Source organism: Priestia sp. FW507-14D1A, from assembly GCF_058781295.1.
In genome coordinates this window covers 1,367,135-1,482,477 of the sequence record NZ_JBYSWQ010000001.1, presented here as the reverse complement: position 1 = coordinate 1,482,477, position 115,343 = coordinate 1,367,135, and the positions used below count along the sequence as shown (strand labels likewise).

At 38.5% G+C, this 115,343-nt stretch carries 111 protein-coding genes, 1 tRNA gene, 1 riboswitch and 5 other annotated features (1 of these 118 cut by a window edge); of the genes, 97 read left to right on the top strand and 15 right to left on the bottom strand.

Annotated elements, in window-relative coordinates:
- The first annotated feature begins 261 nt into the window (after nt 1-261).
- Nucleotides 262-1,977, top strand: coding sequence for an acetate--CoA ligase (gene acsA, locus AC3WJG_RS08080; protein WP_102813603.1), 1,716 nt, complete (start codon nt 262-264; stop codon nt 1,975-1,977).
- A 139-nt stretch (nt 1,978-2,116) separates the two neighbouring features.
- Nucleotides 2,117-2,327, top strand: a binding site (T-box leader).
- A 75-nt stretch (nt 2,328-2,402) separates the two neighbouring features.
- Nucleotides 2,403-3,662 (top strand): tyrosine--tRNA ligase, encoded by a 1,260-nt coding sequence (gene tyrS, locus AC3WJG_RS08075; RefSeq protein ID WP_028410504.1) that lies wholly within the window; start codon nt 2,403-2,405, stop codon nt 3,660-3,662.
- Nucleotides 3,663-3,736: 74 nt separating this feature from the next.
- Here the strand turns inward: tyrS and rpsD are convergent, their stop codons facing one another.
- Complete coding sequence (gene rpsD / locus AC3WJG_RS08070) at nt 3,737-4,339, bottom strand: 30S ribosomal protein S4 (RefSeq protein ID WP_013059485.1); 603 nt, start codon at nt 4,337-4,339, stop codon at nt 3,737-3,739.
- 416 nt (nt 4,340-4,755) lie between these two features.
- Complete coding sequence (locus AC3WJG_RS08065) at nt 4,756-5,235, bottom strand: GAF domain-containing protein (protein ID WP_028410505.1); 480 nt, start codon at nt 5,233-5,235, stop codon at nt 4,756-4,758.
- A gap of 217 nt (nt 5,236-5,452) precedes the next feature.
- Here AC3WJG_RS08065 and refZ point away from each other — a divergent pair, with 217 nt between their 5' ends.
- Nucleotides 5,453-6,100: a forespore capture DNA-binding protein RefZ gene (gene refZ, locus AC3WJG_RS08060; protein ID WP_013059482.1), complete on the top strand. Its 648-nt coding sequence runs from the start codon at nt 5,453-5,455 to the stop codon at nt 6,098-6,100.
- Here the strand turns inward: refZ and hisJ are convergent.
- Nucleotides 6,092-6,886, bottom strand: a complete 795-nt coding sequence (gene hisJ, locus AC3WJG_RS08055) for a histidinol-phosphatase HisJ (protein WP_028410507.1) — start codon at nt 6,884-6,886, stop codon at nt 6,092-6,094. The genes refZ and hisJ overlap by 9 nt on opposite strands.
- Before the next feature lie 213 nt (nt 6,887-7,099).
- On the opposite strand from hisJ, the gene ezrA reads away from it, so the two are divergent.
- The 5 genes from ezrA to AC3WJG_RS08030 all read left to right on the top strand — a co-directional run bounded on the left by ezrA (nt 7,100) and on the right by AC3WJG_RS08030 (nt 13,416).
- Nucleotides 7,100-8,791, top strand: coding sequence for a septation ring formation regulator EzrA (gene ezrA / locus AC3WJG_RS08050; RefSeq protein ID WP_013059480.1), 1,692 nt, complete (start codon nt 7,100-7,102; stop codon nt 8,789-8,791).
- 271 nt (nt 8,792-9,062) lie between these two features.
- Nucleotides 9,063-10,205 carry a cysteine desulfurase family protein gene (locus tag AC3WJG_RS08045; protein WP_028410509.1) on the top strand — a complete coding sequence of 381 codons (1,143 nt, stop codon included), beginning with the start codon at nt 9,063-9,065 and terminating at the stop codon, nt 10,203-10,205.
- 6 nt (nt 10,206-10,211) lie between these two features.
- Nucleotides 10,212-11,423, top strand: coding sequence for a tRNA uracil 4-sulfurtransferase ThiI (thiI, locus tag AC3WJG_RS08040; RefSeq protein ID WP_014458016.1), 1,212 nt, complete (start codon nt 10,212-10,214; stop codon nt 11,421-11,423).
- Between the two features lie 88 nt (nt 11,424-11,511).
- Nucleotides 11,512-11,700, top strand: a complete 189-nt coding sequence (locus AC3WJG_RS08035) for an alpha/beta-type small acid-soluble spore protein (RefSeq protein WP_013059477.1) — start codon at nt 11,512-11,514, stop codon at nt 11,698-11,700.
- A gap of 123 nt (nt 11,701-11,823) precedes the next feature.
- Entirely contained in the window at nt 11,824-13,416 is a 1,593-nt protein-coding gene (locus AC3WJG_RS08030) for an amidohydrolase (RefSeq protein WP_217598436.1), read from the top strand.
- A gap of 23 nt (nt 13,417-13,439) precedes the next feature.
- Here AC3WJG_RS08030 and AC3WJG_RS08025 read toward each other — a convergent pair whose 3' ends face one another.
- Nucleotides 13,440-14,240, bottom strand: a complete 801-nt coding sequence (locus tag AC3WJG_RS08025; protein ID WP_337133902.1) for an NAD kinase — start codon at nt 14,238-14,240, stop codon at nt 13,440-13,442.
- A 149-nt stretch (nt 14,241-14,389) separates the two neighbouring features.
- On the opposite strand from AC3WJG_RS08025, the gene sppA reads away from it, so the two are divergent.
- From sppA to AC3WJG_RS07985, 8 genes are all read left to right on the top strand, one after another.
- Nucleotides 14,390-15,400, top strand: coding sequence for a signal peptide peptidase SppA (sppA, locus tag AC3WJG_RS08020; RefSeq protein WP_013059474.1), 1,011 nt, complete (start codon nt 14,390-14,392; stop codon nt 15,398-15,400).
- Nucleotides 15,401-15,410: 10 nt separating this feature from the next.
- Nucleotides 15,411-15,914, top strand: a complete 504-nt coding sequence (locus tag AC3WJG_RS08015; protein WP_013059473.1) for an RDD family protein — start codon at nt 15,411-15,413, stop codon at nt 15,912-15,914.
- 236 nt (nt 15,915-16,150) lie between these two features.
- Complete coding sequence (locus AC3WJG_RS08010; protein ID WP_013059472.1) at nt 16,151-16,849, top strand: DUF2953 domain-containing protein; 699 nt, start codon at nt 16,151-16,153, stop codon at nt 16,847-16,849.
- Nucleotides 16,850-16,862: 13 nt separating this feature from the next.
- Entirely contained in the window at nt 16,863-17,330 is a 468-nt protein-coding gene (ytfJ, locus tag AC3WJG_RS08005) for a GerW family sporulation protein (protein ID WP_028410512.1), read from the top strand.
- A gap of 177 nt (nt 17,331-17,507) precedes the next feature.
- The gene (gene tpx / locus AC3WJG_RS08000; RefSeq protein ID WP_013059470.1) at nt 17,508-18,002 is read left to right on the top strand and encodes a thiol peroxidase; all 495 of its coding nucleotides are present in this window, start codon (nt 17,508-17,510) and stop codon (nt 18,000-18,002) included.
- Between the two features lie 147 nt (nt 18,003-18,149).
- On the top strand, nt 18,150-19,142 hold the full coding sequence (locus AC3WJG_RS07995; protein WP_060745484.1) for a class I SAM-dependent methyltransferase: 993 nt from the start codon (nt 18,150-18,152) through the stop codon (nt 19,140-19,142).
- A gap of 196 nt (nt 19,143-19,338) precedes the next feature.
- Entirely contained in the window at nt 19,339-20,529 is a 1,191-nt protein-coding gene (locus tag AC3WJG_RS07990) for an acetate kinase (protein WP_013059468.1), read from the top strand.
- 228 nt (nt 20,530-20,757) lie between these two features.
- Nucleotides 20,758-21,603, top strand: a complete 846-nt coding sequence (locus AC3WJG_RS07985) for an EcsC family protein (RefSeq protein ID WP_240717346.1) — start codon at nt 20,758-20,760, stop codon at nt 21,601-21,603.
- A 26-nt stretch (nt 21,604-21,629) separates the two neighbouring features.
- On the opposite strand, the gene AC3WJG_RS07980 is transcribed toward AC3WJG_RS07985, so the two are convergent.
- A complete protein-coding gene (locus AC3WJG_RS07980) occupies nt 21,630-21,944 on the bottom strand; it encodes a hypothetical protein (RefSeq protein WP_337133903.1) in 315 nt (104 codons plus the stop codon).
- 314 nt (nt 21,945-22,258) lie between these two features.
- Between AC3WJG_RS07980 and AC3WJG_RS07975 the strand changes: the two genes are divergently transcribed.
- From AC3WJG_RS07975 to AC3WJG_RS07945, 7 genes are all read left to right on the top strand, one after another.
- Entirely contained in the window at nt 22,259-23,467 is a 1,209-nt protein-coding gene (locus AC3WJG_RS07975; protein WP_013059465.1) for an argininosuccinate synthase, read from the top strand.
- Nucleotides 23,464-24,852, top strand: coding sequence for an argininosuccinate lyase (gene argH / locus AC3WJG_RS07970; RefSeq protein WP_013059464.1), 1,389 nt, complete (start codon nt 23,464-23,466; stop codon nt 24,850-24,852). Before AC3WJG_RS07975 ends, argH begins: the two co-directional genes overlap by 4 nt.
- Before the next feature lie 164 nt (nt 24,853-25,016).
- Nucleotides 25,017-25,184 carry a hypothetical protein gene (locus tag AC3WJG_RS07965; RefSeq protein WP_013059463.1) on the top strand — a complete coding sequence of 56 codons (168 nt, stop codon included), beginning with the start codon at nt 25,017-25,019 and terminating at the stop codon, nt 25,182-25,184.
- A 150-nt stretch (nt 25,185-25,334) separates the two neighbouring features.
- Nucleotides 25,335-26,456 carry an alanine dehydrogenase gene (gene ald / locus AC3WJG_RS07960; RefSeq protein WP_013059462.1) on the top strand — a complete coding sequence of 374 codons (1,122 nt, stop codon included), beginning with the start codon at nt 25,335-25,337 and terminating at the stop codon, nt 26,454-26,456.
- Between the two features lie 113 nt (nt 26,457-26,569).
- Nucleotides 26,570-27,247 carry a metal-dependent hydrolase gene (locus tag AC3WJG_RS07955; protein WP_028410515.1) on the top strand — a complete coding sequence of 226 codons (678 nt, stop codon included), beginning with the start codon at nt 26,570-26,572 and terminating at the stop codon, nt 27,245-27,247.
- 346 nt (nt 27,248-27,593) lie between these two features.
- Nucleotides 27,594-27,830, top strand: coding sequence for a hypothetical protein (locus tag AC3WJG_RS07950; RefSeq protein WP_050688614.1), 237 nt, complete (start codon nt 27,594-27,596; stop codon nt 27,828-27,830).
- A gap of 81 nt (nt 27,831-27,911) precedes the next feature.
- Entirely contained in the window at nt 27,912-29,228 is a 1,317-nt protein-coding gene (locus AC3WJG_RS07945; protein WP_013059459.1) for a CBS domain-containing protein, read from the top strand.
- 26 nt (nt 29,229-29,254) lie between these two features.
- On the opposite strand, the gene AC3WJG_RS07940 is transcribed toward AC3WJG_RS07945, so the two are convergent.
- Entirely contained in the window at nt 29,255-29,551 is a 297-nt protein-coding gene (locus AC3WJG_RS07940) for a YtpI family protein (RefSeq protein ID WP_060745481.1), read from the bottom strand.
- Nucleotides 29,552-29,802: 251 nt separating this feature from the next.
- Here AC3WJG_RS07940 and AC3WJG_RS07935 point away from each other — a divergent pair, with 251 nt between their 5' ends.
- Nucleotides 29,803-30,741: a DHH family phosphoesterase gene (locus AC3WJG_RS07935; RefSeq protein WP_028410518.1), complete on the top strand. Its 939-nt coding sequence runs from the start codon at nt 29,803-29,805 to the stop codon at nt 30,739-30,741.
- A 38-nt stretch (nt 30,742-30,779) separates the two neighbouring features.
- On the opposite strand, the gene ytrI is transcribed toward AC3WJG_RS07935, so the two are convergent.
- Entirely contained in the window at nt 30,780-31,298 is a 519-nt protein-coding gene (ytrI, locus tag AC3WJG_RS07930) for a sporulation membrane protein YtrI (protein ID WP_028410519.1), read from the bottom strand.
- The gene (gene ytrH / locus AC3WJG_RS07925) at nt 31,295-31,630 is read right to left on the bottom strand and encodes a sporulation membrane protein YtrH (RefSeq protein ID WP_013059455.1); all 336 of its coding nucleotides are present in this window, start codon (nt 31,628-31,630) and stop codon (nt 31,295-31,297) included. Before ytrH ends, ytrI begins: the two co-directional genes overlap by 4 nt.
- A gap of 141 nt (nt 31,631-31,771) precedes the next feature.
- Between ytrH and dnaE the strand changes: the two genes are divergently transcribed.
- From dnaE to AC3WJG_RS07890, 7 genes are all read left to right on the top strand, one after another.
- Complete coding sequence (gene dnaE / locus AC3WJG_RS07920; protein ID WP_336091281.1) at nt 31,772-35,122, top strand: DNA polymerase III subunit alpha; 3,351 nt, start codon at nt 31,772-31,774, stop codon at nt 35,120-35,122.
- Nucleotides 35,123-35,322: 200 nt separating this feature from the next.
- Nucleotides 35,323-36,552: an NADP-dependent malic enzyme gene (gene ystJ, locus AC3WJG_RS07915; protein ID WP_013059453.1), complete on the top strand. Its 1,230-nt coding sequence runs from the start codon at nt 35,323-35,325 to the stop codon at nt 36,550-36,552.
- 79 nt (nt 36,553-36,631) lie between these two features.
- A complete protein-coding gene (locus AC3WJG_RS07910) occupies nt 36,632-37,234 on the top strand; it encodes a FadR/GntR family transcriptional regulator (RefSeq protein WP_016765715.1) in 603 nt (200 codons plus the stop codon).
- Between the two features lie 227 nt (nt 37,235-37,461).
- Nucleotides 37,462-38,343 carry an acetyl-CoA carboxylase, carboxyltransferase subunit beta gene (gene accD / locus AC3WJG_RS07905; protein WP_013059451.1) on the top strand — a complete coding sequence of 294 codons (882 nt, stop codon included), beginning with the start codon at nt 37,462-37,464 and terminating at the stop codon, nt 38,341-38,343.
- Nucleotides 38,337-39,314 carry an acetyl-CoA carboxylase carboxyl transferase subunit alpha gene (accA, locus tag AC3WJG_RS07900; RefSeq protein ID WP_013059450.1) on the top strand — a complete coding sequence of 326 codons (978 nt, stop codon included), beginning with the start codon at nt 38,337-38,339 and terminating at the stop codon, nt 39,312-39,314. Before accD ends, accA begins: the two co-directional genes overlap by 7 nt.
- Nucleotides 39,315-39,793: 479 nt before the next feature.
- Entirely contained in the window at nt 39,794-41,554 is a 1,761-nt protein-coding gene (gene pyk / locus AC3WJG_RS07895; protein WP_028410522.1) for a pyruvate kinase, read from the top strand.
- 79 nt (nt 41,555-41,633) lie between these two features.
- Nucleotides 41,634-42,026 carry an FxsA family protein gene (locus AC3WJG_RS07890; RefSeq protein WP_025750656.1) on the top strand — a complete coding sequence of 131 codons (393 nt, stop codon included), beginning with the start codon at nt 41,634-41,636 and terminating at the stop codon, nt 42,024-42,026.
- A gap of 39 nt (nt 42,027-42,065) precedes the next feature.
- On the opposite strand, the gene ytvI is transcribed toward AC3WJG_RS07890, so the two are convergent.
- Nucleotides 42,066-43,175 (bottom strand): sporulation integral membrane protein YtvI, encoded by a 1,110-nt coding sequence (gene ytvI, locus AC3WJG_RS07885; protein ID WP_060745479.1) that lies wholly within the window; start codon nt 43,173-43,175, stop codon nt 42,066-42,068.
- 113 nt (nt 43,176-43,288) lie between these two features.
- Between ytvI and AC3WJG_RS07880 the strand changes: the two genes are divergently transcribed.
- From AC3WJG_RS07880 to AC3WJG_RS07770, 23 genes are all read left to right on the top strand, one after another.
- A complete protein-coding gene (locus tag AC3WJG_RS07880) occupies nt 43,289-43,750 on the top strand; it encodes a DUF441 domain-containing protein (RefSeq protein WP_013059446.1) in 462 nt (153 codons plus the stop codon).
- A 360-nt stretch (nt 43,751-44,110) separates the two neighbouring features.
- Nucleotides 44,111-45,229 (top strand): citrate synthase, encoded by a 1,119-nt coding sequence (gene citZ / locus AC3WJG_RS07875; protein WP_016765709.1) that lies wholly within the window; start codon nt 44,111-44,113, stop codon nt 45,227-45,229.
- Between the two features lie 75 nt (nt 45,230-45,304).
- The gene (gene icd / locus AC3WJG_RS07870) at nt 45,305-46,597 is read left to right on the top strand and encodes an NADP-dependent isocitrate dehydrogenase (RefSeq protein WP_255255780.1); all 1,293 of its coding nucleotides are present in this window, start codon (nt 45,305-45,307) and stop codon (nt 46,595-46,597) included.
- 28 nt (nt 46,598-46,625) lie between these two features.
- Nucleotides 46,626-47,564 carry a malate dehydrogenase gene (gene mdh, locus AC3WJG_RS07865; RefSeq protein WP_013085194.1) on the top strand — a complete coding sequence of 313 codons (939 nt, stop codon included), beginning with the start codon at nt 46,626-46,628 and terminating at the stop codon, nt 47,562-47,564.
- A 133-nt stretch (nt 47,565-47,697) separates the two neighbouring features.
- Nucleotides 47,698-48,174: a MaoC family dehydratase gene (locus tag AC3WJG_RS07860; protein ID WP_028410524.1), complete on the top strand. Its 477-nt coding sequence runs from the start codon at nt 47,698-47,700 to the stop codon at nt 48,172-48,174.
- A gap of 178 nt (nt 48,175-48,352) precedes the next feature.
- On the top strand, nt 48,353-49,069 hold the full coding sequence (locus AC3WJG_RS07855; protein ID WP_013085192.1) for a response regulator transcription factor: 717 nt from the start codon (nt 48,353-48,355) through the stop codon (nt 49,067-49,069).
- Nucleotides 49,062-50,834, top strand: a complete 1,773-nt coding sequence (gene pnpS / locus AC3WJG_RS07850) for a two-component system histidine kinase PnpS (RefSeq protein WP_098249335.1) — start codon at nt 49,062-49,064, stop codon at nt 50,832-50,834. The genes AC3WJG_RS07855 and pnpS overlap by 8 nt, the downstream gene beginning before the upstream one ends.
- 328 nt (nt 50,835-51,162) lie before the next feature.
- Nucleotides 51,163-53,790, top strand: coding sequence for a DNA polymerase I (gene polA / locus AC3WJG_RS07845; protein ID WP_028410525.1), 2,628 nt, complete (start codon nt 51,163-51,165; stop codon nt 53,788-53,790).
- A 21-nt stretch (nt 53,791-53,811) separates the two neighbouring features.
- A complete protein-coding gene (gene mutM, locus AC3WJG_RS07840) occupies nt 53,812-54,645 on the top strand; it encodes a DNA-formamidopyrimidine glycosylase (RefSeq protein ID WP_336091709.1) in 834 nt (277 codons plus the stop codon).
- Between the two features lie 60 nt (nt 54,646-54,705).
- Nucleotides 54,706-55,335, top strand: coding sequence for a sporulation membrane protein YtaF (gene ytaF / locus AC3WJG_RS07835; protein WP_028410526.1), 630 nt, complete (start codon nt 54,706-54,708; stop codon nt 55,333-55,335).
- Between the two features lie 23 nt (nt 55,336-55,358).
- Nucleotides 55,359-55,955 (top strand): dephospho-CoA kinase, encoded by a 597-nt coding sequence (gene coaE / locus AC3WJG_RS07830; RefSeq protein ID WP_016765703.1) that lies wholly within the window; start codon nt 55,359-55,361, stop codon nt 55,953-55,955.
- A gap of 217 nt (nt 55,956-56,172) precedes the next feature.
- A complete protein-coding gene (locus tag AC3WJG_RS07825; RefSeq protein ID WP_013059435.1) occupies nt 56,173-57,204 on the top strand; it encodes a glyceraldehyde-3-phosphate dehydrogenase in 1,032 nt (343 codons plus the stop codon).
- Between the two features lie 422 nt (nt 57,205-57,626).
- A complete protein-coding gene (gene speD, locus AC3WJG_RS07820; RefSeq protein ID WP_013059434.1) occupies nt 57,627-58,007 on the top strand; it encodes an adenosylmethionine decarboxylase in 381 nt (126 codons plus the stop codon).
- Between the two features lie 93 nt (nt 58,008-58,100).
- Complete coding sequence (locus tag AC3WJG_RS07815; protein ID WP_013085185.1) at nt 58,101-58,487, top strand: hypothetical protein; 387 nt, start codon at nt 58,101-58,103, stop codon at nt 58,485-58,487.
- A 243-nt stretch (nt 58,488-58,730) separates the two neighbouring features.
- On the top strand, nt 58,731-59,192 hold the full coding sequence (gene nrdR, locus AC3WJG_RS07810; RefSeq protein WP_013059432.1) for a transcriptional regulator NrdR: 462 nt from the start codon (nt 58,731-58,733) through the stop codon (nt 59,190-59,192).
- Between the two features lie 72 nt (nt 59,193-59,264).
- Nucleotides 59,265-60,692 carry a replication initiation and membrane attachment family protein gene (locus tag AC3WJG_RS07805; RefSeq protein WP_028410528.1) on the top strand — a complete coding sequence of 476 codons (1,428 nt, stop codon included), beginning with the start codon at nt 59,265-59,267 and terminating at the stop codon, nt 60,690-60,692.
- Between the two features lie 32 nt (nt 60,693-60,724).
- On the top strand, nt 60,725-61,657 hold the full coding sequence (dnaI, locus tag AC3WJG_RS07800; RefSeq protein WP_016765700.1) for a primosomal protein DnaI: 933 nt from the start codon (nt 60,725-60,727) through the stop codon (nt 61,655-61,657).
- Nucleotides 61,658-61,753: 96 nt separating this feature from the next.
- On the top strand, nt 61,754-62,614 hold the full coding sequence (ytxC, locus tag AC3WJG_RS07795) for a sporulation protein YtxC (protein WP_060745474.1): 861 nt from the start codon (nt 61,754-61,756) through the stop codon (nt 62,612-62,614).
- Nucleotides 62,615-62,674: 60 nt separating this feature from the next.
- Nucleotides 62,675-62,923, top strand: a binding site (T-box leader).
- A 44-nt stretch (nt 62,924-62,967) separates the two neighbouring features.
- The gene (thrS, locus tag AC3WJG_RS07790; RefSeq protein WP_260505429.1) at nt 62,968-64,926 is read left to right on the top strand and encodes a threonine--tRNA ligase; all 1,959 of its coding nucleotides are present in this window, start codon (nt 62,968-62,970) and stop codon (nt 64,924-64,926) included.
- Nucleotides 64,927-65,097: 171 nt separating this feature from the next.
- Nucleotides 65,098-65,220: a sequence feature (ribosomal protein L20 leader region), on the top strand.
- 69 nt (nt 65,221-65,289) lie between these two features.
- Nucleotides 65,290-65,793 carry a translation initiation factor IF-3 gene (infC, locus tag AC3WJG_RS07785; RefSeq protein ID WP_013059427.1) on the top strand — a complete coding sequence of 168 codons (504 nt, stop codon included), beginning with the start codon at nt 65,290-65,292 and terminating at the stop codon, nt 65,791-65,793.
- 21 nt (nt 65,794-65,814) lie between these two features.
- Nucleotides 65,815-66,015 carry a 50S ribosomal protein L35 gene (gene rpmI, locus AC3WJG_RS07780; RefSeq protein ID WP_013059426.1) on the top strand — a complete coding sequence of 67 codons (201 nt, stop codon included), beginning with the start codon at nt 65,815-65,817 and terminating at the stop codon, nt 66,013-66,015.
- Nucleotides 66,016-66,054: 39 nt separating this feature from the next.
- The gene (gene rplT / locus AC3WJG_RS07775) at nt 66,055-66,414 is read left to right on the top strand and encodes a 50S ribosomal protein L20 (RefSeq protein ID WP_013059425.1); all 360 of its coding nucleotides are present in this window, start codon (nt 66,055-66,057) and stop codon (nt 66,412-66,414) included.
- A 60-nt stretch (nt 66,415-66,474) separates the two neighbouring features.
- Nucleotides 66,475-66,735 carry a DUF1294 domain-containing protein gene (locus tag AC3WJG_RS07770; RefSeq protein ID WP_102813837.1) on the top strand — a complete coding sequence of 87 codons (261 nt, stop codon included), beginning with the start codon at nt 66,475-66,477 and terminating at the stop codon, nt 66,733-66,735.
- Nucleotides 66,736-66,753: 18 nt separating this feature from the next.
- Here the strand turns inward: AC3WJG_RS07770 and AC3WJG_RS07765 are convergent, their stop codons facing one another.
- Nucleotides 66,754-67,131 (bottom strand): hypothetical protein, encoded by a 378-nt coding sequence (locus tag AC3WJG_RS07765; RefSeq protein ID WP_221840662.1) that lies wholly within the window; start codon nt 67,129-67,131, stop codon nt 66,754-66,756.
- A 132-nt stretch (nt 67,132-67,263) separates the two neighbouring features.
- On the opposite strand from AC3WJG_RS07765, the gene AC3WJG_RS07760 reads away from it, so the two are divergent.
- Nucleotides 67,264-67,752, top strand: coding sequence for a dUTP diphosphatase (locus tag AC3WJG_RS07760; protein ID WP_337133904.1), 489 nt, complete (start codon nt 67,264-67,266; stop codon nt 67,750-67,752).
- Between the two features lie 77 nt (nt 67,753-67,829).
- Nucleotides 67,830-68,915: a M42 family metallopeptidase gene (locus tag AC3WJG_RS07755; RefSeq protein WP_121946064.1), complete on the top strand. Its 1,086-nt coding sequence runs from the start codon at nt 67,830-67,832 to the stop codon at nt 68,913-68,915.
- 56 nt (nt 68,916-68,971) lie between these two features.
- Here the strand turns inward: AC3WJG_RS07755 and sspI are convergent, their stop codons facing one another.
- A complete protein-coding gene (gene sspI, locus AC3WJG_RS07750; protein WP_013059420.1) occupies nt 68,972-69,178 on the bottom strand; it encodes a small acid-soluble spore protein SspI in 207 nt (68 codons plus the stop codon).
- Between the two features lie 140 nt (nt 69,179-69,318).
- Between sspI and AC3WJG_RS07745 the strand changes: the two genes are divergently transcribed.
- From AC3WJG_RS07745 to pheT, 3 genes are all read left to right on the top strand, one after another.
- Nucleotides 69,319-70,083 (top strand): TrmH family RNA methyltransferase, encoded by a 765-nt coding sequence (locus AC3WJG_RS07745; protein ID WP_221840664.1) that lies wholly within the window; start codon nt 69,319-69,321, stop codon nt 70,081-70,083.
- Nucleotides 70,084-70,131: 48 nt separating this feature from the next.
- Nucleotides 70,132-70,367 (top strand) — a binding site (T-box leader).
- A gap of 54 nt (nt 70,368-70,421) precedes the next feature.
- A complete protein-coding gene (pheS, locus tag AC3WJG_RS07740; RefSeq protein WP_014458064.1) occupies nt 70,422-71,456 on the top strand; it encodes a phenylalanine--tRNA ligase subunit alpha in 1,035 nt (344 codons plus the stop codon).
- A 13-nt stretch (nt 71,457-71,469) separates the two neighbouring features.
- Nucleotides 71,470-73,884 (top strand): phenylalanine--tRNA ligase subunit beta, encoded by a 2,415-nt coding sequence (pheT, locus tag AC3WJG_RS07735; protein ID WP_028410534.1) that lies wholly within the window; start codon nt 71,470-71,472, stop codon nt 73,882-73,884.
- 33 nt (nt 73,885-73,917) lie between these two features.
- Here pheT and rnhC read toward each other — a convergent pair whose 3' ends face one another.
- Nucleotides 73,918-74,832, bottom strand: a complete 915-nt coding sequence (gene rnhC, locus AC3WJG_RS07730; protein ID WP_028410535.1) for a ribonuclease HIII — start codon at nt 74,830-74,832, stop codon at nt 73,918-73,920.
- A 143-nt stretch (nt 74,833-74,975) separates the two neighbouring features.
- Between rnhC and zapA the strand changes: the two genes are divergently transcribed.
- From zapA to AC3WJG_RS07705, 5 genes are all read left to right on the top strand, one after another.
- A complete protein-coding gene (gene zapA, locus AC3WJG_RS07725) occupies nt 74,976-75,236 on the top strand; it encodes a cell division protein ZapA (protein WP_013059415.1) in 261 nt (86 codons plus the stop codon).
- The gene (locus AC3WJG_RS07720) at nt 75,233-75,790 is read left to right on the top strand and encodes a CvpA family protein (RefSeq protein ID WP_014458067.1); all 558 of its coding nucleotides are present in this window, start codon (nt 75,233-75,235) and stop codon (nt 75,788-75,790) included. Before zapA ends, AC3WJG_RS07720 begins: the two co-directional genes overlap by 4 nt.
- A gap of 198 nt (nt 75,791-75,988) precedes the next feature.
- A complete protein-coding gene (gene polX / locus AC3WJG_RS07715; RefSeq protein ID WP_025750639.1) occupies nt 75,989-77,701 on the top strand; it encodes a DNA polymerase/3'-5' exonuclease PolX in 1,713 nt (570 codons plus the stop codon).
- A gap of 19 nt (nt 77,702-77,720) precedes the next feature.
- A complete protein-coding gene (locus tag AC3WJG_RS07710) occupies nt 77,721-80,084 on the top strand; it encodes an endonuclease MutS2 (RefSeq protein WP_060745468.1) in 2,364 nt (787 codons plus the stop codon).
- Between the two features lie 181 nt (nt 80,085-80,265).
- On the top strand, nt 80,266-80,673 hold the full coding sequence (locus AC3WJG_RS07705; protein WP_013059411.1) for a DUF350 domain-containing protein: 408 nt from the start codon (nt 80,266-80,268) through the stop codon (nt 80,671-80,673).
- Between the two features lie 151 nt (nt 80,674-80,824).
- Here the strand turns inward: AC3WJG_RS07705 and AC3WJG_RS07700 are convergent, their stop codons facing one another.
- Nucleotides 80,825-81,931, bottom strand: a complete 1,107-nt coding sequence (locus AC3WJG_RS07700; RefSeq protein ID WP_102813844.1) for a 5-methyltetrahydropteroyltriglutamate--homocysteine S-methyltransferase — start codon at nt 81,929-81,931, stop codon at nt 80,825-80,827.
- 218 nt (nt 81,932-82,149) lie between these two features.
- Here AC3WJG_RS07700 and AC3WJG_RS07695 point away from each other — a divergent pair, with 218 nt between their 5' ends.
- The 8 genes from AC3WJG_RS07695 (at nt 82,150) to AC3WJG_RS07660 (ending at nt 91,533) form a co-directional block, all read left to right on the top strand.
- Nucleotides 82,150-83,841: an AMP-binding protein gene (locus AC3WJG_RS07695; protein ID WP_221840666.1), complete on the top strand. Its 1,692-nt coding sequence runs from the start codon at nt 82,150-82,152 to the stop codon at nt 83,839-83,841.
- Between the two features lie 112 nt (nt 83,842-83,953).
- Entirely contained in the window at nt 83,954-84,538 is a 585-nt protein-coding gene (gene fadR, locus AC3WJG_RS07690) for a fatty acid metabolism transcriptional regulator FadR (protein ID WP_013059408.1), read from the top strand.
- 80 nt (nt 84,539-84,618) lie between these two features.
- Nucleotides 84,619-85,392 (top strand): enoyl-CoA hydratase, encoded by a 774-nt coding sequence (locus AC3WJG_RS07685; protein ID WP_013059407.1) that lies wholly within the window; start codon nt 84,619-84,621, stop codon nt 85,390-85,392.
- An 18-nt stretch (nt 85,393-85,410) separates the two neighbouring features.
- Complete coding sequence (locus tag AC3WJG_RS07680; RefSeq protein WP_098331521.1) at nt 85,411-86,184, top strand: electron transfer flavoprotein subunit beta/FixA family protein; 774 nt, start codon at nt 85,411-85,413, stop codon at nt 86,182-86,184.
- A 33-nt stretch (nt 86,185-86,217) separates the two neighbouring features.
- Nucleotides 86,218-87,198 (top strand): electron transfer flavoprotein subunit alpha/FixB family protein, encoded by a 981-nt coding sequence (locus tag AC3WJG_RS07675; RefSeq protein WP_028410542.1) that lies wholly within the window; start codon nt 86,218-86,220, stop codon nt 87,196-87,198.
- 412 nt (nt 87,199-87,610) lie between these two features.
- The gene (trxA, locus tag AC3WJG_RS07670) at nt 87,611-87,925 is read left to right on the top strand and encodes a thioredoxin (protein WP_013059404.1); all 315 of its coding nucleotides are present in this window, start codon (nt 87,611-87,613) and stop codon (nt 87,923-87,925) included.
- Between the two features lie 224 nt (nt 87,926-88,149).
- On the top strand, nt 88,150-89,916 hold the full coding sequence (gene uvrC, locus AC3WJG_RS07665) for an excinuclease ABC subunit UvrC (RefSeq protein ID WP_060745466.1): 1,767 nt from the start codon (nt 88,150-88,152) through the stop codon (nt 89,914-89,916).
- A gap of 65 nt (nt 89,917-89,981) precedes the next feature.
- Nucleotides 89,982-90,159: riboswitch (Lysine riboswitch) on the top strand.
- 141 nt (nt 90,160-90,300) lie between these two features.
- The gene (locus tag AC3WJG_RS07660) at nt 90,301-91,533 is read left to right on the top strand and encodes an aspartate kinase (RefSeq protein ID WP_028410544.1); all 1,233 of its coding nucleotides are present in this window, start codon (nt 90,301-90,303) and stop codon (nt 91,531-91,533) included.
- Between the two features lie 51 nt (nt 91,534-91,584).
- Here the strand turns inward: AC3WJG_RS07660 and AC3WJG_RS07655 are convergent, their stop codons facing one another.
- Nucleotides 91,585-92,112 carry a YslB family protein gene (locus AC3WJG_RS07655; RefSeq protein ID WP_013059401.1) on the bottom strand — a complete coding sequence of 176 codons (528 nt, stop codon included), beginning with the start codon at nt 92,110-92,112 and terminating at the stop codon, nt 91,585-91,587.
- Nucleotides 92,113-92,601: 489 nt separating this feature from the next.
- Between AC3WJG_RS07655 and AC3WJG_RS07650 the strand changes: the two genes are divergently transcribed.
- The 13 genes from AC3WJG_RS07650 to ssuD all read left to right on the top strand — a co-directional run bounded on the left by AC3WJG_RS07650 (nt 92,602) and on the right by ssuD (nt 103,670).
- A complete protein-coding gene (locus AC3WJG_RS07650; protein WP_013059400.1) occupies nt 92,602-93,210 on the top strand; it encodes a succinate dehydrogenase cytochrome b558 subunit in 609 nt (202 codons plus the stop codon).
- A 29-nt stretch (nt 93,211-93,239) separates the two neighbouring features.
- Nucleotides 93,240-95,027: a succinate dehydrogenase flavoprotein subunit gene (gene sdhA, locus AC3WJG_RS07645; protein WP_013059399.1), complete on the top strand. Its 1,788-nt coding sequence runs from the start codon at nt 93,240-93,242 to the stop codon at nt 95,025-95,027.
- Nucleotides 95,028-95,030: 3 nt separating this feature from the next.
- Nucleotides 95,031-95,804, top strand: coding sequence for a succinate dehydrogenase iron-sulfur subunit (gene sdhB / locus AC3WJG_RS07640; RefSeq protein ID WP_013059398.1), 774 nt, complete (start codon nt 95,031-95,033; stop codon nt 95,802-95,804).
- A 63-nt stretch (nt 95,805-95,867) separates the two neighbouring features.
- The gene (locus AC3WJG_RS07635) at nt 95,868-96,317 is read left to right on the top strand and encodes an acyl-CoA thioesterase (protein ID WP_098331520.1); all 450 of its coding nucleotides are present in this window, start codon (nt 95,868-95,870) and stop codon (nt 96,315-96,317) included.
- Between the two features lie 173 nt (nt 96,318-96,490).
- A complete protein-coding gene (gene gerE, locus AC3WJG_RS07630) occupies nt 96,491-96,715 on the top strand; it encodes a spore germination transcription factor GerE (RefSeq protein WP_013059396.1) in 225 nt (74 codons plus the stop codon).
- Nucleotides 96,716-96,915: 200 nt separating this feature from the next.
- Entirely contained in the window at nt 96,916-97,245 is a 330-nt protein-coding gene (locus tag AC3WJG_RS07625) for a hypothetical protein (RefSeq protein WP_230933660.1), read from the top strand.
- A 148-nt stretch (nt 97,246-97,393) separates the two neighbouring features.
- Nucleotides 97,394-97,894 (top strand): cation:proton antiporter regulatory subunit, encoded by a 501-nt coding sequence (locus tag AC3WJG_RS07620; RefSeq protein ID WP_013085158.1) that lies wholly within the window; start codon nt 97,394-97,396, stop codon nt 97,892-97,894.
- Nucleotides 97,895-99,106 carry a cation:proton antiporter gene (locus AC3WJG_RS07615; RefSeq protein ID WP_025750630.1) on the top strand — a complete coding sequence of 404 codons (1,212 nt, stop codon included), beginning with the start codon at nt 97,895-97,897 and terminating at the stop codon, nt 99,104-99,106.
- A gap of 190 nt (nt 99,107-99,296) precedes the next feature.
- Entirely contained in the window at nt 99,297-100,040 is a 744-nt protein-coding gene (locus AC3WJG_RS07610) for an ABC transporter ATP-binding protein (RefSeq protein ID WP_060745489.1), read from the top strand.
- 33 nt (nt 100,041-100,073) lie between these two features.
- Entirely contained in the window at nt 100,074-101,060 is a 987-nt protein-coding gene (locus AC3WJG_RS07605) for an aliphatic sulfonate ABC transporter substrate-binding protein (protein WP_060745465.1), read from the top strand.
- A gap of 10 nt (nt 101,061-101,070) precedes the next feature.
- Nucleotides 101,071-101,925 (top strand): ABC transporter permease, encoded by an 855-nt coding sequence (locus tag AC3WJG_RS07600; RefSeq protein WP_102813847.1) that lies wholly within the window; start codon nt 101,071-101,073, stop codon nt 101,923-101,925.
- A 69-nt stretch (nt 101,926-101,994) separates the two neighbouring features.
- A complete protein-coding gene (ssuE, locus tag AC3WJG_RS07595; RefSeq protein WP_098333395.1) occupies nt 101,995-102,549 on the top strand; it encodes an NADPH-dependent FMN reductase in 555 nt (184 codons plus the stop codon).
- Entirely contained in the window at nt 102,546-103,670 is a 1,125-nt protein-coding gene (gene ssuD, locus AC3WJG_RS07590) for an FMNH2-dependent alkanesulfonate monooxygenase (protein WP_060745463.1), read from the top strand. The genes ssuE and ssuD overlap by 4 nt, the downstream gene beginning before the upstream one ends.
- A 66-nt stretch (nt 103,671-103,736) precedes the next feature.
- Here ssuD and AC3WJG_RS07585 read toward each other — a convergent pair whose 3' ends face one another.
- The gene (locus tag AC3WJG_RS07585; protein ID WP_013059387.1) at nt 103,737-103,943 is read right to left on the bottom strand and encodes a hypothetical protein; all 207 of its coding nucleotides are present in this window, start codon (nt 103,941-103,943) and stop codon (nt 103,737-103,739) included.
- Nucleotides 103,944-104,183: 240 nt separating this feature from the next.
- On the opposite strand from AC3WJG_RS07585, the gene AC3WJG_RS07580 reads away from it, so the two are divergent.
- The 12 genes from AC3WJG_RS07580 to ilvB all read left to right on the top strand — a co-directional run.
- On the top strand, nt 104,184-106,202 hold the full coding sequence (locus AC3WJG_RS07580; RefSeq protein ID WP_102812673.1) for a penicillin-binding transpeptidase domain-containing protein: 2,019 nt from the start codon (nt 104,184-104,186) through the stop codon (nt 106,200-106,202).
- Between the two features lie 442 nt (nt 106,203-106,644).
- Nucleotides 106,645-107,277 (top strand): DUF47 domain-containing protein, encoded by a 633-nt coding sequence (locus AC3WJG_RS07575; protein ID WP_218039679.1) that lies wholly within the window; start codon nt 106,645-106,647, stop codon nt 107,275-107,277.
- A gap of 15 nt (nt 107,278-107,292) precedes the next feature.
- Nucleotides 107,293-108,291 carry an inorganic phosphate transporter gene (locus AC3WJG_RS07570; protein WP_013059384.1) on the top strand — a complete coding sequence of 333 codons (999 nt, stop codon included), beginning with the start codon at nt 107,293-107,295 and terminating at the stop codon, nt 108,289-108,291.
- Nucleotides 108,292-108,405: 114 nt separating this feature from the next.
- A complete protein-coding gene (locus AC3WJG_RS07565; RefSeq protein WP_013059383.1) occupies nt 108,406-109,020 on the top strand; it encodes a PH domain-containing protein in 615 nt (204 codons plus the stop codon).
- 211 nt (nt 109,021-109,231) lie between these two features.
- Nucleotides 109,232-109,675, top strand: a complete 444-nt coding sequence (locus tag AC3WJG_RS07560; RefSeq protein WP_013059382.1) for a MarR family winged helix-turn-helix transcriptional regulator — start codon at nt 109,232-109,234, stop codon at nt 109,673-109,675.
- 10 nt (nt 109,676-109,685) lie between these two features.
- Complete coding sequence (gene racE, locus AC3WJG_RS07555) at nt 109,686-110,480, top strand: glutamate racemase (RefSeq protein WP_025601441.1); 795 nt, start codon at nt 109,686-109,688, stop codon at nt 110,478-110,480.
- 113 nt (nt 110,481-110,593) lie between these two features.
- Nucleotides 110,594-111,679: a GerMN domain-containing protein gene (locus AC3WJG_RS07550; protein WP_025601439.1), complete on the top strand. Its 1,086-nt coding sequence runs from the start codon at nt 110,594-110,596 to the stop codon at nt 111,677-111,679.
- A gap of 134 nt (nt 111,680-111,813) precedes the next feature.
- Nucleotides 111,814-112,560, top strand: coding sequence for a ribonuclease PH (rph, locus tag AC3WJG_RS07545; RefSeq protein ID WP_013059379.1), 747 nt, complete (start codon nt 111,814-111,816; stop codon nt 112,558-112,560).
- Between the two features lie 9 nt (nt 112,561-112,569).
- The gene (locus tag AC3WJG_RS07540) at nt 112,570-113,163 is read left to right on the top strand and encodes an XTP/dITP diphosphatase (RefSeq protein ID WP_025601437.1); all 594 of its coding nucleotides are present in this window, start codon (nt 112,570-112,572) and stop codon (nt 113,161-113,163) included.
- Nucleotides 113,164-113,178: 15 nt separating this feature from the next.
- A complete protein-coding gene (locus AC3WJG_RS07535; protein ID WP_013059377.1) occupies nt 113,179-113,691 on the top strand; it encodes a metallophosphoesterase in 513 nt (170 codons plus the stop codon).
- A gap of 125 nt (nt 113,692-113,816) precedes the next feature.
- Nucleotides 113,817-113,890 (top strand) — tRNA-Arg (locus AC3WJG_RS07530).
- 325 nt (nt 113,891-114,215) lie between these two features.
- Nucleotides 114,216-114,469: a binding site (T-box leader), on the top strand.
- 68 nt (nt 114,470-114,537) lie between these two features.
- Nucleotides 114,538-115,343, top strand: partial view of an acetolactate synthase large subunit gene (ilvB, locus tag AC3WJG_RS07525; RefSeq protein ID WP_153254654.1) — the 5' end (the start) only. It continues 922 nt past the right edge of the window; only the first 806 of its 1,728 coding nucleotides appear in the window; its start codon is at nt 114,538-114,540; the stop codon falls past the right edge of the window.

Below are 115,343 nucleotides of genomic sequence, written 5' to 3'. Positions count from 1 at the left end.
CTTATCTGTATTATAATACAAAAAAAACTCTATATTAAAGCGTTTTCAAAAAATTAAATAAAAGAAAAGGAGTTTTTTAAAAAACATAGAATAGGAAATTAAAAGAGATTCTTGTTAATTCGACACTTCTATAACAAAGGTTGTCATATAACAAGGGAGACTATTATCCCAATTCCGACAAATAATTTTTATAAAATTGTGAAAAGTCTATTTTTGTTATATAATAGGTTTGTAAATTTTATACATAAGGGGGAGTTTGTGATGAAGGTGGAAGCGCTTCCTGTAATTGAAGGGGTATACAACTTACAGGACTATGATAAAACGTATCAAACCTTTGACTGGTCACAAGTGGAGAAGGAATTTTCATGGCATGAAACAGGTAAATTAAATGCAGCTTATGAAGCAATTGATAAGCACGCAAACTCTACGCGTAAAAATAAAGTTGCGCTTTACTATCGAGATGCGCAGCGCAATGAAAAATATACATTCAAAGAAATGAAAGAATGGTCAAACAAAGCCGCGAACGTGCTAAAACAAGCAGACGTAGAGAAGGGAGATCGCGTGTTTATCTTTATGCCTCGCTCTCCGGAACTTTATTTTGCATTGTTAGGCGCGGTGAAGCTTGGCGCTATTGTTGGGCCTTTATTTGAAGCGTTCATGGAAGGTGCAGTAAAAGATCGTTTGCAAGACAGTGATGCAAAAGTGTTAATTACGACGCCTGAATTGCTGAGCCGCGTTCCGGTGAAAGATTTGCCAGCTTTGAAACACATTCTCCTGGTAGGGGAAAATGTAGGAGAAGAAGGCATTCAACTAGATTTTCTGAAGCGATTAGAAGCGGCGAATAAAGAGGTGGAAATTGAGTGGGTAGATAGAACAGATGGTATGCTGCTTCATTATACATCAGGTTCAACTGGCAAACCAAAAGGGGTGCTTCACGTTCATAATGCAATGCTTCAGCATTATCAAACCGCTAAGTGGGTGCTCGACTTAAAAGATGACGATGTGTATTGGTGTACAGCAGATCCCGGTTGGGTAACGGGGACTTCCTATGGGATTTTTGGTCCTTGGCTTGCTGGAGCAACCAATGTGATTGTGGGAGGACGATTTAGTCCAGATGCATGGTATCAAGCACTTGAAGATTTTGGCGTAACGGTTTGGTACAGTGCACCTACAGCTTTTCGTATGCTAATGGGTGCTGGTGATGACTTAGTTAAACGCTATGATTTAAGTAATCTCAGACATGTATTAAGTGTGGGAGAACCGTTAAATCCTGAAGTGGTACGCTGGGGAATGAAGGTGTTCCAAAAACGTATTCATGATACGTGGTGGATGACCGAAACTGGAGGTCAGACGATTTGTAATTATCCGTCTATGAAAATTAAGCCAGGGTCTATGGGGAAACCAATTCCAGGTGTACAAGCAGCAATCGTTGACGATCAAGGACAAGAGCTTCCACCTTATCGAATGGGTAACTTAGCAATTAAAAAAGGCTGGCCATCTATGATGCATGCGATTTGGAACAACAAAGAAAAGTATGAGTCATATTTTATGCCAGGTGATTGGTACGTATCAGGTGATTCGGCGTATATGGATGAAGACGGTTATTTTTGGTTCCAAGGCCGAATCGATGATGTTATTATGACGGCAGGAGAACGCGTGGGGCCATTTGAAGTAGAAAGTAAGCTTGTTGAACACCCTGCTGTAGCAGAAGCGGGTGTTATTGGTAAGCCTGACCCTGTGCGTGGGGAAATTATTAAAGCATTTATCGCACTTAGAGATGGGTATGAATCTTCAGATGAACTGATTGAAGATATTCGTCAATTTGTGAAAAAAGGGTTAGCTGCTCATGCAGCCCCACGTGAAATCGAGTTTAAAGATAAGCTACCTAAAACACGAAGCGGTAAAATTATGCGTCGCGTTTTAAAAGCTTGGGAATTAGATTTGCCAACGGGCGATTTGTCAACGATGGAAGACTAAGGAGTAAATGTTTCAATCTTTGTAGGGAAAATAAGTGATTTCTATAAAGTTCAAACAGCCAGCTGTTTGAACTTTTTTTTGGACTTGAATTTTAAAATGAAATCATTCATAATTGTGGGGTGTAAACTTTTAAATAAAATAAACTGCAGTGATAGGAAGAAGTAATACTTGTCTCCCTGTTTAAGAGAGCTGATGGTTGCTGAAAATCAGTACATAGACAAATATGAAATACGTCCTTGAGCATCTTTTGTGAACTTACAGTAGCAAAAGACGGGTAGACCGTTACATCATTTAAGTGGGAAATAATTTATTTCCAAATAGGGTGGTACCGCGATATTTTCGTCCCTTCTTTTTTAAGAAGGGGCGTTTTTTATGTTGTTCAACAACTTGTAACGAGCAATTAGATAAAGGAGAGAATATATAACATGGATATTTTACAAGATCTTGAGTTTCGAGGGCTCATTAACCAACAAACGGATGAAAAAGGTTTAAGTGAACTTTTGAGTAAAGAGTCTGTTCGTTTGTACTGTGGATTCGATCCGACAGCCGACAGCCTTCACATCGGCCACATGCTTCCTGTTTTAATTTTACGTCGCTTTCAACAAGCTGGACATCAACCAATTGCATTAGTTGGTGGAGGTACGGGTCTTATTGGAGATCCAAGCGGTAAAAAAGCAGAGCGTACGTTAAATGAAAAAGAAACGGTTGCCATGTTTAGTGAGCGTATTAAAGGTCAGCTTTCACGCTTCTTAGATTTCGAAGAAGGTGAAAATGCAGCAGTTATTGCAAATAACTATGACTGGATTGGCTCATTAGATGTTATTACATTCCTACGAGATATCGGTAAAAACTTTGGTATTAACTATATGATGGCAAAGGATTCTGTTCAATCTCGTATCGAATCAGGCATTTCATTTACGGAATTTAGCTACATGATTTTACAGTCATACGATTTCTTGAATTTATACCAAACATATAACTGTAAGCTTCAAATTGGCGGCAGCGACCAATGGGGAAATATTACGGCTGGCTTAGAATTAATTCGTAAATCAGAAGAAGATGCAAAAGCATTTGGATTAACAGTTCCGCTTGTAACAAAAGCTGACGGAACGAAGTTCGGTAAAACAGAAGGCGGAGCAATTTGGTTAGACGCTGAAAAAACAAGTCCGTATGAATTCTACCAATTCTGGATTAATACAGATGATCGTGATGTTATAAAATATTTAAAATACTTTACATTCTTATCACACGAAGAAATTAATGAATTAGCAGCTTCTGCAAAAGAAGCTCCTGAAAAACGCGAAGCACAAAAAGCACTAGGGGCAGCGATGACTACGCTTGTACACGGTGAAGAAGCTCTTGAGCAAGCAATTCGTATTTCGCAAGCTTTATTTAGCGGAAGTATTTCAGAGTTAACAGCAGAAGAAATTAAGCAAGGATTCAAGGATGTTCCTTCTTACACGCATACAGGTGAAGATATTGGTTTAATTGATTTACTTGTAGAAAGTAAAATTTCTCCTTCTAAACGTCAAGCACGTGAAGATATTTCAAACGGTGCGATTTACTTAAATGGTGAGCGCGAGCAAGATTTACAAAAAACAGTAGGTGCAGAAGACCGTATTGAAGGTCAATTCACAGTGATTCGTCGAGGCAAGAAAAAATATACGCTTATTCAATACGCATAAAAAAAGGCCGAAAGGCCTTTTTTTATATATATAGACAGTAAAAAAGCCGCTCCATAAGGAACGGCTTTTTACTATTAACGAGAGTAGAACTCTACGATTAGTGCTTCGTTGATTTCAGCAGATAATTCAGAACGCTCTGGTAAGCGAGTGAATGTACCTTCTAATTTCTCAGCGTCTACTGTTAAGTAGTCTGGTACGAAGTTGTTAACTTCAAGCGCTTCTTTCACGATTGAAAGGTTGCGAGATTTTTCGCGAACACCGATCACTTGACCAGGTTGTACACGGTAAGATGGGATGTCAACGCGTTTACCGTCAACTAAAACGTGACCGTGGTTAACTAATTGACGAGCTTGACGACGAGTGCGTGCAAGACCCATACGGTATACTAAGTTATCAAGACGAGCTTCTAAAAGAATCATGAAGTTCTCACCGTGCTTACCAGTTAATTTACCAGCAGCAACGAATAAGTTACGGAATTGACGCTCAGTTACACCATACATGTGGCGTAATTTTTGCTTTTCTTGTAATTGTAAACCGTACTCAGAAATTTTCTTACGTTGACCTGGGCCGTGTGGACCTGGAGCGTAAGGGCGTTTTTCTAATTCTTTACCTGTACCACTTAGAGAAAGACCTAAGCGACGAGAGATTTTCCAACTTGGACCTGTATAACGAGCCATGATGACTCCTCCTTGTTTGTGTTTTTATTTTATGCAAAACAAAAACAGACACATTCTAGCGATATGCTCATTTTGTTTTCATGTACCATCGCTCTAGCAGCAGAGAGTTACACGATACACCATCTTGTTAAAAGAATTGCTACTTCTGTAAAACAATCTTTTAATGAGGAACAAAATGAAAAAACATAAAGAAGATTGTATAAGCTGCAATATTTCACACAACGAGTATTATAGGTGTTTCCTCGTATAAAGTCAAGGAAGATTGAAGATTAAAAGAATGTAAAAGAAAGGATATATTCTTTTGAAGGATGCAAGGAGAAGAAAGAACATAAGAAAACGGTGGTGATGGGCTAATCAAACGTTTGTTTAATAAGCAAAAACCGCTGATATGCAGCGGTTTTTTTGCTTATTCATATTCAAAGAAAAGAAGTGAGTTCTTTGACGAATTCTTCAAGATACTGTTGATCGATTTCATCAAAGCGTTTCTTGATTGGACTGTCAATATCAAGAACACCTAAAAGTTTACCGTCTTTTACCATTGGCACAACGATTTCAGATTGAGAAGCAGCATCACATGCAATGTGGCCAGGGAATGCATGAACATCTTCGATTCGCTCTGTTCTTTGATTTTGAGCTGCTGTACCGCATACGCCTTTTCCAAGTGGAATGCGAACACAAGCCGGCAGCCCCTGGAAAGGACCGAGTACTAACTCGTCGTCTTCCATTAAATAAAAACCTACCCAGTTTACTTCATTTAAAAATTGATTTAGTAAAGCTGAAGCATTTGCTAGATTAGCAATTGTATTGCTTTCTCCTTCTAATAAGGCGCGTAATTGCTTAATTACTAATTCATAATCCTTTTGTTTTGAGCCGCTGTAGTTTTCGACATTAAACAATGTATTCTCCTCCATTCAACATAAGATTTAATGAATTTTTATCAGGAAACGTCAGTTTTAACGCTACTTTGTCGATAAAAGATTACAGGAACTAAAAAGCCTATCACGAATTATGTAGAGAGGCTACTAAAATCCTTTTTAAATACTGTAACGATTTCTACACAATTTTGCAATCATATGTGTTTTGTAAAAATAAATCGAAATGAGGTGTAGATAGATGGCTGTACAGTCAAAAACGAAAGAGAAAATTATTGATGCGGCTGTTTCTCTTTTTAACGTAAAAGGTTTTGATGGTACGTCGGTGCGCGAGATTGCAGGGAAAGCGAAAGTGAACGTAGCGAATATTTCATATTATTTTCATAGCAAAGAAGGATTGCTTGAAAGTTTAGTGATTTCTTATTTTGAAGGTTATATTGGGGTACTGGAGCAAGCATTCCAAGAAATGAAAAAGCTGTCTTCAACAGAAAGTATGATCGTGATGATTCGAGCTATCTTACATTACCAGCACGAAAACAGGCATATTGCCCGGCTTGTATATAGAGAAATCTCTCTTGACACGATTTTAATTCGAGAAGTTATGACTACGTATTTAACTAAGGAAAAATACTACTTAAAAACAATCCTTGAAAGAGGGATGAAAGAAAAGGAGTTTCGAAAGCTGCACGTTTCCTTTACAATCATTGAGCTTAAGGGAATGCTATCTATGCCTTATCTTCATCCTCAGTACCTAAGTGAAGTTCTTCATATATTGCCCCACGAACCGTATTTTGTTCAGCAATATGCGATTGAGCTTGAGCAATGGGTGCACACAACGGTATGTTTGCCATATGAACGGACAAACAAACTGCGCGTTCAATTATCCTAAATGGAGCTCTCCATAGCCTTGGCCTAAATCCTTCGCACAGTGGGCGTCTGACCCATATACGAGAGGGATTTTTTTCTGTTGGGCTGCTTTTACGACAAAGGGAGCTGGATACGCTTCCTTGCACAAAGGCTTAAACAACCCTGCACCATTATAGTCCAAAGCCAGATCTTTCATTTTTATTTCATCGAGTATTGATAAAATAATAGGGGAAAGCGTGTCTTCATATGGAAATTGAGTTTGAAATTTATGTACGAGTGTCATATGCCCAATGCGCTTAGGCTTATAAACGCCTAAATTGGCCTGTACAGAGCGTAATACCGTGTTGTAATACTTATCATATACTTTGCTTACGCTGCCAAATTTCTGTACAATATGTGCAAATACGTCAGAGCTAAAATCTAGGCAGTCATATCCTTCTTCATGTTTTAAGAAGTGGACAGAAAGGATGCTGTCATCGAGATAAGGACCATACTCGTTTAAGAAATCTGTTGTTTCGTGTTCAAATCCTTCAATAAAATCAACTTCCAATCCGATATTAATGCGAATATCGCGCTCAAATTCTTTTTTAACTTGCTGTACGTTTTGAATGTAGCGATCAAGTTTGTCAGGATCCATTCCGCTGTCGCGATCAGGTGTCGGATCACTGAAGCTTTTTGGTAATGGAGCATGCTCTGTAAACGAAATCTCGTCAAAGTTCAGGGAAATCGCCTGTTCAACATATTGGTGCAATGAATCAGGTGAACCGTGTGGGCAAAATGGAGTATGAATATGTTTGTCAACTTTCATAAAAAATGCCTCCTTTTTTCTTCTTTTTCCATTGTAACGACACAAAGTGACTCCATGCCAATATTTTGTATAAAAAAATTTAATTTTTTGCTCAAAAGTTGGACTTTACATGGTATCATAAAAACATTGACGCAAAAAAATTTAAAGGATTAAATTCACCCTTTTTATAAATAAGAAACTTGTCATGTAGAACGCACTGTAAGGGGGCTTAGTATGGAATTCATTATAGCACTAATCATACTTATTATCGGATTAGTTGTGTACGGAATGTTTTCACGTAAAAAGATTTATCAAGAAATTGATCGCCTGGAAACGATCAAAGTCGAATTAGCAAATACGCCAGTTGCAGAGGAAATTTCAAAAGTAAAAGAATTGAACATGACAGGTCAAACTGAAGAGCTATTTGAACGTTGGCGTGAGCAGTGGGATGAAATTATATCAACTAATCTCCCGAAAATTGATAAAGAACTGTTTGAAACGGAAGAAGCAGCAGATAAATACCGATTTAAAAAAGCGAAGCAGTTGTCTATACATATTGATCAAGCCTTAGAACAAACCAAGATAGATATTGAAAACATACTTACTGAACTTCAAAATTTAATTGGTAGCGAACAAGATAATCGATATGATATTGAGGAATTAAATCAGCTTCACCGCCATGTGAAGAAAAAATTGCTCGCACATCGGTATTCCTATGGAAATGCTGAAAAAACGTTAGAATACGCAATTAATACATCTAAAGAGCAGTTTAAAAAATACGAAGAAGAGACGATTAACGGAAACTATCTTCAAGCACGTGAGATTGTTCTTCAATTAAAAACTGATTTAACAGCTATTGATTCGTATTTAGAACAAATTCCTAAAGTGTTAGTTGAGTGTCAGACCACTCTTCCTGTTCAGTTCAATGAACTGCTTGACGGGTTTCGCGAAATGAGTGAGCAGGGATATGTGTTAGATCATCTGCAAGTAGAAGAAACGGTAGAGCTTTTAAAACAAGAAACTGCTGAAATTATTGCAGATATTGAAGAATTATATGTGGAAGAAGCGATTACAAAACTAGATGATGTGAATGAACGCTTAGAGCAATTATATGACTCACTTGAGCATGAGGTTTTCTCCTATCATAAAATGAACCGTGAATCTCATACGGTATCTAACTTCCTTCGTATGCTTCAAGAACGAAACCGTGAACTTCGTGAAGAAACGCTATTTGTACAGCAAAGCTATCATTTTAAAGAGCGCGATTTAGACGTATATTATAAAATGGACCGCGAACTAAAACGATTGACTAACTTGTACTATAATATTTCGGACAAGGTGGCGGAGCACAATTTAGCCTACAGTGTGATCCAAGAAGAACTCGAAGACGTTTCCAAACAGCTTAACCAATTGAAAGAATCTCAGGAATCCTATAGCGATATGCTACAAGCTCTTCGCAAAGATGAGCTCTCAGCTAAGGACAAAATAGAAGAACTGAAATCTCAGTTGATTGAAGCACGACGCCTTATTCAAAAAAGCAACCTTCCTGGTGTTCCTGAAGAATATAAAGTGCAGCTTGAAAAAACGGTTCATATCTTAAATGAAGTAACCGCTAAGCTGAAAGAAAAACCGCTTAATATTCAAGCTGTTCAATCTTTACTTGAAGATGCTGTTGGTTTTGTTCAGGATACATTTGATGAAACAGAGGCAATGTTAGAAGAAGCGCGACTCGTTGAAAGAGTGATTCAATATGGTAACCGTTATAGAAGTACTCATCATTCGATTGCACAGTCTTTAGAAGAAGCAGAAGAAGCATTTCGTCATTACGAATACAAAGAAGCATTAAAACAGGCATCTGCAGCTATTGAGCAAGTAGATCCTGGTGCGCTGGATCGTATACAGCGTATTGTATCTTCACAGAGTTAAAAAGCTCGTGTCCAAAGGACACGAGCTTTTTTATGATGCTTTTCTTTGCATACTATCTCGTATCTCTTTCAATGCTAATGGTATAGTCTATAAATACGGCAGCAACTGTTAGGATAAGCAAGGGGAGACCTTGCTTATAAAGTGGCAAATAGCTTTGAAAAGATCGTCTATCCTTGTTATGATTACTAAGGCAAAACCTAATTTAAAAAAGTATCAAGGTATGTTATGATAATACGTTGTTCCGAAAAAATGAAGAAGGGAGCGCGCATCCTTGATTTATTTAGATAATAGCGCTACAACAAAACCCTATAATGAAGTCATACAATCTTTTACTAAAGTAGCTACAACTTATTATGGCAATCCATCCTCCCTCCATCAATTTGGCGTACAGGCGGAGAATTTGTTGAGCCGTTCGCGTGAGCAAGTAGCAGAATTGCTGCATGTAACGTCAAATGAAATTATTTTTACATCTGGAGGAACGGAAGGGAATAATTTGGCTATTAAAGGCGTAGCGATGCAATATAAAAGCCGAGGTCAGCATATCATTACGACAAATATTGAACATGATTCTGTTCATGAACCATTCAAGCAGTTAGAAGCCCTAGGATTTAACGTTACGTATGTTCCGGTAGATTCCAGTGGATTTGTATCACCTGCGGCTATTGAATCAGCTATTACGGATGAAACCATTTTAGTATCTGTTATGCATGTAAATAATGAAATTGGCACCATTCAGCCAATTGAAGAAATTGGACAGATGCTGACGAACTATTCGAAGGTGCTTTTTCATGTCGATGATGTGCAGGGGATTGGAAAAGTTCCGCTTTCTTTAGCGGATCATAAAATTGATTTATGCACATTATCAGGACACAAAATTCACGGCTTAAAAGGGACGGGAATTTTATATAAACGAAATGGAGTTCAGCTTCATCCGTTGCTTAGCGGAGGCTCTCAGGAAATGCAGCATCGATCAGGCACGGAAAATGTGCCGGGAATCGTAGCATTTGCTAAAGCACTTCGTTTAACACTTGAACATGCTGCTCAAAATCAGCAAAAAATGCGGAAAATAAAAGCAGAACTGATGGACAAACTTTCTGCTCACGAAAGAATCACGATGAATACGCCGAATGAGCATTCGGCACCTCATATTATAAATTTTACAGCACAAGGTATTAAAGGTGAGGTTTTTGTTCACGCTCTTGAAGAAAAAGGAGTGTTTGTATCCACTACATCTGCTTGCTCATCAAAGCGAAAAAAGCCAAGCAAAACGCTTTTAGCTATCGGTAAAAATTACGAAGAAGCCGATCAGTCCATTCGATTGAGCTTGTCAGGATTAAATGATTATAATGAAGTAACGCCCATTGTAAATGCTATTTTCACAGTAATTGAAGATCTAAAGAAAGTAATGAGGTAAAAGATTATGATATATAACCATATTTTAATTCGGTACGGAGAAATCTCAACCAAAGGACAAAATAGAAAAAAATTTGTTGCTCAGCTAAGAAAAAATATTGTAACGGCTCTTAGTGCATTCCAAAATATTCACGTGAAATACACAAGAGACCGCATGTATATTCACTTAAACGGTGAAAATCACGAGCCTATTATCGAACGTCTTCAGCAAATCTTTGGTATTCAAAGCTTTAGTTTAGCATTAAAAGTTGAAAATGAGCTTGAAGCGATTCAAGAAGCAGCGTTAGAAGCAATGAAAGAATTTGATATAGAAGGAAAAACATTCAAAGTATCTACTCGAAGAGCGTATAAACAATTTCCTCTTGATACAAACGAATTAAATTATGCAGTAGGAAGTCATATTCTACGAAATACAGAGCATCTACAGGTAAACGTAAAAGAACCAAGCGTAAATGTACGAGTAGAAGTGAGAAGTGAAGCAACGTATATTACATGTTTTGATTATCGCGGAGCAGGAGGTCTTCCAGTTGGTACGAGTGGAAAAGCGATGCTGATGCTTTCTGGAGGAATTGACAGCCCGGTTGCAGGATACTTAGCTATGAAGCGCGGTTTAGAAATAGAGGCGGTTCATTTTTACAGTCCGCCTTTTACAAGTGAACGTTCTAAGCAAAAAGTCATCGATTTAACGCAAAAATTAACGGCTTATCACGAAAAAGTAAAGCTTCACATTGTACCGTTTACAGCTGTACAGCAAGCGATTCAAAAGCAAATTCCAGAGAATTATACCATGACCTCTACACGTCGTATGATGCTTCGAATTACGGACCTTATTCGTGAAAAAAATGAATCATTAGCTATCGTAACTGGCGACAGCTTAGGACAAGTAGCTAGTCAAACGGTTGAGAGCATGTATGCGATTAATGAAGTGACTAATACGCCAATTTTGCGTCCGCTTGTAACAATGGACAAAACAGAGATTGTTGAAATTGCCCGCAAAATTGATACACATGAAATTTCGAATCGACCGTATGAAGACTGCTGTACAATCTTTACGCCAAGCTCACCAAAAACGAAGCCAAAGCGTGAAAAAATAAATCGATACGAACAATTTTATGATTTTGAAACATTAATTCAAGAAGCGGTAAATAATGTAGAAACGCTTGAGATGACAGCTTCTTCGGCTACAAATACCGCAGACAGCGTAGAAGATTTGTTTTAAAAGTTAAATTTCATAAAATTACCAAAAAAATAATGTATGATGCCATGTGTTTTGACACAATCTATATTCAACAAGGAGGTGAAAACACATGGCAAACACAAACAAATTAGTAGCTCCTGGTTCAGCAGCTGCTATCGACCAAATGAAATACGAAATCGCTTCTGAATTCGGTGTAAATCTTGGACCAGAAGCAACAGCTCGCGCTAACGGATCTGTTGGTGGAGAAATCACTAAACGCTTAGTTCAAATGGCTGAGCAACAACTTGGTGGTAAATAAGTCATATTAATTAAATAATGATGGCTAAAAAGAGTGGGGGAAACCTCACTCTTTTGTCTTGTTTGTTTTGTCACGTATAATAGAGACAAGATCAAGCTTTATAAAGTAAAGGAGATGTTGGCGATGGGGACTTTATTTTACGGCGGCAAAATATATACGATGCTAAAAGAGGGTGAACATGTAGAAAGCGTATATGTAGAAAAAGGATTCATTAAAGATATAGGCGCAGAAAAAGATCTAAGAATCAAATGGGGTGCTGAGATTAACAAAGAAGTACACCTCAAAGGATATCCAATGTATCCGGGCTTTGTAGATAGCCATCTTCATTTAATTGGTCACGGTGAAAAGCTACTTAGGCTTGATTTGTCTCAAGCTACTTCTAGGGAAGACGTGCTGATGCGCGTTCGACAAAAAGTAGAGAGTACACCAAAAGGAGAATGGGTAATTGGAGAAGGGTGGGATGAAAATCAGTGGGAAGATTCCTCTTTGATTCAGTATCAAGATCTTGATCAACTTTCAACTGAACATCCGATTATGTTGAAGCGAGTCTGTCGTCACGGATTAGTAGTAAACGGGACTGCTCTTAAAATAGCCGGGATTACAGCTGAAACACGTGACCCGGAAGGAGGTATTATCCAGAGGGATGAAGCAGGAAATCCTACCGGTTTTTTGGCTGATCAAGCGCAAGAATTAGTAACGGGTCATATTCCTCAAGTATCAGAAGCATACATTCGACAAGCTCTTTCAGTAGCCATTAAAGATTGTGTTCAGCACGGATTGACGGGTGGACATACGGAAGATTTAAATTATTATGGAGGCTTTTTGCGTGCATATCAAGCATTTCAAGACGTTATTCATAAAGAAAAGCAGCTGTTTCGTGCTCATTTACTTGTTCATCATGAAGCAGTAGATGATATGTATACATACCTTGAAAAAAAGAAAGACACATCTGCTTTTATTGAAATAGGGCCAATGAAAATTTTTGCTGATGGTTCTCTCGGCAGTCAATCTGCTCTTTTAAGCTTTCCATACAAAAGCGACCCATCTACAAGAGGTATAGCTATTCAATCACTAGATGAATTAAAACAGCTAGTGAGAAAAGCAAGAGAATTGGGCATGACGGTTGCAATTCATGCGATTGGTGATTTAGCGTTTCAATATGTAGTAGAAAGCATCGAACAATATCCTCCTCAAACAGGGCAAAGAGATCGTATTATTCATGCGCAAATTCTACGAAAAGATTTAGTTGAGCGTGTAAAAAAGCTCCCGGTTGTATTGGATATTCAGCCTCGGTTTTTAGCCAGTGATTTTCCATGGGTCATTGAAAAAATTGGAGAAGAGCATTTGGACTATTGCTATGCGTGGAAAACGTTATTGGACGAGGGCGTTATGTGTGCAGGCGGATCGGATGCGCCTATTGAACCTATCAATCCCATGTTAACAATTCATGCAGCAGTTTCTAGAAAAACTTCTCCAAATAGCTCGGTCGTTTACATACCGTCTGAGCGACTTACAGTATTTGAAGCTGTTCAGCTGTTTACTTTAGGAAGCGCGCAGGCCATTTATCAAGAGGACAAAAAAGGATATGTTCAAAAAGGCTATGTAGCTGATTTTACCGTATTAGAAAGAGATCTGTTTAAGATACATGTAGATGATATCCCATCGGTACAGGTGCAGATGACTGCTATTAATGGAGAAATTGTATATCAAAAATAAAAAGCGCCCTTGGGCGCTTTTTATTATAGAAATGTACGCTTAACTCGTTGCCAGAAAGAGTTATCTTTCAGTTTAACCGTTTTAATTTGACGGTCGCTTAAACGAATTTGAACTTGATCAACTTGGCGTGCATTTAATGCTTCGTTATCTATTCCAATAATTGGACTGTGGTTGTTGTCATTGGATAGCTTTAAAGTGAGCGTATGCTCAGCGCTTAGGATGAATGAAGATCCTAATGTACGATAGTTATTATTATTTAACGATGCCAATTCGCTGACTTGCATACAAGGAATTAACGGATCAACTACGGCTCCACTTACCGATTTAGTATAAGCCGTACTGCCTGTTGGTGTTGAAATAATCATCCCATCCCCACGGAATGTTTCAAAGTGATTTTCATTAATAAAAACATCTAGACTGAGTGTTTTTATCACACCTGATCGAATCGAACATTCATTTAAGCAATAAAAAGAAGTTCCTTGATCAATTTTAGTTTGTAAAACGGGAAATCGACGTACTTCTATATTTTCTGTCGTAATAGCTTCAATCATTTTATCCGTTTCATCGATATGAAAATCGCAGTAAAAACTTAGTTGATCTGAAGTTGTGACACCAGCATATAAGCAGTCATCTCGAAAGCCAGATTGACGGACAGCCTGTAAGAAAGCGCCGTCACCGCCAATACTTACAATGATGTTAGCGCTGTCGAAATGATCTACTACTTGAAAGTCATATTGTTTTGCAAGTTCAATAAGTGGACTTACAAGCGCCTTTGTTTCCTGGTTTTTTGGATGAAAGAAATAAACGTTGCGACGATTTGGCATAGATAGTTCCCCCTTGTTTGTCTGATATGTAAAATATTAGCGATAAAGTAAACTTTTTAAAAAAAGTTTGTTACAATAATTATAGCATTATTGCTTTAAGAATTAAAAGAATAATCTTTTAATTCTGACACCTAAAAAGGAGGATTTTCATGAACAAAAAAAGGTGGATTGCTCTTTTAATTGCGGCCTGCTTATTCATTTTTTCTGCGATTGTTAATATTGGTTTTTCAGTCAAAGAAGAAAAAGATGACGGTCTGGCAGGCATCTTTGGAGGAGACGACAGTGAACTATCAGAAACAGTTATCGAAAAAGGGAATGCAGCTAAGAAAATTGCAGTGCTAGAGGTCAATGGAACGATTCAAGATACAGGAAGCGGTTCCTCTCCGCTTATGTCCCAAAATGGTTATAACCATCAAGCATTTTTAAAGCAGCTAGAGGCTGCAAAAAATGATAAGGCAGTTAAAGGAGTCATTATTAAGGTGAATTCACCGGGCGGCGGCGTCGTTGAAAGTGCTGAAATACATAAAAAAATTGAAGAGCTGAAGAAAGAAACGAAAAAGCCAGTGTATATTTCAATGGGATCAATGGCTGCTTCAGGAGGCTATTACATTTCAACAGCTGCTAATAAAATCTATGCAATCCCGGATACTTTAACAGGTTCACTAGGGGTAATTATGCAAAGCGTTAACTATGGCAAGCTGGCTGATAAACTAGGAGTAGAATCTGTCGTGATTAAAAGTGGGGCTCATAAAGATATTATGTCTCCAACAAGAGAAATGACCGGAGAAGAAAAAGAAATTATGCAAACACTTGTAGACAACTCGTACGATGGTTTCGTCAATGTTATCTCTGAGGGACGTCACTTGTCTAAAGAAAAAGTGCGTTCTATCGCAGATGGACGAGTGTACGATGGACGTCAGGCTAAAGAGCTGAAGCTGGTCGATCAACTAGGGTATTTTGAAGATGCGGTAACAGGAATGGAGAAAGATTATAAGTTAAAAGGTGCACAAGTAATTCAATACAATCAAGGATTCGGACTGCCTTCTTGGCTTTCAATGAGCATGCAAAAAGTAATAGGTGGAGATGAACAAGTCACTGCAATGTTAAAAACATTTGCGCAGCCAAGCTCTCCGCGCCTGATGTATTTATATGCAGAATAGAGGTGGGAACATGGAAAATCAGTCTCATTCAACCGAATCAAACGACAATATAAAACATGAGCCAGCTGTAAGTACTCCAATAGGTAGTGAATTCCATTATGCAGGATTTTGGATGCGCTTTTGGGCATACCTTTTAGATCTAGCCGTGGTAGCTAGCTTGAACTCTCTGCTGATCAAGCCCATTTTCCATTTAGCAGGTATTTCTCGAGGAGATGGATTTTTTTCTCCCTATACGATTGTAACGGTTATTATCTTTTATGGTTATTTTGTTTTAATGACCAAGTATTTTGGCCAAACGCTTGGAAAAATGGTGTTTGGGCTTAAAGTAGTATCGCTGAAAGACTCCACTTTAACTTGGCCTGTTGTGCTGTTTCGTGAAGGAGTTGGACGTTATATTTCTAAAACGGTTTTTTTGCTTGGCTATTTATTAGTTGCGTTTTTACCTAAGAAGCAAGGAGCTCATGATTACTACGCAGATACAACTGTTATACATGAAGGTACAATCAGCAGATAATAAAAAGAGGCTGGAACAAAAGGATTTTAGACGAAGTGAATAACGAACCACTGATCAAGACTTTTGATTAGTGGTTCTTTTTTTTTGGTTATGGTAAACGCAGGTTTCATTTGTTTAGATTCTTCTAGAAGTTGATTGGATTCATTTCGTTATGTCTCAACCTCTTTTTATTGTTTTCATAAGGTTTAATATTCTGTGTTTTGGAGATAATGTGAAGCTAAGAAGGAGTGAAGGATGTGCTATGGCTTTTATGGATATTGCTAGCACTTTTAATTGTTATTGTACTTATTGTATGGACAAAAATCACGCTATTTGTAGATCTTCACCATGTCCGAGATAACGATTATTACAGAGTGAGACTCAGGGCTTGGTTTGGTCTTATTCGCTATACATATGAAATTCCGGTAGTGAAAGTGAAAAAAGATTCTCCTCGTTTGCTTGTTGAAAAGAAGAAAGGAATGGGTGATCAAGGAAAAGAAGACGAGAATTCATGGAGTGATTATTCTGTAGAAGACGGGCTAAGCATGTTAGAAAATGCGAAGCAATTCCTTGAACAGGTAGTCGGTTTTCATAAAATTTTTCGTCGTTTCTTACAGAAAGTGACGGTAAGTGATATTAGATGGCACAGCCGTTTCGGTTTAGGTGATGCTGCGTTAACAGGCGTACTTACCGGCGCTGTATGGTCTGCAAAGGGGGGCATAGTTGGTATAATCAGCCGTTATATGAAATTAAAAGATATGCCTGTCATGAGCGTTACTCCTGTATTTCAACATCTTTGGTCAGAAACGGTATTTGAGTGCATAATTTCTTTTCGAGTTGGTCAAGCTATTCTAGTAGGTTTACGGACCTTGAGATATTGGCGGCATACGTCCAAAAAGCGTCGCAAAAGATGGAAGTCGTCAAATAAGAACAAGACACACTCTGTGAAAACATAAGGAGGTTATCTTAATGGCAGAACATCCAATTAAAAGTTTAATGTCGACAGCTATGGAAAATTTAAAGGAAATGATTGATGTCAATACAATCATTGGTGATCCTGTAGAAACACCTGATGGCAGTGTTATTTTAACTGTCTCAAAAGTCGGTTTTGGTTTTGCAGCGGGCGGAAGCGAGTTTGGAGTAGAAGGACATGCACCATCTTCTCCAGGACAGCACCAGCAAGAATCAGCTCATCCGTTTGGCGGAGGTAGCGGTGGCGGTGTATCGATTACGCCAATCGCCTTTTTAATTGTGAGTGGAAGCGGAATTAAAATGCTTCATCTTAACGAAAGTACACATTTATATGAAAAGATTCTAGATACAGCACCTCAAGCGATTGAACGCGTGCAGCAAATGTTCAAGCGCAACAATCATCAGCAGGATCAGCACAATCAACAAAGTCAGCATCATGACAGTTCAAATGATTTTAACTTGTAGAAATAATATAAAGCTTTGCTTGCTTCTTTAAACGGTAAAAGAAGCAGGCGAAGTCTTTTTTTTTTGCGCTTATTTTTTAGGATACAGCTCCATGTTTTGTATGTCATTTAATTGCAATATAGAGACAGACAAGCTAATATGAACAGTGTACATACTTATTTAAAGGAGGAATTATTCGTGACTAAATTTAAAGGTAACGATGTAACATTATTAGGAAATCAAGTAAAGGTTGGAGACAAGGCGCCAAACTTTACGGTTTTAGCAAATGATTTATCAGAAGTAACGCTTGACAGCACAAAGGGTTCTGTTCGCCTAATTAGTGTAGTTCCTTCTATTGATACTGGAGTTTGTGATGCGCAAACTCGTCGCTTCAACGAAGAAGCAGCTAAATTAGATAACGTAAAAGTATTAACAGTAAGCGTAGATTTACCGTTTGCTCAAAAGCGCTGGTGTGGTGCTAATGGCATTGATAATGTTCAAACTTTATCTGACCACCGCGACTTATCATTCGGAGAGGCATATGGTGTAGCTATTCAAGAATTACGCTTATTAGCTCGTTCAATCTTTGTAGTAGACTCAAATGACAACGTAACGTATGTTGAGTACTTACCAGAAGTAACTGAGCATCCGAACTACGAAGCAGCAATCGAAGCAGCTAAAACAGCTAAGTAAGATTGTCAGTGGCGTTCGGCAGAAGGCGGAAAACAATGTTTTTCGCCTTCTTTGTGTTTTAAGAAGTTTTTATGATAAAATATGATGTTCCAAATAGGACGTTTACTCATTTATATAGATATTATTTCATTACACAGGAGGCAGAATATGAGTCAGTTAGCTAGTATGGAAAAGCTATTTGGTGTAATTGATCAAACAGCTATTATTTTAAGAAAAGAACTAAACTGCGTATATTTAGAAGCAGTAGCTGAAACGGGAGAAAATTTGTTTCAAGGAACTATTTTACAAGAAGAGCTAGATGAGGTAACTAAAAAACGTTTAAAAAAAGAATACGATTCAATCACGCTTGATCATTTTGAAAAAGAAACGATTCGAAAAGCGTATCAGCTGGCTATTTTAAAAGGCATGAAAGAAGCAGTTCAGCCTAACCATCAAATGACGCCTGATGCTGTAGGACTATTTGTCAGCTATCTAGTTGGGAAGTTCATGTCAGGAAAAGATAAATATACGCTTTTAGATCCCGCAGTAGGAGCAGGGAATTTATTAACAACCATTTTAAACACACACGCTGCGTCAATTGAACACGTATACGGTGTAGACGTGGATGATTTATTACTTCAATTAACATATGTAAATGCAAATTTACAGAAGCACGGCGTTCAATTATTCAATCAAGACAGCTTACAGCCGCTTTTTATTGATCCTGTGGATTTAGTTGTCTGTGACCTGCCGGTTGGTTATTATCCAAACGACGAAGGGGCAAAAGAGTATAAGGTAAGAGCTGAAGAAGGTCACACTTATGCTCATCACTTATTTATTGAACAAAGCTTGCGCCATGTAAAAGACGGAGGATACGTAGTGGCTCTTATTCCAAATAACTTGTTTGAATCTGAACAGTCTCATTTATTACAGCCGCTCTTAAAAGAGGAAGCAATCGTGCAAGGGATTATTCAGCTGCCGCTTTCAATGTTCAAACAAGAGCAGGCTGCTAAAAGTATTATGGTTCTTCAAAAACAGGGAGAAGGAGTAACAGCACCTGAAAACGCGCTGCTTGTGAATTTGCCGAAGTTCAGCAATCGAGAAGCAATGAGTGATATTATGGCTCAAATGGACCAATGGTTCCGAGTGAATAAAAAGTAAGTCTTTTTCGAAAATAATGAATATTTATCGGTAGCGTTTTCATGATGTATAGCTCTTGAAATCTATTGTCGTGAATGATTAAATGAATAAGGATAGAAATCGTGTCGAAATGCATAGAATATTGTAGAGATTACACTTTTATGTTCTGTTCGTTATGTTTATGATGCACGTATAATAAAGAAGGAGCTGTTTTTTTATGTCAAAAATCATGGCAATCAACGCCGGCAGTTCTTCACTTAAGTTTCAATTATTTGAAATGCCAAGTGAGACGGTATTAACAAAAGGTTTAGTAGAACGAATTGGTTTAGATAACGCTGTTTTCACGATCTCGGTAAATGGTGAAAAACAAACGGATATTACAGAAATCCCTGACCATGCTGTTGCAGTTAAAATTTTAGTTGAAAAGTTACTTTCTCAAAACATCATTCAATCATACGATGAAATCACTGGTGTAGGTCACCGTGTAGTACACGGCGGAGAGAAATTTGCTGATTCTGTTTTAATCACAGATGAAACACTAGCGGAAATTGAAGCTTTATCTGATTTAGCACCGCTTCACAACCCAGCAAACATTGTGGGAATTAAAGCGTTCCAAGATATTCTTCCAAATGTTCCAGCTGTAGCAGTCTTCGATACAGCATTCCATCAAACAATGCCAGAAAAATCATTCTTGTACAGCTTACCGTACGAGTACTATGAAAAGTATGGCGTTCGTAAATACGGTTTCCACGGCACATCTCATAAATATGTTTCTGAGCGTGCAGCTGAGCTTCTTGGCCGTCCAATCGAACAATTGCGCTTAATTTCTTGTCACTTAGGTAACGGTGCAAGTATCGCTGCAATTGAAGGCGGCAAGTCAATTGATACATCAATGGGCTTCACACCATTAGCTGGTGTAGCAATGGGAACTCGTTCAGGTAACATTGACCCTGCATTAATTCCATTTATTATGGAGAAAACAGGAAAAACTGCTGACGAAGTATTAAATGTATTAAATAAAGAAAGTGGTCTTTTAGGTGTATCTGGTATTTCTAGTGACCTACGCGATCTAATCAAAGCAAGCGCTGAAGGCAATGAACGCGCTGAAACAGCACTTGAAGTATTTGCTAGCCGTATTCATAAATATATCGGTTCTTATGCTGCTCGTATGTCTGGTGTAGATGCAATCATCTTCACAGCAGGTATTGGAGAAAACAGTGATGTTGTACGTGCTCGCGTTCTTCGCGGTTTAGAGTTCATGGGCGTTTATTGGGATCCAGCTTTAAATAGTGTACAAGGAGAAGAAGCATTTATTAGCTACCCTCATTCTCCAGTTAAAGTTATGGTTATTCCTACGGACGAAGAAGTTATGATTGCACGTGACGTTACTCGTTTAGCGAATATTTAAGTTCATAAAGTGCCTCTTCAATGCATGAATTCTTATAAATTGTCAGGCAAACTAACGAAAAGCTGATTTCCTTGTTAGGAAATCAGCTTTTTTATATAGCGTCAGTAGCTGACGGTTAAAAGAAGGTTTACAACGTATAGAAGAAAGAAATAATATAGGAAGCAAAATGTAACGGATGTATTATTTGTTATAATAAAAATAAAACTACTTATTTCTTGAAAGGGTGACATGATGATACTAACGAATCGCGAAGAACAGCTTTTAGAAGAAATCTATAAATGGGAAGAGAGCTTACAGAGTGTAGAAGCAACTGAGATGGAGTTATTATACGAAGAGTGGTTAGAAAAAGGGCTTAACTTAATTCCAACTTCTGTTCGCGAGACCTATTTACATAAAATTGATGAGGGACTCTTTCAGTTAACTGCATTAATTCAAGGTACGGAAATGCAAACTCAAGCGACGAAACGAATTATTGAAACTGCTCGTGTATTCAAAGAGGATATCACAGATCTGTCAGAAATGAATTCCCTTCAAGTAGATCAGCTTTCTTATATATGCGAACAGCAAATGGCCAAGCTTCGATTGTATGCGCTGAGTCAAGGAGCACTTTCAGGAACCGGACAATCGCTGCTGGTCGGTATTGATATACCTGCTGTTTTATGCATGAATATTCAAGCGGTGCAACAGGCAGCAATGAGCTATGGCTATCATATCCAGACTCCTTCAGAGCTGATGCTAACGCTAAAAGTTTTCCATGCAGCAACGCTACCTAGACACCTTCAGGCTGAGGGGTGGCATCAATTAAAGAGTGAGTTAAGCCAAGAATTTGACCCGTATTTTTATGAAGGTGTTGATCAAATTGTAGATAAAACGTGGCTGCAAAAAATCGTTGTGCAAATCGGGAAAACGCTAGCTATATTGGCTGCAAAAAGAAAAGTTTACAATCGTTTGCCAGTGGTGAGTATGATGGTTGGCGGAGGTATGAATTACCGAATGGCCAAGCAAGTGACAGATTATGCAAAGCGCTTTTATCAATACCGCTATTTGCTGGATAAGAAAAACGAGTCTCATTAATTTTTCATGAGACTCGTTTTTTTTGTCTATCCGTGAACATTTTTTGATATTTCCTCATTTGTTCGATACCAAATCCACAAATCATTAATAATAGAAGCAAGCTCTCCTATCTCGCTATTTAATTCACAGGAGCGGATAAAATTAGTCTCATCTTCTAACGCCGCTTGTTTTTGATTAATACTCGTTTCTAAAGATTGAATTTTGTCTGGAATCTGCCCCCGAATGGATTCCCATGTTAGGAGAATATCCTGCTGAACTTTTTCAGAATAGAATGTCCATTCTCTTTCAAGAGCAGGAATTTTTATACCGAGTCTGTTGTCATAAGTAAAAAAGTGCTCCATTTTTTCACCTCTTCCCTTCCATTTTATACAATGACAAAAGCCAGAGCTACTGTAAGTGAAAAATAAATCATTTATACTTGGTTTATGCATATAAATATACACAGTATGTAAGAAAGGAATATTCATTCGTGTTTATTTTTACAGTATTTTAAGAGATTTTACCCTGTTAAATTAAAATAAATGTGAATTTATATACTTTTTTTTGAATAACTATTGAAAATAGATTAAAAAGTTGTTAAAGTAATAGTAGATTAAATGAATAAAAATTAAAACGGTTGTATTAATATATATATAATTTGTAGGAGGAATAGATAATGAGTAATCCAAAAGTTGTTTTAGCATATTCCGGAGGTTTAGATACGTCAGTTGCAATTAAATGGTTACAGGAAAAAGGGTACGATGTGGTAGCTTGCTGTTTAGATGTAGGCGAAGGAAAAGATTTAAAATTCGTTAAAGAAAAGGCCTTAACAGTTGGAGCGGTATCATCATATGTGATTGATGCAAAAGAAGAATATGCCAATACATTTGCGTTAGCAGCACTTCAAGCACACACATTATATGAAGGAAAATATCCATTAGTATCTGCACTATCTAGACCGCTAATCGCTAAAAAGCTTGTAGAAGTAGCGGAACAAGAAAATGCAGTAGCTGTCGCACATGGATGTACGGGAAAAGGAAATGACCAAGTGCGTTTCGAAGTATCAATTAAAGCATTAAATCCACATTTAGAAGTTTTAGCTCCTGTTCGTGACTGGAAATGGTCTCGTGAAGAAGAAATCGAGTATGCAAAAGAAAAGAATATTCCAATTCCAATTAACTTAGACAGCCCATTTTCAATTGACCAAAACTTATGGGGAAGAAGTAATGAGTGTGGCGTTCTTGAAGATCCTTGGGCAGCTCCACCTGAAGAAGCATATGACCTAACGGCTTCTCTTGAAAACACTCCGGACACAGCGGATGTAGTGGAAATTGAATTCGTTGAAGGTGTTCCCGTATCATTAAACGGTCAATCTTACACGCTAGCTCAGTTAATTCTAGAATTGAACGAAATTGCAGGTAAGCACGGAGTCGGACGTATTGACCATGTAGAAAACCGTCTTGTGGGAATTAAATCACGTGAAGTATATGAGTGTCCAGCTGCTATGACATTAATTAAAGCGCACAAAGAGCTTGAAGATTTAACATTAGTGAAAGAAGTAGCGCACTTCAAACCAGTAATTGAGAAAAAATTAACAGAAGTTATCTATGAAGGTTTATGGTTCTCTCCATTAACAAATTCACTGCTTGCATTCTTAAAAGATACGCAGCAATATGTGAACGGAACAGTGAGAGTAAAACTATTTAAAGGGCATGCTATCGTAGAGGGACGTAAATCTCCTAATTCTTTATACAATGAAAAACTTGCAACATATACAAAAGAAGATGAATTTGATCACAATGCAGCAGTTGGTTTCATCTCATTATGGGGACTTCCAACACAAGTGAGCAGCATGGTAAATCAAAAGAAGGTGACAACGGTATGACCAAACTTTGGGGAGGGCGTTTTACGAAACGCCCTGAACAATGGATTGACGAGTTCGGTGCGTCGATTTCATTTGATCAGCATCTTGTAGAAGAAGATATTGAAGGCAGTTTAGCACATGTAACAATGCTTGAGAAATGCAGTATTCTTTCTGGAGATGAAGCGTCACAAATTAAAAAAGGCCTTCAAACACTGCTTGAAAAAGCTAAGAAGAAAGAATTAACATTTTCTGCTCAATATGAAGATATTCATTTGAATTTAGAAAAGTTATTAATTGATGAAATTGGTCCGGTTGGAGGAAAGCTTCATACGGGTCGAAGCCGTAATGATCAAGTTGCTACAGATATGCACTTATATTTAAAAAAGCATGTTCAGCAAATTGTAGGGCTGATTGAAAATCTAGAAGATGTACTGCTTACAAAAGCAGATCAGCATGTTGAAACCATTTTTCCAGGCTACACACATTTACAGCGCGCGCAGCCGGTTTCTTTTGCTCATCATTTAATGGCTTATGTTTCAATGTTCAAGCGCGATGCTGAACGTTATGCGGAATCACTGAAGCGTATTGATTTATCTCCTTTAGGAGCAGGAGCTTTAGCTGGTACGACATTCCCAATTGATCGTCACTATAGCGCGGAGCTTCTAGGCTTTAATGGGATTTATCAGAACAGTATGGATGCTGTGAGCGATCGTGACTTTATTTTAGAGTTTTTAAGCAACAGTTCTATTTTAATGATGCATTTATCTCGTTTTTGTGAAGAGTTAATTTTATGGTCTAGTCAAGAATTTCAATTTATTGAAATGGATGATACGTACGCAACGGGCAGCAGTATTATGCCTCAAAAGAAAAATCCTGATATGGCGGAGTTAATTCGTGGTAAAACAGGACGAGTATATGGTCATTTATTTAGCTTATTGACTGTGTTAAAAGGCACGCCTTTAACATACAACAAAGACTTGCAAGAAGATAAAGAAGGCATGTTCGATACGGTTACAACGATTGAAGGATGTTTGACCATTTTTGCTGGCATGATCGAAACAATGACAGTAAAAACAAATGTTATGGAAAAAGCTACGAAACAAGATTTTTCAAATGCAACGGAATTAGCTGACTATCTTGCTTCAAAAGGTATGCCGTTTCGTGAAGCACATGAAGTGGTTGGGAAACTGGTTCTCGTTTGTATTCAGAAAAATATCTACCTAATGGATTTGCCTCTTGAGCAATATAAGGAAGCGTCAGATTTATTCGAGGAAGACATCTATCATGTATTAAGTCCAAAAACAGCTGTTAATCGCCGCAATAGCGCGGGAGGAACAGGATTTGAACAAGTAAAAAAAGCAATTCAGCTAGCTAAAGATGAATTGCATGAAAAAACATCGATATAAAAAAGTTATCAAAACGTCCGCAGAAAAATCTGCGGGCGTTTTTTGATGTGAGATAAATGGTATAACTAGAGCATTTAAGAAGAAAATAGAAAAGATCATGTAAGGGATTATGAAGTAAAGTTCACACTCGTAAAGAAAATAAAGTGAAAAAGGAGAAGTGACATATGAAAGACAAAAAACATCCGCAGCATGTATATGAATATGATTTCGAAGGAGAAAAAGAGACATCAAGACAGCTAATGGATTCTTATTCAAGCGGCGTCATTGGCGATGCTATGGCTTCTGTAGTCGAAAATCCAGAAGCACAGAGTGATAACGAACTATATGAATAACTAGATGCATATACTGTATATAGACTAAGAAAAGCAGGATTATGCTGAGCTCTATCGAAAGGTAACGTCATAGTAAATCCGGTTTTCTAAAGGATTTGGTGTGGCGTTCTTTTTTCAGTTAATCACTGATATAAGAAAAGAGGGATAAAGGTGAAAATTGGAGTGCCGAAAGAAGTAAAAAACAATGAAAATCGCGTGGCTATTACTCCAGCTGGTGTTACAGCTTTAGTTAACGGTGGGCATGATGTATATATTGAAACACAGGCCGGAGAAGGCTCTGGATTCCATGATGAAGATTACACAAATGCAGGAGCTTCTATTGTAAATACTGCAAAAGAAGCGTGGGATGCTGAAATGGTTATGAAAGTAAAAGAACCGATTTCAGAAGAATACGGATATTTTCGTGAAGGACTTATTTTGTTTACCTATTTACATTTGGCAGCTGAAGAAGCATTAACGAAAGCATTGATTGATAAAAAGGTGGTAGGCATCGCTTATGAAACTGTACAGCTTCCAAACAAAAGCTTGCCTCTGTTAACTCCGATGAGCGAAGTTGCAGGAAGAATGTCTTCTCAGATTGGAGCTCAATTTTTGGAGAAAACCAAAGGTGGAAAAGGGATTTTATTAAGTGGAGTTCCAGGCGTGCAAAGAGGAAAAGTAACAATTATTGGAGGAGGAGTAGCAGGAACTAATGCTGCTAAAATTGCGGTCGGATTAGGGGCTGATGTTACAATAATTGATTTAAACGCTGATCGCCTTCGCCAGCTTGATGATTTATTTGGTAAAGAAGTGACGACATTAATGTCAAATCACTACAATATCGCACAATCTGTAAAAGAGTCAGATTTAGTGATAGGAGCGGTTCTCATACCGGGAGCTAAAGCGCCAAAGCTTGTCACAGAGGAAATGGTTCAAACGATGTCAAAAGGGTCCGTTGTAGTTGATATTGCTATTGATCAAGGGGGGATTTTTGAAACAACTGATCGCATTACCACTCACGATAACCCGACTTATTCGAAGCATGAGGTCTTGCATTATGCTGTTGCTAATATGCCAGGAGCTGTTCCACGCACGTCGACCTTGGCACTGACCAACGTAACGGTGCCTTATGCTCTGCAAATAGCAAGTCAGGGATATAAAAAAGCGTGCTTAAAAAACCCTTCCCTTCTTCAAGGCATCAACACCCTAAATGGGTTTGTCACTTACGCGGCTGTAGCAGATGCACACGGTCTCACTTACGCTGATGCAACAACTTTATTAGAGCAAGCATAATAAGGCATGTTTTTGCGCAGTTTGTGATATGATAGCCGCGTATTCACTTGTTTTGTAACTAAAACGGACGGGTAGAATATAGAAAAGGTTAGTGTAAAAGGAGAGAATAAATGATGCACGTTTCTTATCATGGACATTCTGTTGTTAAAATTGAAACAAAAGGAAAAACAATTTTAATTGACCCGTTTATCACTGGAAATGAATTAACAGATTTAAATGCTGAAGATGTAAAAGCAGATGTGATTTTACTGACTCATGGCCATAATGATCATGTAGGCGACACGGTGGAAATTGCTAAGCGCAGCGGTGCACTTGTTGTGGCAGTAGCAGAATTAGCTACATATCTTAGCTGGCAAGGCTTAAACGTACATCCAATGAGCATAGGCGGAGCCTATACATTTGATTTTGGCACGGTGAAATTGACCCAAGCTTTCCACGGTTCAAGTTATACAGAAAATAATGAGAAAATTATTTACACAGGAATGCCGGCTGGTTTGCTTTTAACGATTGAAGGAAAGACAATTTATCATGCTGGAGATACGGCTTTATTTTCTGATTTGAAGTTAATTGGTCGCCATGAGCCTGACGTAGCATTTCTTCCAATTGGAGATAACTTTACAATGGGACCTGAAGATGCAGCTATCGCAGCGGAATGGGTGCAGGCAAAACTTGTTGTACCAATTCACTACAATACATTTCCTGTAATCAAGCAAGATCCTCATCAATTTGTTGAGTCTTTATCTGATATTGAAGGAAAAGTATTAAAAGTTGGAGAAGGATTGGATCTTTAATCATAAATAGAGGCTGAGACAAAACGATTTCAGTTAAAGTTAAAAAAGAACGAGTAATCGATATTATCGATCACTCGTTCTTTTTTTATTGTTAAGGTGAACGTAGGTTTCATATATGTAGCGGCTTCTAGCTGTTGATTGGAGGGCAAGACGAAGACTCCCGCGGAAAGCGAAGTCTTGCACGCAAATCAATTGCGGTGTCACAAGCGGTTCAGCTCATGTCTCACATTTGTTCGTCTTTAGATTGAATCGATGCAGTTATGTCTTAACCTCTTTTTATTTGCAAAGAAACGTTCTGCTTTTTTTACTTCCCTGCATACGATAGTAATAATAAGGAGGGAGAGCTATGGAAAAAAATCGAGTTATTTTATCGCTTTTACTATGCGGAGTGATGCTTTACTATGCAATGCCGCACTTAGTGTTAACAACTTCGAGTTTGCAAGGGATTTTTAGTATAAGCTGGCTTACCTTTGCTCTTTTTGTAGCCGGAGGCAATTTGTCATCACTGCTTTATGCACCGCGCCGCAAGAAGGCAAGTATTCAAAAAAATAGTGCGAGAAAGCCTTTGCGTCAAAGAGGTTAGATTGAATCCATTTCACTTCCCCCGTATAATAAAAGAAAAGACATATGAAACGTAAAAACGTTTTAGAAGGGTGAAGTACACGTGGCGACAAAACATGAGCAAATTTTACAGTATATCGATTCGCTTCCAATTGGTGAAAAAATTTCAGTGCGCCAAATTGCCAAAGAACTGAATGTCAGTGAAGGCACGGCGTACCGAGCAATAAAAGACGCGGAAAATAAAGGATATGTTTCAACGATTGAACGAGTTGGGACCATTCGAATTGAACGAAAGAAAAAAGAAAACATTGAAAAGCTCACGTTTGCTGAAGTAGTAAACATCGTGGATGGACAAGTGCTGGGCGGACGTGAAGGCTTGCATAAAACGTTAAACAAGTTTGTTATTGGAGCGATGAAGCTTGATGCTATGATGAGATATACCGAGGCCGGAAACCTTCTTATCGTAGGGAATCGAGTAAATGCTCATGAATTAGCTCTTGAAGCAGGAGCAGCCGTGTTAATTACAGGCGGCTTTGATACGGAAGAATGGGTTAAGAAGCTTGCGGATGATCTTAAGCTTCCTATTATTTCAACGAGCTATGACACGTTTACAGTTGCAACGATGATTAACCGTGCTATTTATGATCAGCTGATAAAAAAAGAAATTGTGCTTGTAGAGGATATTTTAACACCTATCTCTGAAGCGGTTAGCTTGCAGTTAACCGATACGATTGAAAAATGGCATGAATGTAACGATAAGACTCACCACAGTCGTTTTCCTGTAGTGGATCAGCATATGAAAGTTCACGGTATGGTCACCTCAAAAGATGTTATTGGATATGACCTTTCTACTTCAATTGAAAAAGTAATGACGAAAAATCCGATGACGGTTCACGGGAAAACATCGGTCGCTTCTTCTGCGCATATGATGGTATGGGAAGGGATTGAAGTGCTGCCTGTAGTGGATGATTACCACCGACTAGAGGGCATTATCAGCCGTCAAGATGTTTTAAAGGCGCTGCAAATGATTCAGCGTCAACCGCAGGTAGGAGAAACCATTGACGACATTGTAACCAATCAATTTATGGATGTACAAGAGACAAAAGAAGCACCTGTGTATCGCTGTGAAGTAACGCCGCAAATGACGAATTATATGGGGACTATTTCATACGGAGTTTTCACTACTATTGTAACGGAAGCCGCCAATCGTGTTCTTCGCTTATATAAAAAAGGTGATTTGGTTATTGAAAACATCACCGTTTATTTTATTAAGCCAGTTCAAATTGAAAGCGTAATTGAAATTCGTCCTAAGCTATTAGAACTTGGTCGGAAGTTTGCTAAATTAGATGTAGAAGTCTACAATGCCGGGGTTGTAGTAGGGAAAGCGATGATGATGGCTCAGTTATTGGAAAGAGTATAAAAAAAGAAGCTGCTCTGCAGCTTCTTTTACATTTGATCAGCTTCTTTTATTACATAAGGCTGATAGTACTTGTAAGCTTTGATACCTGCTAATATGCTGCCTGAACCGAATAATACAAATAGTATGCCGATGATAAGCGAAAGGCTTGTTTCGTAAATAAACCATTGATTGATTCCAAAAAATAATACAAAAGAGCCAAGACAAATACTCGACTTAGCGGAAATCCATTTTCGTTCCATTGGGCGTTTCGAACGTACGTATTTTACTTTTAAATACATGTAGAAAACAAAGGACACAACGATTAAAATCATAAAAAATGGCACAGACGCCCCTCCAGTCCGGTGTATTTCTATCCGTAATGTTTCTAGATGCTAGTAATCAGTAGTGTTGAAAGTGTTTACAGTAGTATCTATTATTTTACAGGCCGATGACAGAAAATTCTACTATTGATTGATTCTTCTTTTAAAAAAGAGAAGAGATATGATTTAATAAATAATATGGATACAGCGCTGTGGAAATGTAAGTGCACGTGGTGCGTACATAAAACAAGAACAGTATTGACAGGAGAGAGAAAATGAAAGCACAAATATTAGAAGCTATTAAGCAGTTTGACACCATCATTATTCACCGGCATATTCGTCCAGATCCAGATGCATACGGATCTCAGTGCGGATTAGCGGAATTGTTAAAAACATCTTTTCCGGAGAAGAAGGTATACGTAACGGGAGAAGAAGCGGAGTCATTAAAATTTTTATACCGGATGGATGATATCGCTGATGAGACCTATGAGGGTGCGCTTGTCATTGTTTGTGATACGGCTAATGAAGCACGAGTATCAGATCAGCGCTACGTAAATGGAAAAATGGTCATTAAAATTGATCACCATCCAAACCAAACTCCTTACGGTGATTTGCTTTGGGTTGAGACGTCTGCTTCTTCAACAAGCGAAATGATTTATGAATTTTACTTAGAAGGAAAAGAAAAGGGTTTATCTCTGAATGATGAAGGAGCAAAGCTGATCTTCAGCGGTATCGTCGGAGATACGGGTCGATTTTTATTTCCAAATACAAAGCCGAAAACGTTTTGCTATGCAAGTGAATTGATTCAATATGGTTTCAATTTTAAAGATGTATATGATCAGTTATACAAAACAAAAGAAAACGTCGCTCACTTACACGGATATGTGCTGCAAAACTTTACGATGTCTCCAGCAGGAGTTGCTCATATGAAAATTCCAAATGAAATTCTTCGAAAATATGATGTGACACCAGCTGATGCTTCTCAGCTAGTCGGTTCGTTAGGGCAAATTGATGGAGTAAAAACGTGGGTGTTTTTTGTGGAGGAAGAAAATCAAATTCGTGTTCGCCTTCGTTCAAAAGAGCTTGTCATTAATACAATTGCTAGAAAATACAACGGAGGAGGCCATCCTCTTGCGTCCGGCGCTTCCATTTATTCATGGGAAGAAGTAGAGCCTTTACTACTTGATTTAGAAGAGCTCTGCAGTCAGCAGTAATCTGTAAAATAAGCCGTTGATTTTAAATCAGCGGCTTTTTATAGTACTTTTTCCATCTTTTTAATTCGAACTTCAATCGAAAGCGTTGTATAAAAATAAATTTGATGAACTTCAACTTCATAAATCGTTTTATCGAATTCGTATTTTTTATTTTCAATTGCTTTTTTTAAGATATCCCTGCTTCGATACGCACTTTCAATATCTTGGGCAATTAAGTGCTGTGCTTCTTTGTCCACACTTTTTTGAATATTGTATTCAACCACAGAGTTTACTTTATAACGATTGCCGTTTACTAATTTTACTTTCACATTCTGAATAATTAAATGCTGCTTCATTTCCTTGTTTAATGCTTTTACATCTTCTTGCCATGCGCTAATTTGCAAATTTGCTTTTTCTAGCTTATCATTAGCAATTCGAACTTCTTCTAGCTCTCTATCTCTTGAAACGCCATAAATCGTTAAAAACACACCCCAGCTAACAATTGCTCCAATGACTATACCGGCAAAAAAACGCTGCCAGTCGGAGCGCTTGAACATTCGCTCGCTGGGTACCCTCATACAAAATGCTCCTGAGTTAACCACTTGATGATAAGAGCCCCGGTCTGAGCTCCTCCCATAGCGGATAGAATTAAAAGGATTTGTTTGAATACATCTTTTGTGGCTCCTTCAAAGAGTCCTCGCTCAAAGCTGTAAAACGTATCAAATGTTCCTCCAATTGCTCCGACAATTGCCCAGATTTTCAAACTATTGCTGAGGGTATGCATGACGTATAAAGGAGATTTTCCAATTAAAAACCCCGCAAATGCTCCAATTAATGAACCGCCTAAAATAATACCTAATGAAGTGAAGTAACTCCAAATGAAAAGAGACATAAAAGGCTCTTTTGTCATGACGTGTCCTCCTTTACTAGTTTATCAATGAATCACGCTTCCTACATATATATGGACAAACGCTCAGAGTTATGTAATTTGTCTACGCCGGCAACAAAATTTATAATAAGAATAAAGAATTAAAGAAAGGTGGGAAGTCCTGTGCCTTTTGTTCACTTGCAGCTTCAAAGTTCTTATAGCTTATTAAGCAGTTCCATTCGTATTCATGAGCTTGTAGAAACAGCTAAGAAAATGAACTATGAAGCGATTGCTTTGACTGATGAAAACGTGATGTACGGAGTCATTCCTTTTTATAAAGCCTGCATGAAAGCGGGGATCAAGCCAATTATTGGGCTCACATTATCAATCCTAGAACATGAAGAAAGCGAGCGAGCGTACCCTTTAGTTTTGTTAGCGGAAAATGATAAGGGATATGAAAATCTATTAAAACTAAGCAGTTTAGTTCAAACCAAGGAAAAACACGGTGTAAATAAAAAATGGCTCCATCATTACAGCGGCGGGTTGATTGCTATTACACCCGGTGTAACTGGAGAAGTTGAAACTCTGCTAGCAGAAAACAAACTTCAAGATGCTAAGCGAGTGCTTCAATTCTTTAAAAAAGTATATTCGCAGTCTTTGTATATATCGATACAGCGCCACGGACAGGATGAAGCTTTTATAAATCAGCAGTTAACGGAACTTGCTGCTGAAGAAAATATCCCGCTTGTTGCGACGAATCAAGTGAAATATTTAAAAAAAGAAGATCGGGATGCGTATGAGTGTTTAGCAGCTATTCGAGACGGAGAGAAATTACATAGCGATGAAGAGGTAAAAAGTAAGAGCAGCGAGTACTATTTCAAATCACCTGATGAAATGGAAGATCTCTTTCATGACCAGCATTTTTTAATAGAAGAAAGTATAAAAATCGCAAGACGATGCGAGCTCGAAATTTCTCTAGGCGTAATGTCCATTCCAAAATATCCTGTTCCCCCGTCTGTTACATCATCAGCCTACTTGCGCACTCTCTGCGAAAAAGGATTGCAAGAAAGAGTTCAAGTGATCACGGAACAATATGAGGAACGCTTGGATTATGAGCTGAACATTATTGAAAATATGCGCTTTAGTGATTACTTTCTTATCGTATGGGATTTTATGAATTATGCTCATGAACACGGTATTTTAACGGGCCCAGGCCGTGGTTCAGCGGCAGGCTCACTGGTCTCATACGCCTTGCGAATTACAAATGTTGATCCAATTCAGCATCAGCTTTTATTTGAGCGCTTTTTAAACCCTGAACGTATTTCGATGCCTGATATTGATATTGATTTTCCTGATAACAAACGAGATCAAGTCATTCAGTATGTGGCTCAAAAATATGGAGCGCTGCATGTAGCTCAAATCATTACATTTGGAACATTAGCGGCTAAAGCAGCCGTACGTGATGTAGGGAGAGTGATGGGATTTGATCAAGAAGCGCTAAACAAAATGTCCAAAGCGATTCCAACTAAACCAGGTACAACGTTGAAAAGCGCTCTTCGTGATTCAAGAGTTCTTAAAGACTATTTATCTGAAAATGAAGCCAGAAAACAATGGTACAACATTGCCATGAAGATAGAAGGGCTGCCAAGGCATACTTCTACGCATGCAGCAGGCGTTGTGATTAGTGAGAAGCCGCTGACGCAATCTGTAGCTGTACAAGAAGGACATGATGATGTATATCTGACGCAATATCCAATGGAAGCTCTGCAAGACGTTGGGCTTTTGAAAATGGACTTTTTAGGTTTGCGCAACTTAACCATTTTAGATCATATTTTAAAGAAAATTGAGCGGGACATGAATCGAAAGCTGGCACTGTCTCATATACCGTTTAACGATCAAAAAACTTTTGAACTGCTGAGTAAAGGAGATACGACCGGTATTTTTCAGCTAGAGTCAGATGGAATGAGAAGAGTGCTTCAGCAATTAAAACCTACAGAGCTAGAAGATATTGTAGCAGTTAACGCGCTGTATAGACCTGGTCCGATGGAAAATATTCCAACCTATATTAAGCGCAAGCATAGAGTGGAGAAGGTAATATATGATCATCCTACGCTTAAAGGCATTTTACAATCGACGCACGGCGTTATCGTGTATCAAGAGCAAATTATGCAGATTGCTTCAAAAATGGCCGGTTTTTCTCTTGGAGAAGCAGATTTGTTGAGAAGAGCAGTTAGTAAAAAAGAACGGGCAGTGCTGGATCGTGAACGAGCTCATTTTATCCAAGGAAGCAAGAAGAAAGGATATGACCTATCCGTTGCTAATCGAGTGTATGACCTTATTGTGCGTTTTGCTGATTATGGCTTCAACCGAAGTCATGCCGTTGCTTACAGTATGGTAGCCTATCAGTTAGCTTATTTGAAAGCACATTACCCGCTGCAGTTCTTTTCAGCTTTACTAACGAGCGTTATTGGAAATGAAGGAAAAATTGCTCAATATATTAATGAACTAAAAAGAAAAAAAATACAAGTTCTCCCGCCTTCTATTAACAAGAGCATGTATTCGTTTAACGTAGAAGGTGAAAGTATAAGGTATAGCCTTGCAGCCATTAAACATATTGGTGCAGCAGCTATGCAGGAAATAACAGAAGAGCGAAAGAAAAAAAGATTTGAAGACTTATTTGATTTTTGTGCTCGTGTTTCACAAAAAGCCGTGAATAAAAAGGGGCTTGAAGCTTTGATTCTATCTGGAGGCTTTGATGAGTTCGGAGAAAATCGAGCTACTTTATTAGCAACGATTGATGTAGCGTTTGAACATGCAAGCTTGGTACTCCCAGATGATGACTTTGGATTTGGAGATGAATTTTCGTTAAAGCCTAAATATATGGAAAGAGAGGAACTGAAAATAGAAGATCGGCTTCAGTATGAAAAAGATATGCTAGGTTTTTATTTATCAAGCCACCCTGCTTCTCAGTATGAAGCCCTGAATTCCTTTTATTCTGTTGTTTCTCTTCACGATATGAAAGAATACGCTTCAGGAAAAGCGGTCTCTCTTTTAGTATTTGTGTTGGAAATTCGCGTCATTCGAACGAAAAAAGGAGAGCAAATGGCCTTTTTACGCATCACGGATGAAAGTGGAGAAGGAGAAGTTGTTGCGTTTCCCCGCGTATTTGAGCAGAATCGTCTGCTGTTTGAACAAGGGAAAGTTTTACTGATACATGGAAAGATAGATGAAAGAAATGGGCAGCAGCAAATTGTTTGTCAACGTGCTGAAGCTGCTAGTGAGGCGGTTCAAAAACTACCGTCAGAAGAATTATACTTACGTATAGAAACAAAGCAAGGTACAGAAAAGCTGCTTCATACTATTTACCAGCACTTTCAGTCTCATAGAGGGAAAATTCCTGTGAAAATTTATTATGAGGCAGAACGTCAGTTGGTCAAGCTTCCCGTTCACTATTCTATTGAACGAAGCGACGAGTTAATAAAAACTTTAAAAGCAATGCTAGGAGAGAAGCACGTTGTGTTCAAGAAGATATAGTCTTTACAGATTTCATGTGATGTTATATGGTAAAATAGTTAAAAAAGTGGTCTGACCACCGTTTTTTATGAAATATACGAATTAGATGCGTTTTTCTTGAAATGAAATGCAATTGGATTTATAACATCATATGAGTGTGGGAAAGAACATGGTTCAGGCGCAGTATTTGTTATCATTTTGTTTATTGGGAGTGAAATTCATTGTCTTTACGTGAAGAAGCATTGCATATGCACCGCATTAACAAAGGTAAACTAGAATCAAAGTCCAAAATTCCTGTTCGAAACGCAGAGGATTTAAGCCTTGCTTATTCCCCTGGTGTAGCAGAACCTTGCAAAGAAATATATGATGATGTAAACAATGTATATGAATATACGATGAAAGGAAATATGGTAGCTGTTGTATCTGATGGCACTGCCGTATTGGGCTTGGGCAATATAGGTCCTGAAGCTGCTCTGCCAGTAATGGAAGGGAAAGCTGTCCTTTTTAAAAGTTTTGCCGGCGTAGATGCATTCCCAATTTGTTTAAACACGACAGATGTGGACAAAATTATAGAAACTGTTAAATTGCTAGAACCTACTTTTGGAGGCGTTAATTTAGAAGATATTGCGGCTCCTAACTGTTTTGAAATTGAAGAGCGGTTGAAAAAGGAAACAAATATCCCGGTTTTTCATGATGATCAGCATGGGACGGCTATTGTTACGGTAGCGGGCCTTCTTAATGCCCTGAAGCTGACAGGAAGAAAAATGTCACAAATCAAAGTGGTAGCAAATGGAGCAGGAGCTGCTGGCATTGCTATTATTAAATTATTATACAGCTATGGAGTGCGCGATATCATTATGTGTGATTCCAAAGGAACGATTTATGACAAGCGTCCTCACGGCATGAACCGTATAAAAGATGAAGTTGCAGCCTATACAAATCGAAGCAAAGTAGAAGGTACGTTAGCTGATGCCTTAGAAGAAGCTGACGTATTTATTGGAGTTTCGGTTGAAGGAGCACTCACACCGGAGATGATTGGAAAGATGAATCCAGACCCAATCATTTTTGCAATGGCAAATCCGGTGCCTGAAATTATGCCAGAAGAAGCTAAAAAAGCTGGCGCGAAAGTAATCGGCACCGGACGTTCTGATTTTCCTAATCAAGTGAACAATGTCTTAGCGTTTCCGGGGATATTCCGAGGTGCACTAGATGTACGTGCTACTCATATTAATGAAAAAATGAAAATGGCTGCAGTTGAGGCCATTGCTAATTTAATTACGGAAGAGGACTTGAATACAGACTATGTAATTCCAGGTCCATTTGATGCACGAGTGGCTCCGGCAGTAGCCGCCGCTGTTGCAAAAGCAGCTATGGAAACAGGCGTTGCCCGAATAAAGGTAAAGCCAGAAGCCGTAGCTGAAAACACACGTCGCTTAGCGATTATTGAATAAGGTTACATCAACTGTTCTTTGACAGGCATGATGCTTCAAGCATGCCTGTTAAAGTAATGTAAAGTGAGTGGTAGTAAACTTGAAGAATGAACGTTCAAAAGTATATGTAGAAATTCTAAAACAAATTCGCCAGCTAATGGAAGACGATCGTTTAACTACGGGGGATAAAATCCCGTCAGAACGAGAGCTTTCTGAACGGTTAGGCGCAGGACGTTCTTCCGTTCGAGAAGCGCTCAGAGCGTTAGAGCTAATTGGGTTGATTGAAACTAGAAGAGGTGAAGGTACGTTTATTAAAGAAGTAGGGGATCATCAATTTATTGATTTATTAGCTACTTTTTTAGTACAAGACGGTAAAACAAAATCAGATTTAATTCAAACGAGATATATTCTTGAAAAGAGCTGTTTGTATTTTGTTTTAGCGGAACAGGACGAAATCAATGTTTCGAAAGCAATTCAAAAGCAGAATGACGATTGTTTGAAGAACTTGTTTGACTATTTGTTTTCTTTGCAGCCTAATCGGCTACTACACCGAATCTGGCTGATTATTTGCCGTTTTTCTCAAACTTTTCAACAAAACTCAGCGCCAAGCGACATTCTGATAAGTGAATTAGTAGAGGCGTTAGCTAAAAAAGATGAAGCAGCTGTATTAAATCTTCACCATCAGTGCTACAAACAAGTGTGAAAGAAGGAATTTGTCGAAAGAGACATGCCATCTTTCTACACAAAATCAACCAGTCATCTAGTAAAGTAAATAGCAACTAATAAAGTGAAGCGAACAATTCGTCCAATTTTTGTCTATCCGTCACTTGATTTGTATTTGAGGCGGATTTTCACAACTTGTAAATAGTAGAAGAAGAGGAAGAATAAAGGTTCTTATGATAAAGAAAAGAACCAAAAGGAGGTTACACCTTGTTACGAGATTTATTTACAAAAAACACAAAAACTCCAAAAAAACGAAAATATGCTACGATTCCTTCTGAGCATATGAGACAAGATGTACCTGAAGGAATTATGACCAAGTGTAAAAAGTGTAAAAAAATAATGTATACGAAAGAGTTAAATAAAAACTTAAAAGTATGCTTAAACTGTGGATATCATCATCAAATGACAGCACCAGAGCGTATCGAAAGCTTAATCGACAGCGGAACGTTTGTTGAATACGACAAAGATATGACGTCAGAAAATCCTCTTGGGTTCCCTGATTATCTTGAAAAGCTCGAAAAAGATCGTGAGAAAACTAATTTAAGTGAAGCGATTGTTACGGGTGAAGGAGATATTGAAGGCATTAAAGTAGTAGTTGCTGTTATGGATTCACACTTCCGTATGGGAAGCATGGGTTCTGTAGTCGGCGAGAAAATTACTCGCGCCATTGAAAAAGCGAAGGAAATGCATGTTCCATTCCTTATTTTTACAGCTTCAGGCGGTGCACGTATGCAAGAAGGTGTTCTGAGCTTGATGCAAATGGCTAAAACTAGCGCAGCTCTTAAAATGTTCAGTGATGAAGGCGGCTTAATCATTTCGATTATGACACATCCTACTACAGGGGGCGTGTCAGCAAGCTTTGCTTCGTTAGGTGATTATAATTTAGCCGAGCCGGGCGCGTTAATTGGCTTTGCTGGAAGACGTATTATTGAACAAACAATTAGAGAAGAGCTTCCAGAAGATTTTCAGACGTCGGAATTTCTGTTGAAGCATGGTCAGCTAGACGGAGTTATTGACCGTCATGATTTAAAAGAAACGTTAACAACTATTTTAGATATACACGTAGCAGGAGGTGACATCGAGTGGTAAGCGAATTAGAATTTGAACGTCCAATTGTCGAGTTGCGAAACAAGATTGCAGAGCTTAAAGAGTTTGCTAAAAACACAGAAGTGGATTTATCTAGCGAAATTGATAAGTTAGAAAATCGCTTAGAAAAAGTAGAAAACGATATTTACAATCATCTAAGCCCATGGAACCGTGTTCAAATTGCTCGTCATCCTGAGCGTCCTACAACACTCGATTATATTTCGCGCTTGTTTACAAACTTTTTAGAGTGTCATGGAGATCGCTTTTATGGAGATGATGAAGCAATCGTAGGAGGAATTGCCAAGTTTAATGGCGTGCCTGTTACCGTGATTGGACATCAGAGAGGTAAAGATACGAAAGAAAATATTCGCCGTAATTTTGGTATGCCTCACCCTGAAGGCTACCGTAAAGCACTGCGTCTAATGAAGCAAGCGGAGAAATTTAACCGCCCAATTATTTGCTTTATTGATACAAAAGGAGCTTATCCAGGAAAAGCGGCAGAAGAGCGCGGACAAAGCGAAGCTATTGCGAAAAACCTTTTCGAAATGGCTGGCTTAACTGTACCTGTTATTTGCATTGTAATTGGAGAAGGAGGAAGCGGGGGAGCCTTGGCATTAGGTTTAGGAAATCACCTTCATATGCTTGAGAACTCCACGTATTCAGTTATTTCTCCAGAAGGAGCGGCAGCCATTCTTTGGAAAGATTCTTCTCTTGCGAAAAAAGCTGCTGAAACGATGAAGATTACAGCACCAGATTTGAAAGAACTGGGTATTGTAGATGAAATGGTTTCAGAGGTAAAAGGTGGAGCTCACCGAGATATCGATGCACAAGCTGGATACATGGAGGGCATTATCAAGAAATCATTAAAAGAGCTGATGAATTTATCAAAAGAAGAGCTAGTGGAAGAGCGTTATTTAAAATACAAAAAAATCGGACAATTTGCAGCTGAAAACGATGCCATTACTATAAAATAAAGAAACGTGCACTCTTGAAAAATAAGGGTGCGCGTTTTTGTGCGGTTTGTATAGCCCTTCTCTATTGTGTTTACAAGTTCTTCGTGGTATTTTATAGACAGCAAAAACCTTTAAGTAAAAGTAGAAAAAGAGTGTTTTTAAAAAATTTCCTATGGTTATTAGCAGCTGTGCGAGCGTTTGTCTTTTCTCCAAAACGTGAGATACATAAGACATATCAGGCAGCAAGTATTGCTGTATGAATTGCAGGGAATAGTAAAACAAGAAGCAAACGATGAAGAAATTCATCGTTAAAGTGCTGTGTATTTGTTTGCTATTTGATTCAGCGCTACGTAGGTATTTCATAAGTTACACGTAAAGCAAGGTGAACAAGTCAGGGCAACAAAGTATTTGTTCACAGCCTGCTAGTACAAGGTTAGTAAAAGAAATAGCTATTTGCCCTATCTAAAGAGTAAATAGTAAATATATAGGAGGAAATTTGAATGCGTAAAACTAAAATTGTATGTACTATTGGACCAGCGAGTGAAAGTGTAGAAAAATTAGTTGAACTAATTAACTCAGGCTTAAACGTTTGTCGTCTAAACTTCTCTCACGGTGACTTTGAAGAGCACGGTGCACGTATTGTTAACATTCGTGAAGCTGCGAAACAAACAGGTAAAACAGTAGGTATCTTACTTGATACAAAAGGACCTGAAATTCGTACAAACACAATGGAAAATGGTGCAATTGAGTTACAAGAAGGCTCTGAAATCATTGTTTCTATGACAGAAGTAGTGGGAACAACTGAAAAATTCTCAATTACATATCCAGGTCTAATTGAAGACGTACACGTAGGATCAAAAATCCTTTTAGATGACGGTTTAATCGGTCTTGAAGTACTAGAAATCAATAAAACTGACGGTGAAATCAAAACAAAAGTACTTAACCCAGGTACATTAAAAAATAAAAAAGGTGTAAACGTGCCAAACGTAAGTGTAAACCTTCCTGGTATCACTGAAAAAGATGCTAACGATATTGTATTTGGTATCGAACAAGGCATTGATTTTATCGCTGCTTCTTTTGTGCGTCGCGCATCTGATGTATTAGAAATTCGTGAACTACTAGAAAAACACAATGCAGCTCACATTCAAATCATCTCAAAAATTGAAAACCAAGAAGGCGTAGATAACATCAAGGAAATTCTTGAAGTTTCAGACGGTTTAATGGTTGCTCGTGGTGACTTAGGAGTAGAAATTCCTGCTGAAGAAGTACCATTAGTACAAAAAGATTTAATCAAACAATGTAATGCGCTTGGCAAACCAGTTATTACAGCTACACAAATGCTTGATTCAATGCAACGCAACCCGCGTCCAACTCGTGCGGAAGCAAGTGACGTTGCCAATGCTATCTTTGATGGTACAGATGCAATTATGTTATCTGGTGAAACAGCTGCAGGTTCTTACCCAGTTGAAGCTGTACAAACAATGCATTCAATCGCTTCTCGTGCTGAGCAAGCTCTAAACTACTCTGAGATTTTACAACAGCGCAGCAAGCAAGTTGGCCCATCTATTACAGATGCAATTGGACAATCTGTTGTACACACAGCGCTTAACTTAAACGCTAGTGCAATCGTAGCGCCAACAGAAAGTGGTTATACAGCGAAAATTGTTTCTAAATATCGTCCGCAATCTCCAATCGTAGCTGTTGCAGCAAACGATTCTGTTGCACGTCGTCTGTCTCTAGTATGGGGTGTTACACCAGTTGTTGGTGAGCGCGTAAATACAATTGACGATATGTTAGATCACGCTGTAAATGACGCAGTAAAAACAGGCGTTGTAGCACACGGCGACTTAGTGGTTATTACAGCTGGTGTTCCAGTTGGAGAATCAGGTGCAACGAACTTAATGAAAGTTCAAGTTGTAGGTGACGTTCTTGCTAAAGGACAAGGAATTGGTCGTAAAGCAGCAGTTGGTAAAGTAGTTATTGCTAAAACTGCTGAAGAAGCAAATGCAAAAATGACTGAAGGTGCTATCCTTGTTACAAACAGCACAGATCGCGATATGATCAGTGCAATTGAAAAAGCAGGGGCTCTTATTACAGAAGAAGGCGGTCTAACAAGCCATGCAGCTGTAGTAGGGTTAAACTTAAGCATTCCTGTCATTGTAGGCGTAGAAAACGCAACAAGCGTATTCTCAGAAGATCAAGATATTACAGTTGATGCTTCACGTGGTGTTGTATACAACGGACACGCAAGCGTACTGTAAGAACACGTAGATGATAGAAAAAAGAGAAGGGGAATCCTTCTCTTTTTGTTTAGGTAATTCAATAAGCGAAGAGGTGATGATGGTGAGGAAGCTCCTTCCGCTCCTTCTTATTGTACCTGCTGTTGAGGTAATGATTTTGATTTATTCAAGTCATCTCATTGGTGTAATGTCAACATTTTTACTGATTATTGCTACCAGTTTTATTGGTGCGTTTCTAGCGAAAAAACAAGGAACATCTCTTTTTCAAAAAGCACAGCGTCAGATGAGCCAGGGACATGTTCCGAGCGGTGAAATCCTTGATGGTATGTGTGTACTATTTGGCGGACTGTTTCTGCTGTTTCCAGGCTTCTTGACAGATGTTGTAGGCTTTATCTTTTTACTGCCGTTTACACGCAGAATCGTTAAGCCTTTCCTTTTAACGTGGCTAAGAAGATTTTTTCAAGGACGTAATCGAATGACGATTATTCGTTAACTAGAAAGTGTGTGAAAGAAGCTTCTTTCACACACTTTTTCATTTTCCTATAATAAACTGCCACGTTTCTTTAAAAACCCCCGTTGTATGAAGAGTTTTTAGAATAACAAGAATAACAGGGCCAACTATTAATCCGAAAAATCCAATCAGTTGATATCCTACAAATAAAGCAATTAATGTAGCGAGAGGATCAAGACCAATGCTTGATGACAAAATTTTTGGTTCCATAATTTGTCGCTGCACAAGTACTACAGCATATAGTACCGAGAGCCCTACAGCAAATGACATGTTATCTGTTGCAAAGGCATAAATCATCCAAGGAACAAAAACCAGTCCTGTTCCGAGGTAAGGAAGAATATCTACTAAGCCAATTAATAAAGCGACTGTAATAGCATAATCAACCCTAAGAACAAGTAAACCAAAAAGAACGATGATTGTGGTAATCGAAATAAGCGTAAGCTGAGCTTTAATAAAACCAAACAGTGCATTTTTAAGCTCCACAACAACTGTCTGTCCATTTTCTCTTACTTTTTTAGGAATAAACACGCTGCTTTTAGCCATCAGCTTGTACCAATCTTTACTAATAAAAAAAGTAGCCAGCAATGAAAAAATAATCACAGTCGCTGCATTAGGCAATACGGATAAAAGTACTGGGATGCTTTGCAATACATTTTGCAAAAAATCGCCCACGGTTTGAGCGATATGGTTGCCTACCCCTTTAATGTTCGATAAAATAGTTGCTTGCTGACCGGTATTTAAGTTATTAAACATAGAAGTAATGCGTTCATAAAACGGAAGTATTTGTTCTGTAGCAATATTTTCAATAAATATGACCACTTCTTTGAAATTTGTGGGAACAACTTTCGCTAAATACGTACTTCCTGCAATGATTTCTGTGATAAGTAACGTAATAAGTCCGGCCAAAAGAGAGAAGATAAGAACCATTGACAGTAAAACAGCTAAGTAGCGGGGTAAGCGCAGCTTCAATTCAAATAGATTAACCATAGGGTTTATAAAAAAAGCGATGCAGCAGGCGATAATAAATGGATATATGAGAGAAGAGACATAATAACTAAGAAATATAGATGCTGCAATAATTGCCAACACACAAGCTAAGCGAAATAGTCGGTGTAAATGAAGCTTGTACACAATAAATAGAGGCCTCCTTGTAAACGATAGTTAACAAAAGAAAAAGCTACTCATAAAATATTTACGTAATACGTTTTAGATTTATCACAATAAAAAAAGAAAGGATGAGTAAAATGTTCTCACAACCCATGCTTTTTTTAGCTGTTTTACTCGTAATTGGATTAGTGGCTAAAAATCAATCATTAATCATTGCAGTTGCATTTTTACTTATTTTAAAATTAATCGGGTTAGACGGTAAGGTTTTTCCGTTTCTACAATCAAAAGGAATTAATATTGGAGTAACGGTTATTACAATTGCCGTTCTTGTGCCGATTGCAACAGGAGACATAGGATTCAAACAATTAGGAGAGGCTGTGAAATCTTCTTATGCCTGGATTGCTCTAGGAGCGGGAATTGCTGTAGCAATTATTGCCAAATATGGACTTACACTCTTGGAAGATGATCCGCATATTACGACCGCTTTAGTTTTTGGCACAATTCTTGCTGTGGCGCTGTTTCAAGGGGTGGCAGTAGGTCCGTTAATCGGTGCTGGAATTGCTTATTTATTTATGAAATTAACCGAACTTTTTTCGTAGAAATTTTTGTATAATAATAATTTTTTTAAAATTTCTTCTCTCTTTTGATTCACAAAAGTCAGATAATTGTTTATAATATATTTTGAGGCCGCATCTTTTTACATACAATTGTATGTTTTACCTATAGGGCTGTAACAAAGCAATGACACATGCAGATGTTTTGATTTTGTGTGTTATTGAAACAAATGGAAATGTAAGCATTTTCTTTACGTGGGGTAAAGGAATGTTCTTCCAAGATATATATTCAAAAGAGGCGCTTCGTATATCATTTAATGTCTAGTTGAGCAGAGGCTCAATTTTGTTTTTCACGTTTTACACAGAAAGGTATGGGGAATTTTTTCTGTAAAGGAGTGGAGATTTATGACAGCAACTCGAGGTCTAGAAGGGGTAGTCGCTACAACGTCAGCAGTAAGTTCAATTATTGATGACACTTTAACATATCAAGGCTACAATATTGATGATTTAGCGAATTATGCAACATTTGAAGAAGTGGTGTATTTACTATGGCACGGAAAATTACCTAACAAAGAAGAATTATCTGTGTTTTCTAGATTACTAGCAGAAAACGCTAAATTACCCCAAGAAGTCTTAGATCATTTCAAAACTTATCCAATTAAAGATGTTCATCCAATGGCAGCTTTAAGAACAGTCGTATCACTATTGGGGTTGTACGATCCTGAAGCTGATTTAATGGATGAAGAAGCAAATTATCGCAAAGCTGTTCGTTTGCAAGCACAATTACCAACGGTGGTAACGGCTTTTTCAAGAGTCCGTAACGGATTAGAGCCAATTGAACCAAACGAAAACTATAGCATTGCCGCTAACTTTTTATATATGTTAACCGGCGAAGAGCCAACTGATATCCAAGTAGAGGCATTTGATAAAGCACTTGTCTTACACGCTGACCATGAGCTAAATGCTTCAACTTTTACAGCTCGTGTCTGTGTGGCAACGTTATCCGATATTTATTCAGGAATTACAGCCGCTATTGGAGCGTTAAAGGGTCCTCTTCACGGGGGAGCGAATGAAGCTGTTATGAAAATGTTGTCTGACATTCAAACAGTTGAAAACGCAGAACCTTACATTCGCGAAAAGCTCGCGAAAAAAGAAAAGATTATGGGATTTGGACATCGTGTGTATCAACAGGGTGATCCTCGTGCCAAGCACTTGAAAGAAATGTCTGAAAAACTTACCAAACAAGCAGGAGATACAACGCTATACGATATGTCAGTAAAAATTGAAGAGATCGTAACAGGCGAGAAAAAGCTTCCGCCAAACGTTGACTTCTATTCAGCTTCTGTATACCACAGCTTAGGGATTGATCACGATCTATTTACTCCGATCTTTGCCGTAAGCCGCGTATCAGGATGGATTGCTCACATTTTAGAGCAGTATTCAAACAATCGTTTGATTCGTCCAAGAGCTGATTATATCGGTCCTGGAAAACAAACGTACATTCCGCTTGAAGAGCGCAGCTAAACAATGTGACGAAGGTGCTCACGTTCGTTGAGCACTTTTCCATAAGTGAAAGTAGACAAATTTTTTAAGGAGGTCATTCTCATGACAAAAGGTGAACAAATTTCTGTAGCAAACGGCGTATTAAACGTACCAAATAACCCAATTATTCCATTTATCGAAGGTGACGGAATTGGTCCGGATATCTGGGCAGCAGCTTCTCGCGTATTAGAAGCAGCGGTTGCAAAAGCATACAATGGTGAAAAAGAAATCGTTTGGAAAGAAGTATTAGCAGGTGAAAAAGCATTTAATCAAACTGGCGAATGGTTACCGGAAGAAACGTTAGATGCAATTCGCGAATACATAATTGCAATCAAAGGACCATTAACAACACCAGTAGGCGGTGGAATTCGTTCTCTAAACGTGGCATTGCGTCAAGAATTAGACTTATTCACATGCTTACGTCCTGTTCGCTACTTTGACGGCGTACCTTCTCCAATTAAGCGCCCTGAAGATACAGATATGGTTATCTTCCGTGAAAATACTGAAGATATTTATGCTGGTATTGAATATGCGAAGGGTTCTGAAGAAGTACAAAAGCTTGTTTCATTCCTACAAACGGAATTAGGCGTAAATAAAATTCGTTTCCCTGAAACTTCTGGATTAGGTATTAAGCCTATTTCTTCTGAAGGAACAGAGCGTCTTGTGCGTGCAGCAATCAACTATGCAATTGAACAAGGACGCAAGTCTGTTACGCTTGTACACAAAGGTAACATTATGAAATATACAGAAGGCGCATTTAAAAATTGGGGCTATGAGCTAGCTGAAAAAGAATTCGGCGATAAAGTATTTACTTGGGCTCAATATGACCGCATCGTTGAAAAAGAAGGTGCACAGGCTGCAAACAAAGCTCAAGCAGAAGCAGAAGCAGCAGGAAAAATTATTGTAAAAGATTCAATTGCTGATATCTTCTTACAACAAATTTTAACTCGTCCACGTGAATTCGATGTAGTAGCAACAATGAATTTAAATGGAGATTACATTTCAGATGCATTAGCAGCGCAAGTTGGTGGTATCGGAATTGCTCCAGGAGCAAACATCAACTATGAAACTGGACATGCTATCTTTGAAGCAACTCACGGTACAGCACCTAAATATGCTGGTTTAGATAAAGTAAATCCATCTTCTGTATTATTATCAGGTGTGTTAATGCTTGAACACCTTGGCTGGAACGAAGCAGCGGATTTAATCATGAAATCAATGGAAAAAACAATTGCTTCAAAAGTAGTAACATATGATTTCGCACGTTTAATGGACGGCGCAACAGAAGTGAAGTGTTCAGAGTTCGCTGATGAATTAATTAGCAATCTAGGAAAACAAGTAACAGTTTAATAGCTATTCATTTAGGGGAGGAATTATAATGGCAAATATGCGTAAAAAAGTATCTGTTATCGGAGCGGGCTTTACAGGAGCTACAACTGCTTTTTTAATTGGTCAAAAAGAGTTAGCTGATGTTGTATTAGTTGATATTCCGCAATTAGAAAATCCAGCTAAAGGTAAAGCGCTGGATATGTTAGAAGCAAGTCCTGTACAAGGATTTGACGCTAACATTACAGGAACAGCCAACTACGAAGACACAGCTGATTCTGACATTGTCATTATTACAGCTGGTATCGCGCGCAAGCCAGGTATGAGTCGCGATGATTTAGTAACAACGAACCAAAAGATCATGAAGTCTGTTACTCAAGAAGTTGTTAAATACTCACCAAACTGTCATATTATCGTGTTAACAAACCCGGTAGATGCTATGACGTACACAGTATTTAAAGAATCTGGTTTTCCTAAAAACCGCGTAATCGGTCAATCAGGCGTATTAGATTCTGCACGTTTCCGTACGTTCGTAGCGCAGGAGTTAAACATTTCGGTAAAAGATATCACAGGTTTTGTACTTGGTGGACATGGCGATGATATGGTACCTCTTGTACGCTACTCGTATGCTGGCGGTATTCCTCTTGAAACGCTTATTCCAAAAGCGCGCCTTGAAGCAATTGTTGAACGAACACGCAAAGGCGGCGGCGAGATCGTTAACTTATTAGGCAACGGAAGTGCGTACTATGCTCCTGCTGCTTCTTTAGTGGAAATGACAGAAGCGATCTTAAAAGATCAGCGTCGTATTTTACCAGCGATTGCTTACCTAGAGGGTGAATATGGTTATAACGGCATCTACTTAGGTGTTCCAACCGTATTAGGAGCTGCAGGAATTGAGCAAGTAATTGAATTAGAACTGACTGATTCTGAAAAAGCTTCTTTAGATCAATCAGCAAAATCAGTTAAAACTGTCATGGGTGTATTAGCTTAATACAATAAAATAGGTTTGAGTACAGGTTTTTATCAATATTCAAACAATATTCACAAGGAAAATTCGGGGGAAACCTCGAATTTTTCTTGTATATAAAGAAAAGCTATTACTATATACAAAAGGTGGAATGATGATGGTATTAGGTAAAAAACAAAAAATAGGTCGAAGTATTGAAGATATAAAAGTTGGAGAAAAATTAACGCTAACTGAACGAATTGAAGATAAAGATATCTTATTGTACTTAGGGCTGACAAATGATTCTAACCCTTTATACATTCAGCATGATTACGCATCTCAGACACCTTTTAAGAAACCTATTGTGCCAAGTATTATGATTACTGGTATTATGACAGCAGCCATTTCGAAGTATTTGCCCGGACCTGGAAGCCACGTTGCAGAACATACGGTAGCCTTCCCCAAAAAGATTCATCACTATAGCACGATTGAATTTTTATTTGAAGTGACAGAGGTAGATGTTTCTTCTAGAACTGTTACGATTGAGGTGGAAGCGGTCAATGAGCAAAAAGAGAAAGTAGTAACGGCGCAGTTTCTTGTGTATCCGCCGTTTAGACTTCCATCAGTGGAGACACACGACTTTGAAAATTTTTAAAATGCCGTAAATATTTATAAGTATAGAAGAAACTCTTTGACCCTATTTTCTGAAAATGTTGAAATGTATTGGAGAACGAGGCTAAAACATTGTATGATAAGAGAAGATAAATAGAAAATAATATCATTTGGATGAAGCTGCGGTTTAATTTAACTAGATGGAGGCTTATATCGTTAATATGAGTAAGAAATTATTAGTCGTAGATGATGAACAATCAATTTCAACATTATTACAATATAATTTACAACAAGCTGGCTTTACAGTAGAAACAGCTGAAGACGGGGAAGAAGGATACAACAAGGCACTAGAAGGAAAACCGGATTTAATTGTGTTAGACTTGATGCTTCCTAAGATGGATGGAATCGAAGTTTGTAAAAAGCTTCGTCAGCAAAAAGTGATGACGCCTATTTTAATGTTAACTGCAAAAGACGATGAGTTCGACAAAGTATTAGGGTTAGAGCTTGGCGCAGATGACTACATGACGAAACCATTTAGTCCTCGAGAAGTAGTAGCGCGTGTAAAAGCTATTTTACGCAGAACACAAATTATTGCTCAGGAAAATGAACAAGAGGAAGATGGCGAACGCATCATGATCGGTGATTTAAAAATTCTTCCAGATCATTATGAGGCCTACTTTAATCAAGAGCAGCTTGAGCTTACTCCAAAAGAATTTGAGTTATTATTATATTTGGCAAAATACAAAGGACGGGTATTAACTCGTGATCAGCTGCTAAGTGCAGTGTGGAATTATGATTTTGCTGGAGATACGCGAATTGTAGATGTGCACATCAGCCATTTGCGTGAGAAAATTGAACATAATACGCGAAAACCTGTTTATATAAAAACGATTAGAGGATTAGGATATAAACTGGAGGAACCAAAGGTAGATGAATAAATTTCGTTCAAGGCTACTTTTGGCTCTATTAGTACTTATTATTATTGTATTAGTAGGTCTTGGCCTGCTGCTGGGACAGTTGTTTAAAAACTTTTATTTTCAGACGTTTCAAGAGCGAATGGAAAAAGAGGCAAAGCTTGTAGAAATGTACATTAGCGAAGAAGGTATCACAAGTCCTGCTTTAAAATCTAAAGTTGATCAAATCAGCCATTCGTTAAGTGTACGAACGACTATCGTTCAAAAAGACGGAAAAATATTAGTTGACTCAAATCCAGGTAGCAAGCAGCAAAGAATCGAAAAAAGTATCGTAATCCAACAAGTATTAAAAAAGCAGTTAAACAGTAAAAAAAGCTTTGATCAAATTAAAGAAGATTACGACTTATATTACTATGGTATCCCGCTTATTATAGAAGGTAAGCAAGAGGGATTTGTTGTGCTGAGTACATCGTTTGATTCATTAAAACAAGTAAATCAGCAAATTTGGGGCCTTCTTATTGGAAGCTTAGGTCTAGCTTTGATTGTGATTTTACTCTTAGGTGTAAAGATTATGGGACGCTATACCCGTCCTATTGAATCGGCAACCAAAGTGGCTATGGAACTTGCAAAAGGGAATTATAAAGCTCGTACATATGAAGATTATGTAGATGAAACAGGGATGCTGAGTCAGTCTATTAACGCACTTGCTCGTAATCTGCAAGAGTCTATCACTAATCAAGAAATGCAGCAGGACAGGCTGCGCACGCTAATTGAAAATATGGGAAGCGGTATGCTTCTTATCGATAGTAGAGGCTATATAAACTTAGTAAATCGAGCTTATAAAGAGCAGTTTCATATACATCCGGATGACTTCCTTTATCATTTGTATTACGAGGTATTTGAGCATAAAGAAATCATTAAGCTTGTGGAAAAAATATTTATGACGGAAGTAAAGGTTCGAAAACAAGTGGTTCTGCCTTTAAATATTGAACGAAGATATTTTGATGTTTACGGAGCGCCGATTATTGGCTTAAACGATGAATGGAAAGGGATTGTGCTTGTTTTCCATGATATTACTGAGCTGAAAAAGCTAGAACAAGTTCGCCGTGACTTTGTAGCGAATGTGTCTCATGAACTAAAAACTCCTATTACGTCTATAAAAGGGTTTAGTGAGACATTGTTAGACGGTGCCATGGAAGATCCACAGCTGCGCCAGCAGTTTCTATCTATCATTTTAACGGAAAGTCAGCGCATGGAGAGCTTGATTCAAGATCTTTTAGATTTGTCTAAAGTTGAACAGCAAGGGTTTAAACTAAGTATTCATTCAGTAGATCTGAATACGCTTCTTTACGAAGTGACGATAGTGCTATCAAACCGAGCGACTGAAAAAGAAATCACGCTAACGTTAGATACGCTTCCTGAAGAAGCGTGGATTGATGGTGACAGTCAGCGCCTTATGCAAGTGTTTGTTAACTTAATCGGCAATGCGCTCATGTATACAATGCCTGGAGGAACTGTTCACGTTTCGCTTGAAGAGGAAGAAGAAACGATTACAGTTCATGTTCAAGATACAGGTATCGGTATTGATTCTGATGAAATTTCACGTATTTTTGAGCGCTTTTACCGAGTAGATAAAGCAAGAAGCCGTAATTCTGGAGGAACAGGTCTTGGATTAGCAATTGTTAAACATCTTGTTGAAGCTCATAAAGGGGAAATTGAAGTGAAAAGTGAAGTCAATAAAGGGACAACTTTTTCGGTCAAGCTGCACAAGTATTTGCCGCAGATGTAAAATGTTTACGTTCCTTTTACAATTTATTTAATGTAGCTTAATAATTAATTGATACAATTTTTCATGGAAACCCCTTCATCCAAGGAGCCAATGTGTAAGGCGAAAATAGCTTTAACCGTGCTATTTTCGCCGATTCTTTTTGACAATTTCTATCCATTCACATGTTACACCGCCTAAAATAACTAGGCGGTGTTTTTATTTTATGATGTACAGATCTTATCACCACATGAAAATAAAACGTTGAATTCAAGAGTACTTTTTGTTCTTAAAGCTTATTGTTTGCTAAAATAAAGGTAAGATAAGAAGAGAGCGAAATGGAGGAACATGAATGACACAAAAACTAGTATTAATTGACGGGAATAGTATTGCCTACCGTGCATTTTTTGCTTTGCCGCTTTTAAACAATGATAAAGGAATACATACAAATGCTATATATGGCTTTACTACAATGCTGACACGTATCTTAGAGGAAGAGAAGCCGACGCATTTACTTGTGGCATTTGACGCAGGAAAAACAACGTTTCGTCACAAAACATTTACAGAATACAAAGGAGGCAGACAAAAGACGCCTCCTGAACTTTCAGAGCAGTTTCCCTTTATTCGTGAGTTATTAGATGCATATGGGATTAAGCGCTATGAACTGCCTGATTATGAAGCAGATGATATTATCGGTACACTTTCAAAACAAGCTGAACAAAAAGGAATGGCCGTAAAAGTCATTTCCGGAGATAAAGATTTACTTCAGCTTGTGTCAGAACATGTAACCGTAGATATTACGAGAAAAGGAATTACGGATGTCGATTCCTATACGCCTGCAGCCATTGATGAAAAGTATGGTATTACGGCTGCACAAATTATTGATATGAAAGGCCTTATGGGGGACAGCTCGGATAATATCCCAGGCGTGCCCGGAGTCGGCGAAAAAACAGCCTTAAAGCTATTAAAAGAGTTCGAAACGGTTGAAAATGTATTGAAATCTATCGATCAAGTCAGCGGTAAAAAATTAAAAGAAAAGCTAGAAGATAATCGTGAATCAGCCATCATGAGTAAAAAGCTTGCAACGATTTATTGCGAAGCGCCTCTTGAAGTATCTGTAGAAGATGCAAAGTATGACGGGTTTGAATCTTCAAAGGTCATCTCATTATTTAAAGAGCTTGGGTTTAATTCTCTGCTTGCTAAATTTGGTGAATCAGCAGAAGAGGAAGCAGATTTTGAAGAACTGACGTTTGAAATAGCGCAGGAAGTTCACGATGATATGTTAACAAGCGAAGCAGCTCTGATCGTAGAAGGGTATGAAGAAAACTATCATCACAATCAGCTGCTCGGTTTTGGAATCAGCAACAAAAATGGCCACTATTTTATTGATAAAGATACAGCTCTTTCATCTTCTAAATTTAAAGCGTGGTTAGAAGATGAACGTGTAAAAAAGACGGTGTTTAATGGAAAACGCACGATTGTATCGTTAAAATGGGCGGGGCATGAAATTAAAGGAATTGAACATGATGTAATGATTGCTTCTTACATCTTGAATCCTGCTGAGGCAAATGATGACCTAGCGACAATTGCAAAATTAAAAGGGTATCATCAAGTGCAATCAGATGAAGCTGTGTATGGAAAAGGAGCTAAGCGAAGCATTGCGGAAGCTGCTCAGCTAGCTGAGCATGTTATAAGAAAAGCAGCCGCCGTCGCTTATTTAAAAGAAGTGTTAGAAAAAGAATTGGTTGAAAATGAACAGTTTGAGCTGTTTGAGAAGCTTGAAATGCCTCTTGCCATTGTCCTTGCTGATATGGAATATCAAGGGGTGAAAATTGACCGGGCGCGTTTAGATGAAATGGGCGAAGATCTTCGAGAACAGCTTGAAAAAATTGAAGCGAAAATCTACGAATACGCTGGACAAGAATTTAATATTAATTCGCCAAAGCAGCTAGGAGTTGTTCTTTTTGAAAAAATGCAGCTTCCAGTCATAAAGAAAACAAAAACAGGCTATTCCACATCAGCTGATGTATTAGAGCAATTAGCTAGTACCCATGATATTATCCCAGAGATTTTACAATACCGTCAGCTAGGAAAATTACAGTCTACGTATATTGAAGGATTAAAAAAGGTTATTCATGAAAGCGATGGAAAAGTTCATACCCGCTTTAATCAAACATTAACTCAAACGGGAAGGTTAAGCTCAGTAGATCCTAACTTGCAAAACATCCCGATTCGTCTTGAAGAAGGTAAAAAAATAAGAGGTGCGTTTGTGCCTTCACAGCCCGATTGGTTAATATTTGCGGCGGATTATTCACAAATTGAGCTGCGCGTACTGGCTCATATTGCAGATGATGAAAAGCTAATCGATGCGTTTAAGCATGACTTAGATATCCATACGAAAACAGCGATGGATGTGTTCCACGTCGAAAGAGAAGAAGTAACGTCGAATATGCGCCGTCAGGCTAAAGCAGTTAACTTTGGAATCGTCTATGGCATTAGTGATTACGGTTTATCGCAAAGTTTAGGAATTACAAGAAAAGCAGCGGCTACTTTTATTGAACGCTATTTAAAAAGCTTCCCTGGTGTACAGGAGTATATGGATACGATTGTACGCGATGCAAAAGAAAAGGGATATGTAACAACGCTCTTGCACCGCCGACGTTACTTGCCTGAAATCACGAGCCGAAACTTTAACCTCCGCAGCTTCGCTGAGCGTACGGCGATGAATACGCCTATCCAAGGGACGGCAGCTGATATTATTAAAAAAGCAATGATTGAAATGGATAAGCGCTTAAAAGATGAAAATCTTCAGGCTAAGCTGCTGCTTCAAGTACACGATGAGCTGATTTTTGAAGCCCCAGAAGAAGAAATTAAAATTTTAGAGAAAATCGTACCAGAAGTAATGGAGAACGCTTTAGAGTTAGAAGTTCCGTTGAAAGTAGATTATTCTTACGGAAAGACTTGGTACGAAGCAAAGTAGTGGAAAAAGGATGTGACAAACGTGCCAGAATTACCAGAAGTTGAAACCGTCAGACGTACGTTAATTGAATTAGCCAGTGGAAAGACCATTGAGCGTGTAACAGTTAAATGGCCCAATATTATCAAACGTCCTGAACAAGTTGAACAGTTTTGTGACGCGCTTGTTGGACAAACCATTCGAGATGTTGAACGCAGAGGTAAGTTTTTGAAAATTGTGCTCGATGATTATACGATGGTTTCTCATTTACGTATGGAAGGTAAATATGCTCTCCATGAGAATGCAGAAGAACCAGATAAGCATGTACACGTCTTTTTTCACTTCACCGATGGAACAGAATTGCGATACCGGGATGTAAGGAAGTTTGGTACTATGCACTTATTTAAAAAGGGAGAGGAAGATCTGTCTCCTCCTCTTATTGGCCTTGGACCTGAACCGTTTGACGAAACATTTAATCCAAGTCAATTAAAAATGAGAATCGGCAAAACTTCTCGAAAAATCAAGCCGGTTTTACTCGATCAAAATGTCGTGGTTGGGCTTGGAAATATTTATGTAGATGAAGCACTGTTTCGCGCAGGGATTCATCCTGAACGAGTGGCCAGCCAATTAACAGACGAAGAGTATGAAAAATTGTACAAAGAAATTGTAGCGACTCTTCAAGAAGCTGTGAAACAAGGAGGCAGCACGATTCGCACGTATGTAAATACACAGGGACAAATAGGCATGTTTCAGCAGCAGCTTTATGTGTACGGAAGAAAAGGCGAATCTTGTAAAATGTGCGGTACGCCAATTGAAAAATTTGTTGTAGGCGGTAGAGGAACACATATCTGCCCAAATTGTCAGCCGGCTAAAAAATAACAATGGATGGGCTCCTTTCATATACTACGTATAGACAGAAAGGAAAGGAGTCCTCTCATCATGATAACATTTTCTTTACTTATCCTTGCTTTTGCCGTAAGTCTTGACAGCTTTAGCGTTGGCCTGACATACGGACTTCGAAAGGTGAAAATCCCGCTGAAATCCATTTTTATTATTTCATGTTGCTCAGCATTTTCTTTAATGTTTTCTATGTTTTTAGGAAAAGTACTTACGCATCTATTTTCAGTGGATGTACTAAATAAAGTAGGCGGAGGTATTCTTGTTCTGCTTGGGATGTGGATTTTATACCAGTTTTTTTGTCCGGCAGATTCATCTCGAGTGAAAGAAGAAAAAACATTAGTGAAAATTGAAATTAAGTCAATTGGCCTAGTCATTAACGTATTGAAAAAGCCAATTGCAGCAGATTTAGATAATTCAGGTTCCATCAATGGAATTGAAGCATTTATACTTGGAATTGCATTATCTCTTGATGCATTTGGAGCAGGGTTTGGAGCGGCTTTATTAGGTTATTCGCCGTATGCTCTAGCAATTGCTGTAGCTCTTATGAGTTCTCTTTTTTTAAGTGCGGGCATACAGTTTGGCAAGGTTTTTTCACGTTTATCATGGATGAAAATGTTCTCGTTTGTACCAGGAGTTCTGCTCATTATTTTAGGTATTTTTAGATTTTAAATAAAGAGATAAAGGAGAGACCAATGTCTATTGTAATTGGATTAACGGGCGGAATTGCAAGCGGAAAAAGCACGGTAACCGGAATGCTACGAGATATCAATATTCCGGTAATTGATGCTGATCACATTGCAAAAGAAGTCGTAGAACCAGGAAAAGAAGCATACAAACAAATTGTCGAGACGTTCGGCCGCTCTATTCTTCACGAGAATGCGGAAATCAATCGAGCGGCTTTAGGGGAAATTGTGTTTTATCAAGAGGAAGAACGTAAAAAGTTGAATGCAATTGTACATCCTGCCGTAAGAAAAGAAATGCTTTCTCAAAAGGAAAGCTATATAGAGGAAGGTTACGAAGCCGTTGTATTAGATATTCCGCTGCTGTTTGAAAGTGATTTGACACACTTAGTCGATAAAGTAGTGGTTGTATATGTCGATGAGTCTGTGCAGCTAGAAAGATTAAAGTCACGTAATAATCTCTCAGCGGAAGATGCTTATGCGCGTATCCATGCACAGCTGCCTTTGATTCAAAAAGTAGCTTTAGCTGATGCGGTGATCAATAACAACGGTCCTGTAGAGGAAACAAAACAACAGCTTTTAAGTATATTAGCCCTATGGCTAGATTAAAGAGTGAATGATTGCATTCACTTTTTTTTATTGGGAATATTTAAGGACTTCTAAAAAAGAATGTGTTAAATATCTGTTCTCGCTATATACATATAGTAAAACTTAATTAAAATAATTTATTAAAAAAAATTAATATTATTCACTTTTTAAATATTTATGTTATACTATTCAATATAAAAAGTTAAATAGTATAACACATATAGAGAGGGGTATAGCCATGAAAGCACGTATTGCCATTAATGGTTTTGGGAGAATAGGAAGAATGGTGTTTCGCACAGCGATTATAGAGGAAAATTTAGATATTATTGCAATAAATGCATCTTATCCAGCAGAAACGTTAGCACATTTAATCAAATATGACTCTATACACGGACCATTTAATGGAGATGTCAAATGTGATGATGATGCGCTAATTGTTAACGGTAAAAGAATTCAGCTATTAAATTCACGTGATCCGCTGAATTTGCCTTGGAAAGAGCTTGGGATTGATTTAGTTGTTGAAGCAACGGGGAAATTTAATTCAAGAGAAAAAGCGCAGTTACATATTGAAGCAGGTGCGAAAAAAGTTGTGTTAACGGCACCGGGTAAACAAGAAGATATTACCATTGTGATGGGCGTAAACGAACGAGAGTTTGATGTGAATCAGCATAACATTATTTCTAATGCCTCTTGTACGACAAATTGTCTAGCTCCAGTTGTCAAGGTACTAGACGAAGCGTTCACAATTGAAAACGGTTTAATGACGACCGTTCATGCATATACAAATGATCAAAAGAATATCGATAATCCGCATAAAGATTTGCGAAGAGCTCGTGCGTGTGCTCAATCAATTATTCCTACAACAACTGGAGCAGCCAAGGCACTTTCATTAGTTCTTCCACATTTAAAAGGAAAGCTTCATGGGATGGCGCTTCGTGTACCAACGCCGAACGTATCGCTTGTCGATTTAGTTGTGGATGTAAGGAAACCTGTGACGATGGAAGATGTTAATTTAGCGTTTATTAAAGCTGCTGAAGGGCCATTAAAGAATATTTTAAATTTAACAATGGAACCACTCGTATCAATTGACTTTAATACAAATCCTCATTCAGCTATTGTAGATGGACTATCCACGATCGTAATGGAAGATCATAAAATTAAAGTGTTAGCTTGGTACGATAACGAGTGGGGCTACTCTCAGCGCGTAGTCGATTTGGTAAGATATATTGCTGCAGAAATGCGTAATGGATCAAAAATAAGAGTAAGCTAAGAAAGCTATTGATTGCTTTAAAAAAAACAGGGAGCTATCGCCCTGTTTTTTTTGTTTTTATTCAAAAGAATAGGGAAAAGCAATAAGATAAGCATGCAAAGGGGTGTTTATTTTCCTCAATTTTAATAAAAAATTAATAGTCGTTTAGAAGCTTTTACACACTGTTTCACGAGAATACAGGGGTAATTTGTATAGGTCTATCTGCAAGAACAATCTTTAATAAAATCAAAACACGTATTGCAAAATAAATGTAAACAAAGTATACTATGTTTCGTGAACTTCTTGTGTACCTTTCGGTGATGTGGCTACTTAAAGGGTTAGGACCTCTTTGGACTAACTTTCCCCCGTGGTAGTTAACATGCTATATGGCGAAAGAACTTCATGTTTAACGATTAAAAATTGTTAAAGGGGGAAATATCATTATGGAAACAATGGGTCGTCATGTCATCTCAGAATTATGGGGATGCGATTTCGATAAGTTAAATGATATTGATTATATTGAAAAAACGTTTGTTGATGCAGCTTTAAAATCTGGTGCGGAAGTTCGCGAAGTAGCGTTCCATAAATTTGCACCTCAAGGTGTAAGTGGCGTTGTTATTATTTCAGAATCACATTTAACGATTCACAGCTTCCCAGAGCATGGTTATGCAAGTATCGATGTTTATACTTGTGGTCATTTAGATCCTACAATCGCAGCAGATTATATTGCAGATGCTCTAAGTGCACAGACACGTGAAACAATTGAATTGCCACGTGGAATGGGTCCTGTTCAGGTAAAACAAACTAAAGCGAATGCACTTTAATAGTGTCGATTGATTACGTAAGTTAAGAGGTGTATTACACACCTCTTTTTAGTATATAAATTTTTAATACGCAAAAACAAAGGGGATAACAACATGGGGGTAGTACAAGCAGTTAAATCTTTATTTTCTAATCATGTAGAAACAAGCGATCACCATTCAGATCCGACTCTAAAAACGCATTATTATAAAACAACGGCTGGGAATGCATTTAAGCAAGTTCATGAAATGTTGAAGCACATGCAAGGGATAGAGATACTTGCTGCATATGAAGAGCGAGGAGAAATTAGCTTAAACGTTGTAAAAGGAAGAAAAGCTTTTGTTGTGATTACCATTATTAACGTACGTCCTCTTGAAACCGCTATCGATTTTTCTGCTACAACAGAATCAAAAGTGGTGCCGGTTGATTTTGGTTTTAGTAAAGAACTCGTACGTACGCTTTATAAGAGCTTTGATCAAAAACTTATTCCTCTTTCTTCGTAAGTTCCTTGTCATTTTTGAATTTCAGGAAATAAAATGGGGAAATTCCTTTTCCTTTACTTGTATTCAAGCCTTGTTTTCTATAAGATGGAATAAAGCAAATCCTTTAATACAGCATCGTGTTTGTTAAAGGAAATGATGATAAAAATCATAATGAATGGCGAATAGCCGGCTAACATAGATGGAAATTAACTTATATAAGAGAAAATAAAAAGAAAAACAAGGTTTATTATTGGAGCTGAGAATATGAAGTGCCCATCCTGTCATTACAATGGAACGAGAGTGCTGGACTCGCGCCCTGTAGAAGAAGGCCGCTCTATTCGTAGAAGACGTGAATGCGAAGAGTGTCACTATCGTTTTACAACTTTTGAGAAAGTAGAAGAACTTCCGTTAATTGTTGTAAAAAAAGATGGAGCGAGAGAAGAGTTCAGCAAAGACAAAATTCTTCGAGGGTTAATTAAGGCGTGTGAAAAACGCCAAGTAAGCTTAAAACAATTAGAAGATACCGTACACGATATTGAAACAGAGCTGCGCAGTCAGGGTACATCAGAGGTGCAGTCAGATGTGGTAGGAGAAATGGTGATGGAGCGATTAGCTGCTATCGATGAAGTCTCTTATGTTCGATTTGCTTCTGTATACCGACAATTTAAAGACATCAATGTATTTATTGATGAATTAAAAGATTTAATTAAGAAGGAACGACTGTAAAAGAGCTATTGAAGTATTCTTTAGGCTCTTTTTTTGTCATTTCTATTACTTTAAAAGTAGGTAGGGAACGACATGAAAGAACAACATTGGAAAGAAATGATACCGGTCGATCGTTATGTTGTTCGTTCGAACGGCATACTGCAGGAATACGACCGAAAGATTTTAACCATGCTCTATCAGCCGTTGGTGGGTACGACCTGCTTTGGTCTGTATATGACGCTATGGAGCGAGCTGGAACAAGACCGTTTATGGGGGAAAGAGTCTACACATCATCATCTAATGTCAATGATGCAAATTAATTTGAAAGCTATTTACCATGAGCGGTTAAAATTAGAAGGCATTGGTTTGTTAAAAACATATATTAAGGAAGAAGATGATGTTCGTGTGTTCATTTATGAGCTCATTCCTCCTCTTACGCCCCATCAGTTTTTTAACGACGGTGTGTTAAATGTATATTTATATAACCGACTTGGAAAATCCATCTTTCAAAAAGTGAAAAATTATTTTTCGGATTCACTCGTCGATGACCAATCGTTTAAAGATGTCACGCATTCATTTAACGATGTATTTAAATCAGTTAAAGCAACAGAGCTGGCTCCAAGTTTTCAGTCTGAAAGCAAGGATGTATTTTCTCCTGATGCTCAAACGGACTTTGTGGATTCCTCCAAACGCGCTTCTATTGAGATGAGCCCGGATTCCTTTGATTTTGATTTATTTTTAGCAGGTCTAACAGATTCAATGATTTCGAAAAGGTCCATTACATCTAAAGTAAAACAAGCGATTGAAAAACTAGCTTTTTTATACGGTATCGATCCTCTTCAAATGAAAAATGTGGTGCTCGATTCGCTAAATGAGAACGATCAAGTTGATATTGAATTGCTTAGAAAAGCAGCACAGTCCTTTTACCAATTTGAAAATGGAGAAGCACTTCCAAATCTAAGCGAACAAATTCAGCCGCCTATGCTTCGTACCATGCAGGAAAAGCAGCCGCAGACAAAGGAAGAGCAGCTTATTCAACAGCTTGAAGTGACTTCCCCTCGACAGCTTTTGATCGAGTTTTCCGGGGGAGCAGAGCCTTCAAAAGCAGATTTGCAAATGATTGAAGAAGTGATGTTTAACCAAAAACTTTCACCTGGGGTAGTAAATGTTCTGATTTACTATGTTATGCTAAGATCCGATATGAAATTGTCTAAGAGCTATGTAGAGAAAATTGCTGGACACTGGGCGCGCAAAAAGGTCCAAACTGTTCAAGATGCCATGAATTTAGCTAAAAATGAACAGAAAGAATATCAGAATTGGACTGAAGCAAAGCAAAATAAAAAAACGGCTGGACGAAAGATTGTGCGTAAAGAAATGGTGCCAGAGTGGCTGAGCGATGAAGAAAAAGAAGAGAAAAAGCAGCCTTCAAAAGAAGTGGACGGATTTGAAGAAGAAAAACGAAAGCTACAAGAAGAGCTCAAGCAGTTAGATCAAGAGCTAAAACAAAAGCATAAAGAATAAAAAGCAGGTATGATAGAGACGAGGTGAAAAAGATGAAGCCTATCAATGATTCACTAAATCAGTTAGTGAACAAAAAGGATTTTAAAGCACGCTTAGAAGCGTTAAGAAACAGTATCCTGTCTAATCCTGAAGTTAAAACATTTTTACAAGAGCATCGCCATGAGTTAGATGAGCAAATGGTCGACCGAGGTCTGATGAAGATGCATGAATTTATCGACCAAAGCAAATGCTGTGACAAGTGTCCTTCTCTGCAAAGCTGTGTCAACATGGTGAAAGGATACCACCCTCAGCTGGTTGTAAAAGGCCGTAATATTGATTTACAATATGAACGCTGTCCTAGAAAAGTACAAGAAGATGAGCGAAAAGAACAAGAATCTTTTATTCAGTGTATGTACGTGCCGAAAGAAATTTTACAGGCAACAATGTCTGATATCGAAATTGAGCAGGGAAGATTTGAGGCCATTAAACTAGTAAGAGATTTTGTGCGAGAATATGAGCCAAATAAGAAAATGAAAGCTTTGTATTTACACGGTTCGTTTGGTGTGGGGAAAACGTATTTTCTTGGAGCAATTGCCAATGCGTTAGCCGAAAAGAAAGTGAAATCTACCATTCTGTATGTCCCGGAGTTTTTGCGTGAGTTAAAAGGTTCGTTTCAAGATCAAAGCTTCAATGAGAAAATAGAGTATGTCAAAAAAGTACCGGTTCTTATGCTTGATGATCTCGGAGCAGAATCCGTAACGAGCTGGATGCGAGACGATGTGCTCGGAACCATTTTACAATTTCGCATGCTCGAAAATTTGCCGACATTTTTCAGCTCGAATTTAAATTTTAAAGAGCTTCAACATCATTTGACTTATACCCAAAGAGGCGAGCAGGAAGAGCTCAAAGCCGCTCGTGTCATGGAACGAATTAAGTCTCTAGCCGTTCCTGTTGAAATGAATGGAGAGAATAAACGAAATAGATGAGCAGGTCGTTTTACATTTCTTGTAACGACTTGCTCATTTTTTTGCATGTTGCCCCATATACATTAATAAAGCGTGTCCAAAGGGGGGCTATGAGGAATGAAAATATTCTTTAAATATGTAGAAGACGCAGTCGTTGTATATGAGTCTTTATGCGCGAAGCGAAGCGCTTTATCATATGGTTCACAGTGCTTGAAGCTGGTGAATAATCAGCTTTTAGTCATTGATGAGACATACAATAGAGAGGCCATTTTACAAGACATGGTGATACCGGTATTAACACACGTAATTTTAAAAAAGAAAGAAAAAAAGATGATGGTAAACATATTAAAAGAACAATTTTTCTATTCAGAAGAGGAAGAGCAAGATTTGCTGCTTCAAATTATGGGGGGGATTATGGAAGGAGAGAGAGGCGAAATCCCTCAAAAAACATTTTCTTTTCCAAGAGAATTACTTATCCGCCAGGCTCTTCAAGACTTCTTCATTCATAATGTAACATTCACCTTTGAGTCTTTTCTCCAATTCCGTTTAAAAGAATATCAAGAGCGGCTGCGCTATTATGCCGAGCTGGCGATTGATGAATATAAGCTTGAACAAGACTATCAAATTCTTATTCATCAGCTGCGTCAAGCAGCTAATGAAAGACAGTCATCTACAGGCGATGTGTATGTAATGCACTTGAATAAAAACAAGTTTGTACTGTACGACCACAACAATAGATATGTTCCTGAACGTGAATGTGCAGCTCTAGCAGAGGCCTTTTTATCTGAACAAGAATCATTATACATAGACTCAACTATTATCGCGCCTTTGCTAAGTTTATCTCCAGCTGCTATTCATCTGTATAGCGACCAGCATGATCATGATTTTGTATATACCATTCAAAATATCTTCCAAGAAAAAGTTATGTTATACGAAAAAAATGAATTTCCGTTTGATCAAAAGCAAAATATAACGTGAAAGGTTGATTTCTATTTTGAAAATGAATATAATAAATGCATATTGAAAAACAGCTATATGTTACAAGTTATGATGAGGACATGAGTGTATATTTACGGTTTGTAGAGAGGGAGATCCAGGCTGAAAATCTCCTAACACGGAATATATTCTTACCACCTCTAAACTTCAGTAGTAAACGAGCAGAGCCTCTAGTAATTACTGACGGAATTTCCGTTATAAAACCTCGAGCCGCTTCGGGTTCTTTGGGTTATCCAAGATACGAAGAGGAAACAAGGGTGGTACCGCGTGTATACACAACTCGTCCCTTTTGATAAGGGACGAGTTTTTTGTTTTTACAAAAAGTTTATTCAGTTATGTTAAAGGAGTGGAAAGTTGTGTCAGAAGTAATCAAAATGACATTTCCTGATGGAGCTGTTAAAGAGTATCCAAAAGGATCATCAACAGAAGATATTGCGGCTTCTATTAGCCCGGGATTAAAGAAGAAAGCATTAGCAGGCAAAGTAAACGGCGAGCTGCTGGATTTACGTACGCCAATCGAACAAGATGGCAGTCTTGAAATCATTACGCAAGATGCTCCTGAAGCGCTTGAAATTATGCGTCACAGTACAGCGCATTTAATGGCTCAAGCAATCAAACGTTTATACAAAGATACAAAAGTACAGTTAGGTGTAGGACCGGTTATCGAAAACGGTTTTTACTATGACATCGATATGGAAGAATCAATTACTCCTGAAGATTTAGGTAAAATTGAAAAAGAAATGAAAAAAATCGTTAATTCAAATATTGAAATTGAACGAAAAGAAGTTTCTCGTGAAGATGCCATTCAACTTTTTAAAGAAGTTGGGGATGAACTAAAGCTTGAATTGATCGATGCGATTCCAGCAGGTGAAAAGGTTACGATTTACCAACAAGGCGAATTCTTTGACCTTTGCCGAGGCGTACACGTGCCGTCAACAGGCAAAATTAAAGAATTTAAATTATTAAGCGTGGCGGGTGCTTATTGGCGCGGAGACAGCGATAATCAAATGCTGCAGCGTATTTACGGTACTGCATTCTTTACAAAAGCAGATTTAGACGAGCATCTTCGTCTTCTTGAAGAAGCAAAAGAACGTGACCACCGTAAACTTGGTAAAGAGCTAAACTTATTTACAAATTCTCAAAAAGTAGGACAAGGTCTGCCTTTATGGCTTCCAAAAGGTGCGACAATCCGCCGTATTATCGAGCGTTATATCGTAGATAAAGAAGTAAGCCTTGGATATCAGCACGTTTACACTCCAGTGCTCGGAAGTGTAGAACTTTACAAAACGTCTGGTCACTGGGAGCACTACCAAGATGACATGTTCCCTGCAATGGAAATGGATAACGAAGACCTAGTGCTTCGTCCGATGAACTGTCCTCATCACATGATGGTTTACAAACAAGGTATTCACAGCTACCGTGAGCTTCCAATCCGTATTGCTGAGCTTGGAACGATGCACCGTTACGAAATGTCAGGAGCATTATCAGGGCTTCAGCGTGTTCGAGGCATGACGCTAAATGATGCGCATATCTTTGTACGTCCGGATCAAATCAAAGAAGAATTCATTCGTGTAGTTCGCTTAGTTGAAGCGGTTTATAAAGATTTTGGCTTTGAAAATTATTCATTCCGTCTATCTTACCGTGACCCTGAAGATACAGAAAAATACTTTGATGATGATGCAATGTGGGAAAAAGCACAAAGCATGTTAAAAGACGCAATGGATGAGCTTGACCTTGATTATTATGAAGCTGAAGGCGAAGCGGCATTCTACGGTCCAAAACTAGATGTTCAAGTTAAAACGGCTCTTGGTAAAGAAGAGACGCTATCTACGGTTCAACTAGATTTCTTACTTCCTGAACGATTTGATTTAACGTATGTAGGGGAAGACGGAAAACAACATCGACCGGTTGTTATTCACCGCGGCGTGGTGTCAACAATGGAACGTTTTGTAGCTTTCTTAATCGAAGAATACAAAGGAGCTTTCCCAACGTGGTTAGCACCTGTACAAGTTCAAGTGATTCCGGTATCACCTACGGTTCACCTTGAGTATGCAAAAGAAGTGCAAGAACAGCTTCAGCTTGCCGGTATTCGTGTGGAACTTGATTCTCGCGATGAGAAAATTGGCTATAAAATCCGTGAGGCTCAAATGCAAAAAATTCCTTATATGCTTGTTGTAGGGGATAAAGAGGTAGAGGATAAAGCAGTAAACGTACGTAAATATGGTGAGCAGAATTCAGAAACAGTGGATTTCCAAGCCTTTTTACAAAATGTAAAAGCAGAAGCATCTCGTTAATGAAAAAAGCAGAGAATTGAAATTCTCTGCTTTTTTATCTAACATTTATAAAAAACTATTGCATAAATGTTTTTCCTTTGATACAATAACTTTTGTTGTTAAAAAAGAACGAAATCATTGACTTTTGTCTTTGTTGATACTATAATAGCTTAAGTAATTGAATACTTGTTTATACAGAAGAAGAAGCACCCGCTTCTCACCTGAGTGACGCATAGAGCAGTTAGCAGGTACATCGTATCTTAATTAAAACGATAGAAGTGTGGGTGCAGTATGTACTCACACTTTTTTGTGTGAGTTAATAATCGGTCTAAGCAAGCGTATTCGCTCATTAAACCTTGGAGGTGGCTACTTATTAGCAAGGACATGATGGTAAACGAGGGCATTCGAGCTCGCGAAGTTCGTCTAATTGATCAAAATGGTGAACAATTAGGAATTAAATCAAAAAATGAAGCATTAGAAATTGCTTCACGAGTAAATCTTGACTTAGTAATGGTTGCTGCAAATGCGAAACCGCCGGTATGTCGTATTATGGACTACGGTAAATTCCGCTATGAGCAACAACGTAAAGAAAGAGAAGCTCGTAAAAACCAAAAAGTTGTAAACTTAAAAGAAGTTCGTTTAAGTCCAACAATTGATGAACATGATTTTAACACTAAACTTCGTAACGCACGCAAGTTCCTTGAAAAAGGTGACAAAGTGAAAGCGTCTATTCGCTTTAAAGGTCGTGCCATTACTCATAAAGGGATTGGCCAAAAAGTACTTGAACGTTTTTCACAAGCTTGCGAAGATGTAAGTTCAGTTGAATCGGCTCCTAAAATGGAAGGCCGCAGCATGTTCTTAGTCTTGGCACCTAAAAACGAGAAGTAATAGAACGAGGAGGAACACCCCATGCCAAAAATGAAAACACATCGTGGCGCTGCAAAGCGTTTCAAAAAGACTGGAAGCGGTAAATTAAAACGTGCTCGTGCTTACACAAGCCATTTATTCGCTAACAAATCTACAAAACAAAAGCGTAAATTACGTAAAGGTTCTTTAGTAAGCAAAGGTGATTTCAAACGTATCCGTCACTTATTAGATAACATTAAGTAATTTGGGTTGAGATAGAAACAATACAGGAGGTAAACAATTATGCCACGCGTAAAAGGCGGTACAGTAACACGCAAACGTCGTAAAAAAGTTTTAAAATTAGCTAAAGGTTTCTTCGGTTCGAAGCATAGATTATATAAAGTTGCTAATCAGCAAGTTATGAAATCTCACATGTATGCTTATCGTGACCGTCGTCAGAAAAAACGTGACTTCCGTAAATTATGGATCACACGTATTAATGCAGCTGCTCGTATGAACGGTCTTTCTTACAGCCGTTTAATGCACGGTTTAAAATTAGCAGGTATTGAAGTTAACCGCAAAATGCTTGCTGACTTAGCTGTAGCTGATGAAAAAGCATTTGCTGAATTAGCAACTGCTGCTAAAAAAGGCTTAGATAAGTAATGAATATAAAGTCTCGTCATCTTTAGATGATGAGGCTTTTTTGCTATCGGAGGACATATCATGAATGAACTGCTGCTTACCTATTTTATTGTTATTAATATCGTAGGGGTAGGAATGATGTATAGAGACAAACAAAAAGCGAAAAGACATGAGTGGAGAATTGCCGAAAGTACACTGTGGACGGTAGCTGCTGTCGGGGGAGCTCTTGGAGGACTGATTGGTATGTATTGCTATCGTCATAAAACGAAGCACACATCGTTTACAGTAGGTTTTCCTATTCTTGCTGCTCTTGACTTACTTTTCTTTTTTGTTATCAGCTGAGCACAAATGATTTTGTGCTCAGTGTAAAAATTCTCGAACGGGGCTTTTCCAGCGAATAGGAGCATTTGGATACATGTCGTGTACGTGGCTTTCCAGCAGCTTGAAATCTTGTTTTTGCAGTTCATGTAATCGAGATGGATCTGTTAACACCATTGTAATTGACACAGATTCTGGTTCATTGGGATTGCTGTATTTTTCTCCTTCAAATAAAATACCTTTATACGTTAGTAGAAAATTTTTGCGGATATTCGTTTTTTCGTCAACAACAAAAAATTGCTGATGTTCCTGTGCTGCTACAAGCTTCCGCTTTGGACTGCGAAAATGCTGAACCAGCTTTAATAGTGTGTAAGCAACAAGCGCGAAAATGAACACGCGAACGAAAACAATAACAAACATAACGCTCCCTCCTTTACAAGGCACAGTTTTCTTACTTTACGTTCGAGTTTCTAAAAAGTTTCATGATTTTTGATATAATTTCTTTATTGGTTTAAAAAGAAGAAGATATACATAATTACAGGAGTGATTACATTGAATTTACAACAGCTATTTACCATGCAGCGCCAGCTGGATCAGCATATAGAGGATAAGCATGAGCTTCATAAGGAAGATTTGATTCCGAGAAAGCTTTTAGCACTGCTTGTCGAAATGGGAGAGCTGGCAAACGAAACGCGCTGCTTCAAATTTTGGAGCGTCAAACCTCCGGCTGAAGACGCTGTTATTTTAGAAGAATTTGTGGACGGCGTACATTTTATCCTTTCTTTAGGGGTTGAAAAAGGATACGATGATTTAACTGAGTTACCAAATGCAAAAGCAAGTGATTCAAAAACAGCACAATTTTTACAGGTATTTGCACAAGTTGTTGCTTTCGAGCAGGATCAGTCGAAAGAAAACTATGTGGACATGTTTGTATCTTACATGACGCTTGGCGATATGTTTGGTTTTTCCGCTGAACATATTGAAGAAGCATACATCTCAAAAAATGAAGTGAATTTTAAACGCCAAGAACAAGGATACTAGAAATAAAGGGATGGGAAATTTTACTTCAACCTCTTTTTAGCTATAATAGAGGTATACATATGAAAGGGGTAATCCATATGACAAAGTTAGATGAAACATTGACAATGCTTAAGGCACTAACAGATGCAAAAGGAATTCCTGGAAATGAGCGTGAACCGCGTGAGGTTATGAAGAAATATATTGCACCTTATGCAGATGAAGTAACGACGGATGGGCTAGGCAGTTTGATTGCAAAAAAAGTAGGCAACGAACAAGGGCCTAAAATTATGGTAGCCGGTCACTTAGATGAAGTAGGCTTTATGGTGACTCAAATTGATGAACGCGGCTTTATTCGTTTTCAAACGGTAGGCGGATGGTGGTCTCAAGTTATGCTTGCTCAACGCGTAACCATCGTTACGTCTAAAGGAGAGATAACAGGGATTATTGGCTCAAAGCCTCCTCATATCCTGCCTCCAGAAGTTCGTAAAAAGCCAGTTGACATTAAAGATATGTTCATCGATATTGGTGCCTCTAGCAGAGAAGAAGTAGCGGAGTGGGGAGTGAAGCCTGGTGATCAGGTTGTTCCTTATTTCGAATTTACGGTTATGAACAACGAAAAGATGCTGCTAGCGAAAGCCTGGGACAACCGTATTGGCTGTGCAATCGCTATCGATGTATTAAAAGCTTTAAAAAATGAAACACATGAAAATGTTGTGTATGGTGTAGGAACGGTGCAAGAAGAAGTTGGACTTCGAGGTGCAAAAACATCCGCTAACTTTATTGAACCGGATATTGCATTTGCTGTTGATGTCGGTATCGCTGGTGATACACCTGGTGTTTCTGATAAAGAAGCATCTTCTAAAATGGGAGATGGTCCGCAAATCATTTTATATGATGCTTCCATGGTTTCTCATAAAGGACTTCGAGATACAGTGGTAGATGTGGCAGATGAATTAAATATTCCATATCAATTTGATGCAATCGCTGGAGGCGGTACGGACTCAGGTTCTATCCATATTTCAGCTAACGGGGTTCCAGCACTTTCGATTACGATCGCAACTCGTTATATCCATTCTCATGCAGCGATGCTTCATCGTGATGATTATGAAAATGCAGTTAAATTAATTGCCGAAGTAATTAAACGCTTAGACCGAAATACGGTGAACGCAATTACGTATAATTAAAAAAAGCTCATTCTCCTAGGAGAATGAGCTTTTTGCTGTACATAGGAAAAGGCTATTTATTTTAAACCGTTTTCAAGCGTTGTCAGAATTTCTTCTTTTTCTGATTCTGGAGACTTTTCCCAAAGCACCTCAAATAAAACACCAAGTCCAGGGAGCATTTTTTCTTCACCGCTTTGAATAGCGTCAGAAATTGTAGCTTCAAGCTCTTCTTTTGAGTTTCCTGAAACGTTTGCAATAACAGCATTTCGTAAATTAAGATCCATCATTTTCACCTCAGCTATCGTAAAGTTACCAATAGCTTTTGTTTTCTTTGCGATTTCTATGTACAATAAAGTGAAACTTATCTAATGATTATTGAGCAAAATGTAATCGAACTATTTATTTTTGTATAGATAAAGGAGTTATGTTTGTGAAACAAATTGATTCAGTTAAAAATCCGCAGGTAAAAGCGTGGAAAAAGCTGCATAATAAAAAAGACCGTGATAAGCAGGGCCTTTTTATGGTAGAAGGCTTTCATTTAGTCGAAGAAGCTATCAAAAATAAGGATTGCGTAAAGGAACTAATTATACGCGAACCGATTGAAGTACCAGCACAGTGGAACATAGATGGTATTGAAATAACCGTTGTAAACGAAGCAATAATCAAATTGTTATCTGACACCGAAACACCTCAAGGAATTATCGCTGTGTGTTTTCAAACGAAGCATGCAGAAATCATTCATACAGCACAGAAAGTATTGCTTTTAGATGCGGTGCAAGATCCAGGTAACCTAGGTACGATTATTCGAACTGCTGATGCTGCCGGAGTGGAGGCTATTATCGTTGGAGAGGGCAGCGTGGATGTGTACAACCCAAAAGTTGTTCGTTCAACGCAAGGAGCTATTTTTCACCTTCCAATTGTAAAAGGTGATTTACTCGAAATGATTTCACTGTTAAAAGAAAGAGGAATAGCTGTTTACGGCACGTCGCTACAAAATGGAAAGGTCTACACACACGTAAAACCTTCAAACGAATTTGCGCTGATTGTGGGAAATGAAGGAAACGGCGTAAGCCAGAAAGTGCTGGAACAAACGGATCAGAATCTGTACATTCCCATCTATGGAAAGAGCGAGTCGCTAAATGTTGCCATGGCTTCTGGAATCTTACTTTATTATTTACGCGGAATGTAGTTGCATCGAGAACGTGTTTTCACTATAATAATACAATAGTTACATATGTAAAAAACGATGAAAGAGAGCAGTAGCTTATGGCCATTTATGCAGGGAGAAAATGCCGTGACTGAAAGCATTTTTATAAATGTAATAAGTGAATTCACCTCTTGAGTTGACACTTAGACCATCTTACATAGATGTAAAGGTGTTCCGGAGATTCCGTTAACTTGAATGAAGTGAACTGTATACGTCTGTGTATATAGTTAACAAGGGTGGTAACGCGACTAATCCTCGTCCCTTTTTTGGGAGGAGGTTTTTTTATTTGTCATTTTTTACGTTAAAAGGAGGAATAAGTGATGAAAGAACGTTTACAAGAACTTCAACAAGAAGCAATTGCAAAAGTCGAAGCAGCAAGTGCTTTAAAAGAATTAAACGACGTACGCGTAGCTTATTTAGGAAAGAAAGGCCCTATCACAGAAGTACTTCGCGGTATGGGAAAACTTTCAGCTGAAGAGCGTCCTGTAATGGGAGCACTTGCAAATGAAGTGCGTGAAGCTATTGCATCTAAAATTGAAGAAAAACAAACGGCGTTAGAAGCAGCCGAGGTAGAGCGTAAACTCGCTTCAGAAACAATCGACGTAACGCTGCCAGGACGCCCTGTTAAAGCAGGTACGCATCACCCGCTAACAAGCGTGGTTGAAGAAGTAGAAGATTTATTCTTAGGAATGGGCTATGAAGTAGCAGAAGGACCGGAAGTAGAGCAGGACTACTATAATTTCGAAGCGCTGAACTTGCCAAAAGGTCACCCAGCGCGTGATATGCAAGATACGTTCTATATTACGGAAGAAACGCTTCTTCGTACGCATACATCAACTGTTCAAGCTCGTGTTATGAACAAGAATGAAGGCAAAGGACCTGTTAAAATTATTTGCCCGGGTAAAGTGTATCGCCGCGATGATGATGATGCTACGCATTCTCATCAATTCATGCAAATTGAAGGTCTTGTAGTAGACGAAAATATTCGTATGAGCGATTTAAAAGGCACGCTTGAAGTATTTGTGAAAAAGATGTTCGGTGCAGACCGTGAAATTCGTCTTCGTCCAAGTTTCTTCCCTTTCACTGAGCCGTCTGTAGAAGTAGACGTATCGTGTGCAAAATGTGGAGGTAAAGGCTGTAATGTATGTAAACAAACAGGCTGGATTGAAATTTTAGGAGCCGGCATGGTTCATCCAAATGTCCTTGAAATGGCTGGATACGATTCAACTAAATATCGTGGGTTTGCTTTTGGAATCGGTGTAGAGCGTATTGCTATGTTAAAACACGGCGTGGATGATATTCGTCATTTCTATACAAATGATGTTCGTTTCTTAGATCAATTTAAACAAGTATAAAGGAGGGACTACGATGTTTGTATCTTATCGTTGGTTACAAGAGTATGTTGACTTATCAGGCGTAACGGCAGAAGAGTTAGCAGATAAAATCACAAAAAGTGGAATTGAAGTTGAAGGTGTAGAAAACTTAAATAAAGGCATCAGCGGAGTAGTAATTGGTCACGTTGTAGAACGTGAACAGCATCCAAATGCTGATAAATTAAGCCGCTGTCAAGTAGATCTTGGCGGAGGAGAAATCGTTCAAATCGTGTGCGGAGCACCGAACGTGGCACAAGGTCAAAAAGTAGCGGTTGCAAAAGTGGGAGCTGTACTTCCAGGTAACTTTAAAATCAAGCGTGCTAAGCTTCGCGGTGAAGAATCGAACGGTATGATTTGTTCTCTTCAAGAGCTTGGCATTGAAAGCAAGCTTGTGGCAAAAGATTATCAAGAAGGCATCTTCGTGTTCCCAAGCGATGCTGAAGTAGGAGCGGATGCACTAGATGCATTAAACTTAAACGATGAAGTATTAGAGCTAGGGCTAACACCAAACCGTTCAGACTGCTTAAGTATGTTAGGTGTAGCACATGAAGTGGCTGCTATTTTACGTCGTGAAGTGAAGTATCCGTCAGTAAACGTGCAAACGTCTGATGAGCAAGCAGCTGATTATCTTTCCGTTAAAGTAGAGGCAAAAGAAGACAATCCGCTTTACGTAGCGCGCGTTGTGAAAAACGTAAAAATTGCTCCGTCACCATTATGGATGCAAACGCGTTTAATGGCAGCTGGTATTCGACCTCATAACAACGTTGTTGATATTACCAACTATATTTTGCTTGAATACGGCCAGCCGCTGCATGCTTTTGACTATGATCGTCTTGGTTCAAAAGAAATTGTTGTACGTCACGCGTCAGAAGGCGAAAAGTTTGTAACACTTGATGATCAAGAGCGCGTATTAAAAGGCAATCAGCTTGTCATTACAAACGGCAGTGAGCCGGTAGCTCTTGCAGGTGTAATGGGCGGAGCGAACTCCGAAGTAAAAGACGATACGGTAAATGTTCTCATTGAATCAGCTTACTTCAAAGGCTTAACGGTTCGCCAAGCTTCAAAAGACCACGGTCTTCGCAGTGAGGCAAGCGCTCGTTTTGAAAAAGGAATTGATCCTAACCGTACGCGTGTAGCTGCTGACCGCGCAGCAGAATTAATGGCTGAATACGCTTCAGGTGAAGTGGTAAGCGGTACTGTAGAAGTAGATACACTAACTGTGGAACCTGCTGTTGTAGCTGTGTCACTTGGCCGTATTAACGATGTGCTTGGTACAGAGCTATCAATGGAAGAAGTACAAGACATTATGAACCGTCTTCAATTTGAAAACAAAGTGGAAGACGAAACCATTGTTGTAACAGTGCCAACTCGTAGAGGCGATATTACAATTGAAGAAGATATCGTCGAGGAAGTAGCGCGTATGTATGGCTATGACAACCTTCCTACAACGCTTCCTGTAACAGTGGCAACTCCAGGAAAACTAACAGAGTATCAGCTTGGACGCCGTAAAGTTCGCCGTTTCTTAGAAGGTGCGGGACTAGCACAAACAACAACATATTCGCTAACGAGCGCTGAAAAAGCTACTCAGTTTGCACTAAATGCAACAAGTACGATTGGTCTAGCAATGCCGATGAGTGAAGATCGCAGCATCCTTCGTCAAAGCTTAGTGCCTCATTTGCTAGAAGCAGTGAAGCATAATAATGCTCGCCAGTCGGATTCTATTGCACTATACGAAACAGGCTCAGTGTTCTTATCTAAAGGTGAAGGAGAATTACCGGATGAGCAGGAGCGCGTAGCTGGTGCAATCACGGGTCTATGGCATGCTCACGGCTGGCAAGGTGAAAAGAAAGTCGTTGATTTCTATGTGATTAAAGGTGTACTAGAAGGGTTATTTGCACAGCTTGGTTTAGAGAAACGAATCTCATATGCTCCTGTTAAAAAAGACGGTATGCACCCTGGACGTACAGCGGCTGTATGGTTAGATGAAAAAGAAATTGGATACGTAGGTCAAGTTCATCCTATTGCTCAGAAACAGTATGGTCTTCGTGAAACATACGTATTTGAATTACACCTTCAAGAGTTATTAGCTGCAGATGTCGAAGAAGTTCGTTATTCAGCTATTCCAAGATTCCCATCTATTACACGTGATATTGCACTTGTGGTAGATAAAAACGTTCTTGCAGGAGAAGTTCAGCGCGTCATCTATACGACGGGCGGAGAACTTTTAAAAGACGTGACGGTATTTGATCTATATGAAGGCGAGCGTATGGAAGAAGGCAAGAAATCTGTAGCTTTCTCTTTACGATACTTAGATCCTGAACGTACATTAACTGATGAAGAAGTAGCAAAAGCACATGGTGCAGTGTTAGAGGCTGTAGAAAAAGAATTTGGTGCAACGCTTCGTTCATAAGAATAAAAAAAGAGATGTGGATTTCCACATCTCTTATTTTTTAGCTAATTTTAAAGCTTTTTCCGTATTAGCAAAATGAATTTTAGCTAAGGAGTTCAGCGCATTCACGCCATGTTTCTTAATGATTTTAGCAGCGGCGATATCAACTTGTGCGCCAGCTCCCCGAGGAATAACCATCCCGGTCTTTTCCGTCAGCAAATCCATTTGTTTTAAAAATGCGTATCTGGCAATAATGGAAGCAGCAGCTACAGATAAATGAACGCTTTCTCCTTTTGTGCTGAAAAAGACATTTTCTTTGATAATTTCTTTTTCCTTTACCACGTGTTTATAATAGGTGTTTTTTTCGACAAACTGGTCAATTAAAATGGCATCGGGTTTTTCAGGATCCAATTTTTTTAACACGTTGGATAAAGCTTTGTTGTGCAACAGAGCTTTCATTTTACCTTGTGACATGCCTTTTTCTTGAAATGCATTATACTTTTCGTTATGTAAAACAAGCAAACTATAGGGAATAAACGAAACAAGCTGCTTGGCAATTTCAATAATTTTAGCATCCGTTAACTCTTTTGAATCTCGTACTCCTAATTCTTTTAATAAAGGAAGCTGCTCTTTTTGAACATAGGCAGCAACTACGGTCATAGGACCAAAATAATCTCCTGTCCCTACCTCGTCAGAACCGATGACAGATAGTGAGCTGAAGTTTGATGGGAGGTGTGAGACAGGAGCCTTTTTCGCAGCATCTAAAGGACCTCCCCACTTAGCCGCTTCTGTTTCAGCTTCTTTTCCTTGAAAAAGTACTTTTCCAGAGCGGTACGCAGTGATGGAACAGCCGGGAGTTTTAGCTGCAAAAATACTTCCCTGCGGAAGTTTGGGCTGTAGATAGGATGTGTAATGAATCTTCATTTTAGCTATTTGATCAGCTGATACCTTAATAACAGCATGTGACATAATGCTTCACTCCTTTCGGGGTATTTTAGTTTACTTTATAAGCACTATCCCTTATGATAGCTTAAATATAGATATGTTTCCATTGAAGTCTTCTTCGTGGTATGATAGGGATTAGGATTTTTCGTGGAACGGAGGATTTTCTCGTGTCAAGACAAGATAAAACACGTGCGACAGTTGACATCTTTGGTCAGCAGTATAGCATCGTCGGTAGCGAAAGTACAAGCCATATTCGACTTGTCGCCTCTATAGTGGATGAAAAAATGCGTGAAATCAGTACTAAAAACCCTTCTTTAGATATCAATAAATTAGCAGTATTAACAGCTGTGAATGCTGTACACGAATATATAAAACTGAAAGAAGACTATGAGAGACTTGAACAAAAACTTTATGGAAAAGAGGAATGACTGAGTCAATGCTTAATATCATTTTAATTATATTGCTTCTTTTAGGCTTTGTAACCGGTCTTAAAAGAGGATTTATTTTGCAGCTCATTCATATTGTCAGTTTTGCGGTTTCGTTTATCGTCGCTTATATGTTTAGTGGAGATCTGGCAAGCCGACTTCGCTTGTTGATTCCGTTTCCGGACAATATTCAGCAGCAAAGTGTCGCATCGTTTGTATTTGATTCTGGAACGATAGAAGACGCTTTTTATCGAATGATTGCATTTGCGATTTTATTTTTTGCTACTCACATTGTACTTCGCCTTGCAGGCTCTGTTTTAACGGCTTTAACCGAACTGCCAATTCTGCGCCAGTTAAATAAATGGGGCGGAGGTGCACTTGGATTCGTTGAAGTGTATATCATCGTTTTTATTTTGTTATACATTGGAGCCGTGATTCCTGTAAGTGAAATTCAAACGCCAATTCAACAGTCTTCAATTGCAATCAATATCGTACAAAATACTCCATACTTATCGTCTGCGATTCAAGATTTGTGGACTCAGTATGGTGTAATGTAATGAAATTACAATAGCTTGTTGAGAGGGTGTGTCGAAAGTGTCATAATACTTTTGAGATACCCTCTTTTTTTATCGCAGTCTGACCTGCGGTTTTCATGAGGATAAAAATATGTCTAGATGAAAATTTGGGAGAGTACATATGTCACTCATCATGTTTTTGAAAGTTTCGTTATTATGATAATAGGCTGGTGAAAAGAGATGAATAAAAAGGATATTATTAAATTGTTAGAAACAATTGCTACATATATGGAATTAAAGGGAGATAACCCTTTTAAAATTTCCGCTTTTCGAAAAGCAGCTGCAGCGCTAGAAACGGACGAAAGAACGCTGACAGAGATTGAGGATTTTACCAAGCTCCAAGGGATTGGAAAAGGAACGGCTGCAGTCATTACAGAGTATATGGAAACAAATGAGTCAAGCGTATTAGAAGAACTAAAGCAAGAAGTTCCTGAAGGACTTATTCCTTTGCTTAAGCTGCCGGGGCTTGGAGGTAAAAAAATCGCTAAATTATATAAAGAGCTAGATATTCGAGATATGGAATCACTGCATCAGGCCTGTATGGAAAATCGAGTGCAGGGACTAAGCGGTTTTGGTAAAAAGACAGAAGAAAAAATTATCGCTGCCATTGAAGAGTTTGGGAAGCGTCCTGATCGTTTGCCTCTTGCTTTTATGCTTCCAATAGCGGAAGAAATTTTAGAAGCCCTTAAACAGATGCATAGCATTGAGCGTTTTTCTCAAGCAGGGAGCATTCGCCGCATGAGGGAGACCGTAAAAGATCTCGATTTTATTATTTCAACAGCTGAGCCTCATGCTGTCCGTGAACAGCTAGTATCGCTGCCAAATGTGAAGGATATCATTGCAAATGGAGATACAAAAGTATCGGTAACGTTAGCCTATGAGTACGATGTGTCTGTGGATTTTCGTCTTGTAGAAGATAAAGCGTTTGCCACAACGCTTCACCATTTTACAGGATCAAAAGATCATAATGTGCGTATGCGTCAATTAGCAAAAGAACGCGGTGAAAAAATTAGCGAGTATGGCGTTGAAAATGCGGAGACAGGCGAAGTTATGACTTTTGAGTCTGAACAAGCATTCTATGAACATTTTGGCCTGTCTTTTATTCCGCCTGAACTTCGTGAAGATGGAACGGAAGTAGATGCATTTATAAAGCCTCAAACCCTTGTGACCTACGGTGCCGTAAAAGGTGATTTGCATATGCACTCCACGTGGAGCGACGGGGCGTATTCGATTGAAGAAATGGCGGAAGCATGTCGCGCGCGAGGCTATGAGTACATGGCGATTACAGACCATTCTCAGTATTTAAAAGTAGCTAACGGTCTAACGCCTGAACGCATTCGTAAACAGCGTGAAGAAATTAATCGTTTAAACGCACAGTTCGATGATTTTACAATACTAGCAGGAATTGAAATGGATATTTTGCCTGATGCAACACTTGATTATGATGATGAAATGCTAGCTGAGCTAGATTTTGTTATTGCGTCCATTCACTCTAGTTTTTCGCAATCACGCGAAGAAATTATGAATCGCTTAAAGCAAGCGTTAAACAATGTTCATGTAGATTTAATCGCTCATCCGACGGGTCGTTTGATTGGTCGCCGCAACGGATATGATGTAGATATTGATATGCTAATTGAATTAGCTAAAGAAACAAAAACGGCTCTTGAACTAAACGCGAATCCAAACCGTTTAGATTTAGCCGCTGAACACATAAAAAAAGCCCAAGAGGCAGGAGTTAAAATTGCTATTAATACAGATGCTCACAATCTAGACATGCTAGAGCATATGGAAATTGGAATATCTACGGGAATTAAAGGCTGGCTTAAACCAGAAACGGTATTAAATACGTATAGTCTCAAAGAATTAACCGCCTTTTTAAATCGACATAAATAAGCAACAGGAGGAATCAGTTTTGCAATCACGTATTTTTCATGTACTAGAGTTTAATAAAGTTAAGGAACAGCTTCAGAAAAAAGTAGCTTCTTCTTTAGGCCGAGAAAAAGTAGCGAATTTGATTCCCTCGACTCAGTATGAAGAAGTAGTCAAATGGCAGGAAGCAACAGATGAAGCGACAACCGTGCTGCGATTGCGTGGCAACGTACCGCTAGGGGGCATTTTTGACGTTCGACCTAGCGTGAAGCGTGCTGAAATTGGGGGAACGCTAAGCTCTAATGAACTTCTTGATGTAGCAAGCACTATTTATGCTGCAAGACAAGTCAAGCAATTTATCGAGCAAGTAGTGGAAGACGAAGATTTACAGCTTCCAATTATAACTGAACATATCGAAAAACTAATGCCTCTTCCTGAGGTAGAACAAACAATTAAAATGAGTATTGATGAGAATGGCACAGTGCTGGACGGTGCAAGCGACCAGCTAAGAGGCATTCGTCAAAAACTTCGCTCAACGGAGTCTCGTATTCGCGAAAAGCTAGAGAGCCTTATTCGCTCCTCGTCTGCTCAAAAAATGTTGTCAGATGCAATTGTTACCATTCGAAACGAACGTTTCGTTATTCCTGTTAAGCAAGAATATCGCAGTGCGTATGGAGGCATTGTGCACGATCAGTCTTCATCCGGAGCAACTTTATTTATTGAGCCTCAGGCGATTGTGACGTTAAACAATGAGCTTCAAGAAGCAAAGGTAAAAGAAAAACAAGAAATTGAGCGTATTCTCATTGCTTTAACCGTTCAGGTAGCGGAAGTGGCAAATGAACTCCGTCAAAACGTGTATCTGTTAGGTGAGCTGGACTTCATGTTTGCTAAAGGACGCTATAGCCATGAGCTAAAAGCTTCAAAACCTAAAATGAACGACCGAGGCTATATTAAGTTAGTGAAGGCAAAACATCCTCTTATTGCACAGGAAGACGTCGTTGCGAATGATATTGAGCTAGGTGATCAATATACGTCTATCGTTATTACAGGACCAAATACCGGCGGTAAAACCGTAACGTTAAAAACACTTGGATTATTTACGTTAATGGCTCAAGCGGGTTTGCAGATTCCTGCGCTGGATGGATCGGAAATGGCTGTGTTTAAGCACGTATTTGCTGATATTGGAGATGAGCAGTCGATTGAACAAAGTTTGAGTACCTTTTCATCTCATATGGTCAACATTGTAGATATTTTACAAAAAGTAGATCACGAAAGTCTGGTCTTGTTCGATGAATTGGGAGCAGGAACGGATCCTCAAGAAGGTGCAGCGCTTGCGATTTCGATTTTAGATCAAGTATATGAAAAAGGAGCTCGCGTAGTTGCGACTACTCACTATCCTGAATTAAAGGCGTACGGCTATAACCGTGAAGGAGTGGTCAATGCTAGCGTAGAGTTTGATATTGAAACGTTGAGCCCTACTTACAAGCTGCTGATTGGTGTACCGGGTCGAAGCAATGCTTTTGAGATTTCAAAACGTTTAGGTTTAAGTGCTGAAGTAATTGAACGTGCCAAAGGCTATATTGGCTCAGAAACAAATAAAGTAGAAAATATGATTGCCTCTCTTGAAGATAGCCGCCGTCAATCTGAACACGAGCTAGAAGAAGCTGAAGAGCTAAGAAAAGAGGCTCAGAAGCTTCATAAAGAATTACAGAGTCAGATTATTGAGTTTAATGAAAAACGAGATAAGCTGTACGAAAAAGCTGAAGAAAAAGCTCAAGCCACAGTTAAAGCAGCATCTGAAGAAGCAGAGAAAATCATTAGCGATTTGCGTAAAATGAGTCAAAAAAATCATGCGCTTGTAAAAGAGCATGAATTGATTGAAGCGCGTAAACGTCTAGAAGATGCAGTTCCAACTCTTGAAAAAAGTAAAAAGAAACCGGCTGCGCCGAAAAAACAAGAGCGCACTCTTCAAGCTGGAGATGAAGTGAAAGTCTTAAGCTGGGGACAAAAAGGAACGCTTGTAGAACGAGTAAGCAATAATGAATGGCAAGTACAAATGGGGATCATGAAAATGAAGGTGAAAGAAAAAGATCTCGAATATATCAGTTCTCCAAAACCTGTAGAAACCAAGCCGCTTGCTACGGTAAAGGGAAAAGATTATCATGTAAATCTAGAATTGGATTTAAGAGGAGAGCGCTATGAAAATGCGCTGATTCGAGTTGAAAAATATATTGATGATGCTTTGTTAGCCAACTATCCGCGCGTTTCGATTATCCACGGTAAAGGAACTGGAGCTCTTCGTAAAGGCGTACAGGAATATTTGAAAAATCATCGTTCTGTTAAAAATATTCGTTTCGGAGAGGCTTCTGAAGGAGGTTCTGGCGTTACGGTTGTGGAATTTAAATAAAAGAACGCTGAAATAAAGGTGTCAGTCGATGCGCTGAACAAGCATATATGAAGATAGAAAATCCGACATGGCTCATGGACTATGCTGGGTTTTTTATCTCTTTTAAGAACGATACAAGTAAAGGAAAGAGACCTGTCAGTTCATTACGTAGAGCGTAATATAAATTAGGAGTGATGCAAAAATGAGGGATTTTTGGAAAGACCCGTATATTGAATCCGCCGCTTATTACAGCGTGGTTGTCTTGAGCATTGTCGTCTTTCTTGTTGTGTTTGAGCTCGTTACTAAGTATAAGAATTGGGAAGAGATTCAAAAAGGAAATATGGCTGTTGCGATGGCAACAGGTGGGAAAATATTTGGATTAGCTAATATTTTTCGCTATTCGATTGAGCATAACGACAATTTGTTAAGAATGCTCGGATGGGGAATATATGGGTTCGTTCTTTTACTAGTCAGCTATTTTATTTTCGAATTTTTGACGCCAAAATTTCGAATCGATGATGAAATTGAACAAGATAACAGAGCCGTTGGGTTTATTTCACTTGTTATTTCAATCGGTATGTCCTATGTAATAGGAGCAGGGATAGGATAGGAGAGAGTGATGGAGAAGTTAGCGAAAATTTTACTCGTTTTATGCGGAGTGTTTATGCTTATTGGTCTTATCTATTTATCTATATAGCTTTTCCTAACATTATGATGACAGCAAAAAAGCTGACCTTAAAGCAGGTCAGCTTTTTTAATGATTACTTCCATACGTCTTCAGCAATTGAAATCACGTGCTTTACTTTATCCCACTGCTGCTCTTCAGTAAGTAAATTTCCTTCTTCTGTAGAAGCAAATCCGCACTGGGGACTTAAACAAATTTGATCAAGAGAAACAAATTCTGCCGCTTTAGCAATTCGTTTTTTCACTGCTTCAGGATCTTCTAAATCTCCAAATTTTGATGTGATAAGACCAAGGACAATCTGAAGATCATCTCGCTTTACATGTCGAAGAGGTTCGAATCCCCCTGAGCGTTCATCATCAAATTCTAAAAATAGTCCATCTACGTTTAACTGACTGAAAATAGCTTTTGACGCATTTTCATATCCGCCGCTTGCTGTATAAGTAGACTGGAAATTCCCTCTGCAAATATGCATTGTAATGACCATATCATCTGGCTTATGCGCAATGGATTCATTGATCGCATCCGTAAAACGTTTCAGTAATTCTTGGGGCGTGAAACCTTTTGAAGCGATTTGTTCTTGTCCTTTTTCTGAGAAAAAGACTGCCCACGCAGTATCATCTAACTGTAAATAGCGGCATCCGGCATCATAAAATGCTTGAATGGCTTTTTGATATGTTTTAACTAAATCAGCAAAAAATACATCCGTATCCGAATAAGCAGACTCTTCAATATGACCTCTGAAAAACAGCATATTAGGACTTGGAATGGTGAACTTAGCTACGTGTTCTTTTCCAGCAGCTTGATGAAGAAATTTATAATCTTCAATCATAGGGTGGTGATTAAAATCTAGTTTTCCAGTTACTTTTATACCGTGAGCTTTTGTTTGGACCCCGTGAAACTGAATTCCCGACTCTGCTTCGTAAAGTTCTACGCCAACAAGTTCTGACAGAAAATCAAAGTGCCACCACGCACGGCGAAACTCACCGTCTGTGACGGCTTTTAATCCAATTTGTTTTTGCTTTTCTACGAGCTTACGAATTTCTTCATCTTCAATTGCTCGAAGCTGTTTATTTGTCATTTCCCCGTTTTCCACTTGTAATCGTGCTTGCTTGATACGCTCGGGACGCAAAAAGCTTCCAACGTGATCTGCTTTAAACGGTCCTTTAGTCAATGTTGTTGTCAATTCATACAGCTCCTTAAAAAAAATCTAATTTTTATTATATACAAAAAATTCGGATAATGTACAGGGGTAAATCCAATTTTTATTTATTACGCTGCAGGATGAAAGAGTGATTAGGTAGGAAAGAGAACATTCAATAACGATTGCATCTAAAAAAAGAATGAACTATAATTTTAATTAGAAAATTCTAATTTTTTATTTTTTTGAGGGAGAGGATACGTGTGGAATCCACCGAAAAGATATGGCTTTCTCAATATCCAGATGAAATACCTGCTAGGCTTCATTATGAACAAAAAAATTTAGCACAGCTTTTTGAAGATGCAGTTCAAAAGGATCCTAAAAAAAGCGCAATCTATTTTCTAGGGAAAAAAATGACGTTTTCCCAGCTGCATCAAGATTCTCTAAAGCTGTCATCTTACCTTATTGAACTGGGATTAAAAAGAGGGGATAGAGTAGCCATTATGCTTCCAAATTGCCCTCAAGCAGTCATTTCCTTTTATGCGGTTCTTCTTGCCGGAGGAGTAGTCGTTCAAACAAATCCTTTGTATACGGAAAGAGAGTTAGAGTATCAGCTTAATGATTCAGAAGCGGCCATGATTATTGCACTCGATTTGCTATATCCGCGTGTAGTAAAAATGAAAGCGTTAACAAAAGTGAAGCACGTAGTCATCACCTCTATTCAAGATTATCTCCCATTTCCCAAAAACATAATGTATCCATTTATTCAGCGCAAGCAGCAGAAGATAAGCGTGGATGTGAGTCATACGGAGACTACTCATTTATTTAAACGTATTATAAATGAATCCTCTCCAGCAGTATGTAACGCTGAGGGAATTTCAGACGAAGATATCGCGATTTTACAATATACCGGGGGAACAACGGGTTTTCCAAAAGGAGTCATGCTTACTCATAAAAACTTGGTAGCCAATGCAACGATGTGTTCACATTGGTTATACCGCTGCAAGCATGGAGAAGAAAAAGTGCTTGGAATTATCCCATTTTTTCATGTGTATGGTTTAACAACAGTTCTTGTTCTATCGGTTTTGCAAAATTATGAGATGGTTCTTCTGCCTAAATTTGATGCAAAAACGACGCTCAAAACCATTCATAAGCAGCAGCCTACTTTATTTCCAGGTGCTCCGACAATTTACATCGCATTATTAAATCATCCTGATTTAGCAAAATACAACCTATCTTCCATTGATTCATGTATGAGCGGTTCGGCTCCCCTTCCTGTAGAAGTGCAGGAGCAGTTTGAAAAGATCACCGGAGGTAAACTGGTAGAAGGATATGGATTAACAGAAACCTCTCCTGTTACTCATGCTAATTTTCTTTGGGAAGAGAGAATACCAGGAAGCATTGGAGTACCTTGGCCAGACACGGATGCCAAAATTCTCTCGTTTGAAACAGGTAAAGAAGCTGCTGTAAGCGAAGTAGGAGAAATTGCGGTTAAAGGTCCTCAGGTCATGAAAGGATATTGGAAGCAGCCTGAAGAAACGGAGGCTGTTATGCGAGACGGATGGTTGCTAACAGGTGATGTTGGCTATATGGATGATAAAGGTTATTTTTATGTAGTAGACCGAAAGAAAGATATTATTATTGCCGGGGGATATAATATCTATCCTCGAGAAGTTGAAGAAGTATTATATGAGCATGAAAAAATTCAAGAAGCTGTAGTAGTAGGTGTTCCTGACCCATATAGAGGAGAAACGGTGAAGGCTTACATTGTATTAAAAAATGGTGTAAGATGTACTGAAGAAGAGCTAAATGAGTTTTCCAGAAAGTATTTAGCTGCTTATAAAGTTCCGCGCCTTTATGAATTTCGAAATGAGCTTCCCAAAACAGCGGTCGGTAAGATTCTGCGACGAGCGCTGATTGATGAAGAAAATGAAAAGCATAAAAAGGCGACGTAATCGATCGTCGCCTTTGATTTTTTTACTGAAACATAATTGACAGATACTTGCGGTTTCTTTATTATAAAGATATGAATGAATAATCATTCATATTTTAAAGGAGCGTATAAGATTGAGAAGAAATAAGCCAAAGTATAAACAGATTATCGATGCAGCTGTAGTAGTAATAGCAGAAAACGGATACCACAATGCTCAGGTGTCTAAAATTGCTAAGCAGGCTGGAGTTGCAGATGGTACGATATATTTATATTTTAAAAACAAAGAAGATGTCTTAATTTCCTTGTTTCAAGAGAAGATGGGACAATTTGTAGAAAAAATTTATGAAGAACTGGCGGGAATTGAAACCGCGGCAGAAAAACTTCATGTGTTAATTGACAAACATTTTTCGTTTCTAGCAGAGGATCATCATTTAGCTACAGTGACACAGCTCGAACTGCGTCAATCGAACAAAGATTTAAGATTGAAAATTAACGATGTATTAAAAGATTATCTGACTCTCATTGATTCTATTTTGCAGACAGGAATCGAAACGGGTGAGTTTTCTGAAAATATAGATATTCGTCTTGCGCGACAGATGATTTTTGGAACGATTGATGAAACTGTCACAACATGGGTAATGAACGATCATCGATATGGTCTAATAGAATCGGTAGATAAAGTCCATTCCCTGCTGTTAAACGGCTGCAGCGGCTCATAATCGTAAGTGAGCCTGCTGCTCCCCTGCGAGGGGAAAAAGCGCAAGGTAATGAAAATAGAAAGAAAGGGTGGCGTAAACAAATGGAGATTATCCAGGTTGAAACTGTTGATGCAATAAGCTTCATTACGTTAAATAGACAACCTGCTAACGCTTTGTCTCAAGATTTATTAAAAGATCTTTCAAGTGTTTTGAAACATTTGGAAGATAGTAAAGAGACAAGGGTTATCGTTATTAAAGGTGAAGGGAAATTCTTTTGTGCCGGAGCTGATATAAAAGAATTCACATCACTTCAGCAGGAAAAAGAATACGAGAAGCTTGCTGTTAACGGTCAAGAGCTCTTTGAGTATATTGAAAATTACCCAAAACCAGTGATTGCAGCTATTCATGGAGCTGCTTTAGGCGGAGGGTTGGAGCTTGCTATGAGCTGCCATATCCGTTTGGTAACGGAAAACGCTAAGCTGGGCTTGCCTGAGCTGCAGTTAGGAATTATACCAGGGTTTGGAGGAACTCAGCGATTGCCTCGTTATGTAGGAGTTCATAAGGCTTGTGAGATGATGCTGACCAGTGATCCAATATCCGGAAGCGAGGCAGTGGAGTTAGGATTGGCAAATGCAGCTTTTGAAGAAAGTCAGCTTATCAATGAAACATTTTTACTTGCTAGAAAAATTGCCAAAAAAAGCCCGATTTCTGTTAAAGCTACCTTGCAGCTGCTTCAGCATGTAAAAACAGATGCTTACTACAGCGGCATTAAAAAAGAAGCGCAGTTTTTTGGAAGCGTATTCAAAAGCCGGGATGCTCAAGAAGGCGTAGCCGCTTTTATTGAAAAGCGCCAGCCTAAATTTTTAGGAAAATAAGCTTAGGAGGGGAATTGAATGAATATTTACGTGTTAGTGAAAAGAACATTCGATACAGAGGAGAAACTTTCATTAAAAAATGGTCAAATTGTTGAAGATGGGGCTGAATTTATTATTAATCCTTACGATGAGTATGCAGTTGAAGAAGCTATTCAGCTAAAGGAAAAGCATGGCGGGGAGATTACGGTCGTGAGTGTAGGAGGGGAAGAATCAGAAAAAGAACTCCGAACAGCTTTGGCTATGGGAGCAGATAAAGCGGTTTTAATCAATACGGAAGATGACATAGAAGATGGCGATCAGTACACGACTTCTAGGCTGCTGGCACATTACTTAAAAGAACAATCTCCTGACTTGATTTTGGCAGGAAACGTAGCGATTGACGGAGGTTCGGGCCAAGTGGGACCGCGCGTAGCAGAACAGTTAGAAATCCCTTATATTACGACGATTACAAAATTGGATATCGAAGGTGAAAAAGTGACTGTTGTACGCGATGTGGAAGGTGATTCTGAGGTTATCGAAACGTCGCTTCCTCTTTTAGTAACAGCTCAGCAGGGACTTAACGAACCTCGCTATCCATCTCTTCCAGGGATTATGAAAGCGAAGAAGAAACCGTTGGTTGAAGTGGAATTGGATGATTTAGATTTAGATGAAGATGATGTAGAAGCAAAAACAAAGACTATTGAAATTTATTTGCCTCCGAAAAAAGACGCAGGACGCGTATTACAAGGAGATATAAAAGATCAAGTGACAGAACTGGTCAATTTACTGCATAAGGAAGCAAAAGTCATTTAATAAGTCAAAAGTCAAAACAATGGGGGTATTGCAATGGGACGCAAAGTGTTAGTTCTAGGAGAAGCACGTGATGGGGGATTACGAAACGTATCGTTTGAAGCGATTTCCGCAGCATCTACTGTAGCTGACGGTGGAGAAATTGTTGCAGCGTTAGTAGGAAAGAACGTAAAAGCTTTAAGTGAAGAGCTTATTGCGTACGGAGCGAATAAAGTTGTTGTGACGGAGCATGAAGATTTAGCTGCTTATACATCGGATGGCTACGCTCAGGCGTTATTAGCCATCATTGAAAGTGAACAGCCTGAAGCTATCGTATTTGGCCATACGGCTCTTGGCAAAGACCTAGCGCCAAAACTGGCAGCTCGCTTAGACAAAGGACTTATTTCCGATGTGACGGATGTAGAAGTTGGAGGGGATCAAGTAGTCTTCACCCGCCCAATTTATTCTGGTAAAGCATTTGAAAAGAAAATCATGACCGATGCTTTTACGTTTGTCACAATTCGTCCAAATAATATTTCACCGCTTGCAAAAGACGACGGACGTACAGGTGATGTAGAGGATTTAAATGTTGAAATCAAAAACCTGCGTACAGTTGTAAAAGAAGTTGTACGTAAAGCAACGCAAGGGGTTGATTTATCCGAAGCAAAAGTCGTGATTGCAGGTGGTCGAGGTGTAAAAAGCACGGAAGGTTTTGGACCTCTCCAAGAACTAGCGGACGTGTTAAATGGAGCTGTTGGGGCGTCTCGCGGAGCATGCGATGCAGATTACTGCGACTATTCTCTTCAGATCGGTCAGACGGGCAAAGTAGTCACACCAGATTTATACATTGCCTGCGGAATCTCAGGAGCCATTCAGCATTTGGCCGGCATGTCAAATTCAAAAATTATTGTTGCTATTAACAAAGATCCTGAGGCTAATATTTTTAAAGTAGCTGATTACGGAATCGTTGGAGATTTATTTGAAGTGGTGCCTCTGCTAACGGAAGAATTTAAAAAGCTGAAAGTACAGTCTGCGTAAGAGGCTGGGACAAAAGTATTTTAGACGAAGTGAAGAACGAACTATTGATCAAGATGTTTGATTAGTGGTTCGTTTTTTTGTTGGGGTAAACTTTATGTGTGTGGGTCTTTCTAGCAGCAGTTGATTTCTGTGCAAGACTCCTGCAGAAAGCGAAGTCTTGCACAGAAATCAACTGCGGTGGCACAAGCGGTTCAGTCTTTGTATACTATTTGTTCACCTTTAGATGGAATTCATTTCGTTATGTCTCAACCTCACGGAAAACGAAATTTTCTACGTATGTTTTTATGTAAATTGTACAAACTAGAGCGAAGAATAAACAGTATAAATGTAAGCAAAAAGTTAGCAAACCTTATTTGAAGGTGATATACTGTGAGTAGAATTTGGATATTGCATATATTTAGGAGGAATTAAAATGGCTATTGCACATGCTACAGATAAAAACTTTACAGATGAAATTAAATCAGGCCTAGTGCTTGTTGACTTTTGGGCACCATGGTGTGGCCCTTGTAAAATGATTGCTCCAGTTCTTGAAGAAATTGATGGTGAACTTAACGATAAAGTTAAAATCGTGAAAGTAGACGTTGATGAAAACCAAGAAACAGCTGGAAAATTTGGTGTTATGAGTATCCCAACTTTAGTATTATTTAAAGATGGAGAGAAAGTTGATCAAGTAGTTGGTTTCCAACCAAAAGAAGCATTAACAGAATTAATTAATAAACACGCGTAAGTCAAAACCTAGCTCAGGCTAGGTTTTTTCTTTTTCTCCACTTTTTCTCTTTTGGGAATACTTTTATTTAGCGAATATGCGTTCGTTTGTTTTATACTAGATGTAAGGAACACCGTCACAAATCCGGCTTATGTGCATGTATTGTAAAGCAGAAAAGAATGTAGGTTACGCTTCATAAGCGAATGTATAGATGGACAGAGTAAGAGAAGAGGAAGGAGAAAAGTATGAATGATTATTTAAAAGAAAAGCTGGCTATTTTACCGGATCAGCCCGGCTGCTACTTGATGAAAGATAAATATGGAACGGTCATTTACGTAGGAAAAGCAAAAGTATTAAAAAATCGAGTGCGCTCCTACTTTACCGGATCTCATGACGGAAAGACGCTTCGACTTGTAAACGACATTGTCGATTTTGAATATATCGTCACATCTTCTAATTTAGAAGCGCTTATTTTAGAAATGAATTTAATTAAAAAGCATGACCCAAAATACAATATTATGCTTAAAGATGATAAGGGCTATCCCTTTATTAAGATTACAGCTGAAAAACAGCCCCGGCTTGTTATTACAAGAAAAATAAAAAAAGATAAAGGGAAATACTTCGGTCCTTATCCTAACGTTCAAGCTGCAAATGAAACCAAGCGGCTTCTTGATCGCATTTATCCACTAAGAAAGTGCTCTACCATGCCAGACAGACCTTGTTTGTATTACCATATCGGGCAATGTCTAGCTCCTTGCGTAAAAGAAGTAAAAGAAGAGCAAAACAAACAAATTATTGAAAATATCACTCGGTTTTTAAATGGTGGATATGAGCATGTCAAAACAGAGTTAACTGAAAAAATGTTAAAAGCTTCAGAAGAACTTGACTTTGAAAGGGCTAAAGAATATCGAGATCAAATTGCTCATATTGAAGCGACAATGGAAAAGCAAAAAGTAACGTTTAATGATTTTGTTAATCGAGATGTGTTTGGCTATTCTTATGATAAAGGCTGGATGTGTGTTCAAGTTTTCTTTATTCGCCAAGGGAAATTAATTGAGCGAGAAGTTTCTATGTTTCCTTTTTATAAAGAGCCAGAAGAAGATTTCTTAACTTTTATCGGTCAGTTTTATGCCAAAAATATTAAGCCAAAAGAAGTGCTGGTTCCAGCAACGATTGATGCAGAGTTAGCTGAGAAATTAGTAGAAGTAGAGGTTCAGCATCCAAAGCGAGGCAAAAAGAAAGAATTAGTAGAACTTGCATGTAAAAATGCAAAAATTGCGCTCGGTGAAAAATTCTATTTAATTGAACGAGATGAAGAGCGCACGGTTGGCGCAGTTGAACGGTTAGGAGAAGAGCTTGGAATTGCAGCGCCTTACCGGATTGAAGCATTTGATAACTCAAATATTCAAGGGACAGATCCCGTTTCTGCAATGATTGTTTTTGTTGATGGGAAACCGGAAAAGAAAGAATATCGCAAATATAAAATTAAGACCGTAAAGGGACCAGATGATTACAGTTCCATGAGAGAAGTCGTTCGCAGACGGTATTCCAGAGCGTTAAAAGAAGGTCTTCCGCTTCCAGATTTAATTGTTGTAGATGGAGGCAAAGGGCATTTAGCTGCAGTACAGGACGTTCTCGAAAATGAATTGGGACTTTTAGTGCCTACAGCAGGTCTTGTCAAAGATGATAAGCACAGAACCTCCAACCTGATGATTGGTGAGCCTCCTCAAATCATACCGCTTGAACGCAATAGTCAAGAATTTTATTTGCTTCAGCGAATTCAAGATGAAGTTCACCGCTTTGCGATTACTTTCCACCGTCAAGTGCGCTCTAAGTCCGCTTTTCAGTCTGTTCTGGACGACATTCCGGGAGTGGGAGAAAAGCGTAAAAAAGCTTTGTTAAAGTATTTTGGTTCGGTGAAAAAATTGAAAGAAGCAACGGTTGATGATATTCGAAATTCGGGTGTTCCTCAAAACATTGCTGAAAAAATTTATGAAACATTACAAAAATAGTCTTGAAATAATAGAAAATATTTGATAAGCTATTAACTAATTTCATACGACACTTCATCAAATGAAGTGAAGATAGAGGTGCAAATTTAATCAGTACGTATCAGGAAGGGTATGAGCCCTTATGAATGAGACGGAAAGGGAAATTTGCCGAAGTGAACATTACCTCATAGTAATGATTGCTGGTTCTGCGTTGAATAAACGTAGGATTGTCAAGATGTAGATTCTTGGAGAGCTATCTCACGGCAGTGGACGGTTATGTTTTATAATTTTCGTTCGTTAAGCAATGAGAGCTCATCTCATTGCTTTTTTTATTGTCTGAGTAAAAAAATTTAGCTTCTCATCATCCTGCATATGCAAATTTATTGAAAAGGAATGAACAAAATTATGGCATTAATCGTTCAAAAATTTGGTGGAACATCTGTTGGTTCTGTTGAACGTATCCAACATGTAGCAAACCGTGTTATTCAAGAAGCAGAGCGCGGTAACCAAGTAGTTGTTGTTGTATCGGCAATGGGCAAAACGACAGATGCACTGGTGAAATTAGCAAGTGATATTACGGACAGTCCAAGCAAACGCGAAATGGATATGCTTCTTACAACTGGAGAACAAGTAACGATTTCCCTGTTAACAATGGCCCTTCAATATAAAGGGTATGAAGCAACTTCGCTAACAGGTTGGCAAGCTGGTATCCAGACGGAAGCAGTTCACAGCAATGCACGAATCCAGCACATTGACACGACTCGTATTCAAAGCCAATTAGATAGAGGCCGAATCGTAGTAGTAGCTGGATTCCAAGGCTGTTCAGAAGATGGAAGCATTACAACATTAGGTCGAGGCGGCTCTGACACTACGGCAGTAGCTCTTGCCGCAGCATTAAAAGCTGCAAAATGTGATATTTATACAGACGTAACAGGAGTGTTTACGACAGATCCGCGCTATGTAGAAGATGCTCGTAAGCTTCACTCTATTTCATATGACGAAATGTTAGAATTAGCTAATTTGGGAGCAGGGGTGCTGCATCCGCGCGCTGTTGAGTTTGCAAAAAATTATCAGATACCGCTAGAAGTGCGTTCAAGCTTAGAAAACGAGAATGGAACGATTGTTGAGGAGGAAGTTTCAATGGAACAAAACTTAGTCGTAAGAGGAATTGCGTTTGAAGATAATATTTCACGAGTGACAATTGAAGGGTTAAACAATGAGTTGCAAACTCTTTCTACTATTTTTACAGCATTAGCAAAAGAACAGTTAAATGTGGACATTATTATTCAAAACGTAACGGCTAATAATCGTCTCTCTATCTCATTTTCTATTAAAACCGTAGACGTAGATGCCGCTCTTGCCGTCTTAAAAGAGTATAAATCTACTTTAGGATATACGCGTATTGAACATGAAAGCGGTCTGGCTAAAGTATCAATTGTCGGCTCTGGCATGATTTCTAATCCAGGCGTTGCAGCCGAAATGTTTGAAGTGCTGGCAGGGGAGAAAATTGAAGTGAAGATGGTCAGCACGTCTGAAATTAAAGTATCTACAGTTGTACCGCACGCTGATATGGTAAAAGCTGTTGAGACGCTTCACGTAGCATTTGAATTAGAAGAGCAGCAAGCAGTGCACGTATAAAGAAGAGAAAAAAGACGTGGTATCTCCACGTCTTTTATATATACGTATTTCCTACTTTTTATAGCGCTCCGCGCGTGTTTCGGTAGGTAAGATATCTTTTCGGTCCCACTGCACGGAAATCAGCACTTTTCCGTTCTTTTCTTTATGTGTTAAGTAGGCTTCTGTTAGGCAGTTGTTTTGACGCTGAATCTGTTCAGCCACAAATCCTGACTCAAGATGAAACGAACAAGTTTCCTGCTGAAATCTTTTGCTGACCACATCACCTGATAACTCAAGCTCGAGTGAATATTTATCTTTTTTTGCAAGCGTCAGTGTTCCCCAGGAAGCTGCTTTAAAAAAAGCGACGATTTCATCCATTGTATTTAATGGGTATTTCCGCGCAAGGTGTTTTCCTGCCCAGTATGAAATGGTATTTGTTTCGTCTCCAAGAAGCTCTGGAATTAACACGTCACGCAAAAGGCTGTATCCGAAATATGAAACGTGATCAAGAGTTCTCTCTGTTTCAGCTGTGACATTAGGTTCTGATGTTTCCATGGTCTCTTCAAGTTCTTGCTGTGATTCTGTTTGTAAATTGCTCATGCTTTCCCCTCTTTCTTTACTACTATTATATACAAATCTAAAAAACCTCTCACGCATTTTTTTAATAAAATGTAAGAGGATCTTTATTATGGTAAAAAGAGTTAGATGTAAAGATGAAAAATCCATAATATACCTTTTAAAAGGGTACTTTTACCTGTGTAAATGTTTTGTGAACTTGTTTACAATAAAAGCATAAAGTAAACGCTTACTTATTTGTGGCAAGCAATATTATAATAGAAAGAAAAAATCTGTAACATCAATACAGTAAGCGTTAACAAATATAAAATTTTATAAATTTATATTTTATAGAAGATTTAAACATCTTGCCTTGACGCTCTTAATCGATGGGAGTAAAATTAACCTGTCACATACTTTATTAGGAAATGCAAAGGTTTTCATTTCCTGTATTCACGATTAATCTATTTGTCTAGTGGGAGTAAGAAAGTTCTTCACAAACTATGTTCATTTAACTAAGGGGGGTCTACGCAGATGGCGGCAAACAGAGAGTTTCAATATCGGAGAATCCATTCATTACTTGGGGTAATACCAATCGGGATTTTCTTAACACAGCATTTAGTTGTGAATCATTTCGCGACAAAGGGAGAAGAATCATTTAATCAAGCAGCTCACTTCATGGAGAGCTTACCTTTCCGCTATGCTCTAGAAATTTTCATTATTTTCTTACCAATCGTTTTTCACGCAATATACGGTCTTTACATCGCATTCACTGCTAAAACAAACGTTAACAACTACGGTTTTTTCCGTAACTGGATGTTTATCCTTCAGCGTGTTTCAGGTGTAATCACACTTATCTTCATCACATGGCACGTATGGGAAACCAGAATACAAGCTGCGCTTGGAAAAGAAGTAGATTTTCAAATGATGGAACGAATTTTAAGCAACCCGGCAATGCTTGCATTCTACATAGTTGGTGTTGTATCTACGATCTTCCACTTTGCAAACGGTCTATGGTCATTTGGAGTTAGCTGGGGGTTAACTGTAACACCACGTTCTCAAAGAATTTCAACTTATGTGACATTAGCAATCTTCTTAGCACTTACATTTGTAGGTGTTCGTACATTATTCGCATTTGCATAAAATTAAGGTTTTGAAGGAGTGGGGTTCCGATGAGTAACGGAAAAATCATCGTAGTCGGTGGCGGTTTAGCTGGCTTGATGGCAACAATAAAAATTGCTGAGTCTGGCAAGCAAGTAGATTTATTTTCACTAGTTCCGGTAAAAAGATCTCACTCAGTTTGCGCGCAAGGTGGAATCAACGGAGCCGTAAACACGAAAGGTGAAGGGGATTCACCATGGGAACACTTTGATGACACAGTGTACGGCGGAGACTTTTTAGCCAACCAGCCACCTGTAAAAGCAATGTGTGAAGCAGCTCCTGGTATTATTCACTTACTTGACCGCATGGGTGTTATGTTTAACCGTACTCCTGAGGGTTTGTTAGACTTCAGACGATTTGGCGGGACGCAGCATCACCGTACGGCTTTTGCTGGGGCAACAACGGGTCAACAATTATTGTACGCATTAGATGAGCAGGTTCGTCGCTATGAAGTTGCCGGACTTGTGACAAAGTACGAAGGATGGGAATTCTTAGGTGCTGTTCTTGATGATGAGCGCAGCTGTCGCGGAATTTCTGCACAGAATTTAAAATCAATGGAAATTAAAACGTTCCCAGCTGACGCGGTTATTATGGCTACAGGTGGACCTGGAATTGTTTTTGGAAAATCGACGAACTCAGTTATTAATACCGGTTCAGCGGCATCTATCGTGTATCAGCAAGGTGCATACTATTCAAACGGAGAGTTTATTCAAATTCATCCAACTGCTATCCCAGGAGATGATAAGCTTCGTCTTATGAGTGAATCTGCTCGTGGAGAAGGAGGACGCGTTTGGACATATAAAGACGGTAAACCTTGGTATTTCTTAGAGGAAAAATATCCTGCGTACGGTAACTTAGTACCTCGTGATATTGCCACTCGTGAAATTTTTGACGTCTGCGTAGCCCAGAAGTTAGGAATTAACGGAGAGAACATGGTTTATCTGGACCTTTCACATAAAGATCCAAAAGAGCTAGACATTAAACTTGGAGGTATCATCGAAATCTATGAAAAATTCATGGGCGATGATCCGCGCAAAGTACCAATGAAGATTTTCCCAGCCGTACACTATTCAATGGGCGGTTTATGGGTGGATTACGATCAAATGACAAATATTCCTGGCTTGTTCGCAGCTGGTGAGTGTGATTATTCACAGCACGGAGCGAACCGTTTAGGAGCAAACTCCTTATTATCAGCTATTTATGGTGGTATGGTTGCTGGTCCTAAAGCCGTTGAATACATCAATGGTTTAGAAAAGAGCGCAGATGCTATTTCTTCAAGCGTATATGATCGTCATGTGAAAGAAGAAGAAGAGAAATGGAACAATATCATGAATCTTCAAGGTACAGAAAATGCATACGTTCTTCATAAAGAGCTAGGGGAATGGATGACTGACAACGTGACAGTCGTACGATACAATGACAAACTGTTAAAAACAGATGAAAAAATTCAAGAATTAATTGAACGCTATGATCGTATTAACATTAATGATACGGCTAAATGGAGTAATCAAGCGGCAACATTTACTCGTCAGCTGCAAAACATGCTTCAGCTTTCACGTGTTGTAACGCTAGGAGCTTACAACCGTAATGAAAGTCGCGGTGCTCATTATAAGCCAGATTTCCCAGATCGTAACGATGAAGAATTCTTAAAAACAACAATGGCATCTTTTGTGGATAAGAAAACGGCTCCTTCTTTCCATTATGAAGAGGTAGACGTATCGTTAATCAAACCGCGTAAGCGCGACTACACAAAGAAAAAAGATGAAAAACCAAAAAAACAACAAGAGGGGGTTCGTTAATCAATGAGTGAACAACAAACAGTCCAAAAGACAGTGCGCTTCATTATTACACGTCAAGATTCAGCTGAATCTGCTCCTTACAATCAGGAGTTTGAAATTCCGTATCGTCCGAATATGAACGTTATTTCAGCACTGATGGAAATCAGACGTAACCCTGTTGATGCTTCAGGTAAAGAGGTTGCTCCGATAAACTGGGAAATGAACTGTTTAGAGGAAGTATGCGGAGCCTGTTCAATGGTCATCAACGGTAAACCTCGTCAGTCATGTACGGCTCTTGTTGATAAACTAGAACAGCCAATTCGCTTACAGCCAATGAAAACATTTCCGGTGGTTCGTGACTTGCAAGTAGACCGCAGCCGTATGTTTGATTCACTAAAAAAAGTAAAAGCCTGGGTTCCAATCGATGGCACATACGATTTAGGGCCAGGACCGCGTATGCCTGAAAAGAAACGTCAGTGGGCGTACGAGTTATCCAAATGTATGACATGTGGCGTTTGCTTAGAAGCTTGTCCAAACGTAAACGACAAGTCAAACTTCATCGGTCCAGCACCGCTTTCTCAAGTTCGCTTGTTTAATGCCCATCCAACCGGTGCGTTAAATAAAGGAGAACGTTTAGAGACGATTATGGGTGATGGAGGACTAGCGAACTGCGGGAACTCTCAAAACTGCGTTCAATCATGTCCAAAAGGAATTCCATTGACTACTTCAATCGCAGCTTTGAACCGCGATACAACAATTCAAGCATTCAGAAGTTTCTTTGGTAGCGATCAAGTATAATCACTCAAAACCTCTCCACGCGGAGAGGTTTTATTTTGTCTATGACGAACGGAGGAAATACAGATGAATAATATTTCGTATATTGAAGACATGGATCATTGGAAAGAGTCATTTTCGTTTAAGCAGGAGATCAAGGTAAGATTTTCAGAAACAGATATGTTTGGGCATTTAAATAATACGGTTCCTTTTGTTTATTTTGAACAAATACGTACGGAATTCTTTCACCATATTGGCTTTATGCAAAAGTGGACGAGTGAGCATGAGGGAACGATACCGGTGGTGGCTGATTTGCAGTGCGATTATGTCAAACAAGTGTATTTTGGCAACGTGCTATCTGTTTTTGTAAAAGCTCATAGAATTGGACGTTCGTCGGTTGATTTACACTATATGATTCAAAATAAGCAAAAAGAGGTTGTGCTCACCGGGAGAGGAACAATGGTGCAAATTTCTAAAGAAACAGGAAAAAGCGTGCCTTGGGATGAAGAGATGAAAAGGTGTTTATTAACTATATGAAAATGGCTTGAAGGCTCTTTCTTCAGGCTTTTTTCTTTTTTAAAGGTAAAAAAGAGTTTTTTGCATATTTTTTCTAAAACTAGTAACCGCGTAGGCATACCGCACATAAGATATGTTGACTAAATTTACACCCATCCGATAGTTCAACTCAGGATCAGGCAAGGAGGGTTACATTGAAAGAAAAAGAGTTTCAACCTAAACCGCTACTTACAAAGCGTGAACGAGAAGTATTCGAGCTTTTAGTACAGGACAAAACAACAAAAGAAATCGCGAGTGAACTATTCATTAGCGAAAAAACAGTTCGAAATCATATTTCTAATGCGATGCAAAAGCTTGGAGTCAAGGGGCGTTCTCAAGCAGTCGTAGAACTCCTTCGAATGGGAGAACTTGAACTATAACATGAGCTGGCTTTCTTCTTAGAAAGCCAGCTTTTTGTATATTTTTTTAAGTGTCGCATACATATCTAAAAAGAATGGCGTTAAGAAAATATTATAAAAAAGGTAAATCTTTATAAAAAAAACTTATTGCTTGAAATTGAATTTCAGAGTACGTATACTTTTAAGTAAGGAGATACTAGATCAGAAGAAAGAGAGGTGAGATGATGAAAAATGTATGGATGAGCTTATTGTTATGCATGATATTCTGTTTGCCTTTTGCGAGTTTGCCAGATAAATTTATTGATAACGACTTTGAAAAAGTGAAGGTCACAAAAAGTTCGGTTCAGCATTACACCGATATTGTGCACATGTCTCCAGGAGCTAAGCACAGCGTTAAACAAATAGGATCCCTCATACAAAGCGTGATAGTAACTTTTGCTTTAGTATGGACGAGTGCCAAACTCATCATTCCAACGCATCAAATTGCGTATTTTATCCTCAAGAAAACACTTTTTTATCCAAAAATCTTTCAATCAAGTTACCTCAATTAAATAAAAAAGGTTGAAATTTCAACAGCCTTTTCTTCAAACCTAAAATTACCAACTATTCTTAGGCTTATTTGCTATGCGAATTTTCTAGGCAGATAACGCGACAAAATTAAAAAATTCTTTTTAAAAACTTTATAGGAGTGATCATTCGATGATGATTAAAGAAACGGAGTTACCAGGAATCGGCCGTAAATTTGAAATTGAGACAAGCGGAGGAAACCGCGTAGTCGTTATCATTCATGATGATGGACGACGTGAAATCTACCACTTCGATCAAAAAGATTTAGAAGAAAGCATTTTTGACATTACGTTAACAGATACGGAATCAAGACAGCTAGCGGCAATTTTAGGCGGCATGATTTACAAGCCAAAAGCAATGGAAACCATTGAAGTGGCATTCAATGACTTAGTTATTGAATGGTACAAAGTTGAAAAACAAGCGAAAGCTCACAGTAAAACAATTGGTGAAATTGACGTTCGCAGCAACTATGATGTCACTATCATCGCCGTCATTAAAAACACGCAAAAAAAATTATCCACACCAGGACCAGATACGTTAATTGAAGAAGGAGATACGCTTGTCATCTCTGGTGAAAGAGGAAATTTAAAAACGCTCATTAAAGAATTGCTTTCACAAGGAGGTAGTTCATAATTGGATCATTTAGTATTTGAAGTTGGGACAGCTTTGTTACTAGTTGCTTTAGCCGCTATACTAGCACATAAATTTAAATTTACGATTATTCCATTCCTCATTCTTTTGGGCATGGCGGTTGGTCCCCATGCTCCTGAGTTTGGCTCATTCAGTTTAAAGTTTATTGAAAGCCAAGAGATTATTGAATTTATGGGGAGAATTGGAGTTCTCTTTTTACTGTTTTATTTAGGATTAGAATTTTCAGTTGGAAAGCTAATTAAATCAGGTAGGTCCATCGCGGTGGGAGGATCTATTTATATTTTAATTAACTTTACTTTAGGATTATTGTATGGATACCTGACAGGAAATCCTCTTCTTGAAGTGCTGATTATCGCTGGAATTATTACGATTTCGTCCAGCGCAATTGTCGCAAAAGTATTGGTTGATTTAAAACGAACAGCGAATCCAGAAACGGAACTGATATTAGGGATCATCATGTTTGAAGATATTTTCTTAGCCGTTTATCTTTCTGTCGTTTCAGGGTTGGTGCTTGGAGACCACGGATCGCTTGCTGGATCTTTAACATCTATTTTAATTGCGTTTGGCTATATGATGCTGTTCTTTATCATTGCTCGAAAAGCCACGCCGCTACTAAATAAACTTTTAAATATTTCATCAAACGAAATCTTTATAATCGTCGTTTTTGCGGTATTGTTTTTTGTGGCAGGCTTCTCAGAAACAATTCACGTGGCAGAAGCAATTGGTGCGTTATTGCTTGGACTTGTCTTTTCTGAAACGGAACATCGCGATCGTATTGAACATCTTGTCGTACCGTTTCGTGATTTCTTTGGAGCTATCTTTTTCTTCAGCTTCGGGTTAAGTATTGATCCTCTCACACTGTGGGATGCAGGCTGGCTTGCGCTTGGCGCAGTTGCGCTTACGATAATTGGTAACTTTACAGCCGGTATGATTTCAGGAAGAAAAAGCGGGCTGTCACACAAGGCCTCTACCAACATTGGGTTAACGATTATGTCACGAGGCGAGTTTTCGATCATTATGGCTAACATTGGAATTGAAGGAGGATTATCTGCAATTCTTCAGCCATTCGCCGCGCTTTATGTACTGATTTTAGCTATTATTGGCCCTTTGTTAACGAAGGAGTCTAAGCATATATACGGATTTTTAAACTCGGTATTTAAATGGAAAAAACCAAATCCTCAAGAATCAAAGTGATAAAATATATAAAACACAGTTGACAAATCGGATTAATATGATAAAATTCAAAATAATCCAATAACAAATCAGTTAAATATAGCAACGGGCTGATCGGTCAACCGAAAGCTCCTACCTTTTTCAGGTAGGAGCTTTTGTGTTTTTAGATGAACGAGCTTTTGATTTAAAAATTCAAGGAGGAGGAACTGCTGTGAGTGTTGTCATTCAATCTGTTAACAGAACATTTCAAAAAGGAGAACAAGTAACTCAAGCATTGCGAAATGTAAATCTTACGATTAATAAAGGTGAATTTATAACCGTTATTGGTCCGAGCGGATGTGGAAAAAGTACGCTGCTTAAAATGATTGCAGGACTTGATATGGATTATGAAGGGCGTATTGAAATAAACGGGAAGCACATAGGCGGACCTAGCATTAAACAAGGAATGATCTTTCAAGAACACCGCTTGTTCCCATGGCTTAATGTGGAGCAAAATATAGCGGCTGACTTATCGCTGAAAGATTCGAACGTTCGGCGCCGCGTAGATGAGTTAATTGATATTGTCAGGCTGAAAGGATTTGAAAAAGCTTATCCTCGAGAATTATCTGGAGGGATGTCTCAACGAGTCGCTATTGCGCGTGCTCTTTTAAGAAATCCAGAAGTTTTATTGTTAGATGAACCCTTCGGTGCATTAGATGCTTTCACTCGCACGCATTTGCAAGATGTGCTGCTAGACATATGGAAAAAAGAAAAAACAACCATGATTTTTGTTACCCATGATTTAGACGAATCCATTTACTTGGGTACTAAAATTGTGATTATGAGTGCCAGACCAGGAGAAATTAGCCGGGTCGTTCCAGTAGAAATTAGTCATCCGCGAAAAAAGACAGAACCACCTTTTCAGCAGCTGAGGCAGCAAGTACTGAAAGAATTTGAAGAAGCAGGAGAACATTAAAGATTCAATAAGACAGAGAAGGAGACAGAGCAGATGAAAAAGCTACTTTTAACTGCAGCTATTGTACTTGTTCTCGCATTGGCTGGGTGCGGGACGAAAGAAAAAGCGAGCGGAGAAGATTCAAAAAACGTTACGATTAATATTGGTATCCAACAAAGCTTAGGTCCTTTAATGCTGGCACAAAACCAAAAATGGTTTGAAAAAGAATTTAAAAAAATAGGTGTAAATGTCAAATGGACAGAGTTTCAAAGCGGTCCTCCGCAATTTGAGGGTATAGCATCTGGACACTTGGATTTCGGCCAAGTTGGAAATTCACCGGTTATTTCTGGTCAAGGGGCAGACATTCCGTTTTTAGAAATTGCTAATTCCAGCGACGGGTTGAAAGGAAACGCTATTTTAGTAGGGAAAAACAGCAAGATTAAAAGCGTAAAAGATTTAAAAGGTAAAAAGATCGCGGTTGCGAAAGGAAGCAGCGGTTTTAATTTATTGTACAGAGCTCTTGACCAAAATGGGTTGAAGCCAAGTGATGTAAAGATTATTCAGCTTCAGCCAGACGAAGCTCAGCCAGCATTTGAAAATGGGTCAGTGGATGCATGGTCAATCTGGGAACCGTTTATCTCACTGCAAAACTTAAAAAATGAAGCTCGTATTTTAGCAGACGGCGATTCATTAAAGGTTGCTTCACCAGGTTTTACTATTGTAAGAGAAGGCTTTGCAAAAGATCATCCAGAGTTAGTCGTTAAGTTTTTACAAGTTTATCAAAAAGCGCTTGAATGGCAAAACGAACATTTTGAAGAATCTGTGGATATTTTAGCAAAGCAAAAAAATCTAGATAAAGACGTAGTAAGACAAGTGTTAAAAAATAATCCTGCCTATAATCGCCCAACTTCTAAAGAAATTATTGCAGAACAACAGCGAACAGCTGATTTTCAACAATCTTTAGGCGTTATTAAAAAGAAAATTGATACTGGAGATGTTGTTGATAATTCATTTATTGAAAAAGCATTAAAAGAAAAATGAGGTGATGAAAATGAATAAAACATCTGTGGTTTCAGGACACGTCCAGTCTTCAGCAGCTCACTTGCAAAAAGTGAAAAAAAGAAAGGAAGAAGTGAAAAATAAGCAGGGAATTTTCCTTCGTTCTCTTGTCGTGCCACTTCTGCTTATCGTGGTGTGGCAAATCATTGGTTCCGCGGGCTATGTATCTAAAACTGTTCTTCCTACACCTGTTGATATTGTACGTTCTTTTAAACAACTCATCGTATCGGGGGAACTTGGAGCTAATCTTCAAATCAGTATTTTGCGTGCCGCCATAGGTTTTGCCGTTGGAGCTGGACTAGGGTTACTATTTGGTGTAATTGTCGGTTTCTCAAAGAAAACGGAGCACTATATGGATCCATCTATTCAAATGCTTAGAACTGTTCCACACCTTGCATTGGCCCCTTTATTTATCTTATGGTTTGGCTTTGGTGAAATTTCAAAGATATTGCTAATCGCAAACGGTGCATTTTTCCCAATCTATGTTAATACGTATCTAGGCATTCGCGGCGTTGATTCGAAATTATTTGATGTTGCTCGTGTTCTTCAATTTAGTAAATGGAAACAAATCACAAAACTTATTTTACCAGCTGCTCTTCCTAATATTTTACTTGGTGTCCGGTTATCTTTAGGTATTGCATGGCTCGGACTGGTAGTTGCTGAATTAATGGGAGCAAGTGAAGGTGTAGGATACATGATTATGGATGCTAGACAGTTTTCTCAAACGGACGTAGTTTTTGTCGGAATTATCATTTTTGCTGTTGTAGGCAAATTAACCGATTCATTTGTTCGAGTATTAGAAAAGCGTCTTCTTAAATGGAGAGACAGCTACGCAGGTGAAAAATAAAAGAAGGATTTATACACGTATTAATCCTTGTAAATCTATCAGTTTTATAAGCGAAAAGGAGAGATGATAATGAGCCAGGTTACAATTATTACAGGAAGCCCTTCAAAGCAATCAAGGTCAGCTGCTTTAAGCGAGTATATTGCAGCATATCTACAAGATGAAAAATATGAAGTGAAAACCGTGCATGTCCGTGACTTGCCCGCTGAAGACTTAGTATATGCTAACTTTTCTAGCCCTGCGATTCAAGAAGCTCAAAAGAAAGTCGCAGATGCTGATGCCGTTATTATTGTCAGCCCAATCTATAAAGCTAGCTACACAGGAATTTTAAAAACATTTTTAGATTTAATACCTGAAAAAGGTTTTCACAATAAAACCGTGCTGCCGATAGCTACAGGGGGAACCATTGCTCACCTACTGGCTCTTGATTATGTATTTAAGCCGACTTTATCCGTTTTAGGGGCTACTGCTCTTATTCATGGAGTTTATATTGTTGATTCTGAGGCGGCTTATACGAAAGAAAATGAAATTGAGTTTATTGCGGAAGAAGCAGAAGCGAGAATTAAACGTTCATTAAAAGAGCTGGGATATCATCTAGAACAAACGAAAAGGAGTGTTGAATCATGAAAATACTATGGTTTATTCCTTCCCATGGAGATGGAAGATATTTAGGGACAAATCGAGGAGGTCGTTCAGCAGACTATTCATATTTTCGGCAAGTTGCTCAAGCAGCTGACCGTTTAGGGTTTGAAGGAGTTTTGATTCCAACGGGGAAATCATGCGAAGACCCTTGGCTATTAGCTGCTTCACTTATACCTGAAACAGAGCGTTTGAAATTTTTAGTAGCTGTACGTCCCGGCATTATGGCTCCTTCCGTGGCAGCGCGCATGACCTCGACTCTTGATCGAATTTCAAACGGTCGTTTACTAGTTAATGTAGTAGCAGGAGGAGATCCGGCAGAATTAGCGGGAGATGGCCTTTTCTTATCACATGATGAACGTTATGAAGCTGCGGATGAATTTTTAGATGTGTGGAAAGGGTTATTGGCTGGAGATACGGTTAATTATGAAGGAAAACATATTCATGTAGAGAACAGTGAGCTGTTGTATCCACCTGTTCAAAAACCTTCTCCACCTATTTATTTTGGCGGATCTTCACCCGCCGGACAAAAAGTTGCAGCAAAACATTCTGACGTGTATTTAACATGGGGCGAACCTCCTGAACAAGTAAGAGAAAAAATAGCGGCTGTGAGAAAGCAAGCAGAAGCAGAAGGCAGAACCGTTAAGTTTGGGATTCGTTTGCATATTATTGTACGGGAAACCGAAGAAGAAGCTTGGCAAGCAGCCGATCGATTAATTCAGCATTTGGACGAAGACACGATTCAAGCAGCACAGCGTACTTTTGCTAGGTATGACTCAGTCGGGCAGCAGCGAATGGCGAGCCTTCATAGAGGAACCCGAGAAGAACTTACGATTAGCCCTAACTTATGGGCAGGTGTAGGGCTCGTCCGGGGAGGTGCAGGAACTGCACTAGTAGGCAGTGCTGAAAATGTAGCGAAACGAATAAAAGAATATGAAGCTTTAGGAATTGAATCTTTTATTTTATCAGGCTATCCTCATTTAGAGGAAGCTTATCACGTAGGAGAGTTATTGTTCCCGCTTTTAAATATTGATGACGGCGAAGGAAAGAGTAAAAGCATCGGTGAGATTATTGCAAACGATAGGTTTCCAAAAGCTTCAACATCGTAAAAGAAGAACCGGTGAAAAATTCACCGGTTCTTCTTTTACATTCATCTCAGCCGAGAGACGAGTTCGTTAAATTGTTGGTTTAGGTTTTTCAGGTGCAGCTTGTTTATCTTTTCGACTTTCTTGAATATATACTTTAAATAGAAAAATATTTAAACAGCCCAGTGTGAGGAATAACGGTGCAAAATAATATTCTTGAGACATAAGTAGGACGAAAACGCTTCCAAAACAGAACAGAGAACTAAACATAAAGTAAAACTGTAAGAATCTTCTCATTTTAGTCGCCTCCTATTCTTTTTCTTCTTACAATTATTATATCAAATACTTTCCAAAAAAGACACAAAATATTCACAAAATGTTCAATTTTTTTCTTGTTTACCTATTGATTTTTTTGTCGATATGTAAATTTAGTGGGTTGTAATACCAATTAATTCCTGATCATAACTTTCCGATGGAAAGTTTATGTAAAATTTTATATGATAGAGAAATGGTATTGAAAAAAGGGGGAAAATCATCATGAGACGAATTGGGTGGCTATTTTTTACTATGGCAATTCTCTTATTAATAACTGCCGGTTGCTCAAATGATCAACAGAAAGCACAGGATCGATTTGATAAATATGTAGCCATGTGGAATAAAGAAGATTTTAAAGGCATGTATGGATACTTGTCTAAAGATGCTAAAAAGACGATTTCAGAAAAAGATTTTATAAATCGATATAAAAATATCTATGATGCAATTGAAGCGGACAAGCTTAAAGTGAAGGCAAGTAAAATAGAAGACTTAGAAATAAAAGACCATAAAGCTGTTTTACCTTTTGAAGTAAACATGAACTCTGTAGCCGGTGAAATCTCATTTAAAGAAAATGCTGCTGTGGTTCAAGAAAAACAAGGGGATACAGAGAATTGGTATATTAATTGGAAGCCTAATATGATTTTTAAAGGACTTAAGCAAGGAGAGCAAGTGAGAGTAGCTGCTCAGTCAGCTGTGCGTGGAGAAATTATGGATCGTTCAGGGAAATATTTAGCTCAAAATGGAGAAGCGATTCAAGTTGGAGTTGTTCCCCAGCAGTTTTCTAAAGGCGGCGAGCAAGCTATACAGCAATTAAGCAAGACTCTTGCTCTTTCAGAAAAAAGTATTAATCAAGCACTGAGCGCTTCTTGGGTGAAAAAGAATCAATTTGTTCCTATTAAAACAGTTAGTCAAAAAGACGCCTCTAATTTAGAGAATTCTTTGAAAAAAGTAGAAGGCATTCAACAAAAAAAGGTAAATGCGCGCGTATATCCTTGTGAAGAAGCGTGTGCCCATTTAGTTGGATACGTTGCGCCTGTCACAGCGGAATATTTAAAAGAGCATAAAGATGAAGGCTATAATGCTCAGTCTAAAGCTGGAATGATTGGCTTAGAGTCTTTATATGAAGAGAAGCTTCGTGCTCGAGACGGCGTCACGATTTATACAGTAGATAAAGATGGCAATAAAAAGAATGAAATTGCAAAAGTGAATCCAAAAGACGGGGAAAGCATTCAAGTTACGATAGACACGAATGTTCAAAAATCCCTTTATGAACAGTTAAAAGATGAAAAAGGAGTAGCTACTGCTCTTCAACCTAAAACGGGAGAAATATTAGGTCTTGTAAGCACGCCAGCTTTTGATCCGAATTCTTTTTCTTTTGGAATCGATGCTAATACGTACCAATCCCTTTCAACGAATCCCGATAAGCCGTTAATGAATCGCTTTACCAAAACGTATTCTCCGGGATCTACATTTAAGTTAGTCACGGGAGCTTTAGCGGTTGATGAAGGCGTGGTAAATCCAAACGAAAGTATATCAATCAGCGGGAAGAAATGGCAAAAAGATAAAAGCTGGGGGAATTTCTACGTAACACGAGTGGGAAGCAAGCCGAATGTTAATTTACGTGATGCTTATGTTACATCTGATAATATTTATTTTGCGCAGACTGCTTTGAAGCTAGGTTTAGACAAATTTAACAGTGGTTTAAAACAGTTTGGGTTCAATCAAAAAATGCCTGTTAATTATCCTTTTGAAACGTCTAAAATTGCAGGTGATCAAGATATTAAAGATGAGGGAGTATTAGCAAACTCTGGCTATGGCCAGGGGAAACTGCAAGTGAATCCTCTCCACTTGGCATTGATGTATACATCGATTGTAAACGATGGAAACATAGTAAAGCCTATTCTTATGAACAGTGATGAGAGTGGGATATGGAAAAAACAAGTAATATCTAAAGAAACGGCGCAATTAATTCAAAATGATTTAGTTGATGTCATTGAAGATAAAAACGGTACGGGTCATGCTGCAAAGATAGATGGGTTAACCCTAGCTGGAAAAACTGGAACGGCAGAATTAAAGAAAACTCAAGGTGAAAAAGGGCAGGAAAACGGCTGGTTTGTAGCTGTGGATACAAAACAGAAAAACCTACTCGTTTCAATGATGATTGAAGGAGTAGAAGATAAAGGCGGAAGTCATTACGTCGTGCCGAAAGTAAAAAATGTATTTCAGCAATATAATAAGTAAATAATAAAAGCCAGTTCTAAAGGAGCTGGCTTTTATTATTTACACAAGAGGAGTAATGTTAAGTTTTTGTAAATCCCAGTTTTATACAAACTCTGAAAACCCTTATTTTAAAGGGAATGAACGTATTATTGTTAATGTATTGTAAAGAGACCTAAAAAAATGTGTTTGAAAAGTTATTGACAATTAACAATAATAGGAGTAATTTTTGACTTGGCGTAAAAAAATGAATCGCATAACCTATAAGTAAAAGAACCATCTTTTGGGACTTTTGCTCTGGTAAACGTTTGTTTTTTTCGAATTTTTTGATACACAAGAGAGGTGGTTTCTCTCGTTATAGTAATGAACAGCTAAGTTTTATCCATTACTTTAAATGAAAAAAGAAACTAGAACACATATAAAAAGATAGAGAGAAAAAACGAGTGGTAAAGTTTCGATAAATTGGATGGAGGATTGCAACGTGATCAAAAGAAAAAAAGACAAGTTTTCTGAAATGTTAATGGACATTGCCCAAAATATTAAGGACTCAGCAGATTTTTTAGGCAGCTTTGAACTTCAAAATGTATCTGACCTAAAGGAATTTGCCAATGTTTTAAAAGCGTATGAATCAAAAGGTGATAAATACGTGCATACAGTGATTACTGAGTTGAATAAAGCATTTATTACTCCAATTGAGCGTGAAGATATTTTACAGCTAGCAATGAGCATGGATGATGTACTTGATGGCATCGACAGCTTTGCTGCTTTAATGGAAATTCATTCAATTACGACATTTGATGAATATGTAGCTGAATTTGTTAAAAATATTCAAGGCTGTGCTGAAGAGATTTTAATTACTATTAATTTGTTGTCTGAGAAAAAGCTTCTTCAAATTAGTGAGCATGCAATTAAAATTAAAGAGTATGAGTCACATTGTGATACATTATATCGTCGTGCATTAAAACAATTATTCGCAACATGTAAAGATCCAATTAAAGTTATTCAATATAAAGAAATTTATGAAACGCTAGAAGAAATCGCGGATTATTGTCAAACGGTTGCAAACAACTTAGAATCAGTTATTATGAAGAATGCGTAACGGGGCTATATTATAATGGATTCGATGCTAATATTAACTATTCTAATTGTAGTTGGTGCACTTGGTTTTGACTTTATCAACGGATTTCACGATACAGCTAATGCCATTGCGACTTCTGTTTCAACCAAAGCTTTAAAACCGCGACATGCAATTCTTTTAGCCGCAACCATGAACTTTGTCGGTGCTATGACGTTTACGGGCGTAGCCAAAACGATTACAAAGGATATCGTTGATCCTTATACGCTTCAAAACGGTTCTGTCGTTATTTTAGCAGCATTAATTTCTGCTATCGCGTGGAACCTAATCACATGGTATTTCGGTATCCCGAGTAGTTCTTCTCATGCAATTATTGGATCGATTGCAGGAGCAGCTATTGCAGCTGCTGGATTTGGTGCTTTAAATTACAAAGGTTTCATCAAAATCATTGAAGCCCTTCTAATTTCACCAGTTCTAGCCTTTGTAGTGGGTTATATTGTCTATACGATTATCAAACTAACGTTTAAAAACCATAACTTGACGAAAACGAATAAGCGTTTTCGACGCGTTCAAATCCTGACTGCAGCCCTACAATCTTACACACACGGTACGAATGATGCGCAAAAAGCAATGGGTATCATTACGCTAGCGCTTATTGCTAACAATATGCAAAGCGGTACTGAGATTCAGTGGTGGGTACAGCTGGCTTGTGCGGTCGCAATGGGGCTTGGAACGTCAATTGGTGGATGGAAAATCATTAAAACCGTCGGCGGTAAAATTATGAAAATTCGTCCTGTTAATGGAGTAGCTGCGGACTTAACAGGGGCTGCCATTATCTTTGGAGCAACGTTTATTCATCTACCTGTCAGTACTACTCATGTTATTTCATCTTCTATCTTAGGTGTAGGTTCTGCTCACCGAGTGAAAGGTGTAAAATGGGGAACTGCACAGCGCATGGTGATTACATGGGTTATCACATTGCCAATTTCAGCTTCATTAGCTGCACTTATCTATATGATTTTAAATTTGTTATTTTAATAAATGTGGAGCTTCTTTTTAAGAAGCTCCTTTTTTTTATTTACATCCCCTCATTTGCACAGTACACTTAAAACATGAAAATAACACAATTGTTTTTAAAAGGGAGATGGGGAAATGTTTGGAAAAGTGGCTGCTGATGTATTGGGGCTAAGTGATATTGGTTCTGTTATTAAGCCGGTTGATTATGACAAGGTAGATGCAGACGATTACGTTATGCATGAAGAACAAGAAAAAATTTATTTTCTAATCAAATCAAAGTCAGATGAATATTGCTTTACCAATAAAGCGCTCATTCATCTTGATGGAACAAGTGCTACAAGCAAAAAGCGAATGCTTCGCCGCTATAACTACAGCACAAATCACATTTCAAACGTGATGCTAGAAACGGCTGGAACTGTCGATTTAGATGTGGAAATTAAATTTAAAATTGGCTCGGAGACTTTTTCTATCGATGTACACAAAAAGCATATAGAAGAGGTAAAAGATTTATATAAAGCGCTGTTTAAAATGTCTGAAATAACGCGTGAAAATGAAATTGCGCTCGATTTTGCTAAACAAAGCATTCAGCTAGCTTCTTCTACGCTAAGCAGTACACGAAATACAAGTGGAAGTGTTGCTGGTGAATTTAAAGAAATTAACGAAGCCGCGTTTTCTTGGTTATTAGATAAAAAAACAGCCTACACAACAAAAGATTTCAGCTCAGTTTTCGAGCTGTATATCAATAATTAATAGAAACAGCTGCTCCTTTTATGGAGCAGCTGTTTTTTAATACTGAATGAGAGTATGTAGACTTATGATGAACGTTGTAGAATCCTCATGTTAACCTTGAAAAATCACTGAAAAAAGAGCACAATATAAAATAGAAAAGAGAAACAATAGAGACGGGTTTAACTGAAAGAAATAATAGAAAATAAGACTTATAGGTGGAAAGGATTACGGTATGACAGCAAAAAATAATGAGGATACAGTGGCAGAATTAGAGAAGTCACTTCGACATATTGCAGCGATTGTGAAACAAAAAGGAAGAGAAATTTTAGAAGACTATACGATTACGCCACCTCAGTTTATTGCTTTGCAGTGGCTGTTTGAACGTGGAGATATGACGATTGGCGATTTATCAAATCGTATTTTTCTCGCTTGTAGTACAACGACAGATTTAGTAGATCGTATGGAAAAAAATAAGTTGGTGGTTCGGGTGAAAGATCCAAAAGACCGCCGCGTAGTGCGTATTCATTTGCTTCCTGAAGGAGCACGTGTTATCGAAGAAGTAATTGAAAAGCGACAAACGTATTTAAATGGCGTACTGGCAAACTTCTCTCCGAGTGAAACGGAAGTTTTACGAGTAACGTTACGAAAATTGCATGATGAAATGAAAGAAAAATGAGGCGATTGTTTTGAGTAGACCAATTGGTGTTATAGATTCAGGTGTGGGCGGATTAACGGTAGCAAAGGAAATTATGAGACAGCTTCCGAAAGAACAAATTATGTATATTGGAGATACAGCCCGCTGCCCATACGGTCCTCGTCCTAGTGAAGAAGTACGAGCTTTCACGTGGGAGATGACTAATTATTTAGTAGATAAAGATATTAAAATGCTTGTTATTGCGTGTAATACGGCTACGGCAGTTGTGCTGGATGAAATTCAAGAACAGCTCGATATTCCGGTTATAGGCGTCATTGAACCAGGATCACGCGCTGCGCTTAAAGTAACTAAAAATCATAAAATAGGCGTAATCGGCACAAATGGAACCGTGAAAAGTCAAGCCTATACACATGCACTCCGCGCTCTTCATACGAGAGTGGAAGTGGAAAATTTGGCATGCCCTTTGTTTGTACCTCTTGTAGAGAGCGGTAATTATGAAGGACCGGAAGCGCAGCGAATTGTAAAAGAAACATTAAAACCTTTTTATCATACAGATATGGATACCCTTATTTTAGGATGTACGCATTATCCGTTATTAAAGCCAGTTATTCAAGAAGCAATTGGGCCTCGAGTTCAGTTAATCAGTTCTGGCGAAGAAACGGCAATAGAGGTAAGTGCCATTCTTTCTTATAGCAATTTACTCGCTCCTAGAAACATGGAGCCTGAACACTACTTCTTTACAACAGGATCAACAGAACTGTTTCAATCTATTGCATCTAAATGGTTTGAGCACCCTGTATATAATGTTGAACATATCAAGCTTTAAAACCGTGCATATTATGCTCGGTTTTTTTTGTGGACAAAAACTTTTTTGAGCTGGTCTAAAATGCAAAAAAGCTCGTATACATAGTAGTACAAACAGTCTGAGGAGGGAAAGGAATGTCCAAAAAGACCCAACTTGTTCTCATATCCGCCGTGGTGACCACATCTGTATTGTTATCCGGCTGTGGACTTTTCGGAGGGGATAACGCAGCAAAGGAAATTGATCCGCCAAAGGATGTCACCTATGTGAAAGATGAAAAATCATTAGCGACTGAAGCGAAAGTAACGGAAGCTAATAAAAAACAAAGTAAAGCGGCAGAAACATCTGCGCCTACCAAAAGAGAACTCTACTTAATTGATAAAAACGGGTACGTTGTTCCCCAGACGCTTGAAATTCCTAAATCAAAAGGTGTCGCTAAACAGTCTCTTGAATATTTAGTAGAGGGTGGACCAGTCACAAACTTATTGCCAAATAATTTCCGAGCGGTTCTTCCTGCTGATACAAGAGTTTTAGGGACAAAGCTGGAAAGTGACGGGACGATGGTAGCAGATTTTTCACCTGAATTTGCTGAATATAAAAAAGAAGATGAACTCCGTATCCTGCAGGCCGTCACTTGGACGCTGACGCAGTTTGAAGGCGTAAATAAAGTTAAAATTCGCATTAACGGCTATGATAAAGATGAGATGCCTGTAAATCATACGCCAATCAGTAAAGGGTTGAGCAGAGCAGATGGCATTAACTTTGATAATACTGGAGTAGTTGACGTAACTCAAACAAAGCCAGTTACGATTTATTACTTAGCTCAAGAGGGCAAACAAACTTACTATGTTCCTGTCACAAAACGAATTGCTTCTGATGACAAGGATATGTACACTGCAATTGTGAACGAACTTGTAGAAGGACCTGCGCCTGCATCAGGTTTAGTGACAGATTTTAATCCCGATGCAAAGCTCGTAGCAGCTCCAAAGTATGCGGACGGTGAGTTAACGCTTAACTTTAATAAAAACATCTTTGGAAATTTAAAAGGCACGGAAATTTCTCAGCATGTTCTTGACTCCTTGGTGTTATCGCTGACAGAACAAAAAGCCGTAGACAGCGTTGCCATTAAGGTGAATGGCAAAAAAACGCTAAAAGATGAAAAAGGGAAAAAATTGACGGAACCAGTTTCAAGACCGAAAAATGTGAACACAGGTAGTTTTTAAAAACAAATTTTTGTTATACTAGTAAAGGACTAAGTAGAAAGAGGTCTGCTGAAATAGCGACCTCTTTCCGCTGTTTTATAGTTAAAATGGAAGAGACTATTACATATAAATGAATTTATAGGAGGACATGCTTAATGCGTTTGGACGGTAGGGAATTTAATGAATTGAGACCTGTATCTCTTCATACTTCATACTTAAAGCATCCAGAAGGATCTGTATTAATCTCGGTGGGAGACACAAAGGTTATTTGTACAGCAAGCATAGACGACAGAGTGCCTCCTTTTATGCGTGGACAAGGAAAAGGATGGATTACAGCTGAATATTCTATGCTGCCTCGAGCTACGGCACAAAGAAATATACGTGAATCATCAAAAGGTAAAGTCACAGGACGAACAATGGAAATTCAGCGTCTAATCGGACGAGCTCTTCGTTCTGTAGTCGATCTGGAAAAGGTCGGAGAAAAGACAATTTGGATTGATTGTGATGTTATTCAAGCTGATGGAGGCACAAGAACAGCATCGATTACAGGTGCTTTTGTGGCTATGGTTTTAGCGTTTGGAAAGCTGGTTGAAGAGAACAAGCTAACAGAAATCCCTATTCGTGACTACTTAGCTGCGACTTCAGTAGGTATTCATGGAGAAAATTCGATTTTAGATTTAAATTATGAAGAAGATTCGACAGCGGAAGTTGACATGAATATTGTGATGACAGGAAGCGGACAGTTTGTAGAATTACAGGGAACGGGAGAGGAATCGACGTTTTCGAGAGAACAGTTAAACCATCTTCTAGATTTGGGAGAAAAAGGTGTTTATCAATTGATTGAACAGCAAAAGGAAGTTCTTGATCACCTGGCTGCTTACATTCCGGTTAAAGAAAGGTAAGGGATTGACGTGCGTGAAATCATTATTGCAACTAAAAATGCAGGCAAAGTAAAAGATTTTGAAACACTTTTCTCGCCAAAGGGATTTAAAGTAAAATCGCTTCTTGATTTTCCTGAGATTGAAGACGTGGAAGAAACGGGCGTTACATTTGCAGAGAATGCGACACTAAAAGCAGAGGCCATTTCATCCGCATTAAATAAGCCGGTCATTGCCGATGACTCCGGGCTTGCTATTGACGCCTTAAACGGGGAGCCAGGCGTTTATTCCGCGCGTTATGCTGGTGAAAATAAAGATGATAATGCTAATATAGAGAAGGTACTTCAAAAGTTAAATGACGTGCCGTTTGAAAAGCGCACGGCACGCTTTCACTGTGCTCTTGCTATTGCAGTGCCTGGAAAGAGAACCGAAATTGTAGAAGGCACGTGTGAAGGGCACATCTTGGAGGAAAAAAGAGGGGAAAACGGTTTTGGGTACGATCCCATTTTCTTTGTGGAAAAATGGAGATGCTCCATGGCAGAATTGACCAAAGAGCAAAAAAATCAAATTAGTCACCGAGCAAATGCGTTAAAAAAACTAGCACCGCTAATTGATGCGCAATTTTAGAAGGAGTGATGACGTGTGAAACTATTAATTGTAAGCGATAGCCACGGGTTACAAGAAGAACTGCTCACTATCAGAGAGAGACATGCTGATGTAGATAAGATGATCCATTGTGGGGACTCTGAGTTGCCGCAAGACAGCAAAGAAATGTCTGCGTTTTTAGGCGTTCGAGGAAATTGTGACTACGATGCATCTTACGTTAATGATCGAGTAGAGTCGCTTGGAGAAGCTACGTGTCTGGTTACACACGGTCACTTATATAATGTTAAAATGTCTATGATGAATCTGCATTACAAAGCGAGAGAAGTCGGGGCAAACGTTGTTTGCTTTGGGCATTCTCACATAGCGGGAGCTGAGCTCATGGACGGAGTTTTATTTATCAATCCAGGAAGTATGTTACTTCCTCGTATGAGAAAAGAACGTACGTATGCTATACTAGTAATGGATGGTACAGAAGCTACCGTGCAGTTTTACGATATAAGCGGTAAACATATTCCTAGCATGCAGTTAACCTGTACACTTTCAGCATAATATAGCCAAATATAGGGAGAAGAGAAGGTTTTTTACCTCTCTTCTCATAAAATTTCAAAAAAACGTTGACTTTTAAATTATATTTGAATATAATAAGTATTGTCTTTGATACACTTTAACATTATGTCCCAGTAGCTCAGCAGGATAGAGCAACGGCCTTCTAAGCCGTCGGTCGGGAGTTCGAATCTCTCCTGGGACGTCCGGAAAAAACCGGCTTTTACTTTTTAGTAAAAGCCGGTTTTTTTATTTATCTTAAAAGTGAATGTTTGTTCATTCAGTGTGTACAAATGAACGTTTCACAAAAACTTTTTGAACTGCTGTAAACCCTTATTACATCAATAATGAAAACGCATTCAAATATTCTGTTTAGTCTAAATTGTCTAAAAAAATCTTGAAAAGTGGTTGACTATGCATAGAAATGGGCGTAAGATAGTCCTCAAATATAAGTTTTCTAAAAATTTTAATTAATTGTAATTAATTTAAAATATTGATGTGTAAAGCATTTTTCAAAAAGCATATAGCGTTTTAAAACGTTGAAGAGGATAAGTAGTTTTGATGTTTAGGTATCAACAGAGAGTCGGGTTGCTGGAAGCCGACGTTACCAACTCAAAATGAACTCACCTCAGAGTGTCACCCTGAAATTCAGTAAGGGCGACCGAGTGTACTTCCAAAGCACTCGTTATCAAAAAGAATGTACAGTATACATTCATAAGGTAATCATTACGATTACAAACGAGGGTGGTACCGCGTAAAGTACAAAAGACTTTTCGCCCCTTGACCTATATCATTTGATAGGGTCTATTTAGGGGTGAGAAGTCTTTTTTCTTTTATCTAGAAAACGAAAGGATGAGAAAAGTGGGAGCCAATATGCAAACGAAAGAACCTGTAAGCACTGGGGCACAAATGAATGGAGCTGACATGTTGATTGAATCTCTAAGAAGAGAAAATGTTGACGTCATCTTCGGTTACCCAGGGGGAGCCGTTTTACCGATTTACGATAAGCTATATGGTTCAGGAATGTTTCACGTACTTGCTCGTCACGAACAAGGTGGAATTCACGCAGCAGAAGGGTACGCAAGAATTTCAGGCAAACCCGGTGTAGTTATCGCAACAAGTGGTCCTGGTGCAACAAATATCGTAACAGGTTTGGCAGATGCGATGATTGACTCACTTCCTTTAGTTGTTTTTACTGGTCAAGTAGCTTCAAGTGTAATTGGTTCTGACGCGTTCCAAGAAGCAGATGTATTAGGGATTACAATGCCAATTACAAAACATAGCTATCAAGTACGCAATATCAGCGATATGCCGAGAATCATCAAAGAGGCATTTCATATTGCGACAACAGGAAGACCTGGTCCAGTCTTAATCGACATTCCAAAAGATATGGCACAGGGTGATGGAACATTTAATTACGAAGGAGAAATTGATTTACCTGGCTATCAGCCAACTTATTTTCCAAATCAGCTGCAGGTTAAAAAATTAACAGACGCAGTAGCAGCTGCAAAACAACCTGTTATTCTAGCAGGTGCGGGAGTGTTATTGAGTAAAGGTTCAGAAGAATTAAAAAATTATGCTGAACGTCAAAATATTCCGGTTATTAATACGCTTTTAGGGTTGGGTTGTTTTCCTGCAGATCATCCGCTTCATTTAGG

What these genes read in the sequence shown, in the direction of transcription:
- sdhB (WP_013059398.1), top strand. Translation starts at nt 95,031, where the DNA reads ATGAGTGAACAACAAACAGTCCAAAAGACAGTGCGCTTCATTATTACA.
- AC3WJG_RS07995 (WP_060745484.1), top strand. Translation starts at nt 18,150, where the DNA reads ATGAGTCAGTTAGCTAGTATGGAAAAGCTATTTGGTGTAATTGATCAA.
- AC3WJG_RS07765 (WP_221840662.1), bottom strand. Translation starts at nt 67,131, where the DNA reads ATGTTTGTTATTGTTTTCGTTCGCGTGTTCATTTTCGCGCTTGTTGCT.
- dnaI (WP_016765700.1), top strand. Translation starts at nt 60,725, where the DNA reads ATGAAGCCTATCAATGATTCACTAAATCAGTTAGTGAACAAAAAGGAT.
- AC3WJG_RS07560 (WP_013059382.1), top strand. Translation starts at nt 109,232, where the DNA reads ATGACAGCAAAAAATAATGAGGATACAGTGGCAGAATTAGAGAAGTCA.
- nrdR (WP_013059432.1), top strand. Translation starts at nt 58,731, where the DNA reads ATGAAGTGCCCATCCTGTCATTACAATGGAACGAGAGTGCTGGACTCG.
- ytfJ (WP_028410512.1), top strand. Translation starts at nt 16,863, where the DNA reads ATGGCAGAACATCCAATTAAAAGTTTAATGTCGACAGCTATGGAAAAT.
- ssuE (WP_098333395.1), top strand. Translation starts at nt 101,995, where the DNA reads ATGAGCCAGGTTACAATTATTACAGGAAGCCCTTCAAAGCAATCAAGG.
- AC3WJG_RS07635 (WP_098331520.1), top strand. Translation starts at nt 95,868, where the DNA reads ATGAATAATATTTCGTATATTGAAGACATGGATCATTGGAAAGAGTCA.
- AC3WJG_RS07655 (WP_013059401.1), bottom strand. Translation starts at nt 92,112, where the DNA reads ATGAGCAATTTACAAACAGAATCACAGCAAGAACTTGAAGAGACCATG.
- thrS (WP_260505429.1), top strand. Translation starts at nt 62,968, where the DNA reads ATGTTAAAGGAGTGGAAAGTTGTGTCAGAAGTAATCAAAATGACATTT.
- AC3WJG_RS07770 (WP_102813837.1), top strand. Translation starts at nt 66,475, where the DNA reads ATGAATGAACTGCTGCTTACCTATTTTATTGTTATTAATATCGTAGGG.
- AC3WJG_RS07825 (WP_013059435.1), top strand. Translation starts at nt 56,173, where the DNA reads ATGAAAGCACGTATTGCCATTAATGGTTTTGGGAGAATAGGAAGAATG.
- AC3WJG_RS07605 (WP_060745465.1), top strand. Translation starts at nt 100,074, where the DNA reads ATGAAAAAGCTACTTTTAACTGCAGCTATTGTACTTGTTCTCGCATTG.
- ssuD (WP_060745463.1), top strand. Translation starts at nt 102,546, where the DNA reads ATGAAAATACTATGGTTTATTCCTTCCCATGGAGATGGAAGATATTTA.
- AC3WJG_RS07660 (WP_028410544.1), top strand. Translation starts at nt 90,301, where the DNA reads ATGGCATTAATCGTTCAAAAATTTGGTGGAACATCTGTTGGTTCTGTT.
- AC3WJG_RS07990 (WP_013059468.1), top strand. Translation starts at nt 19,339, where the DNA reads ATGTCAAAAATCATGGCAATCAACGCCGGCAGTTCTTCACTTAAGTTT.
- argH (WP_013059464.1), top strand. Translation starts at nt 23,464, where the DNA reads ATGACCAAACTTTGGGGAGGGCGTTTTACGAAACGCCCTGAACAATGG.
- AC3WJG_RS07580 (WP_102812673.1), top strand. Translation starts at nt 104,184, where the DNA reads ATGAGACGAATTGGGTGGCTATTTTTTACTATGGCAATTCTCTTATTA.
- AC3WJG_RS07980 (WP_337133903.1), bottom strand. Translation starts at nt 21,944, where the DNA reads ATGGAGCACTTTTTTACTTATGACAACAGACTCGGTATAAAAATTCCT.
- polA (WP_028410525.1), top strand. Translation starts at nt 51,163, where the DNA reads ATGACACAAAAACTAGTATTAATTGACGGGAATAGTATTGCCTACCGT.
- rnhC (WP_028410535.1), bottom strand. Translation starts at nt 74,832, where the DNA reads ATGTCACATGCTGTTATTAAGGTATCAGCTGATCAAATAGCTAAAATG.
- AC3WJG_RS08030 (WP_217598436.1), top strand. Translation starts at nt 11,824, where the DNA reads ATGGGGACTTTATTTTACGGCGGCAAAATATATACGATGCTAAAAGAG.
- AC3WJG_RS07675 (WP_028410542.1), top strand. Translation starts at nt 86,218, where the DNA reads ATGGGACGCAAAGTGTTAGTTCTAGGAGAAGCACGTGATGGGGGATTA.
- AC3WJG_RS07890 (WP_025750656.1), top strand. Translation starts at nt 41,634, where the DNA reads ATGGTGAGGAAGCTCCTTCCGCTCCTTCTTATTGTACCTGCTGTTGAG.
- citZ (WP_016765709.1), top strand. Translation starts at nt 44,111, where the DNA reads ATGACAGCAACTCGAGGTCTAGAAGGGGTAGTCGCTACAACGTCAGCA.
- AC3WJG_RS07855 (WP_013085192.1), top strand. Translation starts at nt 48,353, where the DNA reads ATGAGTAAGAAATTATTAGTCGTAGATGATGAACAATCAATTTCAACA.
- AC3WJG_RS07935 (WP_028410518.1), top strand. Translation starts at nt 29,803, where the DNA reads ATGAAAGCACAAATATTAGAAGCTATTAAGCAGTTTGACACCATCATT.
- AC3WJG_RS07965 (WP_013059463.1), top strand. Translation starts at nt 25,017, where the DNA reads ATGAAAGACAAAAAACATCCGCAGCATGTATATGAATATGATTTCGAA.
- trxA (WP_013059404.1), top strand. Translation starts at nt 87,611, where the DNA reads ATGGCTATTGCACATGCTACAGATAAAAACTTTACAGATGAAATTAAA.
- AC3WJG_RS07955 (WP_028410515.1), top strand. Translation starts at nt 26,570, where the DNA reads ATGCACGTTTCTTATCATGGACATTCTGTTGTTAAAATTGAAACAAAA.
- AC3WJG_RS07565 (WP_013059383.1), top strand. Translation starts at nt 108,406, where the DNA reads ATGTTTGGAAAAGTGGCTGCTGATGTATTGGGGCTAAGTGATATTGGT.
- AC3WJG_RS08025 (WP_337133902.1), bottom strand. Translation starts at nt 14,240, where the DNA reads ATGCCAAATCGTCGCAACGTTTATTTCTTTCATCCAAAAAACCAGGAA.
- AC3WJG_RS07950 (WP_050688614.1), top strand. Translation starts at nt 27,594, where the DNA reads ATGGAAAAAAATCGAGTTATTTTATCGCTTTTACTATGCGGAGTGATG.
- AC3WJG_RS07570 (WP_013059384.1), top strand. Translation starts at nt 107,293, where the DNA reads ATGGATTCGATGCTAATATTAACTATTCTAATTGTAGTTGGTGCACTT.
- AC3WJG_RS07720 (WP_014458067.1), top strand. Translation starts at nt 75,233, where the DNA reads ATGACTGAGTCAATGCTTAATATCATTTTAATTATATTGCTTCTTTTA.
- AC3WJG_RS07745 (WP_221840664.1), top strand. Translation starts at nt 69,319, where the DNA reads ATGTTTGTGAAACAAATTGATTCAGTTAAAAATCCGCAGGTAAAAGCG.
- refZ (WP_013059482.1), top strand. Translation starts at nt 5,453, where the DNA reads ATGGCTGTACAGTCAAAAACGAAAGAGAAAATTATTGATGCGGCTGTT.
- ytrH (WP_013059455.1), bottom strand. Translation starts at nt 31,630, where the DNA reads ATGACAAAAGAGCCTTTTATGTCTCTTTTCATTTGGAGTTACTTCACT.
- AC3WJG_RS07705 (WP_013059411.1), top strand. Translation starts at nt 80,266, where the DNA reads ATGAGGGATTTTTGGAAAGACCCGTATATTGAATCCGCCGCTTATTAC.
- ytaF (WP_028410526.1), top strand. Translation starts at nt 54,706, where the DNA reads ATGATAACATTTTCTTTACTTATCCTTGCTTTTGCCGTAAGTCTTGAC.
- pyk (WP_028410522.1), top strand. Translation starts at nt 39,794, where the DNA reads ATGCGTAAAACTAAAATTGTATGTACTATTGGACCAGCGAGTGAAAGT.
- AC3WJG_RS07625 (WP_230933660.1), top strand. Translation starts at nt 96,916, where the DNA reads ATGATGAAAAATGTATGGATGAGCTTATTGTTATGCATGATATTCTGT.
- AC3WJG_RS07880 (WP_013059446.1), top strand. Translation starts at nt 43,289, where the DNA reads ATGTTCTCACAACCCATGCTTTTTTTAGCTGTTTTACTCGTAATTGGA.
- AC3WJG_RS07805 (WP_028410528.1), top strand. Translation starts at nt 59,265, where the DNA reads ATGAAAGAACAACATTGGAAAGAAATGATACCGGTCGATCGTTATGTT.
- AC3WJG_RS07600 (WP_102813847.1), top strand. Translation starts at nt 101,071, where the DNA reads ATGAATAAAACATCTGTGGTTTCAGGACACGTCCAGTCTTCAGCAGCT.
- rplT (WP_013059425.1), top strand. Translation starts at nt 66,055, where the DNA reads ATGCCACGCGTAAAAGGCGGTACAGTAACACGCAAACGTCGTAAAAAA.
- AC3WJG_RS08015 (WP_013059473.1), top strand. Translation starts at nt 15,411, where the DNA reads ATGGAAAATCAGTCTCATTCAACCGAATCAAACGACAATATAAAACAT.
- speD (WP_013059434.1), top strand. Translation starts at nt 57,627, where the DNA reads ATGGAAACAATGGGTCGTCATGTCATCTCAGAATTATGGGGATGCGAT.
- infC (WP_013059427.1), top strand. Translation starts at nt 65,290, where the DNA reads ATGATGGTAAACGAGGGCATTCGAGCTCGCGAAGTTCGTCTAATTGAT.
- AC3WJG_RS07680 (WP_098331521.1), top strand. Translation starts at nt 85,411, where the DNA reads ATGAATATTTACGTGTTAGTGAAAAGAACATTCGATACAGAGGAGAAA.
- hisJ (WP_028410507.1), bottom strand. Translation starts at nt 6,886, where the DNA reads ATGAAAGTTGACAAACATATTCATACTCCATTTTGCCCACACGGTTCA.
- AC3WJG_RS07620 (WP_013085158.1), top strand. Translation starts at nt 97,394, where the DNA reads ATGATGATTAAAGAAACGGAGTTACCAGGAATCGGCCGTAAATTTGAA.
- sppA (WP_013059474.1), top strand. Translation starts at nt 14,390, where the DNA reads ATGAACAAAAAAAGGTGGATTGCTCTTTTAATTGCGGCCTGCTTATTC.
- AC3WJG_RS07685 (WP_013059407.1), top strand. Translation starts at nt 84,619, where the DNA reads ATGGAGATTATCCAGGTTGAAACTGTTGATGCAATAAGCTTCATTACG.
- pheS (WP_014458064.1), top strand. Translation starts at nt 70,422, where the DNA reads ATGAAAGAACGTTTACAAGAACTTCAACAAGAAGCAATTGCAAAAGTC.
- ytxC (WP_060745474.1), top strand. Translation starts at nt 61,754, where the DNA reads ATGAAAATATTCTTTAAATATGTAGAAGACGCAGTCGTTGTATATGAG.
- mdh (WP_013085194.1), top strand. Translation starts at nt 46,626, where the DNA reads ATGGCAAATATGCGTAAAAAAGTATCTGTTATCGGAGCGGGCTTTACA.
- ezrA (WP_013059480.1), top strand. Translation starts at nt 7,100, where the DNA reads ATGGAATTCATTATAGCACTAATCATACTTATTATCGGATTAGTTGTG.
- rpsD (WP_013059485.1), bottom strand. Translation starts at nt 4,339, where the DNA reads ATGGCTCGTTATACAGGTCCAAGTTGGAAAATCTCTCGTCGCTTAGGT.
- coaE (WP_016765703.1), top strand. Translation starts at nt 55,359, where the DNA reads ATGTCTATTGTAATTGGATTAACGGGCGGAATTGCAAGCGGAAAAAGC.
- ytrI (WP_028410519.1), bottom strand. Translation starts at nt 31,298, where the DNA reads ATGAGGGTACCCAGCGAGCGAATGTTCAAGCGCTCCGACTGGCAGCGT.
- acsA (WP_102813603.1), top strand. Translation starts at nt 262, where the DNA reads ATGAAGGTGGAAGCGCTTCCTGTAATTGAAGGGGTATACAACTTACAG.
- polX (WP_025750639.1), top strand. Translation starts at nt 75,989, where the DNA reads ATGAATAAAAAGGATATTATTAAATTGTTAGAAACAATTGCTACATAT.
- pheT (WP_028410534.1), top strand. Translation starts at nt 71,470, where the DNA reads ATGTTTGTATCTTATCGTTGGTTACAAGAGTATGTTGACTTATCAGGC.
- AC3WJG_RS07650 (WP_013059400.1), top strand. Translation starts at nt 92,602, where the DNA reads ATGGCGGCAAACAGAGAGTTTCAATATCGGAGAATCCATTCATTACTT.
- rph (WP_013059379.1), top strand. Translation starts at nt 111,814, where the DNA reads ATGCGTTTGGACGGTAGGGAATTTAATGAATTGAGACCTGTATCTCTT.
- AC3WJG_RS08035 (WP_013059477.1), top strand. Translation starts at nt 11,512, where the DNA reads ATGGCAAACACAAACAAATTAGTAGCTCCTGGTTCAGCAGCTGCTATC.
- AC3WJG_RS07860 (WP_028410524.1), top strand. Translation starts at nt 47,698, where the DNA reads ATGGTATTAGGTAAAAAACAAAAAATAGGTCGAAGTATTGAAGATATA.
- tyrS (WP_028410504.1), top strand. Translation starts at nt 2,403, where the DNA reads ATGGATATTTTACAAGATCTTGAGTTTCGAGGGCTCATTAACCAACAA.
- sspI (WP_013059420.1), bottom strand. Translation starts at nt 69,178, where the DNA reads ATGGATCTTAATTTACGAAATGCTGTTATTGCAAACGTTTCAGGAAAC.
- AC3WJG_RS07585 (WP_013059387.1), bottom strand. Translation starts at nt 103,943, where the DNA reads ATGAGAAGATTCTTACAGTTTTACTTTATGTTTAGTTCTCTGTTCTGT.
- AC3WJG_RS07755 (WP_121946064.1), top strand. Translation starts at nt 67,830, where the DNA reads ATGACAAAGTTAGATGAAACATTGACAATGCTTAAGGCACTAACAGAT.
- rpmI (WP_013059426.1), top strand. Translation starts at nt 65,815, where the DNA reads ATGCCAAAAATGAAAACACATCGTGGCGCTGCAAAGCGTTTCAAAAAG.
- uvrC (WP_060745466.1), top strand. Translation starts at nt 88,150, where the DNA reads ATGAATGATTATTTAAAAGAAAAGCTGGCTATTTTACCGGATCAGCCC.
- AC3WJG_RS07975 (WP_013059465.1), top strand. Translation starts at nt 22,259, where the DNA reads ATGAGTAATCCAAAAGTTGTTTTAGCATATTCCGGAGGTTTAGATACG.
- sdhA (WP_013059399.1), top strand. Translation starts at nt 93,240, where the DNA reads ATGAGTAACGGAAAAATCATCGTAGTCGGTGGCGGTTTAGCTGGCTTG.
- pnpS (WP_098249335.1), top strand. Translation starts at nt 49,062, where the DNA reads ATGAATAAATTTCGTTCAAGGCTACTTTTGGCTCTATTAGTACTTATT.
- thiI (WP_014458016.1), top strand. Translation starts at nt 10,212, where the DNA reads ATGATATATAACCATATTTTAATTCGGTACGGAGAAATCTCAACCAAA.
- AC3WJG_RS07815 (WP_013085185.1), top strand. Translation starts at nt 58,101, where the DNA reads ATGGGGGTAGTACAAGCAGTTAAATCTTTATTTTCTAATCATGTAGAA.
- AC3WJG_RS07550 (WP_025601439.1), top strand. Translation starts at nt 110,594, where the DNA reads ATGTCCAAAAAGACCCAACTTGTTCTCATATCCGCCGTGGTGACCACA.
- AC3WJG_RS07575 (WP_218039679.1), top strand. Translation starts at nt 106,645, where the DNA reads ATGGAGGATTGCAACGTGATCAAAAGAAAAAAAGACAAGTTTTCTGAA.
- AC3WJG_RS07985 (WP_240717346.1), top strand. Translation starts at nt 20,758, where the DNA reads ATGATGATACTAACGAATCGCGAAGAACAGCTTTTAGAAGAAATCTAT.